100 protein-coding genes, 1 tRNA gene and 3 pseudogenes (1 of these 104 only partly in view) are annotated in these 115,343 nt (G+C 58.0%); 41 read left to right on the forward strand and 63 right to left on the reverse strand.

Features of this window, described 5'->3' with window-relative positions; translation table 11 throughout:
* The 5 genes from gpmI to E1958_RS00285 form a co-directional block, all read left to right on the forward strand.
* A protein-coding gene (gpmI, locus tag E1958_RS00265) for a 2,3-bisphosphoglycerate-independent phosphoglycerate mutase (protein ID WP_133510088.1) crosses the window boundary here: on the forward strand, positions 1 to 417 show its 3' end. Its footprint begins 1,233 nt before the window's first position; 417 of the gene's 1,650 nt are visible here — the last part of the coding sequence; its start codon lies beyond the left edge, outside the window; it ends in the stop codon at positions 415 to 417.
* A gap of 379 nt (positions 418 to 796) precedes the next feature.
* Positions 797 to 1,405, forward strand: coding sequence for a hypothetical protein (locus E1958_RS00270; RefSeq protein ID WP_089725814.1), 609 nt, complete (start codon positions 797 to 799; stop codon positions 1,403 to 1,405).
* Positions 1,406 to 1,496: 91 nt separating this feature from the next.
* Positions 1,497 to 1,841 carry a Dabb family protein gene (locus E1958_RS00275; protein WP_133510089.1) on the forward strand — a complete coding sequence of 115 codons (345 nt, stop codon included), beginning with the start codon at positions 1,497 to 1,499 and terminating at the stop codon, positions 1,839 to 1,841.
* A 436-nt stretch (positions 1,842 to 2,277) separates the two neighbouring features.
* On the forward strand, positions 2,278 to 2,649 hold the full coding sequence (locus tag E1958_RS00280) for a VanZ family protein (protein WP_133510090.1): 372 nt from the start codon (positions 2,278 to 2,280) through the stop codon (positions 2,647 to 2,649).
* A gap of 72 nt (positions 2,650 to 2,721) precedes the next feature.
* Positions 2,722 to 3,324, forward strand: coding sequence for a Maf family protein (locus E1958_RS00285; protein WP_133510091.1), 603 nt, complete (start codon positions 2,722 to 2,724; stop codon positions 3,322 to 3,324).
* 302 nt (positions 3,325 to 3,626) lie between these two features.
* Here E1958_RS00285 and E1958_RS00290 read toward each other — a convergent pair whose 3' ends face one another.
* The 4 genes from E1958_RS00290 to E1958_RS00305 all read right to left on the reverse strand — a co-directional run bounded on the left by E1958_RS00290 (position 3,627) and on the right by E1958_RS00305 (position 7,487).
* Positions 3,627 to 4,793 carry a hypothetical protein gene (locus E1958_RS00290; protein ID WP_133510092.1) on the reverse strand — a complete coding sequence of 389 codons (1,167 nt, stop codon included), beginning with the start codon at positions 4,791 to 4,793 and terminating at the stop codon, positions 3,627 to 3,629.
* A gap of 175 nt (positions 4,794 to 4,968) precedes the next feature.
* Complete coding sequence (locus E1958_RS00295; RefSeq protein ID WP_133510093.1) at positions 4,969 to 5,955, reverse strand: S49 family peptidase; 987 nt, start codon at positions 5,953 to 5,955, stop codon at positions 4,969 to 4,971.
* Positions 5,952 to 6,617, reverse strand: coding sequence for an HAD-IA family hydrolase (locus E1958_RS00300; RefSeq protein WP_133510094.1), 666 nt, complete (start codon positions 6,615 to 6,617; stop codon positions 5,952 to 5,954). Before E1958_RS00300 ends, E1958_RS00295 begins: the two co-directional genes overlap by 4 nt.
* A 33-nt stretch (positions 6,618 to 6,650) precedes the next feature.
* A complete protein-coding gene (locus E1958_RS00305) occupies positions 6,651 to 7,487 on the reverse strand; it encodes an IS1 family transposase (RefSeq protein WP_133510095.1) in 837 nt (278 codons plus the stop codon).
* Positions 7,488 to 7,583: 96 nt separating this feature from the next.
* On the opposite strand from E1958_RS00305, the gene E1958_RS00310 reads away from it, so the two are divergent.
* The 3 genes from E1958_RS00310 to E1958_RS00320 all read left to right on the forward strand — a co-directional run bounded on the left by E1958_RS00310 (position 7,584) and on the right by E1958_RS00320 (position 9,851).
* A complete protein-coding gene (locus tag E1958_RS00310) occupies positions 7,584 to 8,528 on the forward strand; it encodes an SPFH domain-containing protein (protein WP_133510096.1) in 945 nt (314 codons plus the stop codon).
* Positions 8,525 to 9,001 carry an NfeD family protein gene (locus tag E1958_RS00315; protein ID WP_133510097.1) on the forward strand — a complete coding sequence of 159 codons (477 nt, stop codon included), beginning with the start codon at positions 8,525 to 8,527 and terminating at the stop codon, positions 8,999 to 9,001. Before E1958_RS00310 ends, E1958_RS00315 begins: the two co-directional genes overlap by 4 nt.
* 85 nt (positions 9,002 to 9,086) lie before the next feature.
* Positions 9,087 to 9,851 (forward strand): NRDE family protein, encoded by a 765-nt coding sequence (locus E1958_RS00320; RefSeq protein WP_133510098.1) that lies wholly within the window; start codon positions 9,087 to 9,089, stop codon positions 9,849 to 9,851.
* A 341-nt stretch (positions 9,852 to 10,192) separates the two neighbouring features.
* Here the strand turns inward: E1958_RS00320 and E1958_RS00325 are convergent, their stop codons facing one another.
* From E1958_RS00325 to E1958_RS00345, 5 genes are all read right to left on the reverse strand, one after another.
* Positions 10,193 to 13,966 (reverse strand): hypothetical protein, encoded by a 3,774-nt coding sequence (locus E1958_RS00325; RefSeq protein ID WP_133510099.1) that lies wholly within the window; start codon positions 13,964 to 13,966, stop codon positions 10,193 to 10,195.
* 161 nt (positions 13,967 to 14,127) lie between these two features.
* Entirely contained in the window at positions 14,128 to 15,090 is a 963-nt protein-coding gene (locus E1958_RS00330; RefSeq protein WP_133510100.1) for a hypothetical protein, read from the reverse strand.
* 12 nt (positions 15,091 to 15,102) lie between these two features.
* Positions 15,103 to 15,366: a p24 family protein gene (locus E1958_RS00335; protein WP_133510101.1), complete on the reverse strand. Its 264-nt coding sequence runs from the start codon at positions 15,364 to 15,366 to the stop codon at positions 15,103 to 15,105.
* A 442-nt stretch (positions 15,367 to 15,808) separates the two neighbouring features.
* Entirely contained in the window at positions 15,809 to 18,874 is a 3,066-nt protein-coding gene (locus E1958_RS00340) for an efflux RND transporter permease subunit (RefSeq protein ID WP_133510102.1), read from the reverse strand.
* A 428-nt stretch (positions 18,875 to 19,302) separates the two neighbouring features.
* Entirely contained in the window at positions 19,303 to 20,451 is a 1,149-nt protein-coding gene (locus E1958_RS00345) for an efflux RND transporter periplasmic adaptor subunit (protein ID WP_243725209.1), read from the reverse strand.
* Between the two features lie 89 nt (positions 20,452 to 20,540).
* Between E1958_RS00345 and E1958_RS00350 the strand changes: the two genes are divergently transcribed.
* Entirely contained in the window at positions 20,541 to 20,780 is a 240-nt protein-coding gene (locus E1958_RS00350; protein ID WP_133510104.1) for a CDGSH iron-sulfur domain-containing protein, read from the forward strand.
* A 97-nt stretch (positions 20,781 to 20,877) separates the two neighbouring features.
* On the opposite strand, the gene E1958_RS00355 is transcribed toward E1958_RS00350, so the two are convergent.
* Together E1958_RS00355 and E1958_RS00360 are read right to left on the reverse strand one after the other, a co-directional pair.
* Positions 20,878 to 21,156: a BrnA antitoxin family protein gene (locus tag E1958_RS00355; RefSeq protein WP_133510105.1), complete on the reverse strand. Its 279-nt coding sequence runs from the start codon at positions 21,154 to 21,156 to the stop codon at positions 20,878 to 20,880.
* Positions 21,137 to 21,343 carry a BrnT family toxin gene (locus E1958_RS00360; RefSeq protein ID WP_369334484.1) on the reverse strand — a complete coding sequence of 69 codons (207 nt, stop codon included), beginning with the start codon at positions 21,341 to 21,343 and terminating at the stop codon, positions 21,137 to 21,139. Before E1958_RS00360 ends, E1958_RS00355 begins: the two co-directional genes overlap by 20 nt.
* A gap of 783 nt (positions 21,344 to 22,126) precedes the next feature.
* On the opposite strand from E1958_RS00360, the gene E1958_RS00365 reads away from it, so the two are divergent.
* Entirely contained in the window at positions 22,127 to 22,687 is a 561-nt protein-coding gene (locus E1958_RS00365) for a Uma2 family endonuclease (protein ID WP_133510106.1), read from the forward strand.
* Here the strand turns inward: E1958_RS00365 and E1958_RS00370 are convergent.
* A pseudogene (locus E1958_RS00370) lies at positions 22,664 to 23,101 on the reverse strand (cytidylyltransferase domain-containing protein); the annotation flags it as partial. The gene E1958_RS00365 and the pseudogene E1958_RS00370 overlap by 24 nt on opposite strands.
* A 64-nt stretch (positions 23,102 to 23,165) precedes the next feature.
* A complete protein-coding gene (locus E1958_RS00375; RefSeq protein WP_133510108.1) occupies positions 23,166 to 24,932 on the reverse strand; it encodes a B12-binding domain-containing radical SAM protein in 1,767 nt (588 codons plus the stop codon).
* A 572-nt stretch (positions 24,933 to 25,504) separates the two neighbouring features.
* On the opposite strand from E1958_RS00375, the gene E1958_RS00380 reads away from it, so the two are divergent.
* The gene (locus tag E1958_RS00380; protein WP_133510109.1) at positions 25,505 to 25,753 is read left to right on the forward strand and encodes a hypothetical protein; all 249 of its coding nucleotides are present in this window, start codon (positions 25,505 to 25,507) and stop codon (positions 25,751 to 25,753) included.
* A gap of 764 nt (positions 25,754 to 26,517) precedes the next feature.
* Positions 26,518 to 27,723: a group II intron reverse transcriptase/maturase gene (gene ltrA, locus E1958_RS00385; RefSeq protein ID WP_243448491.1), complete on the forward strand. Its 1,206-nt coding sequence runs from the start codon at positions 26,518 to 26,520 to the stop codon at positions 27,721 to 27,723.
* A gap of 399 nt (positions 27,724 to 28,122) precedes the next feature.
* On the opposite strand, the gene E1958_RS00390 is transcribed toward ltrA, so the two are convergent.
* The 10 genes from E1958_RS00390 to E1958_RS00435 form a co-directional block, all read right to left on the reverse strand.
* Positions 28,123 to 28,599: a type II toxin-antitoxin system VapC family toxin gene (locus E1958_RS00390; protein ID WP_133510110.1), complete on the reverse strand. Its 477-nt coding sequence runs from the start codon at positions 28,597 to 28,599 to the stop codon at positions 28,123 to 28,125.
* 64 nt (positions 28,600 to 28,663) lie between these two features.
* On the reverse strand, positions 28,664 to 29,512 hold the full coding sequence (kdsB, locus tag E1958_RS00395) for a 3-deoxy-manno-octulosonate cytidylyltransferase (RefSeq protein ID WP_207787875.1): 849 nt from the start codon (positions 29,510 to 29,512) through the stop codon (positions 28,664 to 28,666).
* A complete protein-coding gene (locus E1958_RS00400; RefSeq protein ID WP_089724205.1) occupies positions 29,488 to 30,441 on the reverse strand; it encodes a DNA-methyltransferase in 954 nt (317 codons plus the stop codon). The genes kdsB and E1958_RS00400 overlap by 25 nt, the downstream gene beginning before the upstream one ends.
* A gap of 198 nt (positions 30,442 to 30,639) precedes the next feature.
* On the reverse strand, positions 30,640 to 30,942 hold the full coding sequence (locus E1958_RS00405) for a type II toxin-antitoxin system RelE/ParE family toxin (RefSeq protein WP_133510111.1): 303 nt from the start codon (positions 30,940 to 30,942) through the stop codon (positions 30,640 to 30,642).
* The gene (locus tag E1958_RS00410) at positions 30,939 to 31,406 is read right to left on the reverse strand and encodes an antitoxin PaaA2 family protein (RefSeq protein ID WP_133510112.1); all 468 of its coding nucleotides are present in this window, start codon (positions 31,404 to 31,406) and stop codon (positions 30,939 to 30,941) included. Before E1958_RS00410 ends, E1958_RS00405 begins: the two co-directional genes overlap by 4 nt.
* A gap of 594 nt (positions 31,407 to 32,000) precedes the next feature.
* The gene (locus E1958_RS00415; protein WP_133510113.1) at positions 32,001 to 32,189 is read right to left on the reverse strand and encodes a Trm112 family protein; all 189 of its coding nucleotides are present in this window, start codon (positions 32,187 to 32,189) and stop codon (positions 32,001 to 32,003) included.
* Positions 32,182 to 33,171: a tetraacyldisaccharide 4'-kinase gene (gene lpxK / locus E1958_RS00420; protein WP_243725210.1), complete on the reverse strand. Its 990-nt coding sequence runs from the start codon at positions 33,169 to 33,171 to the stop codon at positions 32,182 to 32,184. Before lpxK ends, E1958_RS00415 begins: the two co-directional genes overlap by 8 nt.
* Positions 33,172 to 33,191: 20 nt before the next feature.
* Complete coding sequence (msbA, locus tag E1958_RS00425) at positions 33,192 to 34,964, reverse strand: lipid A export permease/ATP-binding protein MsbA (RefSeq protein WP_133510114.1); 1,773 nt, start codon at positions 34,962 to 34,964, stop codon at positions 33,192 to 33,194.
* Positions 34,957 to 35,385, reverse strand: a complete 429-nt coding sequence (locus E1958_RS00430) for an ExbD/TolR family protein (protein ID WP_133510115.1) — start codon at positions 35,383 to 35,385, stop codon at positions 34,957 to 34,959. Before E1958_RS00430 ends, msbA begins: the two co-directional genes overlap by 8 nt.
* Positions 35,382 to 36,005 carry a MotA/TolQ/ExbB proton channel family protein gene (locus E1958_RS00435; protein WP_133510205.1) on the reverse strand — a complete coding sequence of 208 codons (624 nt, stop codon included), beginning with the start codon at positions 36,003 to 36,005 and terminating at the stop codon, positions 35,382 to 35,384. The genes E1958_RS00430 and E1958_RS00435 overlap by 4 nt, the downstream gene beginning before the upstream one ends.
* A 373-nt stretch (positions 36,006 to 36,378) precedes the next feature.
* Here E1958_RS00435 and E1958_RS00440 point away from each other — a divergent pair, with 373 nt between their 5' ends.
* On the forward strand, positions 36,379 to 37,062 hold the full coding sequence (locus tag E1958_RS00440) for a hypothetical protein (protein ID WP_133510116.1): 684 nt from the start codon (positions 36,379 to 36,381) through the stop codon (positions 37,060 to 37,062).
* 589 nt (positions 37,063 to 37,651) lie between these two features.
* Here the strand turns inward: E1958_RS00440 and E1958_RS00445 are convergent.
* The 5 genes from E1958_RS00445 to cysM all read right to left on the reverse strand — a co-directional run bounded on the left by E1958_RS00445 (position 37,652) and on the right by cysM (position 44,765).
* Positions 37,652 to 38,212, reverse strand: a complete 561-nt coding sequence (locus E1958_RS00445) for a hypothetical protein (RefSeq protein ID WP_133510117.1) — start codon at positions 38,210 to 38,212, stop codon at positions 37,652 to 37,654.
* Between the two features lie 584 nt (positions 38,213 to 38,796).
* Positions 38,797 to 40,977, reverse strand: a complete 2,181-nt coding sequence (locus E1958_RS00450; RefSeq protein WP_133510118.1) for a M35 family metallo-endopeptidase — start codon at positions 40,975 to 40,977, stop codon at positions 38,797 to 38,799.
* 68 nt (positions 40,978 to 41,045) lie between these two features.
* The gene (cobI, locus tag E1958_RS00455) at positions 41,046 to 41,780 is read right to left on the reverse strand and encodes a precorrin-2 C(20)-methyltransferase (protein WP_133510119.1); all 735 of its coding nucleotides are present in this window, start codon (positions 41,778 to 41,780) and stop codon (positions 41,046 to 41,048) included.
* 372 nt (positions 41,781 to 42,152) lie between these two features.
* Positions 42,153 to 43,463, reverse strand: coding sequence for a precorrin-6y C5,15-methyltransferase (decarboxylating) subunit CbiE (cbiE, locus tag E1958_RS00460; protein ID WP_133510120.1), 1,311 nt, complete (start codon positions 43,461 to 43,463; stop codon positions 42,153 to 42,155).
* A gap of 411 nt (positions 43,464 to 43,874) precedes the next feature.
* Positions 43,875 to 44,765, reverse strand: coding sequence for a cysteine synthase CysM (gene cysM / locus E1958_RS00465; RefSeq protein WP_133510121.1), 891 nt, complete (start codon positions 44,763 to 44,765; stop codon positions 43,875 to 43,877).
* A 174-nt stretch (positions 44,766 to 44,939) separates the two neighbouring features.
* Between cysM and E1958_RS00470 the strand changes: the two genes are divergently transcribed.
* The 4 genes from E1958_RS00470 to E1958_RS00485 all read left to right on the forward strand — a co-directional run bounded on the left by E1958_RS00470 (position 44,940) and on the right by E1958_RS00485 (position 49,185).
* A complete protein-coding gene (locus E1958_RS00470; protein ID WP_133510122.1) occupies positions 44,940 to 45,314 on the forward strand; it encodes an Hpt domain-containing protein in 375 nt (124 codons plus the stop codon).
* A 356-nt stretch (positions 45,315 to 45,670) separates the two neighbouring features.
* Positions 45,671 to 47,206, forward strand: coding sequence for a hypothetical protein (locus E1958_RS00475; RefSeq protein ID WP_133510123.1), 1,536 nt, complete (start codon positions 45,671 to 45,673; stop codon positions 47,204 to 47,206).
* A 57-nt stretch (positions 47,207 to 47,263) separates the two neighbouring features.
* Positions 47,264 to 48,415, forward strand: a complete 1,152-nt coding sequence (locus E1958_RS00480) for a vWA domain-containing protein (protein WP_133510124.1) — start codon at positions 47,264 to 47,266, stop codon at positions 48,413 to 48,415.
* Between the two features lie 158 nt (positions 48,416 to 48,573).
* The gene (locus tag E1958_RS00485) at positions 48,574 to 49,185 is read left to right on the forward strand and encodes a hypothetical protein (RefSeq protein WP_133510125.1); all 612 of its coding nucleotides are present in this window, start codon (positions 48,574 to 48,576) and stop codon (positions 49,183 to 49,185) included.
* Between the two features lie 107 nt (positions 49,186 to 49,292).
* Here the strand turns inward: E1958_RS00485 and lysS are convergent, their stop codons facing one another.
* The 4 genes from lysS to E1958_RS00505 all read right to left on the reverse strand — a co-directional run bounded on the left by lysS (position 49,293) and on the right by E1958_RS00505 (position 53,788).
* Positions 49,293 to 51,260: a lysine--tRNA ligase gene (lysS, locus tag E1958_RS00490; RefSeq protein ID WP_133510126.1), complete on the reverse strand. Its 1,968-nt coding sequence runs from the start codon at positions 51,258 to 51,260 to the stop codon at positions 49,293 to 49,295.
* 21 nt (positions 51,261 to 51,281) lie between these two features.
* On the reverse strand, positions 51,282 to 52,883 hold the full coding sequence (gene gshA / locus E1958_RS00495; protein ID WP_133510127.1) for a glutamate--cysteine ligase: 1,602 nt from the start codon (positions 52,881 to 52,883) through the stop codon (positions 51,282 to 51,284).
* A 19-nt stretch (positions 52,884 to 52,902) separates the two neighbouring features.
* Positions 52,903 to 53,373, reverse strand: coding sequence for a hypothetical protein (locus tag E1958_RS00500; protein ID WP_133510128.1), 471 nt, complete (start codon positions 53,371 to 53,373; stop codon positions 52,903 to 52,905).
* Between the two features lie 124 nt (positions 53,374 to 53,497).
* Positions 53,498 to 53,788, reverse strand: coding sequence for a hypothetical protein (locus tag E1958_RS00505; protein WP_133510129.1), 291 nt, complete (start codon positions 53,786 to 53,788; stop codon positions 53,498 to 53,500).
* Between the two features lie 519 nt (positions 53,789 to 54,307).
* On the opposite strand from E1958_RS00505, the gene E1958_RS00510 reads away from it, so the two are divergent.
* Positions 54,308 to 55,174, forward strand: coding sequence for a metallophosphoesterase family protein (locus E1958_RS00510; protein ID WP_341765476.1), 867 nt, complete (start codon positions 54,308 to 54,310; stop codon positions 55,172 to 55,174).
* Between the two features lie 84 nt (positions 55,175 to 55,258).
* Here E1958_RS00510 and E1958_RS00515 read toward each other — a convergent pair whose 3' ends face one another.
* The 5 genes from E1958_RS00515 to epmB all read right to left on the reverse strand — a co-directional run bounded on the left by E1958_RS00515 (position 55,259) and on the right by epmB (position 61,735).
* Positions 55,259 to 55,561: a nucleotidyltransferase family protein gene (locus E1958_RS00515; RefSeq protein ID WP_133510131.1), complete on the reverse strand. Its 303-nt coding sequence runs from the start codon at positions 55,559 to 55,561 to the stop codon at positions 55,259 to 55,261.
* Between the two features lie 250 nt (positions 55,562 to 55,811).
* Positions 55,812 to 58,706: a tetratricopeptide repeat protein gene (locus tag E1958_RS00520; protein WP_133510132.1), complete on the reverse strand. Its 2,895-nt coding sequence runs from the start codon at positions 58,704 to 58,706 to the stop codon at positions 55,812 to 55,814.
* A gap of 6 nt (positions 58,707 to 58,712) precedes the next feature.
* Positions 58,713 to 59,906, reverse strand: a complete 1,194-nt coding sequence (locus E1958_RS00525; protein ID WP_133510133.1) for a hypothetical protein — start codon at positions 59,904 to 59,906, stop codon at positions 58,713 to 58,715.
* A gap of 18 nt (positions 59,907 to 59,924) precedes the next feature.
* On the reverse strand, positions 59,925 to 60,725 hold the full coding sequence (locus E1958_RS00530) for a hypothetical protein (RefSeq protein WP_133510134.1): 801 nt from the start codon (positions 60,723 to 60,725) through the stop codon (positions 59,925 to 59,927).
* Positions 60,722 to 61,735 (reverse strand): EF-P beta-lysylation protein EpmB, encoded by a 1,014-nt coding sequence (gene epmB / locus E1958_RS00535; RefSeq protein ID WP_243448352.1) that lies wholly within the window; start codon positions 61,733 to 61,735, stop codon positions 60,722 to 60,724. The genes E1958_RS00530 and epmB overlap by 4 nt, the downstream gene beginning before the upstream one ends.
* A 222-nt stretch (positions 61,736 to 61,957) precedes the next feature.
* On the opposite strand from epmB, the gene E1958_RS00540 reads away from it, so the two are divergent.
* Positions 61,958 to 62,527, forward strand: coding sequence for a YqiA/YcfP family alpha/beta fold hydrolase (locus tag E1958_RS00540; protein ID WP_133510136.1), 570 nt, complete (start codon positions 61,958 to 61,960; stop codon positions 62,525 to 62,527).
* Between the two features lie 144 nt (positions 62,528 to 62,671).
* Here E1958_RS00540 and E1958_RS00545 read toward each other — a convergent pair whose 3' ends face one another.
* From E1958_RS00545 to E1958_RS00555, 3 genes are all read right to left on the reverse strand, one after another.
* Entirely contained in the window at positions 62,672 to 63,064 is a 393-nt protein-coding gene (locus E1958_RS00545; RefSeq protein ID WP_089728160.1) for a type II toxin-antitoxin system VapC family toxin, read from the reverse strand.
* Positions 63,064 to 63,273, reverse strand: coding sequence for an AbrB/MazE/SpoVT family DNA-binding domain-containing protein (locus E1958_RS00550; protein ID WP_089728162.1), 210 nt, complete (start codon positions 63,271 to 63,273; stop codon positions 63,064 to 63,066). Before E1958_RS00550 ends, E1958_RS00545 begins: the two co-directional genes overlap by 1 nt.
* Before the next feature lie 102 nt (positions 63,274 to 63,375).
* A complete protein-coding gene (locus E1958_RS00555) occupies positions 63,376 to 64,572 on the reverse strand; it encodes a TraB/GumN family protein (protein WP_089728163.1) in 1,197 nt (398 codons plus the stop codon).
* Positions 64,573 to 64,938: 366 nt separating this feature from the next.
* Between E1958_RS00555 and E1958_RS00560 the strand changes: the two genes are divergently transcribed.
* Positions 64,939 to 65,403, forward strand: a complete 465-nt coding sequence (locus E1958_RS00560) for an Rrf2 family transcriptional regulator (protein ID WP_133510137.1) — start codon at positions 64,939 to 64,941, stop codon at positions 65,401 to 65,403.
* 203 nt (positions 65,404 to 65,606) lie between these two features.
* Here the strand turns inward: E1958_RS00560 and aroE are convergent, their stop codons facing one another.
* The 3 genes from aroE to E1958_RS00575 all read right to left on the reverse strand — a co-directional run bounded on the left by aroE (position 65,607) and on the right by E1958_RS00575 (position 68,307).
* On the reverse strand, positions 65,607 to 66,446 hold the full coding sequence (gene aroE, locus E1958_RS00565; protein ID WP_133510138.1) for a shikimate dehydrogenase: 840 nt from the start codon (positions 66,444 to 66,446) through the stop codon (positions 65,607 to 65,609).
* Between the two features lie 254 nt (positions 66,447 to 66,700).
* Positions 66,701 to 67,633 (reverse strand): type II secretion system minor pseudopilin, encoded by a 933-nt coding sequence (locus E1958_RS00570; RefSeq protein WP_133510139.1) that lies wholly within the window; start codon positions 67,631 to 67,633, stop codon positions 66,701 to 66,703.
* A complete protein-coding gene (locus E1958_RS00575; RefSeq protein WP_133510140.1) occupies positions 67,630 to 68,307 on the reverse strand; it encodes a general secretion pathway protein GspJ in 678 nt (225 codons plus the stop codon). Before E1958_RS00575 ends, E1958_RS00570 begins: the two co-directional genes overlap by 4 nt.
* A 514-nt stretch (positions 68,308 to 68,821) precedes the next feature.
* Between E1958_RS00575 and E1958_RS00580 the strand changes: the two genes are divergently transcribed.
* The 7 genes from E1958_RS00580 to accD all read left to right on the forward strand — a co-directional run bounded on the left by E1958_RS00580 (position 68,822) and on the right by accD (position 75,033).
* The gene (locus tag E1958_RS00580) at positions 68,822 to 69,202 is read left to right on the forward strand and encodes a clan AA aspartic protease (RefSeq protein ID WP_089728173.1); all 381 of its coding nucleotides are present in this window, start codon (positions 68,822 to 68,824) and stop codon (positions 69,200 to 69,202) included.
* 221 nt (positions 69,203 to 69,423) lie between these two features.
* Complete coding sequence (gene truA / locus E1958_RS00585; RefSeq protein WP_133510206.1) at positions 69,424 to 70,224, forward strand: tRNA pseudouridine(38-40) synthase TruA; 801 nt, start codon at positions 69,424 to 69,426, stop codon at positions 70,222 to 70,224.
* 289 nt (positions 70,225 to 70,513) lie between these two features.
* On the forward strand, positions 70,514 to 70,849 hold the full coding sequence (locus tag E1958_RS20730) for a DUF4062 domain-containing protein (protein WP_207787650.1): 336 nt from the start codon (positions 70,514 to 70,516) through the stop codon (positions 70,847 to 70,849).
* 312 nt (positions 70,850 to 71,161) lie between these two features.
* Positions 71,162 to 71,848, forward strand: a complete 687-nt coding sequence (locus E1958_RS00595) for a phosphoribosylanthranilate isomerase (RefSeq protein ID WP_279381384.1) — start codon at positions 71,162 to 71,164, stop codon at positions 71,846 to 71,848.
* A 247-nt stretch (positions 71,849 to 72,095) separates the two neighbouring features.
* Positions 72,096 to 73,310: a tryptophan synthase subunit beta gene (gene trpB, locus E1958_RS00600; RefSeq protein WP_133510142.1), complete on the forward strand. Its 1,215-nt coding sequence runs from the start codon at positions 72,096 to 72,098 to the stop codon at positions 73,308 to 73,310.
* 11 nt (positions 73,311 to 73,321) lie between these two features.
* Complete coding sequence (trpA, locus tag E1958_RS00605; protein ID WP_133510143.1) at positions 73,322 to 74,137, forward strand: tryptophan synthase subunit alpha; 816 nt, start codon at positions 73,322 to 73,324, stop codon at positions 74,135 to 74,137.
* Positions 74,138 to 74,172: 35 nt separating this feature from the next.
* Positions 74,173 to 75,033 carry an acetyl-CoA carboxylase, carboxyltransferase subunit beta gene (gene accD, locus E1958_RS00610; RefSeq protein WP_133510144.1) on the forward strand — a complete coding sequence of 287 codons (861 nt, stop codon included), beginning with the start codon at positions 74,173 to 74,175 and terminating at the stop codon, positions 75,031 to 75,033.
* A gap of 345 nt (positions 75,034 to 75,378) precedes the next feature.
* Here accD and E1958_RS00615 read toward each other — a convergent pair whose 3' ends face one another.
* Entirely contained in the window at positions 75,379 to 77,931 is a 2,553-nt protein-coding gene (locus E1958_RS00615) for a TIR domain-containing protein (protein ID WP_133510145.1), read from the reverse strand.
* 110 nt (positions 77,932 to 78,041) lie between these two features.
* Positions 78,042 to 78,851: a polysaccharide deacetylase family protein gene (locus tag E1958_RS00620; protein WP_165741700.1), complete on the reverse strand. Its 810-nt coding sequence runs from the start codon at positions 78,849 to 78,851 to the stop codon at positions 78,042 to 78,044.
* Positions 78,852 to 78,932: 81 nt separating this feature from the next.
* On the opposite strand from E1958_RS00620, the gene E1958_RS00625 reads away from it, so the two are divergent.
* Positions 78,933 to 79,020, forward strand: a tRNA-Ser gene (locus E1958_RS00625).
* 189 nt (positions 79,021 to 79,209) lie between these two features.
* Here E1958_RS00625 and E1958_RS00630 read toward each other — a convergent pair.
* From E1958_RS00630 to E1958_RS00655, 8 genes and pseudogenes are all read right to left on the reverse strand, one after another.
* Positions 79,210 to 79,923 (reverse strand): M48 family metallopeptidase, encoded by a 714-nt coding sequence (locus tag E1958_RS00630; RefSeq protein WP_133510147.1) that lies wholly within the window; start codon positions 79,921 to 79,923, stop codon positions 79,210 to 79,212.
* Positions 79,920 to 81,875 carry a type I restriction endonuclease subunit R gene (locus E1958_RS21550; RefSeq protein ID WP_279381382.1) on the reverse strand — a complete coding sequence of 652 codons (1,956 nt, stop codon included), beginning with the start codon at positions 81,873 to 81,875 and terminating at the stop codon, positions 79,920 to 79,922. Before E1958_RS21550 ends, E1958_RS00630 begins: the two co-directional genes overlap by 4 nt.
* Complete coding sequence (locus E1958_RS21555; protein ID WP_279381383.1) at positions 81,860 to 82,405, reverse strand: DEAD/DEAH box helicase family protein; 546 nt, start codon at positions 82,403 to 82,405, stop codon at positions 81,860 to 81,862. The genes E1958_RS21550 and E1958_RS21555 overlap by 16 nt, the downstream gene beginning before the upstream one ends.
* A 27-nt stretch (positions 82,406 to 82,432) precedes the next feature.
* Positions 82,433 to 82,984, reverse strand: a complete 552-nt coding sequence (locus E1958_RS21095) for a type I restriction endonuclease (protein ID WP_243448353.1) — start codon at positions 82,982 to 82,984, stop codon at positions 82,433 to 82,435.
* A gap of 293 nt (positions 82,985 to 83,277) precedes the next feature.
* Positions 83,278 to 84,141: an REP-associated tyrosine transposase gene (locus E1958_RS00640; protein WP_243725211.1), complete on the reverse strand. Its 864-nt coding sequence runs from the start codon at positions 84,139 to 84,141 to the stop codon at positions 83,278 to 83,280.
* Between the two features lie 2 nt (positions 84,142 to 84,143).
* The gene (locus E1958_RS00645; RefSeq protein WP_133510148.1) at positions 84,144 to 85,409 is read right to left on the reverse strand and encodes a restriction endonuclease subunit S; all 1,266 of its coding nucleotides are present in this window, start codon (positions 85,407 to 85,409) and stop codon (positions 84,144 to 84,146) included.
* Positions 85,402 to 87,123: pseudogene (locus E1958_RS00650) on the reverse strand (type I restriction-modification system subunit M). The gene E1958_RS00645 and the pseudogene E1958_RS00650 overlap by 8 nt, the downstream one beginning before the upstream one ends.
* 228 nt (positions 87,124 to 87,351) lie before the next feature.
* A complete protein-coding gene (locus E1958_RS00655) occupies positions 87,352 to 88,854 on the reverse strand; it encodes an NAD(P)H-hydrate dehydratase (protein WP_133510149.1) in 1,503 nt (500 codons plus the stop codon).
* Between the two features lie 523 nt (positions 88,855 to 89,377).
* Between E1958_RS00655 and E1958_RS00660 the strand changes: the two genes are divergently transcribed.
* On the forward strand, positions 89,378 to 90,598 hold the full coding sequence (locus E1958_RS00660) for a beta-ketoacyl synthase N-terminal-like domain-containing protein (protein ID WP_133510150.1): 1,221 nt from the start codon (positions 89,378 to 89,380) through the stop codon (positions 90,596 to 90,598).
* A 293-nt stretch (positions 90,599 to 90,891) separates the two neighbouring features.
* Complete coding sequence (locus E1958_RS00665) at positions 90,892 to 92,202, forward strand: citrate synthase (protein WP_133510151.1); 1,311 nt, start codon at positions 90,892 to 90,894, stop codon at positions 92,200 to 92,202.
* A gap of 228 nt (positions 92,203 to 92,430) precedes the next feature.
* On the opposite strand, the gene E1958_RS00670 is transcribed toward E1958_RS00665, so the two are convergent.
* Positions 92,431 to 94,011 carry a hypothetical protein gene (locus E1958_RS00670; RefSeq protein ID WP_133510152.1) on the reverse strand — a complete coding sequence of 527 codons (1,581 nt, stop codon included), beginning with the start codon at positions 94,009 to 94,011 and terminating at the stop codon, positions 92,431 to 92,433.
* Positions 94,012 to 94,274: 263 nt separating this feature from the next.
* On the opposite strand from E1958_RS00670, the gene E1958_RS00675 reads away from it, so the two are divergent.
* Positions 94,275 to 94,685 (forward strand): type II toxin-antitoxin system death-on-curing family toxin, encoded by a 411-nt coding sequence (locus tag E1958_RS00675; protein WP_133510153.1) that lies wholly within the window; start codon positions 94,275 to 94,277, stop codon positions 94,683 to 94,685.
* Here the strand turns inward: E1958_RS00675 and hisD are convergent.
* The 4 genes from hisD to E1958_RS00695 all read right to left on the reverse strand — a co-directional run bounded on the left by hisD (position 94,573) and on the right by E1958_RS00695 (position 98,562).
* Positions 94,573 to 95,874, reverse strand: coding sequence for a histidinol dehydrogenase (gene hisD, locus E1958_RS00680; RefSeq protein ID WP_133510154.1), 1,302 nt, complete (start codon positions 95,872 to 95,874; stop codon positions 94,573 to 94,575). The two genes, E1958_RS00675 and hisD, sit on opposite strands and share 113 nt — an antisense overlap.
* A 73-nt stretch (positions 95,875 to 95,947) precedes the next feature.
* A complete protein-coding gene (gene hisG, locus E1958_RS00685; RefSeq protein ID WP_133510155.1) occupies positions 95,948 to 96,604 on the reverse strand; it encodes an ATP phosphoribosyltransferase in 657 nt (218 codons plus the stop codon).
* 25 nt (positions 96,605 to 96,629) lie between these two features.
* Positions 96,630 to 97,889, reverse strand: coding sequence for a UDP-N-acetylglucosamine 1-carboxyvinyltransferase (murA, locus tag E1958_RS00690; protein WP_133510208.1), 1,260 nt, complete (start codon positions 97,887 to 97,889; stop codon positions 96,630 to 96,632).
* A 40-nt stretch (positions 97,890 to 97,929) separates the two neighbouring features.
* Complete coding sequence (locus E1958_RS00695) at positions 97,930 to 98,562, reverse strand: MlaC/ttg2D family ABC transporter substrate-binding protein (protein WP_133510156.1); 633 nt, start codon at positions 98,560 to 98,562, stop codon at positions 97,930 to 97,932.
* Positions 98,563 to 99,721: 1,159 nt separating this feature from the next.
* Between E1958_RS00695 and E1958_RS21560 the strand changes: the two genes are divergently transcribed.
* Positions 99,722 to 99,856, forward strand: coding sequence for a hypothetical protein (locus E1958_RS21560; protein WP_279512404.1), 135 nt, complete (start codon positions 99,722 to 99,724; stop codon positions 99,854 to 99,856).
* 119 nt (positions 99,857 to 99,975) lie between these two features.
* Here E1958_RS21560 and E1958_RS00705 read toward each other — a convergent pair whose 3' ends face one another.
* Positions 99,976 to 100,389 (reverse strand): hypothetical protein, encoded by a 414-nt coding sequence (locus tag E1958_RS00705; RefSeq protein ID WP_165741625.1) that lies wholly within the window; start codon positions 100,387 to 100,389, stop codon positions 99,976 to 99,978.
* Positions 100,386 to 100,736: a hypothetical protein gene (locus E1958_RS00710; protein ID WP_133510158.1), complete on the reverse strand. Its 351-nt coding sequence runs from the start codon at positions 100,734 to 100,736 to the stop codon at positions 100,386 to 100,388. The genes E1958_RS00705 and E1958_RS00710 overlap by 4 nt, the downstream gene beginning before the upstream one ends.
* 398 nt (positions 100,737 to 101,134) lie before the next feature.
* Here E1958_RS00710 and E1958_RS00715 point away from each other — a divergent pair, with 398 nt between their 5' ends.
* Together E1958_RS00715 and fnr are read left to right on the forward strand one after the other, a co-directional pair.
* On the forward strand, positions 101,135 to 102,016 hold the full coding sequence (locus E1958_RS00715; protein WP_133510159.1) for a CPBP family intramembrane glutamic endopeptidase: 882 nt from the start codon (positions 101,135 to 101,137) through the stop codon (positions 102,014 to 102,016).
* 120 nt (positions 102,017 to 102,136) lie between these two features.
* Positions 102,137 to 102,895 (forward strand): fumarate/nitrate reduction transcriptional regulator Fnr, encoded by a 759-nt coding sequence (gene fnr, locus E1958_RS00720; protein ID WP_089726982.1) that lies wholly within the window; start codon positions 102,137 to 102,139, stop codon positions 102,893 to 102,895.
* Positions 102,896 to 102,937: 42 nt separating this feature from the next.
* Here the strand turns inward: fnr and dnaQ are convergent, their stop codons facing one another.
* Positions 102,938 to 103,657 (reverse strand): DNA polymerase III subunit epsilon, encoded by a 720-nt coding sequence (dnaQ, locus tag E1958_RS00725; protein ID WP_133510160.1) that lies wholly within the window; start codon positions 103,655 to 103,657, stop codon positions 102,938 to 102,940.
* 213 nt (positions 103,658 to 103,870) lie between these two features.
* On the opposite strand from dnaQ, the pseudogene E1958_RS21800 reads away from it, so the two are divergent.
* The 7 genes and pseudogenes from E1958_RS21800 to E1958_RS00765 all read left to right on the forward strand — a co-directional run.
* A pseudogene (locus tag E1958_RS21800) lies at positions 103,871 to 104,456 on the forward strand (transposase family protein); the annotation flags it as partial.
* 308 nt (positions 104,457 to 104,764) lie between these two features.
* Positions 104,765 to 105,751, forward strand: coding sequence for a glycosyltransferase family 2 protein (locus E1958_RS00740; protein WP_133510163.1), 987 nt, complete (start codon positions 104,765 to 104,767; stop codon positions 105,749 to 105,751).
* Between the two features lie 52 nt (positions 105,752 to 105,803).
* Positions 105,804 to 107,984: a DUF6311 domain-containing protein gene (locus E1958_RS00745; RefSeq protein WP_207787614.1), complete on the forward strand. Its 2,181-nt coding sequence runs from the start codon at positions 105,804 to 105,806 to the stop codon at positions 107,982 to 107,984.
* A 14-nt stretch (positions 107,985 to 107,998) separates the two neighbouring features.
* The gene (locus tag E1958_RS00750) at positions 107,999 to 108,955 is read left to right on the forward strand and encodes an acetyl-CoA carboxylase carboxyltransferase subunit alpha (RefSeq protein WP_133510164.1); all 957 of its coding nucleotides are present in this window, start codon (positions 107,999 to 108,001) and stop codon (positions 108,953 to 108,955) included.
* A gap of 30 nt (positions 108,956 to 108,985) precedes the next feature.
* On the forward strand, positions 108,986 to 110,377 hold the full coding sequence (tilS, locus tag E1958_RS00755) for a tRNA lysidine(34) synthetase TilS (protein WP_133510165.1): 1,392 nt from the start codon (positions 108,986 to 108,988) through the stop codon (positions 110,375 to 110,377).
* 1,295 nt (positions 110,378 to 111,672) lie between these two features.
* A complete protein-coding gene (locus E1958_RS00760; protein ID WP_165741627.1) occupies positions 111,673 to 112,308 on the forward strand; it encodes a GNAT family N-acetyltransferase in 636 nt (211 codons plus the stop codon).
* Between the two features lie 325 nt (positions 112,309 to 112,633).
* Positions 112,634 to 113,446 (forward strand): undecaprenyl-diphosphate phosphatase, encoded by an 813-nt coding sequence (locus E1958_RS00765; protein ID WP_133510167.1) that lies wholly within the window; start codon positions 112,634 to 112,636, stop codon positions 113,444 to 113,446.
* Positions 113,447 to 113,479: 33 nt separating this feature from the next.
* Here the strand turns inward: E1958_RS00765 and E1958_RS00770 are convergent, their stop codons facing one another.
* Both E1958_RS00770 and E1958_RS00775 read right to left on the reverse strand, forming a co-directional pair.
* The gene (locus E1958_RS00770; RefSeq protein WP_133510168.1) at positions 113,480 to 114,490 is read right to left on the reverse strand and encodes an aminoglycoside phosphotransferase family protein; all 1,011 of its coding nucleotides are present in this window, start codon (positions 114,488 to 114,490) and stop codon (positions 113,480 to 113,482) included.
* A gap of 18 nt (positions 114,491 to 114,508) precedes the next feature.
* Positions 114,509 to 115,192, reverse strand: a complete 684-nt coding sequence (locus tag E1958_RS00775) for a hypothetical protein (RefSeq protein WP_133510169.1) — start codon at positions 115,190 to 115,192, stop codon at positions 114,509 to 114,511.
* Positions 115,193 to 115,343 lie beyond the last annotated feature (151 nt).

Below are 115,343 nucleotides of genomic sequence, written 5' to 3' on the forward strand. Positions count from 1 at the left end.
CGATTCATCCGCCTGAACTATCCGAACGGTGACATGGTCGGCCACACAGGTGTAACCGATGCCGTGAAGACAGCTATCGAGGCCGTGGACGAGGGCGTTGGCAGGATCATGGAGGCGGTAAAAAATGCCAAAGGCATCGCGGTCTTCTCGGCGGACCACGGCAACTCCGACGATATGTACGAGGCGGACAAAAAGACCGGCCAGCTGAAGCGGGACGCCGCCGGCAAGTTTCTGCCCAAGACGGCACACTCCCTCAACCTAGTGCCGGTGATCGTCTACGACCCGACCAATGGATCCCGGGCGCGCCTGGCGCAGGTAGCGGATCCCGGCATCGCCAACCTGGCGGCCACCTGCATCACCCTCCTCGGCTTCCAACCCCCGGCGGATTACACCCCGAGTCTGGTGGAGGTTGGGTAAGGCGTTCGATCTACCGGTTGCCGGCTACCGGCCCGTGGTTTGAACCGCAAAGGCGCAAAGGACGCAAAGTCTTTTGTAGGTTGGGCAAAGCCTGCCAGGGACGGCGGCGTGCCCAACAGGATGTTCAAAGAGCGCAAAAAGCCCGCGTAGGTTGGGGTGAGGAATGAACCCCAACGCTATAGTTGAGATAGAGCTTATTGGTATGCGTTACCGGCATGTATCGGTCGCAGGAGAGACTTGAGTCCTTAGATATTTGACATTCGGCTGCAAGCAACCCAATGCCGCGGTCCGGCTCCTCAGCAACTTTCAAGCTCAGTGCCACGCAGCATTGGGCGCCTGAGCCCAAGCGTTAGCTCCAACAAAACCGAGGTGTTCTCAAATGCCATTTAGTCAGTTTAAAAATATTACCGAGGTTCAAAAAGAATACAAAATAAAGTACGAGGAAGGTATTTTTATATCGGCGCTGGATATAGTCGTTCCTCAAGCTTTTATAGAAGAGTTTAGGTTTAATAAAGAGAATATTGATATATTTTCTTCTGAAGCTTCTCGAAGCGAACTGATAATATCTCCGTTGCTAAGAGAGATATATAAAAGACACAGTAAAAATTATTCGTTTTGGATACAAAAACCAATATCATTTAACGAAGTATTATCTGGAACACCTGACTATATTTTTTCAAAAAGATCAGCACTCGGGAAGACAGTCCTTGAAACCCCAATCGTTATTGTCGTTAAAGCAAAAAAGAACGACTTTGAACAAGGCTGGGGACAATGCCTGGCTGAATTAGTAGCATCACAAAAGATCAACAATAATGAAACAAATTCGGTATATGGAGTGGTTACTGATGGAAATTTATGGCAATTTGGTCGATTGCAAGAGCATCTTTTTACAAAAAACGAAAAAAACTACACCATCGATAATATGCAAGAATTATTTGGAGCACTAGAACATCTTGCAACCCTAGTCGAACAAGAGAAATGGAACTAACATGCGGCTTAACCGGGCAACCCAAAGCGGTGCACCTTTCGGCTTACCGCTTTGGGCTGCCGGTTAGCCTTGACGTTATATTTCAAAGGCAATGAACAAAATACGTCTTCCGGTGGTGCTGATCCTCCTTTTCATCGGCTGCGTCAGCACGGCGACAAAGGCAGCAGAGGGGACACAAGTCAAGCATATTGTCTTGTGCTGGCTCAAGGAATCCGGCAATCCTGCCCATCGGCACAAGATTATCGAGACATCGCGTTCATTCCGCAAGATCCCACGTGTCCTAAAGGTAAGTGCCGGCGAGGTGATTCCGAGTGATAGAGAAATTGTCGATGACAGCTTTGATGTCGCTATCATGCTCACTTTCGCCAACACGGATGATATGAACGCCTATCTGGAGCACCCCTTGCACAAGGATGCTGTCCAAAAGGTCCGGTAGTGGTAAACTTATAAGTGAAAAAGTAGAGCGATTCATCCTTTTGATCCCCTCTCCCCAACCTTCTCCCGGTAGGGAGAGGGGGCATAGCGGCCAGTGTCGTTGGTCATGTTCCAACTTAGATATTAACCACTACCAAAGGTCCTTCTGCCTCTGGTCAGGAAGATCGTGGTGTATGACTATACGGAGGTAGTGTTCTAACTCCGTTGCTACCGAATCGGAGAACTTTCTCTCTGGCTCCTACACTCCAGCGTAGGAGCAAATCCAGACGCTCCAGCGTCATGAAAAACCTTGGCCGCTGGAGCGTGGGAACGAGCCGACAAAACCATTAACTCGGATAGCTAAAAACAGCGCGGCCTCCGTTGTGCTACAGTCTCCCCGCTTTTAGCTGCCGGCTATGGCAAGTGTTGGATTCACAGAAGAAATAAGACGAATTCGAATGATTGGATTACTGACTATAATAAAAACAAACTGGCTTGCTTTCACACTGTTTACTCTTGTAGTCATAACGTTTTTATCTCTCTGGCCACTCGATGAATTACCATCAGTACCGGGAACCGATAAAGCCCATCACATAATAGCTTATGCGATATTGGTGTTACCGACAGCATTACGTAAACCAAACAGATGGCTATTATTCGGTTTGTTTTTTATAGCCCACGGTGGTGCGATTGAATTATTGCAGCCGTACGTAAATCGTTATGGAGAATGGTTGGATATGCTTGCAAATACCGCAGGTGTAGTTTGTGGCTTTATTATCGCAGAGATTGTTAATTTCTTTTTCCCTGTCATTCCAAACCGTTCCAGGTAATGGCTGTGAAAAATCCAACAATCTGTGAAAATCTGCGTGATCTGCGGATTAAATACGCGTTTGCTTTGCATCATGCCCTATCCACCCCTAATTCTAGCCTCCAGCTCCCCCTTTCGCCGCGCCCTGCTGGAACGTCTAGGGATACCCTTCACCACCGCCGTGCCCGATGTGGACGAGACCAGGCGACCGGACGAGTCTCCCCAGGAGCTGGTGGTACGGCTGGCGGAGGCAAAGGCAAATGCGATCGCCGAGGACTACCCGAACGCCCTCATCATCGGCTCGGATCAGGTGGCCTACCTGGACGGTACGGTGATCGGCAAACCGGGTAACCGGGCCCAGGCCATCGCCCAGCTCACCCGCGCGTCCGCACGCCAGGTCGCCTTCTACACGGGCCTGTGTCTGCTCAATACCGCTACCGGACGCACGCAGCTCTGCTGCGAGCCCTTCCGGGTCCATTTCCGGCAGCTGTCGCGTGCCCGTATCGAGGCCTATATCGATCGCGAGCGGCCCTTCAACTGCGCCGGGAGCTTCCGATCCGAGGGCCTCGGCATCGTGCTGTTCGAGCGCCTCGAGGGCGAGGACCCGAATGCACTCATGGGTCTACCCCTGATCCGACTGATTGCCATGCTGGAATCGGAGGGAATCGATCCCCTGGAGTCCTTGAGAGATACCTGATGGGTGCAATCCTGAATCATTCGGCGTTGTCGGGAAGGATGGTGTCTAATGGACAGTATTTACAGGATGACCCAAGATTTACAGGATCTTTTTATTTAATCTCTGTGGGTCGAATTCCCCGCTGCTTGCGGCGAGAAAAAAGACTCCCAGCCGATTGATACCCCCTTGGGGCGGGGACGATTCATTGAAGGCATTCTGTGAATCCTGTAAATCCTGTACTATTTTTAAGGATCCTGCATGGCGGCGAGCAGCAACATCAGCTGGTTCCTGGTACCGCACCGGCGGGTAGTCTTGCCAAAACCCTACAGAATTAACCAGGTTGGTATTACCAACATCCAAAGGAGTACCGGCCAGTACAACAGCTTAGGAATCAAATTATCTCGGTAACGGATGATGTCCGTATAGCGGGATCTTCCCAACACGAAAATGAATATATTCGCGACGGATAAGAATATCTTCAGATACATTATCAGGTAAAAATATTCCATGTATACTAAGCCTGAGCCGGCAAACTGGCTCCTTACCTGAATATGAGCAAGCAATATGATAAAGAGGACTGCCGAATAGGTAGCAATTGTACCGGTTATATTGAAGCCAACGTGCTCAGCTAGATCTTTTTTTCTCGACACAGCAAGCAGCTGGGCGAAAAGTAGTAACGCCACGATAAAGAGCGGGACCAAATTGATGATAAACGCATCGATGAATTTTCGATGAATCCTGATATTAAAAAAAAGATCAATGAACAAATAATCTTCAGCACTGGTGGACGATTCGGGATCCGGCCCATAATATCCGAAATTTGTATCATAAGGTATTTCCTTATAACTGAAGAATGTTTCATCGACATTCCATTCACCATGCACCATTTCAAAATCCAATCCGAAGGTGCGCTTATTCGTCTTTTTATATGCACCAAAGTCTGGGGTTAGAAGGATGTCATTTGAGGTCTGCTTCGGCCAGAGCCGCAGCCAGACTGTTACCGTATCGAGTGGATAGTGTGAATAATCGAAGGATTGCCGGACAGTTACATCGAAATACCATCCCACCAAATCGTATTGAATGCCATCCCGTTTTATGGGTAACTCATAAGATTTGGTTAAAAGAGTGTCTGCTGAGTTTACCTGTTCCGCAAAGACGATACCTTTTTCGAAGTCCTTTGGGAAATCATTGGGATATGTTTGCCAGACAAAACCCGTAACATTCACATCGGTGGCAGTAACGAATGCCAGTGACTGTATGAAAAAAGCCGTTGGTATTGGATAGGGCCTATGCCCGGTCTTAAATTGGGCAACGTCATGATGGTGTCGATGGGATTGGAGGAAACCCTCTAATTGCGATTTATTGCGAATTATATGTGCATTTCCCTCATACGGATGGGAGTGGTTCGACCACTTATAAGTCATCACAGCAACAGCCATTACTGAAACGAGAAAAGATAAAAGCCATAAACGTATAATATACTTTTCCATTCTCCAGTTCCTTTAATTATCAAATCCCTCCCTATTACAGATTAGTAAATAGTTCTTAATTGTCAAATCCCGCGGATTACGGACTCGTAGCATAATTTCAGACAATCTGAATTGTTTGGCACAGCCTGGAGGACCGGACTCGCGAAACTTCAAACCCACCAGTGGTGGATAAACTTCAGCGCACGATCGGGTAACCGTCGGCCCCACTCAAGCGCATCAGGGATGCGGCGATTGAGGCGCCGAGGCGATCCGCCAGGTGTTCGAGCAGGTCCTTCTTGGTGCTGTACTTGACGATCTTCTCCGCTCCGATCAGCTCGCGTGCCACATAACTGCTGCTGCCGAGCCCGTCGGCCAGACCAAGCGCCACGCTCTCTTCGCCACTCCAGAAGAGGCCGCTGAAGAGCTCATCACCCCCCTTGAGGTGCTCGCCCCTACCCGCGCGCACGACCTCGATGAACTGCCGGTGCAGCTGGTCGAGGACCCCCTGGAGGAATGCGCGCTGTTCCTCATGCAGGGGCGAGAAGGGATCCAGGATTCCTTTATTTTGGCCCGCCGTCAGTAGGCGGCGCTCGATGCCCAGCTCCCGGAGGGCCTCGACGAAGCCGAAGGCATCAATGCGCACACCGATGGAGCCGATCAGGCTCGCCTTGTCCACATAGATGGCGTCGGCGGCAACAGCGATATAGTAGCCGCCCGAAGCACACAGATCCGCCGCCACCGCGTAGACCGGGGTGTCCGGATGCTGCTTGCGCAGCCGCTGGATCTCGTCGTTGATGTAACCGGCCTGCACTGGGCTGCCCCCAGGGCTGTTGATGCGCAGGATGATGCCCTTGGTGTTGTCGTCCTCATAGGCCCTACGCAAGGCCTTGATGATGCGATCCGCGCTGGCACCGGTCTCCGGGGCGATGAGGCCCTTCACCTCCACCAGTGCCGTATGCCCCTCACCGGGGGCAACGCGCGTGATGAAGTCGTCGGGCCAGAACAGCACCAGCAAGGCAATCAGGTAGGCGAAGGTCAAGAGCTTGAAAACGACACCCCAGCGGCGGCTTCGCCGCTGCTCCTCGAGGTGGTCCAGCACCACCCGATTCACCAACGCCTGTTCCCAACCTTCGTCCCCCGGGGCGGGCATGGCCTCCCGCCGTTTCCAGAACCGCCAGCTCATACCACCTCCTCCCGCTCGAACCAGGATCGCAGCTCAGGGAGCGTCTCCAAACAATCCAAGGGCCGTTGCGCGAGCAATCGCCCCCGTTCGTGAACCCCATAGCAGACTGCCAAGGCACTGGTACCGGCATTGCGTGCCATCTGCATATCGTATTCGGTATCCCCGACCATCAGGGTCTCCGCACCGGTCACCCCGAGCTCGTCCATGATCTGCAACAGCATCTCCGGATGGGGCTTGGAGCAGGCCTCATCGGCGCAGCGGGTAGCGTGAAAACGGTCGGCAAGACCCGTATCGCCGAGGATGGGATCAAAGCCCCAGCGGCTCTTGCCGGTGGCCACGGCCAACAGATAATCCCTTTGCAACAACCAGTCCACCAGCTCCTGAGCGCCGGGGAACAGGGGCGAGAGAGGTCCATCAGCGCCACCGTCATGGTAGTGGAACCGATAGCGGTCGGTGACTCGGCTGCGCTGGGTGTCATCGGCCTCAGGCCAAAGCCTGACCATGGCATCAGCGAGGCTGAGCCCAATGATATCGCGCGCGGCCTCGCGGCTGGGCGGTCGCTCACCCATGTCGGTGAAGGCCGCCTGGATAGAGGCCACAATCTTGGCCTCCGAGTCCATGAGGGTCCCGTCCCAGTCGAATACGATCAACTTGAAGTCCATTGGGTGGTGGCTAATTGTTAAATGATGGCATAGTCAACTGGCTGGCAAGAGATCCGTATTATAGCGGTGCAGGAAGAATTTTAAACAGATATCATGCATAATGATGCATTTGGAGAAAGAGAGTGTTTTACGCACGAAGCGTGCTAAATGCTGCCGTAAGGTATTATTCCAGCGCTCAACATGAGCCGTCTCCCCTGTTTCTTTGCCGACAGGGTGATGCTGCTCATCCGGAATAACGGCTTGATACGCTTCCCAATAGTCGGTGAAAACCAGGGCTTTTTTATAAGTGGATGGTATGCGATCCCAGAGGATTCGGCAGGTGTCTATACTGCGGTCACCACAAGCATAAGCAATGACTTCTCGGGTCTCTCTGCTCAATGCGATCCAGACCCATACTTTGTTGCCCTTGATGAAGACAAAGGACCAAAACAGACTCTCGGCCAGATCGTCCAGGTGCTGAGCCAGGGCCAGCACCCCGTAGCCCTCGCGCCGGCAGGTGCCGTACATGATGCCCCGCTTCATGCGGGCACAGTAGGCACAGAAGGAATCCCCGTCCATCCGTTCCCTGGCCTGCTCCAGGATGGGATGTTGCTCATAGAACCAGGTCACGCCCAGGCGGTCGTAGTAGGCTGTGAGCGGGCCGGGGTCGAATCCGGGTATCTGCAGATCGACCGTGACCACCCCGAGCGCAAAACGCACCGGGGCATAGGTCCGCAGGTGGCGCAAAACAGCGAGCAGCGACAGTGAGTCCTTGCCGCCGGAGACGCCGAGCAGGATGCGGTCGCCGTCGCGGATTATGGCGTACTCGGCAATGGCCCTCCCCACCCGGCTCAGGAGTGACCTGGGCGGTTGGATGCCGGGCCGGCTCATGGACCCGGCGGCCGGTCCGACACCGACACCGAACAGCCTGGAACGGCTATACTTGCGGCATCATCGGCTTGGGTATCGATCAACATGGAGCTCATTATGCAAGAAGTCGTCGTCATCGGCATCGTCGTTCTCGCGGTCGTCATCATCGTCCTGGGCGTCAAACAGGTCCCTCAGGGCTCCGAATACACGGTCGAGCGGCTGGGACGCTACACCCGCACCCTGACCCCGGGGCTACACGCCATCATTCCTATCATCGACCGGGTCGGCTCCGAGCAGAACATGATGGAGCAGGTACTCGACGTCCCGTCCCAGGAGATAATCACCAAGGACAACGCCATGGTCACGGTGGACGGAGTGGTCTTCTTCCAAGTCCTGGACGCGGCCAAGGCGGCCTATGAGATCACCGGTCTCAAGCATGCCATCCTGAATCTCACCATGACCAACATCCGCACCGTCATGGGCTCCATGGATCTGGACGAGCTGCTGTCCCAACGCGACAAGATCAACACCCGGTTGTTGACGGTGGTGGACGATGCCACCACGCCCTGGGGCGTGAAGGTGACCCGCATCGAGATCAAAGACATCTCCCCGCCCCGGGATCTGGTGGACGCCATGGCGCGCCAGATGAAGGCCGAGCGCGACAAGCGGGCCGCCATCCTGGAGGCCGAGGGTTCGCGCCAGGCAGCGATCCTCACGGCCGAAGGTGAGAAACAGGCGGCGATTCTCGAGGCCGAAGGCGAGCGGGAAGCAGCCTTCCGTGAGGCAGAGGCCCGGGAGCGCCTGGCCGAGGCGGAGGCCAAGGCGACCACGGTGGTCTCCGCGGCCATTGCCAAAGGCGATGTCAATGCCATCAACTACTTCGTCGCCCAGAAGTACACCGAGGCCCTGCAGCAGATCGGCAGTGCCGAGAACCAGAAGGTCGTCATGCTGCCGCTAGAGGCATCCAGCCTGATCGGCTCGCTGGCCGGCATCGGGGAGATCGCCCGCGCGGCCCTCCAACGTCCCAGCGGGAAGGCACCGGCACCGGATGAGCCGGCATGAGTACGGGCTGGATCACCACGGTCGGTCCCTGGCACTGGGTCCTGGTCGCCATCGTCCTGATCATTCTGGAGGCCTTCTCACCCGCGGCCTTCTTCCTATGGCTGGCGATCGCGGCCGGAACCGTGGGGCTGGTGCTGGCGGTCTTTCCGGCGCTGGACTGGCAGGTCCAACTGGTGCTGTTCGGCGTCTTCAGCATACTGAGCCTGATCCTCGGTCGGCGCTACCTCAAACGCCATCCCATCGCCACCGACACGCCCACCCTCAACAAGCGCGGGCACCAATACATCGGACGGATCTTCACCCTGGACCAACCCATCGTGAACAGTACCGGAAAGCTGCGGGTAGACGACACCATCTGGAAGATCAGCGGACCTGACTGTGGCGAGGGGACCCAAATGCGGGTGACGGATGTCGACGGCGTAGTGTTGCTCGTAACCCCGGTGGACGAGGATTCGCGGTCCGCTGTCCCCTGATCCCGCAAGGCCTGATCCCGAAAGACCTGATCCCGCAAGGCAACCAGCGCCGAACCCGTTCTTTTCTTTGCAAGCACGATCTCACATGTGCACCCTGGTGATCCTGCGGCGACCCGGCCACCACTGGCCCCTGCTGCTGGCCGCGAACCGCGACGAAGTACGCCATCGCCCCGCGGAGCCCCCGGCGCGCCATTGGCCGGACCGACCCGCGGTCGTGGCCGGTCTCGACCACACGGGAGGCGGGAGCTGGTTGGGCATGAATGACCAGGCAGTGATAGCGGCGGTCATGGACCGGACCGGTTCCCTGGGTCCGGCCCCCGGAAAACGCAGCCGCGGTGAGCTGGTCCTAGAGGCCCTGGACCACGCCGAGGCCAAATCGGCAGCCGGCGCCCTGGCCGATCTCGACCCGGCCGCCTACCGGCCCTTCAACCTCCTGGTAGCCGACACCCAAGACGCCTATTGGCTGCGCCATGGGGGCGATGGAGAGATCCGGGTCCATCCGATCCCCCCTGGACTGCACATGCTCAGCGATACCGAGCTGGACGATATCGGCCACCCGCGCATCCGCAGCTATTTGCAGCGTTTTCGGAGCGCCGAGATACCTGACCCCCGGCACGGCCGCTGGCAGGCCTGGAAGGACCTGCTGGCGAATCGGACCTACCCGGCGGAGGCAGGCCCCACCGCCGCCATGAATCTGGAAGAACGTCCCAACGGTTTCGGCACCCTCTCCAGCGCCCTCATCGCCGTGCTGGCCTATCCGAGATTCGCATCGCCACCACGCTGGCTTCACGCCGAGGGGCCCCCGGATCGCTTTCCTTTCGAGCCCGTTGATCTAGGGCGGGCCGGGTAGGTCGGGTTAGCCGCAGGGACGCGGCCTAGTCCGACGCGGAGGTGGCGGATCATGCTCTGGGCAGGATCTATCCGATGCACCGGATCGAAATCGGGATCGCAATCGGAATCTCGACTTCGATCCCGATCCCGATCCCGATCCCGGGCATGCTGCATCCCAATCGACCTGGCTACCCGGCTGATGCGGTTCGTTGAATGTCAACGGATCCGTAGAGTGGGCTGTGCCCACCAACACCCTGCCTGGCTGGTGGGCACAGCCCAAGTTGCTGGGCACAGCCCACCCTACGGCGACCGGCTACGGATCATCCCCACGGAATTGCGGGAACCGGGGGAATTCCGGAATCACTCCTTGACGGTGTCTCCCCATTCGGTTTCTCGCCCAACAGTGGTCTGGATGGCGTCGATCCGGGTGCCTTTGAAGAGCTCGAACAAGCGCCCTGCATCGAAGCCCCGGAATTTCGGATCAGAACTCAGTTTTCTAAGGTGTCCATCAAGACCAGGGAAGGTCATAGTGTAATCGGTCCGTCCGGGGGTACGGCACAGGGTGATGTGTAGCTTGAAGTCGCGCCAGAACTTGGAGCCGTCGAGGTTTTTTTCCACCTGCTCACGGAATGCCGAATTCCCGTATTCCAGGGTACGGTCTTCCATCAGCCGCAATTGTACCGATAGCTGGAATTTCGGCGAGGCGGCGGCGACGGGGATACAGTCGGCGGCCAACATCAGCTCGGTGCGGTCGACTATGAAATCTTCGAAGAAGGCGCCCTGGATTGCGAAAATCTCTTGTAGACGTTCTTCGCTCGGCTTACCCGAAAGGAAGAGGAGCAGGTCGTCCCAGCCATCGGTCAGGAAGAGACGATCGTTGGTCTGCAATAGCCCCCCGATCTGCTCGATCTGCAACTGTCCGTCCTGCAGCTCTCCGTGCTTATCGTAGGGGACATACCTCTTGTCCCGCGCACGTAGCAGACGGCGAAGAGCATCGATGCGAGCGTAACGTTGGGTCAGGGTAACCGAGAGAATCGCCAGCACGGGCGTCCCATCGTCCGGAAAGGGACGTTTGGGATCCAGCCGCACCGGGACCGCCTGCTCGCGGCGCACGAAGAAGGCGGGAAATTCCTCGATTTCCCAGGCCGGTTCCAGCGAAGCACCGTTGGGCTGGGGGAATTGGGGAAGGGTACAGCGGCACATGGGTCGGGTCTTGATCCAGCTTACCAGATCGTAACGTCCTAAGACCCCTTGGTAATAGCGCCTTCCGTGTTGCCCGGATTTCCCTGCCTCCTGCGACGGTTGGCAGACAGTACGCTCCCCAGCCCAGTGGTAATCTCGGTCCTTGAAGCGGTCCAGCCAGCAGGTCAGACGATCCGGATCTTCCGTATCCGGCTTGCTTCCTCGACCGGACTTTTCCTGCTGGGTGGGATAGCTGCCGGCAATTGCAATGCGGCCGATGAGATAATAATCGGGGACATGGAATTTCCCGTTGGGCCGCAGTGCTTTGATCAGTTGCTCCATCCGCTCGTCCTTGCCCTTTTCATCTGCCAAGCGGGTACTTTCCAGGCAACTGAAAAGGGGGTAGATGGGATCGCCGGGTTTTAGCCCGCACTGTTTCCCGAGGGTATCGATCAGCTGGTCCAGCTTTCTGCGGAGCAATTTGTCCAGGGTGCGCAGACGTTCTTCATATCGTTGAGAGCTGGAGTCGGGATCGCTTTCACGCTCGGAATAGAATTCCAGCCCCCAGTGTCTGAACCAACCATAGAAATCCCGCCAGGCAAGTGCCGTGAAGTGTTTAGCGATGTCCGGCGCCTTTACCTCGAACTCGTCGCGCTTGTCTTTTTTGCGCATGGCGCTGGGAGGAAATTCACGGAATACGTTATCAAGTTCTTTGATGCGCTCGTTCAACCAGTCCTGGTCGTGCGATTCCTTATCCTGCTCGCGGTCAAGCCATTCTTGCAGCTTGTTTCGTAGCTCGGGATCCAATTTTGGCCGGTGCTGCTTGTCCTCATCCTCGAATAGACGCTCCAGCTGGTGTACGACAATGAGCAAGTAATGGTAGGCGGACTGGCTCTGATCGTAATGGACCTCGAGGGCGAGCTGGTAAAACTCCCGACCCAGGGCGACATGGCACTGCAGACTTGTGATCCAGTTGCGGCCCCGTTTGCGTGCTCCACCTCCACCGGAGAGAAAATCGATTGATCGGGTCAGCATACACTGCCAAGCGACATCATAAATATGCCGGAAGATAAGTGGATTCTTCTCATCGATTTCGTTGCCATCGAAGTAATGTTCAGACATCCACTTTTTGCACTTTTGTTTGCACCTTTTCTTTCCTGCATCGTCTTTCTCCCTCATAGGTTCGCAGGGGTATCCCGGCTGACACTTTTGCTCGACCAAGCGTTGGTAGAGATGGGTTCGCACGGGCAGGGGCAGGCGCCGCGAGAAGCGGGGAAAACACCAGGGCGCCCGGCTCCCCCCTTGATCCTGGCCGTTGGATTTCTTGTCGGACGCCTCGTCACTCAGGTCGTCATCGGAACGCTCTTTGCGCCAGCGGCGGAAATCCGCGGCCGCGTCGGAATGCCGGGCTAACTCACACAAGCGTCGGCCCAGGGAACGCCAGTAGTGCAGTTGGGAACGTTTGGATCCATGCAGGCGATCCAGGAAGTCGAGCATGGCCTCCGTCAAGCCGAGCACCCCTTCCTCCAACCGGGTATCCAGGGGAGGAGACGGCTCCAGGTGCTGGATCGTCTGCAGCCAAGTTGCGGTGACCCGTAGTCGCAGATACCAACTACGTCCTCGATCCAGGAGACCTCCGTGGTGCTCCAGATGATGGGCGAGCTCCAGATCATAGCGCCCGTCCGGGTGGTCGAAGAAGATCTCCAGACCGGAACCGGCGATCTCCTCGAACAACGCCAGCAGATAGCCGTGGCCCTCTACGGTGGCGGCCAGCAGATCACAGGCGAGCTCTCGGATCAGAGAGCGGCGAAAACGCGAGGACACGTGCTCATTACCTTGGCGCTTGTCGAAGCTGCGCAGGCAATCATCGAACAGCCGTAACAGGCGCCCGAAGGGATCTCGGCAGCTGGTCAGCGCATCATTGCTGTAGTAGCGGCGATCCACGGCCTCATGGGCCACTTCATGGGCGAGCACGCTCTGCAAATCCGGCCGCTCCGGCATCCAGAAGGAGGAATTGATGAAGGAGGCGTGCCGTTCTCGTTTTTCTTCGCCCTCGGCCGAGACCTGGTGGAGCTGGGTAAAGGACCGGGAAGTAAAGTCGTGATTCCAGCGATGCAACACCGATCCCCAGCTGGCGGGGGGAGGAGCGGGTGGGCTCTGGGAGTCCAGCAGCATGGCAATCGACCGTCCCATGTCGCGGCACCGCTCCGTCAGGAAGCCGGTGTAGATCCCTTGCTCCCGGCGTCTGGTCAGGCTGGGCCTAGGGTGGTCCTGAAACCCCATATCCAGATCGCGCTTGAATTGGGCCTGCAAGTCCCGCAGACGCTCGACATAATCGTAGACTTTGCGCATCACCCCGGCGCGCACGACCATGAAGCGGGCCAGACGTTGGGCCCCGTCTTGCTCTTTCGGATAAGGATCGGGCTCGATGACACGGAAGGCCCACAAAGCCCACCAGCAGAGGGTCAGACGATCCGCCACCAGATCGGCCTTGATATCCTGCAGGGTTTTCAGAATCCGGTAATGACGCTTTTGATCCAGACTCCAATGGCCCTGGTTCCAAAATGCCTGGATCTCGGCCTGGAGCTTTCGCAATGCCTTCTCGTTTCGGGGTCTTTGCGTTGGCTCGTGCTTATCCTCTGATGCTTCATCGTCGGCGACAAGGCCCGGCATGGGATAAGGCACGACCCATTTCGAGGCGAGTTCCTTGGCGGAGAACCCCGGTCGGCACAGGAGGCGATACCAATCATCACCCTTGCCCCCTCTCGGCTGGCCCCAGATGTACGGCTCCTCCCGGCGCAGGAAACGATACAGAACGGGTGCACGCAGGTTATGGATCAAATTGACCTGGGCGTGACGGTACTCGACCAACAGGGTATCGATACGTTCAAAGGTATCGACCCAGGCCACAAAACCCAACACCTGGCGCGGATCGGCCTTGTTTTCCGTCATGCGTATTTGCTCCCAGGCGATTGACTTCGAAACTCGGCTCGCGGATAGACCGGATAGCAGAGCATAAATCGACTTCCGTGGTTCAGCGTCGGACCAAGGTAGACGTGGATTTTATACCCGACAAAACTCCAGGCGATAGCAGGCGCGCCTAACCTATAGCTTCAGCCAATCAACTCAAATAAGGAAATAGCAACAGTAAAGTTCACGCTAGCGGTGACAACCGCTAGACGCACCATCATTGGAGGTAGGGTTTGCAGGAGATAGGTATTCTCAAAAGTATGACCGAGATAAGGCAGGCGCGACAGATCTTCCAGGGGCAGGGACACACGGCACTCCCGCCCGAAGACATAGGCGGCGTGCCAAAGAAAGCCCGCGGCAAGCCCAGTCCACACCAGAATTGGGAGAATCGCTCCTTTCGCTTGACACAAAAAGGCCAGCACAAGCAGACCGAGAGCGACAAGTTGGCCCGCAATCACAGGGCCACAACGGGTGATGAGCCAGCGCAGGAAGCTGCGGTCGTACCAGATGCCGGCCGGGGATGGCTTGGAGGCAAGATAGTCCACAAGGGCTACGCGTTCCAACGTCGCCTGGATGCTCCCGTCGTTCGCTGCGGACCGGTATTTCTTAACGGGTAGTAAGGTGAGTAGCAAGATGCCACGTAGATACCGCTTATCAAGCCTTGTGACCAGTTCGGACGCTTGTTGGCTGTAGAACCTATCCAACTGCGGTGGCCAAGTACCCCACAGATCGGCAAGCACCTCGCGGCGCCACACATAGAAAACAAGGAAGGGATAGAACCAGACCATCCAGACAAAGACCGCGAGGGAGATCCCGAAGAGATACCACGAGTTAGGCAAGCTGGGGCCCAAGAAAAAAATCACAGAGAACACGAAAAACAGGGCGAATCCGAGAAACCACCAGCGCAGCCCGTTCGGCCACAGATAGATGGCATCCGATCTCCCTGCGTCCGCTCCGCCCCCGCGCGCATCCCGCCACAACACAAAGGGTGTAGGCCAGGAGTAGTACCAACCGGGATGGCGCAACCGCAGCAGCCAGCGCCGAACAAACACCACCCACCACCGGCGCAACGTGCGCGACATTCCTTTCATTCGGGGCAGGTTCAAGAGTGGTAAGGCCTATCGGCGGAAGGGGTGTTCCCGCTCCCAGCGCCACTCCGGATCGATCAGCCCGCTGCCGGTGGGGACATTCTGCACCGGTTCCGGTCCCCGGCCCCCACCCAATACCATGAACCCCTGCATCTGATTCTTCAGCATTTCCATCTGGTCCCGGTCACGGGAACGCTGCTCGCGAATCTCCCTGACATCCTTTTGCAAACTTTCAATGTTGGATTCGATACGGTCTACCGCGTCTACCAACTGATCGATTTTGTCAAGATGCATTGTTTCAATCCTCCTCATTCAGAAAACATAGATAGCGGCTTCCTTCAGCGGGTGAAGCACAAGCACGCTGGGTGAGCATTAGGATACGGGAGAGCAACAGCGGACGAGAGATGTGCGCAGATCCCCGCATAACCGTAGTGGGCTGTGCCCACCGGGAGGGTGCGGTAGTGGTGGGCACAGCCCAAGTTGGTGGGCGTAGCCCACTACGGGTCCTGCTCGACGTGCTGCAATTTGGGTTAGGTGGGAAAGGGCCACGATTTTCTAGGCTTATCAACGACTTGTCTGACGAAAAATCGCAACAAATTGTATAATTACACTATAAGAATACAGCCATAACAAGGTTGCGTTAAGACGCCGGCACTGACTTGAGCGGACAATCAGCGCGCCTTTGGGCGTCGAACGCAACCCGTCAAACCCTGTCCCGACGTAGGAGGGATCTTTATCATTCAGGACTACTCAACCCAGGCTGTGGCTCGTTATTCGCTTTGAACAAAATGGCGTACAGGGTAGGGACCACGATCAGGATGAGTAGGGTCGCGAAGCCCAGGCCGACCATCATGGTGATCGCCATGTTGACAAAGAAGACATCGGGCAGGAGGGGGATCAGGCCCAGGATGGTGGTGCCGGCGGCCAGGATCACGGGGCGCATGCGGCTTACGCCCGAGTCCAGAATGGCCGCGTGGGGGGCCTTGCCGGCAGCGATTTGCTGGTCGATCTCCTCGATGAGTACGATGGCGTTCTTGATCAGCAGACCGATCAGGGATAAAGCGCCAAGCAGGGACATGAAGTCGAAGGAGGCGTCGAGGCCGAGGAGGCCGGCGGTGATGCCGATGACCGCCAGGGGTACGGTGAGCCAGATGATCAGGGGTTGGCGCAGCTTGCCGAACAGCAGGATACTGACCAGGATCATGGCTATGAAGGAGGGGGGCAGGACGCCGAACAGGGAGCCCTGGGCGTTGGTCTGATCCTCGTATTCGCCGCCCCAGGTCAGGCTGTAGCCGGGGGGCAGCTCGATGGCCTCGATCTGCGGGCGCAGGCGCGCGAACAGGGGGGCGGCCAGGGGACCCCTGGGATTGGCGGAGGCGATGATGGTCTGCATCCGGTCCCGTCCACCGATGACCTGGTTCTCCCACTGGATCTCGAAACCGCTCACCACCTGGGCGACCGGGATGGCGCGCTCCAGCACCGGACTCCAGACCTGAATGTCCTGGATGTTGGTGACATCGGCCCGCTCCTCGGCCATGGCCCGGGCCAGGATGGGCAACATGCGCTCGCCGTCGCGGTACAGACCAACCCGGGTACCGTCAAAGGCGTACTGGAGGGCGTTGGCCAGATCCACGCGAGTGATACCGAGCTGACGCCCCACCTGCTCGTTGAACAGGGGACGTAGCACCTTGACCGGTTCGCGCCAGTCGTCGCGGACCTCCTTGGAGCCGGGGTCGGCGCGCATCAGGGCCTTGGCCTGTTCCGAGAGCGTGCGTAACACCTCCGGATCAGGGCCGTGGAAGCGGGCCTCGATCTTGCTGTCGCGACCGGGGCCGATCAACATGCGCTTGAGAATGGGGTCGGTCCAGTAGAGCTCCTCGCGCAGGAATGCTTCGACCTGTTCCCATACCTGGTCGATTTGCTCCCGAGTCTCGGTCTGGACGATGATCTGGGCGTAGGCCGAGGTGGTATCCTTGGTATCGTAGACCAGGGTAAAGCGCTGATGGGGTCCGCCGATGGCCGAGCTGGTCTGGGTCACGCCCTCAAGCCCGCGCAGATACTCGGACACCCGCAGGGTATCCTCACGCGTCTTGCGGATATCCGTGCCCTCCGGCTCCCAGACGTCGACGAAAAACAGGGGGGTGTTCGAGTTGGGGAAGAAGGCCTGTTTGACGAAACCGAAGCCCCACAGGGAGAGTACGAACAGTCCCCCGACCGTCACCACCGTCACCCAGCGGAAGCGCAGGGCCGTACTCGCCAAGCCACGATAGATGCGGAAAGGGGCGGCGGCATAGGCATCCGTCTCCTGACCGGCGGCCTTGCCGGGCTTGAGCAGCAGGGCGCACAACAGGGGTGTGGTGCTGATGCCCGTAATCCAGGACAGGGTCAGAGAGATCAAGATGACATAGAAGAGGGAGTTGGCGAACTCCCCGGTGGCATCCTGGGAGAAGCCGATACCGGCAAAGGCCAGGATCCCGATGACGGTGCCCCCCAAGAGGGCCCAGATGGTCTTGCTGACGGTCTCGCTGGCCGCCCGCACCGGGTCCATGCCGGCATTGATGCGGATCAGCATGCCCTCGGCGACCACAATGGCGTTGTCCACCAGCATCCCCAGGGCAATGATCAGGGCGCCCAGGGAGATGCGTTGCAGCTCGATGCCGTAGATAGCCATGATGAACAGGGTGCCGGCGACGGTAATCAGGAGCACGGCGCCGATGATCATCCCTACCCGCAGGCCCATGAACAGCAGCAGCACCACGAGTACGATAAGCACCGCCTGGGCCACACTGACCACAAAGCCGTTGACCGATTTATCCACCTCCTGGGGCTGGTCGTAGATGGCTTCGAGCTGCATGCCGACCGGGATGTTTGCCTCGAGCCCCGCGAGCCTGCGGCCAATGGCCTCGCCCACCTCCACCACGTTTTTGCCCGCCTGCATGGAGATACCGATGGTGAGCGCCGGCTTGCCGTTGTTGTAGTAATACTTGGTAGGGACGTCGACGTAAGCGCGGTGAATTTCGGCGATGTCGCCCAACCGCACCAGCCGCTTGTCCGCCGAGCTCACGAGCACGTCGCCGATGGACTGTACCGAGACCGATTCCCCGGTGGGCCAGATGCGCAGGTATTCGTCCCCGACGTCTACATTGCCGGCATCGGCGGCGATGTTTTGGGACTGGAGCACGTTGCGGATGCCCGCCAACGAAATCCCCAACTCGCCGAGCCGGGCGCGGGAGAGTTCCAGATAGGCGACCTCCTGCTGCTTGCCGTCGATGACGATCTTGCGCACACCGGGCACCAGCACCAACGCCTTCTTCAGGTAGTCGGCGGTGTCCCACAGGTCGCGCCAACTGTAGCCCTCGCCGCTCAGGGCGAGATAGACACCGTACACGTCGGCGAAGCTGTCCACCACTATGGGGGGTTGGGCACCCGGCGGCAGCTGGTGCAGCATATCGGCGATCTTGCGCCGCAGCTCGTCGTAGATGCCGGGAAAATCCTTGCCCCGATACTTGTCTTTGAACTCGATGGTGACGTCGGACAGGCCGGGACGGGAAATGGATTTCTTGATCCATTTCACCTGCTCCATGAGCTGAATGGCCTCTTCCACGTGATAGGTCACCTCGTCCTGCACCTGCCGGGCCGATGCCCCCGGATACAGGGTGATGACCTTGGCCAGCTTGACGGTAAAGGCGGGATCTTCAAGCCTGCCCATGCCCTGAAAGCCCCAGATGCCTCCCCCCAACAGGATGACCACCAACAGCCAGGAGATGACCGGCGTCTTGACCGAGTATTCACCGATGTTCATAGCGTAAGCCTAATGTGCTGGTGCTTCACACGGAACGAATTGATCGCATTGCGACCCAGGTCGGCATCCCGCTGCCGTTACCCAGGGTCCGCACAGCGGACCCTATGGTCTATATCGCTATATCGAACCACGGATAGACACGGATAAACACGGATTTGTCTCCATCCGTGTCGATCCGTGTTCATCCGTGGTTCTTTTTCCGGTTGTTATCCGCACCGCTAACCAACTGTTTTCACATGCCAGATGGCCGCAACATTCCCGCGGTCCGCACAGCGGACCCTACGGCTGATCAGGTGGTTAGCGTAGGGTCCGCTGCGCGGACCTCCTGAATGCCAACTCACCCTACGGGTTACATGTAAAATATGCAGAAACAGGGTACTGGCGCGGCAGGTGGCGAAGGTTTGCCCGTCGCTCTCAGGGCCCGGTCTTCACGAGCCCGGCCCCTCGTCGGATCTGGGTTCCGCCTCCTCGTGTTCCGAGAGTAGCCGTACCTGCATGCCCGCAGCGAGATAACCGACACCGGCGACGACGACCCGCTTGCCGACCTCCAGGCCGGCTTTGATCTCGATAGAGCTCCCGTGCATGCGCCCTACTTCCACCGGGTTTTTCATCACCTGCATGTTCGCCTCATCCACTACCCACACGAAGGGTTCCAAATCCGAGTCCGCGGTGACGGCGGCGGCGGGCACGAACAGCAACGGTGCTCCGTCGGTGACGCCGCTGAAGTCGGCCGTAACGGTGGCAGTCATGCCGGGGAGCACCAGAAAATCCTTTGGAGCGGGCATGGTGAAGGTGACCGCGAAGGTCTGGGTAGCGGGATCGGCGCGGGTGGCGATCTCGCGCAGGGTCAGGTCGAATTCCTCACCGGGCCGGCTATCGAAGGAAGCAGTAACCGGGATCGCGCCAGGCTCGGGGCCTTCGCCGCCGGAGGCACGGATGCCGAGGATAACGGTCTCGGGAACATTGATCTTGACCTCCAACCGGGAGCGGTCATGAATCGCGAATATCGCCTGTTTGGCCTGGACCTCCTCGAAGGGCTCTACGTAACGCTTGGCGATCGTGCCGGCAAAGGACGCCTTCAGCCTGGTGTAGGCAAGATCCTGATTGGCTCGCTCCAGGGCCGCCCGGGTATTCTTCCACGCGGCCTCTTTGGCATCGTAATCGGACCGGGAGATAAAGCCCTTCTTTACCAGTTCCTTGGCCCGCTTGAAATCCTTTTGGGCGCGGTCGAAACTGGCCTGGGCGTCCTTGACTGCGATCTTGTAGTCCGTGGGATCCAGGGTGGCCAGGATCTGCCCCTTCTTCACCCGGTCTCCCTCTTTAACCGCCAGCTTCTGCACGGTTCCCGCTACCCGGAAGGCCAGCTCCGCCTTGTGCAGGGCGTCGATGCGAGCCGGAAAGCGGCGGATGCCGCCCACATCCGGCGCCTGCACCAGGGCGGTCTTGACCGGGCGGCTGACCGCTTGCGCAACCGTCGGTTCGTTCTCTGTGCAGGCAGAGAGCAACGCCGGAACGAAAAGGGCAGCCGAAACGAGTGAAAAGAATCGGTGCTGGGTCGGGCGGGAATACTGGTCCACAGTTGTACGTCCTCGCGGTCCGGGTAGAGGTTGATAGGCTAACACGGTGTTATCCTACAAGAGAACCATAACCCAAACGGAGAAAACCGATGCAAGAACCCGAATGCCCGAAAGTGGGCCCCTATACCCTGGAGCTGGACGCGGGCACCTACTGGTGGTGTGCCTGCGGTCGCTCCAAGCATCAGCCGTTCTGCGACGGCTCACACCGGGGAACTGGCATCCAGCCCATGGAGCTGGAACTTACCGAGGCGCAGAAGGTGTGGTTGTGCGGCTGCAAGCGCAGTGGGGACAAGCCCAGGTGCGATGGTGCGCACAAGAAATTGGTGTAGGTTGCGTTAAGACGCCGGCACCGGCATCACAGGAGATCACCGAGCCTTTATGCGTCGCAACGCAACCTGTCCGGTCTCCCAAACAGAGCCAAATCGTTCAGGATTGCTTGCGGGACAGACCGCGATGCGTTTGGACGTACTCTCGCAAGGCGGCGTTTATGTGGGTTTGGTATTTGCCACCTTGGGCTTCGAACCACTCCAGTAAGTCGACGTCGATGCGAAGCGTTATCTGCTGTTTGATCGGTCGGTAGAAGCGACCTCGAACGGCGCCGGAAAAGTCGCTTACCTCGGGGATGTCGCTGGTATCGATGTCTTCATCGGGTAGCTCAGCCAATTGCCGTAGCTCCCGTTGCTGCTTATCTGTCGTCTTGCTCATAGATCCTGCGCTCTTTCGGGGTCGCTTTTCGGGCCGAGATGATCCGCACGATCTCCTCGTTTGGCTCTCCGTCGCGGTAGGTGTGGGCGACCAAGAGAACCACCGTCCGTCCGATACGTCCGATGGTTTGCCAACGTTCTTCGCCGTCCTCGTGTCGATCTTGGATACTGATCGCAACTAACCCCATGTTTGGCTCGGTTCTTCCTGTTTTTCCGCAGGTCCCATTTGAACTGCATGACAAAATTGTAGTTACAGTCGATGATATTGGGAAGTCGGCGCGGGGACCCATTTCCAGTAGATCAGGGTTAGACTCTCCCGTCCACATCATCGCCAAGGGCTAAGAGGCTGTCTAAAAATTAAGATACTGATTTTAGGACATAAAATCTGAAATTTCGCGCTCGTTCCCACGCTCCAGAGACTGTGAAAGTATTCGATTTTCCTGGAATCGGTGGAATGAAGCTGTCATATTTCATGCTGAATTCCGTATCAAGTGGTGCCGAGGAGAAATATTTCCGGCTAAATGAGTGAAATTATGTTGCCTTGTCCCTGGCGCTCTGAAAATCCAGGAATACTTTCACAGTCTCTCCAGCGTGGGAACGCCATCTTGTCCGCTCCAGCGGACTCAGCTCCTCTAGGCGTTGGCTGTTAGCCTACCGAGGCGCTTAATCGACGCTGGAGCGTCGGGATCTGCTCCCACGCTGGAGCGTGGGGAGCCAGCCGAAAATCAATGCCATTATAAAATCAATAGGTTAGTTTTTAGACAGCCTCTTAGAGGGTGTCGCAAAAGCGGTGGCATCAGCTGCCAGCCTGTGAAGTTTAAACCACAGAGGGCACAGAGAACGCAGAGAATTGGCCGGTGCCTTTCTCTGTGCGCTCTGTGTCCTCTGTGGTTCGAAAAGACTTTTGCGACACCCTCCCGGAGGCAGAGGGAGTGAAATGCGCAGATTGTTCCGTGTGGAAGTATATAACCATGGCCGAACCCGCCGAACACCAAGCGACCTATGAGGATCTGCTACGGGTTCCGGTGCGTTTGGTTGCCGAGATCGTCAACGGCCGTTTAGTCACCCATCCGCGACCGGCCCCGAGGCACTTGCGGGCGAGCTCGTCGCTCGGTGGAGCGCTCGATGGCCCTTTCGACAAAGGCCATGGTGGGCCGGGAGGGTGGTGGATCCTGGACGAACCCGAACTGCATCTCGGGCCCCATATCCTGGTCCCGGATCTAGCGGGCTGGCGTCGGACACGCCTGCCGGCCTTACCGGAAACCGCCTGGTTCGAGCTGGTCCCGGATTGGGTCTGTGAAGTTCTGTCCCCCGGAACGGCCGCAGGCGATCGTACCGAGAAACTACCGATCTATGCGGAATACGGCGTGAACCACGTCTGGCTCATCGATCCCCAATTGCACACCTTGGAGGCCCTTGAGAATGATACAGGAAGGTGGCGCTTGCTCACTACCTTGAACGGCCAAGATCGGGTTTCGCTCTCACCGTTCGACGCCATCGCATTCGATCTATCGCTGCTGTGGGCGGATTGAAGGGGCTGTTTCTAAAAATCGGATCACCCGCTCCACATCTTCCAGGGTATCGACGCCTGGGCCTGGCTCCTCGAGGGCCTGGGCCACGTGGATCGCTTCGCCGTGCCAGAGTACCCGCAGCTGTTCCAGGGACTCGGCCAGCTCCAAGGGGGCGGGCTGCCAGCTGACAAAGCGCATCAGAAAGGCGAGCCGGTAGGCATACAGCCCGATGTGGCGCAGGAATCGAACGCCCTGGGGCAAGGGTTCGTGCGCCCCGAGGGACTCGTCCCGATGCCAGGGGATGGGGGCGCGCGAGAAGTAGAGCGCGTAACCATCCGCATCCGTGACCACCTTGACCGTGTGCGGATCGAAGAGGGTCTCCGCATCGCGGATGGGGTAAGCAAGGGTTGTCATGCCGCTCGCTTCGCTCTCGGCACTTTGCGCGGTCGGCTGCAGGCACTCGTTAGGCGGCTTCGTGCATTCAATTGAGCCTGGCCCCTTATTGCTCGGAAGCTGTTTTGTAATCGGGAAGCAATTTGTTTACAAGCACATCCCTTATTCTGTCTGCATAATGCACCTGCTGTATTTGCTTATCTCTATATTGTGCAACTGTAAGTTTGTGAGCGTACTTCAATAATTCTAACAAATCGTAGTAGTGTCTAGTTTTGAATTCTGCAAGCTCTTTCTTTATCAGAATATTATTCACCGTCGATGGATACTCGATAGACTCAACAATTTCTTGAAATACCTCTTCCGCTTTTTTGTAGTTCCAGGTTTTTGTCTTCCACTTGAATGACACTCCATGCAAATCATATTTTCTTCGGCCTTCTGATGAATTTAGATAAGCAGTATCTAACGATAGAAAAAACTTATGAAATTCAACATAATTGATTCCAGGACCGTCTCGTGGAATTTCTCTTACGACATTGAGTGTATTGTTAATGGAGTCGGAGGTTTCCCCTGGATGACATACGATGAAAGATATCCTTGTGTCAATGTTGTGCTTGTTTAGAATCGAAACATTTTCCAAAAAGCGTTCAGGGTATATATGTTTGTTAATATGATTCTTTAAGAGATTCTTATCTCCGCTTTCCATGGAGCTTTCTAGGTATATACACCCTGTTTTTGCGAGTTTTTCTGCGGCCTCGTCATCAAGATGAATTAGCGACGTCGACGTACTATCCCAAGTAAATCGGCCTTCAAAATTTAGCATTGCTTTCGTAAACACTTCCAATTTTCTCTTGCTTGAAAACAAGTTTTCATCTGTAAAGCGTAGATGAGTAATAAACGGTAGTGACGATATTGACTCCAACTCTCGGACAAATGTATCGTATTCTTTATTGGTAATGTTTGATGTTCTAAAATCACAGAAACTACAATGGAGTGGGCACCCGCGACCAAACTCTATCGACTGAGAATTGAATGTGAAGTATTCCTTGTTCGTACTGTAAGCTAATTTCCAATCGAGTTCGTCTTCATTGATAGACGTTAAATCCGCTTCCATTTTGTTTATTATGAACCTATTTCTCAAGGGATCAACGCATATCGTATTATTATGATTGCGCCATTGCTGACCTTTCGATATTGCTTCCAATACCGACAAAAGCGTTTTCCAGCCAGGATAAGAAGGTATAAAAACGTCGATATGGCGATCTAATAATGTAAACATAAAAAACTGCGATTTAAGTAGAAAAAACCTATTTGAAAGTGAAATGTATTCGCTGATCGGGCTTTTTTTGGTTTCGCAATATGCTAGATAGTTTTTTGTGATTTTTGGGCCACCTACCAGGATATACGTTTTGGGGGAAAATTTCTTTATCGTCTTGGCTAGATTTCGGACTATTGATGCTTCCAATATAAATGTCGCAGAAATGACGACGGCAAAAGGTTTTCTTTTTAACAGTGCTCGGAATTTATTGGATTCTGATGCGGCGTTCATTATAAGTAATGGATTCCAGCCGGCTTTCCTTAAATGCTGCGAAAGCAATAAGCCATTTAGACGTATACCATTTGCGGTTCCAATATTCGAGTCAAGTGTTGACTTGTTTTCTTTGATATTTCCTTTCACGAAGACATTTTCATAATCATCAAGGCTCGTGTATTGATGGTGTATTATATGATCGAAGACTCCTCCTCTCATGCCGTATCTTTTAAAATCCCAATCAAACTTCATTGATTTAAAGTCAAAATAACTAAACAAACTCATACCTGGGCCGAGAAACCTATGCGATTCTGTAATTGAAACAACAATAATGTCTGTATTCATGCTATCCCCCTAAATGTTTCTACGATGACACCTTTAGATGCCGGGCGCATGAACGCCTAGTGGTCTTCGGCAGGAATTCGTCACGGTCATTCTGGCGGAGGCCGGAATCCATTGGCTGGGCCGACCTCCGGCATTCCCGATTGCGTGGGAATGACGGATTGATGCCCGCCTAACGTTAAGGCTAAGCTGGCGCATAAACTGCGCCTTGCCCGTACCTTGCAGATTATACCACACTCAGCGGCGCAGTATGCGCTCGGCTTGAGCCTTTTGTTAGAAGGCGCTTTTGAGACCTAGAGGAGACCGTTGACATCCGCAGAAACTCTGTTCTACCCTGAAAAGGCACCGGCAAAATCCGGTGCCGGGGTTTGGCAGCTCCGGTGAACTGGCGCGCAAGCGCCAACGTCCTTCGTGGCGCTTTTTTCGCGCCCGGAGGTCTCCTCTATGGCGGTGCGCGTGGGGGAGCCTTCGGGCTCGCCGGTGCCAGTTCCCGGTCTGCCAACCCCACGTGCACCGTCTCCTTCTTGTTTGGCAGCAAGAAGAGACGGTTTCCTGTATCTGAACTGGAGACCGCTATGTCTACCGTTACTCCTCTGCGCCCGGTCAATGCCGAGCGCGCCCAAGCCCTTATCCAGTCTGTCTCAGCGCCGAATCGTGAAACCGACCGCGACGAGCTGATAGCGACTGTTCCTATGGTGCTGGAGTTCGTGCTCGGCTGCATCCTGAAGGACTTCGACTACGACGCAAATCCAACCGCTTTGCTCGCCATTGCCTCGCGTGTTTTGGTGGTCCTGATCGATCGGCTGGAGGAAATGGCCCAATGAACAGCATCACATCCATTCACGGTTAGCGTTTTCAGTACCAGTACGGCGAGCCCATGATCGAGGATTTAGAGCTTGCAAATGAGCTAGATGCGCTGACGAAAGCTGCTTGATGAGCTGGCGCACCTTCTGCGGTAGGTGCGCCTTCTAACGGCAAGGCTAAGCTGCCGCCAAAAGCAAAGCGAAGCGGCGCTTTTGCGGTCGGCTGCAGGCTTTTGTGTACGCCCGGCATGGGCATGAGCTTATGGGGTGAAAGTCCCCTGTAGGAGTACCTGTAATGTCCTTCGGGACGACTGTAACTACGAGCCGACGGCAAGGGCAAACCCGTGAGGGGATGTCTGGAGGAAGCCCGAGCGCAAACGTGCGAGCCGACGGACAGAAATCGCCTAGAAGGCCTGGCCCCCGGGCGAGTCAGCACAAGATGACGAAGCCTATCAGGTGCAAGGGGTAGGGTAAATGCGGCGGTTGTGTACGGAAAGTTCATGCGCTTATCCGGGGAGAGCTGTCTCACGTGCGGTTGGTGTTTCTATGGGAGTCGAATTGAGGGCCAGTCTGAAAAGGCTGGGAATCCCATCGACCCCTAAGGGGGCTGTGGTTGCCATGGGAGCTGGCTTGAGGGCCAGCACGAAAGTGCTGGAATTGCCACCGGACCCGACAGCGACTCGGGCCGCGCGTCGTGCGGTAACGTTCGACGTGATGGGACAGGAGTCAGCAGAGGCCATACGAGCCGGAGCCCTCGGGAAGGGTGTGACGGTGAAGGGCCGAACATGAGAAGCCAAGGCGGAGCGGTGGAACACTTGCAGGCGTTGGTGAACCCGAGCGGGGAAGACGCGTTGCGGCGTGGTGCCATGCAGCCAGCCTTGCATGACAATCTGATGGAGCGGGTCCTGGACAGCGAGAACATGCGACGGGTATGGAAGCGGGTGAAGGCCAATCAGGGTGCGCCCGGCATCGACGGGATGTGCATCGAGGACTTCGCCGAGTTTGCCCGTTCGAGCTGGCCGCAGATCCGCCAAGCCCGGTGTGATGGTGGCTACCGACCCCAACCGGTCAGACGGGTCTCGATCCCGAAACCGAATGGAGATGGCGAGCGTTTGTTGGGTATTCCCACGGTCGTGGATCGGGTAATCCAGCAGGCCATTGCGCAAGTTCTGGGGCCGATCTTCGATCCGGGGTTTTCGGATTCGAGCTTCGGCTTCCGACCGGGACGTTCTGCCCACGGAGCATTGCGACGGGTACCGCAGGACATCGGTGAAGGCTACCGCATCGCCGTCGATCTGGATGTGGCGAAATTTTTCGACCGCGACCAGCACGATGTCCTGATGGCCCGCGTGGGTCGGAAGGTACGCGACAAGCGATTGCTGACGCTGATCGGCAAGTATCTGCGGGCGGGTGTTGTGGTCGGAGAGACCCGGCAGGCAACGGAGTTGGGAACGCCGCAAGGTGGTCCCCTGTCGCTGTTGCTCGCCAACATCCTGTTGGACGATCTGGACCAGGAGCTGGAACGCCGGGGGCACCGGTTCGTGCGCGATGCGGACGATCTGCTGATCCTGGTCAAGAGCCCCAGGGCGGGCGCGCGGGTCATGGCAAGCATCACGCGCTTCCTGACCGGCAAGCTCAAGCTGGTGGTCAACGCGCACAAGAGCCGGGTAGTGAAGACCAACGACGGTGAATTCCTCGGCTTCACGTTTCGGGGAACCAAGTTGCGTTGGTCCAACCGCGCCTTCGAGGACTTCCGTCACAACATCCGGCAGCTGACCGGAAGCAGTTGGGGCGCCGCGATGGACTTCCGGCTGAACAAGCTCGCCCAGTCTGTCCGTGGATGGATGGGTTACTTCGGCATCTCCGACTCCTACCGTCCGATCCCTGAGCGCGATCAGTGGATTCGTCGCCGGGTGCGCGTGTGCTACTGGAAACAGTGGCGCAAGCCGCGCACCAAAGGTACGCAAGCTGTTGGCGCTGGGGACGAGTAAACAACAGGCAATCAGGACCGGGCTCTGTAGCAAAGCCTACTGGCACCGGTCGCAGACGCTGGCCACTCAGACGGGAATGACGAACGACTGGCTGCAAAGCCAGGGCTTGATCTCCGTGCGCGATCTCTGGATAAAGGCGCATGGTTATGCCTGAGATCCTTGTGTGCTTCCTTCTCGTGAACCGCCTCGTGCGGACCCGCTTGCTAGGTGGTGTGGGGAGGGCGGGTTAATTACCCGCCCTTACCCGATTAGCCACCTTTTTGGGCTTCAGCCTTACTAGTTGATGACCGCAATTCATCTGATGGGCTTTATAATCTTCGCAAATCGCATTAAGGTCATAGTTGAACTTTCTTGCGTGTTCGTTACGAATTGCGCGTATTTCTTCAACTATAGGATCTTTCATACTTCACCTCCTAACAATTCTTCTGGAGAACATATTTCCGGGCAGGCATAGCCGTTTTGCTCTGCGATTTGCCTTATCGTTGTCCTAGTAAACGGATTGTTGATGTGCTTGAAATTCCAGGTAACAATAACGTCGATGCCGTTTACGGTTGCAGTAGCGATATGCAAAGCGTCTTCCAGACATTTTTCTGGAACCGCCTTGCCATCAACAAATGCTTTTGCCAATAGTTTTGCTTCATCGTCAATTCCTAAAACTTGAAAGTCCTCTATGACTTTTAAGCGCTGACCCGCTTGCATTTCATCGCCCTTAGAGGCTTCCTGAATAACGATGTCCGAGATATATGGATGAAAATTTCCAAGAACATTCCACATATCAAATGTAGATGCCTGGTGGGCCGAAATTACGACATTCTTTGACGGTCTTGCCACGAGATAGCTTACGACACTCGTCTCTATATAAACCTTCTGTTTCATCAATTCTCTTGGCTAACATGCAATAGACGGTTCTACCGCCGTATCTGTTCAGCGTCTCTGCGGTTCAAAATCCGTTGCCCTGGTCTCCGCTGACTCCCTTCCGTGCCATCAGTCCCCGGTTGTCTCGTAGCCGGCGACTGGTAGTTGGTAGCTTATAATGTCGGATCACCTGCTCCACATCTTCCAGGGTATCGACGCCTGGGCCTGGCTCCTCGAGGGCCTGGGTCACGTGGATCGCCTCGCCGTGCCAGAGTACCCGCAGCTGTTCCAGGGACTCGGCCCGCTCCAAGGGGGCGGGCTGCCAACTGACAAAGCGCATGAGAAAGGCGAGTCGGTAGGCATACAGGCCAATGTGGCGCAGGAATCGAACGCCCTGGGGCAAGGGTTCGTGCGCCCCGAGGGACTCGTCCCGATGCCAGGGGATGGGGGCACGCGAGAAGTAGAGCGCGTAACCATCCGCATCCGTGACTACCTTGACCGTGTGCGGATCGAAGAGGGTCTGTGCAGCGCGGATCGGATAGGCAAGGGTTGCCATGCCGGTCGAGCCGTGGCCCGCCAGGTCGCGCGCCACCTGGTCGATGAGGGCCGGCGGCATACAGGGCTCGTCGCCCTGGAGGTTGACCAGGATGCTGTCCCGCGGCCAGCCACGGGTCGCAGCGACCTCGGCAATGCGGTCCGTACCGCTTTGGTGATCACTCCTGGTCAGGGCCACATCGGCGCCGAACGCGGTACAGACCTCGGCGATGCGCACATCGTCCGTGGCGATCACAATCTGGTTGGCGGTACACTCTCTGGCCCGTTCATAGACGTGTCGAATCAGCGGCACCCCGGCGATCTCGAGCAGCGGCTTGCCGGGAAGCCGGCTGGCGCCATAGCGGGCCGGGATAACTACTTTGAAATCGATTCCGGCCATGGATTTGGGTTCAAACCGGAAAATCGAAGAGCCACTTGTTCAGCCCTTGCCTTTGTTTGTAACCTTTTTGGGGATTGCCTCTTTAGAAAAACCATCGAATCTTGCTTATCTTCATGGGTAAACAAAGCCTTGTAATTAAAACCAGGTTCCTGATTTGCAGAAAACATGTAACCTTCTTCGAGTCGTTTACGAATGTGCTCCGAATCATAAAGCTCTACGCCAATCCAGTTTCTGTGATGTATTTCTGCTGCCTGGTAGGTGGATCCACCGCCTCCGAAGGGATCTAAAATAATATCTCCAGGATTGGTAGAAATCAAAATGGCGCGTTCCGGGATAACCAACTTCAATTCATTGACGCCGGGACGAACCTTGAACTTCTTGTGGCGGTTCGGTGAGGTATCTTCCCAAAAATCCGTGAGGTTCACACCTTCAGGATTCATTTTGCTACGGTGTCCGCCGTAGTCTCTAATTTCCTTGCCACAATGGCGGCAAGTTGGAATCGGTAATCGGAGTTTATTGAACACACGAGGCTTACCTCTTGTATAATACAATAGGGCATAGTGAGCAGGATAGAGTTTATTTCCGCGCGGGTAGGTTCCTTTCATGGTCAGGGCTATCCAATGCCTGAAATCGAGGTGTTCGCCCATGATCGGCGCAAACTGCACGGCCAGCTCAGGCATAGCATAGAGGAAAAATGTACCTCCTCCCTTCAAGACTCGGCAACATTCCAGAATCCATTCTCGACACCATTCAATGTATTCGGTCTTGGAAACCTTGTCGGTGTAACCGTTTTTATAGTCTTTTCCTATATTAAACGGGGGATCGGCAAATATGGTATCAATAGACTCGGATCTCATGCGGCCAAGGATTTTCAAGCAATCACCTTCGTAAAGGAGACCGTGACAGGTGGTGAAAAATGGTTGGATCATAAGGATAGGTTATCGCTCGACCAAAAGGCTGTCGAAAATGAAAACAGAAGTATTGCCAGCCGCCCTGGTGAGTTGAACCGCAAAGGCACGAAGATTTTCCGTAAAGGCAGCCCTTGTAGATAACCAACCGGAGGTTGGGCAAAGCGCAGCGTACCTGACATTTTTGCTTTTCCTATACTCAACCAATCTGTCACCCGGTTACGGCGTTTGCTGCGCCGCGTGCTTCACGCTCAAAATCTGTACGGTGCGGGCCTCGACCAACACCCGGTAAAAAACGATGTAATTCGGATGCGCGACCAGCTCGCGCACATCGGCCGACGAGCCTGGTCGGCCAGTACGCCCGAGCTCGGGATGCTGCGCGAGGGGTTTGGTCTGGTCGCGTATTTCCTGTCCGAAGTTTTCGGCGTGCACCGGGTTATCCTTCCCGATGTAGCGGACGATGGTGCGCAAGTCATTGCGGGCTGTTGGTCGCCACTCAATGCGGTAAGCCTTCGCCGTCACGCTTTGTCCGCGGCGTGAACAATGCGCTTCCTGCCGGTCATGGCGGCAATCTCGGCATCCATTTCGGCCATGACCTCAGCATGCGGAATGTCTGGCCGGGGGTCGTCGATGGCCTCCTGAATTTGAGCAGCCAGCCACTCGTTGTAAGCAGCGGCTTTGTGGGCCTCACGCATCGCCTCGGCGCGACCCCGATTGCCGGCGGTTTCTTCCTTCTCGGCCGGGTTCCATTCGCTGGCGTCGAACTGACCGACTGTGATGCCCACGTCGCGCAGCACGTTTAATGCGGCGATGGGATTGCTGAAGCGGCGCGGCTCGGTACTCCCAGTCTTCGACAAAACAGCGTCCTGTCCGCTCCGGGTGGCGATTTCCACGAAGAAGCCGCTACCTTGTCCTTTCACAGTGATGTCCTTCACGCCGCCGGCGCTGGTCATGGCGCGAAGCTGTTCCAGGGTCATGCTGAACATGGTGAAATCCTCTATCAAACGAGGAAATTATAATGCCTTGATTGTGTATGAATGGTAGAAATTATGTAAGTCCCCAAGGTTACAAAAAAGTCGTTTTAAGGCATTTATAAAAGGCTGCGTCGAGAGCAAAAAACCCTCTCCAGGACACCGCAAAGAATCCCCAGGATGGGATTTTTCAAGGTCCCTGTATGTTATTGTGCAGATCCAGTTGAGCCATGTGTCTCATTACGTCTCTTTTATTCGATCCCCTCTCCCCAGCCCTTTCCCGGAGGGAGAGGGGGTGCTGCGTGTGGCGTGCCCAACCCACTGCGGGTGGCGATGTTTCCATTTAAACCTTAACCACTACCGATAGCTGATCGATGCGGTTCGTTTTACTCACCGCATCCTACGGGCTTTGCCCAACCTGCAAACCGATAGTAACCGAACCGCAGAGGACTCAGCGTTTCAACCTCTTTTTTATCCACAGATTACACGGATTTTCGCAGATGAAAAACAGAAACAATCTGCGAAAATCTGTGTAATCTGCGGATAGATGAAGAGTGTTTGAACCATAATTCCTTTGCGTCTTTGCGGTTCAAAAAGTCTTTTATCCGCTCATGTCGCGGGGACCTCTTCTTCGGGACCCAGCGCCCGTGCCTCCTCTTCCAGCATCACGGGAATATCGTCCCGGATCGGGTAGGCCAGGCGATCGCCCCGGCAGATGAGCTCCGCGGCCGGCTTGTCGTAGTAGAGGATGCCTTTGCATACGGGACACCGCAGGATGTCCAGGAGTCTTTTATCCATTGCCGATACCCTTCAGTTTTTCCAACAGCAGCTGTTCGAACCCGCTGGGGAGCCGCGACGCCACCGGCAGATACCAGAAATCCGGGCGCGCAAACCCGGTGCACTTGACCGCGTCCTTCTCCGTCATGACCACCGGCCCCGGGGGCCAGGATGCCGCGTCCTCACGGCGGAACGGGTGATGATCCGGATAGGGCCGCTCGTCCACATGCAGTCCCCGGCGGCGCAAGTGCGCGAAGAAGCGGTCGGGATTGCCGATCCCCGCGACCGCCGTGACCCGTTGCCCACGCAACTCCCCCAGATCCCGCGTGATCTCCCGGTCAGCGAGATTGACCAGCGGTCCGGGAGCCAGGCGCATCACCTGCCCACCTGGACAAGGACTACCATTGCATAGGGTCAGGTCCGCTGCGCGACCCCGGGCCGCGGGCTCACGCAGGGGTCCGGCAGGCAGACAACGCCCATTGCCGAACCGGCGGGAGGCATCGATCACCAGGATCTCCAGGTCTCGCCGCAGACCATAGTGCTGGAGCCCATCGTCGCTCACAATCATATCGCATTCACAGTTAGCCAGAAGCAGCTCGCCGGCCGCGACCCGGTTGGCCCCTGCGACGACGGGGCAACCGCTGCGCCGCGCCAGCAGGACCGACTCGTCTCCCACCTGGAAAGGATCATCGTCCCCCTCCACTAACCAGGGCCACCGGGTCCCGCTACCGCCGTAACCCCGCACCAGGATACCGGGCCGGTAACCCCGGCGGCGCAATAAATCGGTTATCTCCAGCACCAGGGGGGTCTTGCCGGTACCGCCGACGGTGAGATTACCTACCACGATCACGGGGACCGGCAGGCGACGGCTGTGCAACCATCCCCGCCGATAGGCCAGACGCCGCAACCTGACGCCGCCGCAATAGAGCCAGCTCAAGGGCAGCAAGGCGGAGGAGAGCGGGTGGCCGTTGTACCAAACCGCCCCAGCAAGACGGGTCATCATGATCCGGCTCGCCGATCCGTTCATGCAGCCGCCGGACCCGTATGGAACTGCATCCGGTGCAGCCTCGTGTAGGATCCCCCCCGCGCCAGCAGGTCCAGGTGCCGACCCTGCTCCACGATACGTCCCTGCTCGATGACTGCGATCCGATCCGCATGCTCGATGGTGGAGAGCCGGTGGGCGATGACCAAGGTGGTGCGATGCTGCATCAGCTCCAGCAGTGCGGCCTGAATATGGCGCTCCGACTCAGTGTCCAGCGCCGAGGTGGCCTCGTCCAGAATCAGGATGGGGGCATCCTTGAGCATGGCCCGCGCGATGGCGATACGCTGGCGCTGCCCGCCGGAGAGCAGTACCCCCCGGTCGCCGATGGGGGTCTCGAAGCCACGGGGGAGCGCGCGGATGAAATCCAGGGCATGGGCCGCGTGGGCTACCCGCTCGATGTCCCGCAGGTCCACCTGCCCCGGACGGCCATAGGCGATATTGTTCGCCACCGAGTCGTTGAACAGGACCACATCCTGGGTCACCAGAGAGACCTGGTCGCGCAAACTCTTCAGGGTCAGCTCCCGCACCTCCAGGCCATCGATGAGGATCCGCCCACAGGTCGCGTCGTAGAAACGCGGTAAGAGGCTGACCAGGGTGGTCTTGCCGCTGCCAGAACGTCCCACGAAGGCGACCGCCTCTCCAGGCTCGATGGTGAGGGTCACGTCCTCGAGCACGGGCCCCTGGTCCGGGTCGTAGACATGGCCTACCCCCCGATACTCCACCCTTCCTGCGGCGCGGCCCAGGGTGCGGGTGCCGGTGTCGCTTTCGGTCTGGGTATCCAGGAGCTCGAACAGACTCTCGGCGGCGATGATACCCCGCTGCAGATGGGCATTGACCGAGGTCAGGCGTTTGATCGGCGGCAGCAGCAGCCCCATGGCCACCACGAAGGACATGAAGGTCCCCACCGAGATACCCTCCCGCAGCCCCTGCATGGTGGACAGGTAGACGATCACGGCGATCGCCAGGGCCGAGATGAGCTGCACCAGAGGAACGCTGGCCGCCTCGGTAGCGATCATCTTCATCTGCAAGGAGCGGGTCTTTTCGTTGACATGGCCGAAGCGGGTCCGCTCTTGGGCCTGTCCGCCAAAGGCCTTGACCACCCGGTGGGCGTCGATGACCTCCTGAACGGTATGGGTCAACTCACCCACCCGGTCCTGGATGCGTTGGCTGTGACGGCGAAAGCGCTTGGAGGCGTACTTCACCGCCCCCGCCATGGCGGGCCCCGTCAGCAGAAAGATCGCCGACAAGGAAGCATTGATGTACAGCATATAGGCCATCAGGCCCATGACGGTGAAACCGTCGCGCACCAGGGTGGTCAAGGCCGTGGTGGTGGCTTGGGCGACGTTCTCCACGTTGTAGGTGAACTTGGACAGGATCTGACCGGAGCTGTGGCGATCGTAATAGCGGGTAGGGGTGCGCATCAGGTGCTCGAACATCTCCCGGCGCAGGTCCGCCACCACCCGCCGCCCCACCCATTTGAGGAAGTAGGTGTTCACGAACCCGGCGCCACCCCGGACGACGAACAGGACCACCAGGAGCACCGGCATGGTGCGCACTACATCCGGATCGCGGTCCACGAAGCTGCCGTCCAACAGGGGTTGCATCATAGCGGCGAAGATCGGCTCGGTGGCCGCGTAGATGAGCATCCCCAAGATCGAGACGGAAAAGGGCCGCCAGTAGGGGCGGGCGTAGCCGAGCAGACGCCGGTAGACCAGCCGGGCGGGGCCCGCGACGACGGCGCCCGCCTCACTCATCGGGGGCGTCGGGTCGGGTCGCGGCGAGGGAGAAGTGCAACAGCCCGAGTCGGCTGGCTGCATCCATGGCGGTCATGACCGCCTGGTGCGGGGTCGCGGCGTTGGCCCTGATGATTACCGGGAGCGCCCGCTCCGCGCCGACCACAGCTGCAATCGCCTGCTGCAGGGTAGCCGGCTTCCGGTCCGCCACCATCCGTTCGTCCACATAGAAGACGCCTGCACTGTCGATGGTAATCTCCAGGGCTCGGGGCATCTCGGCGGGAACGGCTTCTCCCTGGGCCTCCGGCAACCGGACCCGGATGCGGGTGTCTTCCTGGAAAGTAGTGGACACCATGAAAAAGATCAGGAGCAGGAAGACCACGTCGATCATCGGCGTCAGGTTGATATCGGGGGGTTCGGGACGATGCGGGCGCAGGTTCACTTGACACCGTCCTCCGCGCGCTCGCCCTTGATGATCTCCACCAGCTTCAGGGCCTGCTCCTCCATGCCGATGGTGAGCTTATCGACCTTGCCGTTGAAGTAGCGGTGGAACATCAGGGCCGGGATGGCCACTGAAAGGCCGGCGGCGGTGGTAATCAGGGCCTTGGAGATGCCGCCCGCCAGGACCCCCGGATTGCCCACGCCGGCCTCCATGATGACCCCGAAGACCTCGATCATCCCGATGACGGTCCCCAGCAGCCCCAGCAAGGGTGTCACCGCGGCAATCGTGCCCAAGGCGTTGATATAGCGCTCCAGCTCCGCCACCACCTGACGGCCGGTGTCGTGAATGGCCTCCTTCATCACCTCCCGGGAATACTCCCGGTTCACCAAGCCCGCGGTCAAGATACGCCCCAGGGGAGAGCCATCCCGCACCTTGACCAGGCGTTCCTCCGTGAGCTGCGCTCGGCAGTGCCACTCCCGGATCTTAGTAACCAAGCCTTCGGGCATGACCCTGCGCCGACGCAGGGTCCACAGCCGTTCCATGACAATAGCCATGGCGATGACCGAACAGGCAAGGATCGGCAGCATCAACCAGCCGCCGGCCCTCATCAACTCCAACACCTGGAAATTACTCGGGTTCCCGAAATGCATGTCGATCCAAGCAGACACGACAGACTCACCCCGCCTTCCCTAAGGCTCAACCGAGATAGGCAACCTTCGCCGCCGTCCGTCACAGGGCCTTGCAAGACCCCCTCCAGGGATTCTCCGACCCGCGAAGTCACACGCGCGATCGGGCCGAGCACCGACCCCACTACCCGCGCCCATAGTTGCATCTATGATACCCGAAGCAGAATTCGGGCTCAGGCGATTTCCGTTTCCGTTAGGGCCTCGGGCCGGAAGGCGAAAACCGACCCCGCTTGCATCCGGGCCGTGAGCCGGCTATTTTCTCTCTGGTCTCCAAGATTCCTGGTTTCCAAAATTCTGGGAGCTGATTATGGCAGCCGTCATCGAACGTATCGATAGCCTCGAACAGACCGTGCAGGATTTCGTCCGGAGTGTCGGCGCCGAATTCCGCAAGCTCTACGACTCGCAACGGCAAACGGAAACGGAGCTGCGCCTATTCAAGGACGAAATGCGTGTGTTCAAGGATGAAATGAGTGATTTCAAGGATGAAATGAGTGATTTTAAGGACGAGATGCGTGACTTCAAAGACGAAGCGCGCCGGCAGCAGCGGGAGATGAACAAAAAGTGGGGGGAGCTCTCCAACAAGCTGGGCACCCTGGTCGAAGACCTGGTCGCCCCGAGTCTACCCCGTGTCATCGAAGAACGCCTGAACGAGCCCGCCTATGACCTGATGGTCCGACTCAAGCGCCGTTTGCCCGACGGGCGAATGAAGGAATTCGACGCCTTAGTGGTAACCCCCGACTGCGTCTGCCTCAACAGTACCAAGGCGACCCTGCGCAGCACCGACGTAGACGGCTTCGTGGCCGACATCGCCGAGTTCCGAACCTTCTTTCCCGAGCATGACGCCCTGCCCTTGGTGGGAATTCTCGCCAGTCTCAGCGTAGAAAAGAACGTGCTCGCCTACGCGGAGAAACAGGGCTTTCTGGTGCTGGCGGTCGGCGATGAACTCATGGAGGTCAAGAACCAGCCCGGTTTCGAGCCGAAACGATTCTGAATTATTTGGCGTCGTGTGGAGGGAAAAGATCCCCCCTGCGTCGGGACAGGGTTTGACGGGTTGCGTTCGACGCACCAGGCGCGCTGATCGTCTGCTTGGGTCATGCCGGCGTCTTAACGCAACCTACACCCACATTACCCCCTGCACGGTCGTACGCGCGGACCTCGTGTTGGGTGTAGGTTGGGTTAGGCGCGCTGCCCGATCCTGAAGAACACAAACAACGTTGAACGCGCCGTAACCCAACACGACACCTTCTCAGATCACGCCAAATAATTCAGGATTGCTAAATGCCGACCCAATGGGGCGGTGACAGCTTTTTGTTATGTGGTATTGGTTAAGGTTTAAATGGAAACATCGCCACTAGCAGTGGGTTGGGCACGCCACACGCAACACCCCCTCTCTCTCGGGGAGAGGGTTGGGGAGAGGGGATCAAATCAAGAAACGGGGCATAATGAACCCTTCTACGCTTATGTCAACCGCCCCGAGTAGAGGCAAATCTCTAAGCACCCGTGATATTTGCTACCTTATTAGAATAGTGGCTGATCTGTAATTTTTTCGCTTCGGTCGGTAACGTTGGTAGGTTCCAAGTTTACCACCTTCCGCCGTCCGGCTCAGCGATGAGTTCGTCGTAACCACCTAGCTCGCGCAACGTCTCGGTCACTTCGTCATCATACTCACCATGAGCGAGTACGGTCTTCAGCTGTTGGAAAATGGCGCCGGTGGAATCGCTCTCGGCTAATTCTAGTGCCTGAAGAACTCCAGTGTCTCCCATAGCGACCATAGCGAACAGTGCTCCATGGTAACCGCGATAGCGCTCATCGACGATTTGCACCAATTGGGGTAGAAGTCGCGTGTCGCGCACCTGCGCCAGAGAATCTCCGACGACATGGGGTTCGTCACCATCCTGTGGCAGGCGTGTCATCAGATTTCCCAGTTGCGTGATTGCCTCCTCGGTCCCGATGAGCACGAGCCCCTCGGCAACTGCGCGCAACAAGTCCATATCATCATCGTCCGCAGCCGAGTACGCCAGATCGCCTAGGGGTTTGACGAGTTCTGGCCGTCGAGTCCGCGCCAACCCCTTGAGAAGCTCCCGCTTCTCAGTCTTATTGAGAGCGGGGTCCCGGTAGGCGATCAACCAGTCTTCAAGCATTCGCCGCCTCCGAATACCGAGGTTCCCGTCGGACCCCCGTCCCACGGACTCAGCATCTTTACCAACAGAGCCTAAGGCCGGAATTGCGCCCCCCCCCGACTCGAACACTTTCGAGCTAATTCGACGGGAAGGTATCGGCACAGGTAAAACTGATGCGTCAGTAGACTTCAACTGCGACCCATGCGAGGAATCATTCGGCGGTACACCATCAAACAGCCGATATAGGCCGATACTCAATCCGAACAGGAGCATTGCATAGACAACGACGATGGGTTTCACTTCAATTTCCCGGATGTGGCTCCCAAATAGAGACCCTGACGCCTAGTACCTAGTTTCGACCGATAAGCGCAACACCACCTGCTGTGACATCGGTCTTCCTAACATAATCAGATGGGAGAATGGAAGGACCCACCAGAAGAACACAGGAAGAGAGGGGGCGATAAAACAGATGAGCGAAGTACGACGCCTCCCACCTAGCCTTAAGGCCATGTGTTTTGCCGGAGTCTACGCGGTAGCGCAGGCGAAGACAAAACACATGGCATCCGATACGGTGTCATGCCATTACGGGGCTACCGGACATCAACTCACTCGCAAACATCCATCGCAGCGGCCTGACCATAGGCCGTGCCGACATCATGCCGACACACGAGCCCAACCTGACATTCACTATCGCTGTCGCAGTCACCCTCACCGCGATTGCAGGGACCACAGTCGGGATCACTGCAGTAAGCCCAATCCCAGAGCGGTCGTGTGCAAACCTGCGGTGCCTGACAGACATCTATACTAGATGCCTGCCCGTAGTCTGAACCAACGTCATGGGCGCAAATCAAACCGGCTTGGCATTCGGCGTCGCCGTCGCAATCACCTTCTCCGGCAGCGCAGGGACCACAGTTGGGATCACTGCAGTAAGCCCAATCCCATGGTGACAGCCTGCAACCGCTAGAATTCTCACATACATCCATCGTGCTCGTTTGGCCGTAATTGAGTCCAACGTTGTGGGCGCAAACCAACCCGGATTGGCATTCAGCGTCGCCGTCGCAATCACCCTCGCCGGCAGCGCAGGGACCACAGTTGGGATCACTGCAGTAAGCCCAATCCCATGGTGACAGCCTGCAAGCATTAGTATTCGGCTGCTCGCAAACATCCATCGTCGTTTGTATAGTGGAGTCAACATCGTGGGCACAGACTAAACCGGCTTGGCATTCGGCGTCGCCGTCGCAATCACCCTCGCCGGCAGCGCAGGGACCACAGTTGGGATCACTGCAGTAAGCCCAATCCCATGGTGACAGCCTGCAACCGCTAGAATTCTCACATACATCCATCGTGCTCGTTTGGCCATAGTTGAGTCCAACGTTGTGGGCGCAAACCAACCCGGATTGGCATTCAGCGTCGCTGTCGCAATCACCCTCGCCGGCAGCGCAGGGACCACAGTTGGGATCACTGCAATAACCCCAATCCCACGGTGACAGCCTGCAACCGCTGGAATTCTCACATACATCCATCATGCTCGTTTGACCATAATTGAGGCCAACGTCATGGGCGCAAACCAACCCGGATTGGCATTCAGCATCGCTGTCGCAATCACCCTCGCCGGCAGCGCAGGGACCACAGTTGGGATCGCTACAGTAAGCCCAATCCCAGGGTTGTCGTGTACAACTACTGCCGCCCGAGCCCATTGAGAGGGGCGGTGTATTCTCGGCGAAGTATTCGTGGCTATCGGCATTTTCAATCGCCAGATCCGGGGTGCTGGAGGCGAGGTTTGCGCATAAGGTCTGACCGTAAGCATGATCATCCGTATCGGCAACCACCGTAAAATGCGAGACCTCGTGGACAATGGTCCCCGCCTGTGAGTCAGTTCCCGTCCGTGGGGCCGTCCAGAAGTAATTGCAGATATAGATCTCGTAAGGGTTGTTCGCATAAACATAAGCGTAATATGGTTCATTGCAGTTGCAATTGAAGGTGATGACCTGATTGCTCAATGCACCGGAGATCGCATTGAAATTCCCTTCCACTGTCGCATACCGCGACTGAGTATGAGTACCGAACCATTTCAAGTATCGCGGGGCGGTGCTGCGTTGACTGGTCGGCGCATTGTTCAAGGCGGAATGTGCCTCCGTCGCTATTGCCTCAGCCGAAGCATGGGCGTTGCTGAGCGTGTTCGTTTCGCTCGTCGTACAGCCGGTGTAGGTTGCCTGCTTGGGCGCCGGGGACGGTGGAATAGGACGATTCTCGCTCAGTACCAGTGTTGTCGCGGCACTGATGTTCGGTGCAACACTGGCCCCGTTCAACTTAGCGCTCGGGCCTCCCAGAATCGCCAGGTTCGCATCGAAACTGATCGAGTAGCTACCTGCGTTATAGGCCGCGTAACCCTCGGCGAGATTCAGCGTTGCTGATACGGCCTCACCCGGTTTAATAGTGATGTAATCACCAGCAGTCGGAGCGGGTCGCTTGACCATCGGTCCGATGTATGCGACCTCTTGTCCGTTACTCTGTACCTTGAAGATCGGTGCGGTGAACTTACCCTCCAATGGTGTGTTCCAAGGCAACACCTGCACGGGTTCGGAACCATTATTGGCGAGCGTAAACCGAACGACCATCGCATCGGATACACCATAGGTGGGCGAATCCGTCTGAAGCAACGCGCTGAGGGATCCCGTTGCCGCAGCCACGCCCTGCAACACTCCAAGCACAGCGAAAACCAAGATGGTAAGGCAGAACTGCCCAACGATCCTTCGGCGAGTGTCTTTTGCGAAAAGATTCATCATTTTAATACCTCAATTCGAAGCGAATCAGGAGCTAATCGAACGCGGAACAAATCCCACGCTGCGGTCGCTCAAAGCCCCCCCACCCGATCCGGGTTTTTCACCAGCAGCAAGGAGAGATAGTTGACCGACGTCCCGCGCAGGGAGTTCAGATCCCGCACGATACGTTCCTCCGGGGTCCCGGTCTTCTCGCAGAAGACGGCGTGTTCCAGCAGCCGGCGGCGTGCCAGCAGGTCGATGATGTCGTCCAACAGGGGCTTGACCTTGAGCAACACCAGGGTATCGAACTCGTCCAGCAGGTGATCCAGGGTGTCGATGCCGTAACCGGCTGGGAGGATGGCCATGCGGTCGTCGAGGTCCGCCAGGGGCATTTGTAAGCGTGCCGCCGATGCACTGAAGGAGGAGACCCCCGCTACGGTTTCCACTCTGATATCGGGATCCAGCGCGGTGAGGGTGCGGGCCAGATAACCGAAGCTGGAGTAGATGGAGGCGTCGCCTTCCACTAGGAAGAGCACGTCGCGGCCTTGCCGCAGTATCTCCCCTACCCGCTGTGCGGCCGCGGACCAGGCCGCGGTGAGCCGTGCCTGGTCGTGGGTCATCGGGAAGACCAGAGGCTCACAGCCGGATGGCGGCCTCAGCCCCGCGGCCCACGTAATGCTCAACGCAAAGCTCTGGTGGCCCTTGCCGCGCACCGGGTAGGTCCAGTGGACATCGTCCCGCTCCAGCAACGCCCAGGCACGACGGGTAATCAATCCGGGATCGCCCGGACCCAGGGATATGCCGTATAAGATACCTTTGTCAATCATGAAGTAGGGGGCTGAATGATTACGACCTGCCTTGGGCGTCCCTGCGGGCAGCAGGCATTTACCGCATGCTGGAGTGCGCTGGCTTGGATACGAATAACCTTACCCACAAAAAAATCTTTGCGCCCTGCACGCCTTTGCGGTTCAAAAAAGGGTAGCTGGTCGATGCGGTTTGCTGCCTGCCCGCCCCATCCCCGGGGAGGGTGTCGCAAAAGGCACCGATCTTCGCCCTTTGACCCCCTCTCCTCAAGCCCCCCTCGCTGCGCTCGGCGCAGGCTCTCTCCCGGCGGGAGAGGGACTTTTGCGACACCCTTCTGGGGCGGTAGGCAGGCGCTCACCGCATCCTACCCTTACCTGCCACACATTGGATCCACATCATTTGTGCCCATTCGTGTCTATTTGGTGGTTCTCACCTACCTGCGCGCATAGGATCCACACCGGATTCTCGGCTGCCAGCCGGTGCATGTCCAGAACGGACCGGCTGCGAGACGCCTGGAGCTGGGTGACATCCCAGACCGCACCGGAGGCCTTGAGCAGCGTGATGGCCGTTCCCAGATTCTCGAAGGTGACCAGGTTCATCACCAGTCTGCCCTGGGGCCTGAGGCGTTGCAGGCCCAGCCGGATCAGCGCGGCCAGCTCCCCGCCTGAACCGCCGATAAATACGGCGTCGGGATCGGGCCAGGCGTCCAGCCCCGCCGGGGCCTTGCCCTGAACCAGGCTGTAGTTGTGGACTCCCAAGCGATGGCGATTGTAGGCGGCGATCTTAAGATCCGCAGGGTTTTGCTCGATGGCATAGACATGGCCGTCCGCGCACAAGCGGGCGGCCTCCAGGCCCAAGGCGCCGGAGCCGGCGCCGACGTCCCAGACGATGCTGTCGGCACGCAGGGCCAGTCGTGCCAGGGACACGGCGCGTATCTCGCGCCGGGTAATCAGGCCCCGTTGCGGCCGGCGTTGCAGGTAGGCATCATCCGCCAATCCGAACAGCACCGCGCGGCGCCGTGGGATCTCACGCCACAGCAAGAGGACGTTGGGGTCGGCGAACCGGCGAGCGGCGGCTTCTTTGACGGTGCAGTCGGAGACGATACGCTCGTCGTCCCGAGTCAGGCGCTCGGCAACGGCAAGCCGGAGGTCCTCGTCCAGCCCCTCCGCGACCACCATGCGCGCAATGCGATCGGGGGTGTTGTCCGGGCTGGTCAGGACGGCTAGCCGGTCGTTCCGATCCAGCGCCCGCAGCACCGGATACAGCCCATGCTCGGGTCCGGCGCCCTCATGCCATTCCCCGGTGTCGCCGCGATGTACGGAGACGATCCGCATGTCCTGCCAGGCCAGCCCGAGCCGGGCGCATGCCAATTGCACGGTCGATACGTTGGGCACCACCTCGTAAGTGCCAGGCATCAGTCGCGCCCCTAGAGTTCCCGCGATGCCGTGACACCAGGGATCACCGGTCGCCAATACCGCGACGCTGTGGCCTTGTGCTTGGGCCTCCCGAATCCAGTCCGGGATCTTCTCGAGTTGGCCGGTGAGCTCACGGGTCCGTGCCCCGGTACGCAACCGGTCGGCAAACAGCGCCAGGGTACGTGCACTGCCGATGACCAGATCGACGCCGCGCAGCCGCGCCAGAGCTTCCGGCGTCAGACCGGCGATGCCGTTATCGAGCACCCCGATGATGTAGCAAGATGCGGTCATCCGGGGCGAGCAAGTATAAATTTTCTCGAAAACATGATCTTGGCGGATTGGTTTTCCCTGTTGCGTCTTCTGCGTCTCTGCGGTTCAAACCGTCCCGCGGTCAACAACCGCGGCCTGATTGCAGCCGAGTGAATCATCGGTGGGCACAGCCTGCTAGGCAGCCGGTGGCTGAAAGCCGGAGATTTATACGCACCTGGCTTTGGACGGAGGGTAGACGTAAGCAACCAAAAACGACATAATTTGAGCATGCTCGCCTTCGCGTTTTCGTCACTCAAAAAGCCGTCGGCATCGAGTCACAGCCATTGTCGAATAGTCCGAGCCGACTCGAACGCTTGTTGGTCGCTACGGCCGCGCATTTCGCCCCCGGCGGCGCATGCCACCGGGACGAGGGTCCCCGGCAGGCCGTGTGGTCTAGGTGGAAAAGACCCCGGTGGACAGGTAGCGGTCCCCCCGGTCGCAGATGATGACTACGATGACCGCACCCTTAAGCTCGGCACTGAGCGCGCGGGCCGCGGCGACCGCGCCGCCCGAGGAGATGCCGGCGAAGATGCCTTCCCGTGCCGCCAGCTCCTGCGTCGTCTGCTCCGCCTGCCCCTGGGAGACATGGATGATGCGGTCCACGCCGGAGGGGTCGTAGATCTTGGGCAAGTAGGCTTGGGGCCAGCAGCGGATGCCCGGTATGCTGGCACCTTCCTCGGGCTGCACGCCGATGATCCGTATCGATCGGTCCTGCTCTTTGAGATAGCGCCCTGCCCCCATGATGGTGCCCGTGGTGCCCATGGAGCTGACGAAGTGGGTGACGGCGCCCTGAGTGTCGCGCCAGATCTCCGGTCCCGTGCCTTCGTAGTGGGCGCGCGGGTTGTCGGGATTGGCGAATTGATCCAAGATCCTGCCCTTCCCCTGGGCCTCCATCTGCCGTGCCAGGTCGATGGCTGCCTCCATGCTGCCTGCCTGGGGCGTGAGCAGGATCTCGGCGCCGAAGCTCTGCATGATCGCACGCCGCTCCAGGCTCATGTGCTTGGGCATGATCAGGACCATCCGGTAGCCCCGGATGGCCGCCGCCATGGCCAGCGCAATCCCTGTGTTCCCGCTGGTGGCCTCGATGAGGGTATCTCCGGGGGTGATTTCGCCACGCTCTTCCGCGCGCCGAATCATACTCAGCGCCGGGCGGTCCTTTACCGACCCAGCCGGGTTGTTGCCCTCCAGCTTCACCAGAATGCGGTTGTCCGTCTCTCCCGGCAGCCGTTGCAGGCGTACCAGGGGCGTGTTGCCGACGCAGGCCTCGATGGTCGGATTGTGCATGGATCTCCGCCCACGGTGCGCGGGCTCGTTGATGGCTCGACCAGGTAATTGTGCACCAGAAGGAGAGTCCGAGAAAGGACCGACCGGCGGCATTAAGACTCTGGAAGGCACCAGTGCCGAGTGTTAGAGTTGGGGCCGGATACACACTTGCCAAGGGCCGGAGGAAATCTTGAAATGGAAGAAAAGCGAGTAAACACGGAATCCATTGCTACCGACTTGCCGGCGTGGGACGAGGCGGCGGCCCTGGAGATAGCGGGCGGCAACCTGGACCTCGCCCGCGAGCTGGTTCAAATGCTTGTGCGTGGGCTCCCTCAGGACCTCTCCGATCTGCGGCGCTGCTTCCAGGCCAACGATTGGCCGCTGCTCACCACGACTGCTCACCGCATGCGCGGCGCGACCAGCTATTGCGGCGTGCCCGCCCTCGATGCCCATCTCAAGGCGTTGGAGGATTCCGCCAAGGCCGGCGACCGGGAGCGCATCGATGCCGAGCTCACGCAGGTGGTGCGGGAAGCGGAGCGGTTGACTCGCACCATGACACCGACCGCGTAACGGGATAAAAGATCGGCCGTGTATTCGTAAACATGTAACCGTCACCCATGGATACTCCACCGCCCCGTTCTCCATTGGCCACCCGCCTTACCGTGCTGGTGTCGAAACTCCCGCTGTGGGTCGGTGGGGTGGCGATCGTGATCTGGCTGGTGGTGTTCATTGGTGGCCTGATACCTTCTCCCAACCAATCACCACCCGCGCAGCCTTGGTCAGACCACCTGTCGTCGGAGCCCATGTCCGAGCAATCTGTCCCCGCTGGGGCGTCGCAACCTGACGCGGCGGGAACAACCCTTCAGTCGGGAGTCGGTACGGCACCAGCTACCGAGCCGACTCGATTCACTGAGGGACTACCCTCCGTGTTTTCCAATGAACAACTGGCGGTGACCAGGGTACCTAAGACCGCTTCCGACGGCCCCTTGATGGAGCTCTTCGAGAAGCACCGAAGTGAGCTACCGGCCAGGCAGCCCGTCCCGATGGTCCCGTCCGCGACACTGAGTGCGTCCGCTGTGGCGTCGCTGTTCGATCCAGGGGCGGAGACACCTAAGCAGCCTGAAAGACAAGGACCTGCGGCAAAAACCGAGAGTAAGGTCAAGGCAAAGAAAACGGCCGAGTCAAGCACACCGCAGCGAATTGCAACTGCCGTGTTGCCGCCGCTCGATCCGGGGGCGGAGGCATCTGAGCAGCCTGAAAGACAGGGATCTGCGGTAAAAACCGAGCGCAAGGCCGAGACCAGGAAAACGGCTGAGTCGGGAACGCCGAAGCCAAGCGTGGCCGCCGTGTCGCCGCCGCTCGATCCAGGGGCAGGGGCACCTAAGCAGCCTGAAAGACAGGGACCTATGACAAAAGCCCGGAAAACGACCAAATCGGAGGGATCGAAGCGGAGTGCGTTCGCCGTATCACCGCTCGATCCGACTGACAGCTCGTGGACGGAGATTTTCGAGAAGTACCCAAGTGAAGCGCCGGCCCAGCCGTCCGTGCCAATGCTCCTGTCCGCGACACCGAGTGCGTCCGCTGTGTCGTCGCTGTTCGATCTGGGGGCGGAGGCACCTAAGCGACCTGAAAGACAGAGATCTGCGGCAAAAACCGAGCGCAAGGCCAAAGCAAAGAAAACGGCCGAGCCGAGAACGCCGAAGCGAAGTGCAGCTGCCGCGTCGCTGCCGCTCGATCCAGGGGCAGGGGCACCTAAGCAGCCTGAAAAACAGGGACCTATGACAAAAGCCCGGAAAACGACCGAATCGGAGAGGCCGAAGCGGAGTGCGGTTGCCGCATCACCGCTCGCTCCGGGGAGGGGACCCCAACCCGTCTCTGACAGCCCGTGGATGGAGATCTTCGAGAAGCACCGAAGTGAGGTGCCGGCCCAGCTGTCCGTGCCAGTGGTCCTGTCCGCGACACCGAGTGCGTCCGCTGTGTCGTCGCTGTTCGATCTGGGGGCAGAGGTACCTAAGCGGCCTGAAAGACAGAGATCTGTGGCAAAAACCACGCGCAAGGCCAAGGCAAAGAAAACGGCCGAATCGAGAACGCCGAAGCCAAGTGCGGCTGCCGCGTCGCCACCGCTCGATCCGGGGGCGGAGACACCTAAGCGGCCTAAAGGACAGGGACCTGCGGTAAAAACCGAGCGCAAGGCCAAGGCAAAGAAAACGGCCGAGCCGAGAACGCCGAAGCCAAGTGCGGCTGCCGCGTCGCCGCCGCCCGATCCGGGGGCGGAGACACCTAAGCGGTCCAAAGGACAGGGATCTGCGGCAAAAACCAAGCGCAAGGCCAAGGCAAAGCAAAGGGTCAAGGTAAAGCTAACGGTCAAGCCGAGAAAGCCGAAGCCAAAGGTGGTAAGGCAACCTAAGTCGAATCTAAGTGATCCGACTGCTTGGTCTCCGACATATCATGGCACGAAATAAGCGTGAGGCTTCTATCCCCCACAATCGCTGAGTCGGAGATTCGGAGGAGTATTGATTATGGGAACGCGAGGCTCACGCCTATCGGGCTCCGTCTTGGAACGCCTGAGGCGGATCGGGATGATCGTCGTATTGATTCTATTCAACGGTACGGTATCCGCCCCAGGGTACGGATTTGTCGCTCCCGGCGAACACGCAGTGGTGATCTATCGTACCGACTTCTCCTTGTATCCCTTCATCCGGATCTATTTGCGTACATTCGACGATAAGATGCAGCCCTTACCCGATCTGAACGAATACAATGTCCTCTTGATGATTCGAGGCCGCCCCTATGATCCGAGGAAGAAGCAGTTCGGCATTCAATCGATGCGTGGTCGTCGGGAGGCCACCCGGTCCGTGCTTGTGATCGACGCCAGTCAATCCATGGGCCATAAAACCGAGGGGGTCGAATCCCAGGCCCTTCGATCCAAGGCCCATACGCCGTTCGAGGAGATGCTGCGAGCAGCGGTTCGATTCATCGAGGGCAAGCGTCCCCAGGACGAGGTGGCCGTGTTGTTGGTTCGAGACACCAAGGAGGGTTATGCCGTCGTGTCTCGGTTCGAGCGCGACGGGAGGGCGCTCGCTCGCCGCCTTGCCGCCATGCGTGCGGATGGCCTGAAGACCCGTTTATACGACGCTATCGACGCCGCGTTGCGGATGTGCGGCACGAACTCCGAGGATTCCAATTCTGTCGTTTCTTGCTCGGTGCTCGTGATGTCCGACGGCAAGGACGAGGGCAGCGCAATCACCCGCGAGGACCTGATGACGCGCATCGCCGCTTTGCCCAGCCCTTATCCGATCTATTCGCTGGCCTACTCGCCTACCAATCGCACCCATTTCAAGAACCTCGAAGCCTTGTCGAAGAACTCCCTCGGTATCTACTACAGAGTCGGGGAGAGGCCATCCGGTATGCGACCTATCCTTGCGGAGATCCGGAACCTACTGCACAGCGATTATGTCGTCACCTTGCGTTCCTACCTACCCGCAGATGGGGCCAGGCACGACATCGCGGTCGGCGTGGAGGCCCCGCGCGGTAGCGGCAACTACGCTTTCGATAACAGCTTTTTCAAGGCGATTCGACAGCCGTTCACAAGGGAGGTCGAGGAGGCAAAATTGCTGCTGGCGAAGAAGATCGAGAAGTTGCCGGACGGCGCTGAGCCCTACTATTACTAGGGGCTGTTGAGCAACCCTGAATTATTTGGCGTTGTTCGGAGGGTGTGACGGGTATAACTAGGAACAGCGAATTACCTCCTCTATAATGCGCTGGAAAATGGTGTTAGAAGATGCTTGAACGGGATCTTGGTACTTGTTTATTCGGAGAATTCAGCACGGTGAAACGCATCGACCACAAGCTACTGATTGTTGCCGCTATGACCATCGCCCTATCCGGGTGTCAGACAACCAACGACACGCAGGATAACACTGTAGGGGTGGGCATTGCCGGCATGGTTGTCGGTAGCATCACGGGGGCATTAACCAACGCTACGGTGGGTACGGCGGTCAGCGTTGCCACTGGGTTGGCCGCTTTTACTATTAACAACTACCAATCGAAACTGGTCAGTTCGACCGCGGAGGAAAGGCGTGCTTATGGGGCGACCGGACCGGTTACTCAGCCCCAGGTCAAGATTCAAAAAAGTAGAAACACACCTACCGTGGTGGAAGCCGGGGGGAAGGTAGCGGTTCGGACGGTATATTGGTTGAACCTGCCACCCCGCCAATCCACCGCACCGGTGGTGGAAAGTTGGACAATAAAGGACAAGGATGATATTGCTCTCGTGACACTGGGTCCCACCAGCGGGGGGCGCGAGAAGGGGAAGCGGGAGACAACCCTGGATTTCACGGTTCCGGAGGAGATCAAACCAGGTACCTATATGATCGAGCATAAGGTCCAGACCGGCTCCCGTTCAGATACGGGCATATCCAAATTCTACGTGATCGAGTAATAAGGCCCGGACCAGCTCCCGTTCTGATACCAGAGGGGGCTGAACGGTTGTGAACGAATTGGATATCCTTTGCCTCGATCCGGCGATACCTAACGCTCGCAGAACTGTCAGCTTTCTCCTGATGAGGCTCGGGTAGGGAAATGATGCATGGGGGTATCCATGTGTTCTTGCGTGATCCGGATTGGTGCCCTTTCTTTGAAGCTCAGTCGGAATTTTTCAGCCAGGCCCTGTATAAAACCGCTTCCGTATTTCTCCAGACGTTTAGCCTCCTGCGCAAGATCGACTTCTTCTTCCCCGAAGTCGATGGACAGTACACGCAGCGTGTGTTCCCTGCCGTTATCGAGCCTCGCATAGACCTCCACGACACCCCTTCCCCTCAAGGGCCGACCTGAGCCGGAAGAAGGTCCGGCAGACATCACGGCATTGACGAGCAGGGCAAACTCCATTTCGGAGATCGATTGCTCATGCTCAGAGATCCAGCCCTCACAGAGCTCCGGGGTCACGCCGGTCTCGTGCCAGAATCCGTCGACGGAGTATGCAACTTCCGAGAATCTTTCAATCAGGAAGTCGGTATCGAGATAAGAGAGCAGTGCACCGCCCTTCGGGCCTTGATCTTTATCGAAGAGCGCTCGATAAAGCGCCTGGAAGGCTAGTCTGTGATCGATCGGCGTCAGTCGCGCCATATCGAAAATGAAGGACTGGTATTCATCCTCCGTTATCCGGTCCCTAGGAAATCGGCTCCCCAACAAGCTGAGAAAGGCGCGTTGAGACTCGCGCAACCGGTTTACGGAATCCGGAACCTTCGGCTGCAATGCTAAGCGGTCTTCCTCGGAGGCAAAATGCTCCAGCCAGTAGCGCGCGGAACGCAGCCGCTTATGCAGGCTGTCCTGGTCCGGCGTACTTGGACCGGTCGTTGACCTGCGTTTGATCTCTTTCTCGACGTCGATGTGTGGAAGCTGGAGTAAGGCGGTGAGTAACTGGAAACCCACCGGATGATAGGCCGTCGATTGGGGATCGACCTCGATCATCTGCAGCGTCTTTTCCTGCTCGGCCGTTGCTCGCCCCGACAAACGGGATTCCACGAGTCGATCATGTTCATTATAGAGCTTTACCAAATAGTCGCAGTCGGTCGAGAAGTTTACGGCCTTTCTCGGAGGTGTTCTGATCATTAAAAAGCGCAGGACCTCCGGGGGCAGCAAGTCCGCCATTTCCCGCGCGGCAGTCCCCACGGCCTTGGATGAGCTCATCTTGGCGCCGCCGACCAAAAAGAATTCGTAAGGGACATTCAACGGAGGGTTCTCACCGAAGATGCCGCGCAGACATGCGGCTGCAACTTCTCTGGAGCCACCCTTGGTGCAATGGTCCTTACCGGCGCCTTCGATCGTGATGCCGAAGGTATGCCATTTCGCAACCCATTCCAGCTTCCAGGGCAGCTTGCCGTTCCCGTCGAAGGGTGAAACTTTGCCGCGGTTCCCGCAGCCGCTAGCCCAGGTCACCAGATCCGGCTTGCATTCATAGGAGATCTCCTTTCCGTCATAGTCGGTTACCTCGGTAACGCCGATTTTTCCACACCGTTCGCAGATAACCTGAAATGGAAACCAATTAGTCGGTCGCATGGCATGACTGACTTCCGCGTAGACCTTGCGGACGATATGGGCGTTCTCCAGGATTGCATCGATGGCTTCGTTGAACCGACCGCAACGATAGAGATCGCGCGTGCGATAGATTTCAGCGCCGACGCCCAGCTCACTGAAGATATCCAGGAATTCCGATATATAGTGATCGGCCAGATCGGTGGCGGAAGATGCTTCCGGCGCGGGAACATTGCATAACGGATATCCCAGGTAATCCTTTAGCCAGGGCTCCGCATCCGCGGGGAGCCCGTCCAATGGATCGAAATCATCGATTCCATAGGAATAGCTCGTATCGAAGCCATGGGATAGGAGCGCCCTGTAGATCGCATCGTGGATCAACACACCACGCAGGGAACCGACATGTACCCTGCCGGATGGCGTCTTCGAGTCGTTGACGATCTGGGGGCCCGTCAGTTTTTCGATCAGTTTTTCGTTCCACATCGCTTGTTCGGCTCATCCAACTCAGGGGTGAAAATCCAATGCCTGCTCGCCTTGGGCAAAGTAGCGCTCGAGGAATTCGTCGAAACCCATATCGTCGGTTTCCTCCAATTCCCGTTGGCGCTCCCACGACTCTCGGCTCAGGCGCTCGAACAAGGTCTCGTACTCGGTATCGAGCGATGAGCTACGGAATCGGTCACGGTACTGCTGCGAGGTACGTTGCGCAAAGTCGAAGAAGCTCTCTGCGTTGGCCCGCATCTCGGCAAGCATCCTGGCGGAGGGTGTCAGCTCCGGATCGCGTACCTTCTCTTGCTGCCGACGTAGGCTATTGGCACAGGGACCGCCGCTGCCACCGTCCATCAACTCCGCGGCCGGGAGCATGGCATCCAACACTTCCTCCGCCCACTGACGGAGGCGGATGCCGTTTCCATTCCGGTCCAGCTCCAGGGAGGGATCGCGGCCTCGGTGAGCAACTGAGAGCAGGTTCGCATCGATGGCCCGGCGCTCACTCGTACCGATGCGGGGGCTCTCCGTAAGCAGGCAGAACAGCATAAAGGCATCCAGGAAATAGAGTTGCTCCTCGGTCACGCCGAGGGGATGGAAAGCGTTCACATCGAGGGAGCGTAGTTCCAAATAGCCAACACCGCGTTGGCGCAGGGCCAGACTCGGCTTCTCCATCCACCGGGGAGGCTGTTTCGGGCGTACGGGACCATAATATTCGTTCTCGATCTGGAGCAGATTGGCATTGAGCTGCTGGTAGCGCCCACCGACCTTGACACCGATGGCCTGGTAAGCGGGACAGGGGGTCCGGACGGCCCAGGCCAGACTCCGCAGGTAGGCGTCGAGGCTGTCATAGTTCACCTGCATCCCGGTGCCGGCGGCCTTGAGATTCTGATAGCCCCTATCACCCATCCGCAGGGAGGTCGCATAGGGGTAGAAGTAGGTGCTCCGGTCGAACGCCTCAAGATCCGTATTCCGGTTCTGCACAAAGGTCTTGCAGACCGCCGGAGATGCGCCGAAGAGATAGGGAATGAGCCAACCGAACCGCTGGAGATTGCGGATCGACGCCATGTAGGCCTCGGAACGGAAATCTCCCAGCTCCGTGTTGCAGCCTTCCAGCTCCCGATACAGCGGCCAAAAGGCATCGGAAAACGAAAAGTTGTAGTGAACGCCCGCGATTACCTGCATGGGGCGTCCGTAACGGTTGCCTAGTCCACGCCGGTACACCGTCTTCATGCGGGCAGCGTTGGAGGTACCGTACCTGGCCAGCGGGATAGGGTCCGCTCCCTCCAGCACGCACGGCATGCTCGTCGCCCATAAGAGCTCGTCACCGAGGTGGTGGTGGACGAAGACATGCAGGCCGTGCAGAAAAGCGAGAACCGCTTGTTTGTCCCGCATCGGCGGCGTAATGGTTTCGAGCAGGGCCTCGGAAAAATCCGTCGTGAGATACGGGTGCATCAAGGCCGATCCGAACACGGCGGGATGGGGCGAGGCGGCGACGGTCCCCGCCGGGGACACCCGCAGCCCCTCCTTTTCCAGACCGATTAAACCGTCCTGCAGGCAGTTACCGAGCGGTGCGCGCGCCAGTCCGGTCAGCCGCCTGTTGTAGTTGGTGCAGGGGTCCATTCACCGAAGTGGAAGATTTTTACTTATTGCGATCCATATAACTCTTTACCCCGAATCCACCACCGAATCCGCCCAGAAAAACGGCAAACAGCTTGATAGCTTCTTTGTATAAATCTTTGTCGGCTCCAACGAGGAAGACTGTTAGAAAAACAAAAAGCGCTATAAAAATAAGGACGTATACTAACGTAAACTTTCTTGATTGTCTGATGTCTTCATAGGAATGCTCATCTTCTCTTTCAGAAATATCCAATATCTTGTCTATATGCTTTTCCGTAATTTTATCTGTCAGAGGATTCGGCACCGGACCAAATCCCTGTATCGACATCATGCCGAACTCAAGTACCTTGCGAGCTTCCGGTGGAAGTTCCCCTAGAAACTCGAATCCCGGAGGGGTTCCGGGTTCTTCGGAAACAGAGTCTCGATATTTTTGCTCCGTCCCATCGTTTGTTGCGGCAAGCTCGTGTTTGCCTTGCCCTATTTCTTCTTTCATTTTGGAATACTCGGCAAGTAGTCTGTACTAATCTTGGGCACCTTAGAAAAATAGCTGTTTTCACCAATTAAGAGGCTCTAAACTATTGATTGTTAAAGTATGCCGTTGACGAAAACCATATTTTTCAAGCTGCTCTCTTATCCTCTGACCTAAGTCTCAAAACCCTTTCAATCTTGAGTTTCAAATCCCTTTCAATTCTGTCACCTACTTCAACTTTAATGGATGCCGCCGCCGCCCTTTTCACGAGTTTGCTGAACTCATCATCATCCAACGTCCCGTCCTTTTGAAGACGGACCAAATACTTGACGAGGTTGTGAAAACCCTCGATATGTCGAGGGGTGCCTTGTGGTCGGGGCTGTTCGGTTACATGGAGACCGAAAAAGTCCAATGACCCGATTCCGCGCGGATTCTTCATTAGAGTTGTTTCCGAAGAGTTGTTTCCGATGTGAACCTTTAAAAATCAATCAGTTATATTAGGATACGAGGCCGATACAGTGACTATTAACCGGGAAACACAGGGTTAGACGCCAAATAACTCACATAACATACTGATTTCAAATTATTTTTCCAAGGGTGCAACTCTATTGTAATCACTTGCATTATGATTTGAATCTAGATAATTCCAGTATTTGCAATTGTACGCTAAAGTTATGTTATGCAAGGGAAAATAAGTATTTCAAGCATTCACGCCTCCGAAGCTGGTTCAAAACGATTATAGGCTATTTTGGGGTAACGATTCAGCTACCAGCTACCAATCGCCGGGTAACCGTTCAGCCCCCTCTTTGTTTTGCCATCCCTGGCATCTGGATTCCGGCAATCCCTGCCGGAATGACGGGATGGGGGGGCTGAACGGTTACGTCGCCGGCTGCCGGTAGGGTAAGTGGGTTATGCCCACTATCGCCGCGACCTGATCCGTGCGGGCCGCGCATAGATTATGATGGAGCAACCGCAGTTAAAGGTACAGTACATGAAGGTCGCCGTGTTTTCCGATGTCCAGGGCAATCTCCCGGCAATGGAGGTCGCCGTCGAGCATATCCTGGATTGGAACCCGGACCTGGTGATCATGGCGGGAGACCTGGTCAATCGGGGCCCGAGCAGCCGCGCCTGCCTCGAGCTGTTCGACGCCTTACGCCGTGAGCAGGGCTGGCTACCGATCGTGGGGAACCATGAGGCCTGGGTGCTCCGCTGCGGCCAGGAGCGCCCCCTCGACGCTCTCGACGCCGCCATGCGCCGCTTCGCGGATCTGACCTTCTGGCAGATCGCCGAAGTCGAGGAAGCCCTGCTCGACTGGCCCGATCATATCAGCTTTCACGCCGATGCCGAGGATAGCTGGGTCCATGTCACCCACGGCTCCATGGCCGGCCATCGGGCCGGCATATCCGCCAGGACGACGGACCAGGACCTGCGTGGCCGGCTGCCGGAGGACGTGTCCCTGTTCGTCGGCGCCCACACCCACAAGCCTCTGCAACGTCGGCTGGGGCGCACCGGCATCCTCAACGTCGGCTCCGTGGGTTCCCCTTTCGACGACGACGTGCGCGCCAGCTATGGCCGGTTGGAGCTGCGGGGCGGTCGCTGGCAGACCCACATCGTCCGCCTGCCCTATGACCGGGCGCGCGCCGAACGGGATTTCGTGGAATCCGGGTTCATCGAGCAGGGAGGCCCCCTGGTAAAGATCATCTTTGAGGAGTGGCGCCAGGCCCGCGTGCTGCTGGCGAGCTGGCACCGCCGTTACGGGGAAGCGGTGCGCAGCGGTGCCATCACCCTCGAAGGCGCGGTGACCGAATTTCTGCGATCCTTATAATCGATCTCCGTGCGCTGTCGTCTAGCCATGAAATCCAACCCGGATTCCGCAGCATCGATCATATGCGACAGACGCGACCAGTCCTCAGCGTGCATACTGCACCTCAGCCGTGCGCACAACCTCCTCGCGGAAGTAGCGCGATAGATCCTGCGCCGTGCGTAGATCCACCAGGCTCCCCCCCAACAGATCCGACAACTCCAGCTCTATTGCTGCCAAAGCGATCAAACCGGGTTCCTTACCCGGCTCGAATTCCACCAACAGATCCAGATCGCTGTCAGGACGAGCAGCACCTTTCAATTGCGATCCGAACAGTGAAAGCCGTCGAATGGAGTGTCGGTCGTAAAAGCCGACAAGTGTGGCCTCGTCGAGCGTGAGCCGTGCCTTCATTCCGCCTCCTCCCTGCACTAGGGTGAATCGAGTGGGGTGTTGCAGCCATTTAACATAGTGAAAACAATCGATTAGAGTTAAATGTCAACAGCTGTATTGCGAATCCCCAGCTGACGCCGCTGTGCGTAGTTGGCTTCGTTTGAATTTACGTCATCTTAAGGGTAAGCAGTCATGCACAATCGATGTCGGGTTACGGCGCGTTCGAATGGATTCGCGGACCTCGCCATCGGTAAGACGCGCCTAACCCGACCTACAAACAGAAGCGGGTGCGGTCGGCGGGATCACCGGCGCCGCGGCTGCGGCCCTCGGCGAAGGGACGGTAGCGTTCCAACCAGTCCGGCGGTTTGGGTCGGTCACGGAAGCGGGCGACCTGCTCCGCGGGCAGCGCCAGCAGCGCAGCGACCCGCTGGGCGGCGGCCGGGGCGGTATCCGGTCGCAGACCGGCGAACAGATAGAGGTCGTTGATGAAGCCGAAACAGGCCTGATGGGTCTCGAGCCGGGACAAGATCTCCTGCCACAGCGCCTCGTCCGCTTCGCCCGTGGCCAGGGAGGCGATGAACAGATACCGGGCGGCAGCGGATTTTGGGTCCCTCTCCAATGCCTCCCGAGCCAGTCGGGTATGGCGTTCCACGAGTGTTGCTATCGATTCCTCAGCAGAATGGTCAGTCTTCGATACCAGGCGCGGGCCGCTCTCGGGATCGGTCGGCCCCGCCAGTCCGACGGCTAACCACAAGGCATTGGCCTGGAATCTAGGTTGGCGGTCGAACAGATCGAGTGCCTGCTCCAGCGCCTTCCGCGCCCGGTCCGGTCGGCCCCGTACCAGTTCCAGCCGGCCGAGATTCAGCTGGAGATGGGCGGCTTCAAGGGATTCAGGCTTGGATCTGGTCAGGCCCTCCGTGAAGCAGCGGAAGGCCTCCTCGCAATCGCGGTGTAAGGTTTGGTGCAATAGTCCCAGGCCGTTCCAGGAGAAGGCGAATTTCGGATCCAGCTCGATGGCCTGACGATAGGCCGCTTCGGCCTCTTCATAGCGGTCGGGATATTGCATGAGCAGATCGCCCAGGCCGTTCCAGGGATGGGCGAATTTCGGATTCAGCTCGATGGCCTGACGATAGACCGCCTCAGCCTCTTCATAACGGTTGAGATGCTCCGTGAGCAGATTGCCCAAGTTGTGCCAGGGAAGGGCATCTTTCAGGTCAAGCGCAATGGCTTGGCGTAGTATGGGTTCGGTCCTTATCGCCAGTCGCGGCAGCTCGCCGATTACCAAGGTGACCATGAGAAAACACCGGAAGCTGTCGTCGGGTGGATGGTCCAGCAGATGTGTCAGCAATTGCTCGGCACGGGCCAGGTCCGGCTCCGGTGCTTGCAGCAGCCGGCGCGCTATCAGGAAATCCAGCCAGGCATGACCCGGTGCCAGTCGGCGCGCCCGTTCCTCGAGCTGGTTCCAGATCTCCGCCGGCGTCGTCTCCGGCAGCTCGAGCTCGAGCAGCTGCTCGGCCAGTGTCTCCAGCTCCGACGGGTCGGCTACGGCCTCCGCCCGCTCGATGGCTTGATCTGCCGCCTCTCTGTCCCCCATGCGCGCGATTAGCTCTCGCGCCAGGCCCAACCAGTAGTGGGGCCAAGCCTCCGCATGGGCGAACAGGCTCTCTCCCTTCAACGGTGCATACAGATACCGCCGCCAGCCGGCATTCTCATCCCCCAGGACAATCCCGCCCCATTCCGGAACTCGCTGATGAAATGGGTCAAAGACACCATCTGGAAATTGTTCCAATAACGACTCGAATCCTTTCTGTTCCTCCTTGAAGATCGTTAGGAATTCATCGACCCGATCTGGCGACAAAGACGGATAGGATTGCAGGATGTCTTGTTTTTCTTCCGCCGTGAGGACGAGACTATTTGCCAATCGGTTGAGGAAATATTCCCGATCGGTAGTAATGGCCGAATCGGCCGGCAGCAATTCATCCAACCTCTTCATTCGTGCCGGTTCGTCTGGCTCGCCCAAGGGCCAATGCCAAGCCGGCAGATTAGTCAGGGGATTGGGTCGGTGACCCATGGGGGGCGAGACGGGCGTCGTTTCCGGTGTTTGCTCGGCCGGCGCCGTGATTTGCAGTATCTGGTCACGAATCCGACGCAGGGTCTGGTCCTGGTCCTCGCGCCCGGTCTTGCCCTCCAGGTGGTGGGCGATGCGCAGGACCTCGCGCCCGTAAAGGGATTCGGGCCACCGGGTTGCCAGGGGGAGCTCACTGGTGGCTAGGATCGGGGTGTAGTGGAGAACAAAGCTCTCCGGCACCCGTTCGTATTCCCGATTGGCGGCGATGCGTCGGCTTTGGTTCAGCAGGCTGTGGGCCTCTTCCAGGGCCGCGAACACGGTTTCGTCCTCGGCGGTCGGTATCGGCGAGAAGACGACGCAGAGCTGGCGATGGAGCTCGTCGATGGGGATTCGTTCGTTGCTGGCCAAGAGGGCGCGTAGGGTCAGTTCCAGGCCCTTGAGGTTCTGGGGGTTGAGGCCGGCCACCAGTACGATCCGGTCGGCTAGATAGCCCAGGCTGAGATCCGGCAGCTCGGCGAAGCCGGTGCGGCTGTCGATCAACAGATAGTCGATGGTCCGGCCCGCGGCAGGGTAGGGCTCGGGGACCCGCCAGTGCTCCAGATCCTCCCGCATCTGATAGGCCAGGCTGCGGTAGAGGGTCTGGCGGTCGCTCTCGTCCGGGGTACCCCGGCGCGGGGGGATGGGCGCCAGGATGCCGTCGGATCCCGGCGGCGCGCCGGTGACCGGATGGCTGCCGGCATCGATGAGTAGAAGTTGGCCTTGATCCTGATCTTTTCCCGGTCCACCGTCCTGGTGGGACAGGTGCATCTCGCGCAACAGCCAGTGGGGGGGCAGGAAGACCCCCTGTGCCGCCTCCTCTCGGTCCGGCTCCTCAATCACGGGCTGTAAGGCGGCTATCAGGTCGCTCATGCCCAGATCTTTCCCCTCCGGGTAGAGATAGGGGCCTGCCAGGGGCGAGTAGGCCAGGCCCGGCGCCATCAGATCCAGATCCATCAGCACTACCACCTTGCCCCGACCGGCCCAATAGGCCCCCAGGTTGGTCAATAGGGCGGTGCGTCCGACGCCGCCCTTGAAGGAGAAAAAGCTGATGATTTTCATCACTACTCAGGCAGCTGGTACCGGTTTGGAATCCAACACTAATGGGCGTAGGAGCTTGGAGGCGAGTCCGAGCGGGTAAAACTTTCCCGATTCCGAATCGGAATAACCATAAGGCCAGGAGGTATCCTTCGGCTCGTCGGCTACCTTCAGATCCGGAGATGCCGAGGTGGATTCGGATAAGTAAAGCCTTCCCGATTCCGAATCGGAATCACCATGAAGCCGGGCGGTATCCTTCGGTTTGCCGGCTACTTCCAGGTCCAAATATGGTGGAGTGGATTCGGATAGATAGAGTTCTTGCTCCAGGTGATCCAGATATTCCAATCCGCGCCAGAAAAGATCATTCAGTTCCGAATCGGAACGATTCTCATAACGCCTCTTTTCATCCCCGCCGATGCTAAGTAATCCCTGGGCAAAGCGATTGCGCCAGGCCTGGTTCGCGCCCAAGAGGACACCATACTCCCAGCACAGGGCCAGCCAGATCCCCTTGGTATCCTCCCGCTCGCGGCTCTCGTGGGCCAACCGGCACAGGGTCGGGTACCGGAGACCGGCATATTCCGGGTCGAGCTTCAGGAGCCCTCGATACAGCAGGGTGAACAGATGGAAGGTCGCTTGGTCGAGGCGTTGGTCCCTCCGGCCATTCAGGATGGAAACGGCTCCATCGAAAAACGACCGGATTTTCCCTGCGCAGTGTTCCGGCCAGCCGGACGGCAAGGGTGGCGTGACCGCCAGCCAGAGATCCAGGATCTGGCGGGCGTGGATCAGGTCGTCGCCGGTCAGCTCGATCAGCGCCTCGCCCGGCCGCGGCAGGCCGACCTCGAGATGCCCCCAGAGCCAGGTGCGCAGCCGGCCCGCCAAGGGTTCCGAGCGACGGACCTCGAAGGCGCCGACCAGTTGGCCCAGGCGGTTGATCGCCTGAAAGCCGTCACCACGGGCCAGGGCCTCTTCCAATAGTTCCGTTACTACACGGCGCAGTCGATCCTGGGCAGGCCGATCCTGGTCCCTTCTCAATTGGTCGTACAGATACAGCAGCAGGAGACTGGTGTCCGGCTCGTCCCGCCCCAGGGGTGGGGAGACCAGACCCTGCACCGGCTCGCGCGTACCGACCAGGCGGGCGCGAATCACCTGCTTGACCGGATCGAAGGGTGCCTCCTCGCGCAGCAGCCGGCGCAGACCGGCAAGATATTCGCTTCGTGTATCCATTAGGTAGGTTCGGGTAGCCTACAACCACTCCAGATCGATCTTCTCTAATCGGGATTGCCAATGACTATAACGATAGGACCGGGAAATCAACTCCGGGTGCCCTTGCAAATCCGACCGCGCGGGACAGGTCATGCCATAGGGCCTCTCGCTATGGTCCGGTCGGAACGCGGTATCCTCCCAAAAGGCATCCAGGGCGCAGGGCTTATAGGTTTGGTCGGCCAACAGCTGCGGGGGGATCGAAATAACGACCCCTCCTTCTCGGCGCGCGTCATCGATGCTCTGGGGGTCCAACATGAGTTCTTCCATGTAGGTAGCGGCATCGACAGACGCTGGGCGTCCTGCTTCCGGAAAGGTCCACCAGGTGGGTGCCCCCGACTCGCCGGTGGTTCCACGAAAGATCGCGCTATCCAAGGACTCCGGCTTGCTTTTCAGCATTTGCCGATACGCTTCTCTCGCCTCGAACAGGTGGGTTTGCGCTTCGGTGCTCCAATAGTTCGCGGGTTCTTCCGGACCGGGAAGAAGATGGCGATGTAGGAATTTGGTCAGCGTCACGACGCGACGCAAGGGCCTGTCCTCCGGCGGCTTGCAGCGCTCGTAGGCGTCCGGTCGTCGGACGGTCTGATGGTCCTCGACGATTTCGGTAAAGGGCCGGTCTAGGTCGGCGTCGCAGGCCTCCTTTATCGCTTGCTCGATAGCGACCGGGATGTTGGCCCATGGGTTCCCAGTAGAGGGACAATCACTCATCAGGTTGGCGGCTGCCTGCCCGTAGCCGGGCTGCTCGGCCAGTAGCTGTTGGATTTTTGGTTCGCAAGATTTCATTTCGAATCGATTGGGATCTTATAGGGCTCGCCCGCGGTTTCTTTCACCAGCCGCGGAACCAGGTAGCCGGGCAGCAACGTGCGCAGCTGATCGAGGATTCGCATCGCCGTCGCCTCGTCCAGCTCGTAATGTGCCGCGCCCAGGACCCGGTCGAGCAGGTGGAGATAGTAAGGCACAACGGCGCACTCGAACAATGTCTCGCTGAGCGCCGCCAAGCGGTGTGCACTGTCATTCACGCCGCGTAGGAGCACGCTTTGGTTGAGGAGCAAGACCCCGGCGTTACGCAATCGTTCCAGGGCGCTCCGGGCTGCTGATCCCAGCTCCCGGGCGTGATTGGTGTGCACCACCATGACCGGCTGCAGGCGGCTCGCGCTCAGGATATGGCACAGGCGATCCGTGACCCGAGCGGGTAACACGATCGGCAGCCGAGTGTGCAGGCGTAGGCGTCGCAGGTGTGGTATCTCTTCGAGCTTGCCGATCAGGGTGGCGAGGGGTTCGTCGTCCAGCATCAGTGGGTCCCCTCCGCTCAGGATTACTTCGCGGATCGAAGGGTCCTCCGCGAGCCGGCGGACGGCACCCGCGGCACGATCGAGTTGGGCGGAGTCCTCTCGGTAGGGGAAATGGCGGCGGAAGCAGTAGCGGCAGTGAATGGCGCAGGCGCCGGTGAGCAGCAGCAAGGCACGACCCTGATATTTTCGCAGGAGGCCTGGGGTGCATACCGCCGCCCGTTCACCCACCGGATCGGTGCTGAAGCCGGGTGGACTCCACAGCTCTTCTGCGAGCGGTAGGACCTGGCGCAGCAAGGGATCCTGGGGCTCCGACGGCGCCATGAGCGCGACGTAGCTGCGTGGGACCAGGAGGCCGAATCGCTTCGCCGCCGCGTATGCCGCGGGGAGCAGTCCCCGGTCGAGGTCCAGGACCCTGATGAGTTCTTCCGGGCGGGTGATCGCCCTGCTCAGCTCCTGCTGCCACGCATGACGAGTGCTGAGGATCTTCTCTTCGGTTATCAAGTTGCTTCCGGCAGATGGCTGTACCCACCGCCCCTGCATCAGGAAGTCGGTCAGGTTAGGCGGGCCTCGTGAGGTTGCAGGGTGCCGGCGAGTTCATCGACCGACAATTCCGGGTTCAGGAGCGCGCGTGTCGGCGCGGCTTGGAGCGGAAAATCCGTCCATGACGGGTATAATCAGGGGCCGAAAAGGGCAGCGGGTGCTGCGACTACCTTAAGACCAGCGATGTTGATCTATCTTCACGGCCTCAACAGTTCCAATCAATCCCACAAGGCGGGGGTGCTGCACGAGCGGTTGGCGCCCAGCCGGGTTCTGGTGCCGTCTTATCCGGCCCATCGACCGGATGCGGCTATCGCAAAGCTCAGCGATTTTTTCCGCGGGCTACGCGAGGAGCAGCCACCCATCGTCGTCGGCAGCTCCATGGGCGGCTTCTACGCCCAGTATCTGGCCCGGCAGTTTACCTTCGCGCATCTGTTTCTCATCAACCCGGCACTCACGCCCTGGGATCTGCTGCGGGGTTTTGAGGGTACGTCTCAGACCACCGCCTACGGCGAGACCTACATCATCGGTCGGGATCTGATCGAGAGTACTCGAAAATACGGGGTCGATACCCCTTGCGACGGGGTCCCGACTACCCTGTTTTTGGACCAGGGCGACGAAGTGATCGATTTTCGCATCGCCGAGTCCTTGTATCGCGATTGCGGCAGGCTCCTGATCTTCAAAGGTGGGGATCATGAGTTCCAGCACCTGGAGGAAGCCATCGCTGTGATCGGGGAGGAAGTTACAAAGGATTAGGGCGTGTTGACATTTAGAAGGTCCGCACAGCGGACCCTACAGTCAATCAAGTGGTTAGGATAGGGTCCGCGGTGCGGACCGCTTGAGCATTGCGGCTACCTAACATATGAAAAACAAACGGTTAGGGTTAAATGTCAACAGGACCTAGGGCTCCGACAGCAGGCGCTTAGGGAAATAGGTGACGTCGGTAAGCCCGGCGAAATGGTCATCGATGGTAACCAAGGTCACCTCGTAGCGGCGTGCTGTGGCGTAAATCAAGGCATCGGCGAAGGAAAGGCGATGGGCCAGAGACAAATCTGCCGCATAGAGCGCCAGCGCGGTGGTCAGTGGAATGACCTGGGTTTGGTTGGTCAGGGCCATGATCTCCATAGCCAGTGTCTCGTTGCGCTCACGCTTGACCCACTTATAGAGCTCGAATTGCAGACAGGTGGGAACGATCAGCGATTCGGGCTCGGTCAAAAAAGGAGCAAAACGCTCTGCAAAAACACCGTCCGTCAGCCACTCGATCCAGCCGCACGTATCGACCAACACTTCCATCAGTAGCGATCTCTGCGGTCGCGGTACCCTTCCGGATTCGCTCCCTTGAGCAGACCCCGAGATTTTTCGATGGGACGCAGTGGGACCAGCTCGATAACGGACCCTTTCGTGATGAGGGCAAACTTCTGCCCGGCGTGCAACCCCAACTCGTCACGGATGGCTTTGGGCAAAGCAAGTTGGTACTTGCTGGAGAGGGTGACAGCGATCATTTTTACATGCCCCTTATCGATGATGAATCAGTAAAAATATAACCCGCTGCTGGAAATGACGCAAGCGGTACTGATAGGTATTATCGGTATCGTCCCGAATCCTCAAGCAAACAGCCGTTCGAAGATGCGGAACCCCGCGACATAGGTGCCGATGGCCGATCCGAGCGTGGAGAACAGAAACACCAGTAGGGTGCGCGAGACCCGGTTACGCCACCAACCCTTGAGGGTGGCGGTATCCCGGCGCAAGCGGCCGAAGTCGCCGATACTGGGCCGACGCAGATAGAGCTCCGCCGCCCCCGTGACCATACCGGCGCCGATGGTGGGATTCAGGGAGGTCAGGGGGGCAGCCAGGAAGGCAGTGACCACCGTCAGCGGGTGGCCGGCGGCGACGGCAGCGCCTAGGGCGGAGAGGCTACCGTTGATGAGCACCCAGTCCAGCACCACCCGTAGACCGAGCCCCGGGCTCTGGTAGAAGCCATAGCCGAAGCCCCCGAGGACCAGGACGACGACGAGCCAGGGGATGAGCTTGGGCCAGCGTTGCGGTGACGGCAACCGGTCGAGCTCGGCGAGCTCGGCCCTGGGGTCCCGTCCCGGCACCTCCCGCAGGTGGCCCGCCACACCTTCGATATGTCCCGCTCCGAGCACTGCAAGGACCTTCTCGTGGCGCTTGCTCGCGATCTCTTCGCGCAGCCGGGCGGCCATGTAACGGTCACGTTCATCGATCAGGGGGACATAGAGATCCCGGCGATCCTCAGCAAATTCGGCAAAGGTGGTCTCCAGCACATCACCTTCCTTGAGACGCTCGATTTCCTCCTCCGTGACCTCTTCGCGAGAGAGCAGAGTCGCCAGCAGACCCGAGAAGAGCCCGAACCGCTTCCACCAACTAAGATTCCCCGCGGTCCGCTTCAAGGTGACGCCGATCTCCCGGTCCACCAGCAGCACCGGGAGCCGGCGTTCCCGTGCCACCAGGATGGCGGCTCGCTGCTCGGCCCCCGGCTCAATTCCGAACTGATCCGCCAGCCGCTGTTGGTAGGCAGCCAGGGCCAGACTCGCCACGACCATGTAGACTCGGCCCTGGCGGATCACGGAAAACAGATCCATACGCGCCAGGGCATCCGGGTCCATGAGCGCCTGGTGTCGGCTAGGACAGAGCTCGACGGCCACCGCGTCATAATCACCACCCTGGAGCAGCCCGCGTACCTTGTCCGCGCTGGCGCGGGAGACGTGCGCGGTGCCCAACAGGGTCAGCTCGGAATTGCCCAGGCGGACATCGATTCTCGGTTCCTCGGATGCGTGCATGTTCGGCCTTGGGTCCTCGAGACGATCAGGGGTGGCGGCATGATAACAAGGCTATGGTGTTTGGCCGCGGGATAGTTTGAACCCTTGAACCCCAAAGGCGCAAAGGACTCTCCCCGCAGGAGGGTGTGGGGAATCGGTCCGTAGCGGTTCATTGATACGCGCTTACCCTGGATGTGTAGGAAAATTCTTGACTATTTTACTATGATATAGCTATGCTTTGTTATCAGGGGTGGGTCCGGTGGTTTGCGTGTACGAAGGCTGACACAAGACATGTAACCCTTCATTCCCCCGCTAGCTCCCGATCTTGAGAAACGGGAAATCAAAGGATCCTGTCTGCATCGAACTTAAAATTAAGGAAAAACGACCATGAGACTCTCTACCAAAGGAAGATATGCGGTTACCGCCATGCTGGATCTGGCGTTGCACTCCGGCAAGGGGCCTGTGACCCTAGCCGATATCTCCGTGGACCAGGGTATTTCCTTGTCTTACCTGGAGCAGCTTTTCGCGGCCCTGCGCAGCAAACAACTGGTCCGGGGTGTGCGTGGTCCGGGCGGCGGCTACTACCTTGGAAGGCCGTCCGACGAAATCTCCATCGCGGATATCATCTGTGCCGTGGATGAGTGGGTCGAATTCACGCACTGCAACGGACGGGAAGACTGCCGCGGTGGCAACCCTTGCCTTACTCACACCCTCTGGGACCAACTCAGCAATGAGGTCTTTAGCTTTTTGGATGCTATCTCGTTGGCCGATTTGGTACGGCGGGGTCTTGGTGACGGCGCCGAGGTCGATCGCACAGACCAGCCTGTTTTAGACAAAAAACAGGCTGCCTGACCGATCCGCCCCTCCGGAGTGCAAGGGTAAGTGCGTATCAACCTGCCCGGAAATGCGATCCCGGCGAACCTATCTGCCCTGCTTACGGCAGACAGTACCGGCCGGATCGACTTGCTTCTGCATCAGGAGGGATTGGGACGGCCGTCATTCGCTCGACATGTGGTAAGCCGGGGGCCACAAGCCGCTATCGATCCTATCCCACGTCATCTCAAGACCTGGGAGTACGCCTGATCGCCCCGGAGCTGGGCGATGACGGGGGGCGTCGAGGGACGCACCCCTCGCCATAAGAAAAAGGACTCTGCGGCCTGCTCCACGAGCATACCCAGACCATCCAGGGCCCAGGCAGCCCCTCGTTCCCTGCCCCAACGCAGGAAGGGGGTAGGCGTATCACCGTAGAACATGTCATAGGTCCAACCGCCTAGGGCCAGGCAGTCTCGAGGAATCGCGGGCACGCCCCCGTCGAGACCGGCGGAGGTCGCATTGATGATCAGGTCGAAACGGCGGCCGCTCAGCCCCTCCAGCCCGCACCCGCTGACTCGATCCGCCGCGGTGGCCGCGGCCAAGTCCAACGCCTTGGCGGCGGTACGATTAGCGATGACCAAGGTATCCAGCCCCGTTTCCAGGAGGGGGGGCAACACCCCGCGGGAGGCACCCCCGGCCCCGAGCAGGAGTACCCGCTTGCCGCCGAAGTCGAAGCCGTGGTTTTCGGACAGATCCCGCACCAGGCCGATCCCATCGGTGTTATCCCCGCCAAGGCGACCGTCGGGAAGCAGGGTCAAGGTGTTGACCGCACCCACGGGCTCGGCCCTGGGGCTGCGTTCGTCGACCAGCTCCCAGGCCCGCTCCTTGAAGGGAAGGGTGACATTCATACCCTGGCCGCCCGCGGCGAAGAAGCGATGCACGTCTCCGGCGAAGCTGTCCGGGTTGCCCAGGATGCGTCCATACGCTATGTCGTGCCGGGTCTGGCGGGCAAACTCGGCATGGATGAACGGCGACTTGCTGTGCGCGATGGGATTGCCAATGACTGCGTACTTATCGGCCATGTTTTCAGTGGATTCGATCCAGGTCCTTCGTTTTTTGGTAGTGGTCAATTTTTAAATGGTTAGCGTAGAAGGGTTCATTATGCCCCGTTTCTTGATTTGATCCCCTCTCCCCGACCCTCTCCCGGAGGGAGAGGGGGTGCTGCGTGTGGCGTGCCCAACCCACTGCGAGTGCCGTAGGATGCGGTGAGCGCAGTAGGTCTTACAGGATGGCACCACGAGGAGGCGCGAACCGCATCGATGGACTGACAGCTGCTTTAGAAAAGCCCGTCTTCTCCGTCTTTCGCGTCGGCGGCCGCGACGGATTGCTCGGCAACCAATCCGAAACGTCGCCATAGGACGCGGAACGGCGGTGATCTGCCTTTCTCAATGCGTATCAGGGTCTCCATGGTCAAGCCCGGCCCATTATCGACCAAGTGGGTATCAACCAAGTAGGTGACGCGCACCCGGTATAGGGGTCCGCCGCGGTCGACGGCATTCCCATCCGAATCGCCGGCCCCGGTAGGTACCTTTCGTCCCAGCGCCTCCAGTGCAGCCTGCACCAGCGGTGGGGAATACCGCTGGTTCAGCTCGGCACCGCCGGCGTTCACTGTGAGGGCCGGGAGCAGGGTGCGGTAAAGATCCCGGTCGACACCTAACACCAGCTGCAGCTCATCCACGCTGTCGAAAGGGCCGTCTTTAGCACCGTAGGAACGGCCGGCGGCGGCGTATTCCCTATCCTCCGCTCCGTTGAGCTCGGTCAGGTCGTCGGTATCGCGCCAATCCTCGATGGCGTCGGCCAGGGTGCTCACCTTTTCCTCCGCTTCCTCCCCTCCAGGGGCCGCGGCCCTGAGTAGGGCCTCCAACAGGTCCCGGTCAGCCGTGTTGAGGTCGACCCGCGAGGTCTCGTTGAATACCCTGATCTGGAGGGTTTCGCCGGCAAAGGTCCAGGACCGCGGCATACCGTCCGGGACCCACACCTCGGTCTCTTCGTCAATGATCGTCACTGGGGCCAGTAGATTGAGAATGGCCCAGCTGACGCCGGCCTCGGCCAAGGCATGGAAACGCGCGCTAGCGAGCTGGTTACCGGTCAGGGTGCTCTCAGTGCGCTGGGCCGTCGTCAACCCAACGGCGATGATGGTGAGCAAAGCCAGGACCCAGAGGACCAACATGAGGGCGATGCCGCGCTGCACCGAGCACCGACCGTTCATGGTCCATCACGGAGGATCGACTGTTGTGCGAGTCCGAACCGGGGTAGCCGGAAGAGCATGTCGGGCCAGGTCCGTCCCTGGGCGATCAAGTGTACGCGAACGGCCAGGGGTATACGGGGTTCTCCCAACCACTCGGGGCCCCACTCCGGCTCCCGTTGCCCCTCTGGGATGCCGAAATAGCCGATCCGTAATTCCTCGACGCCGTCGAGCAGCAGGGTACTGCCATAGGCACCCACGGCAAGGTCCTCATCCAGGGGACCGGTCACGGAAATGTCTCCATCGCCATCGAAAGGCGTCCACTTCGGAATGCTGTCGGTTTCTTCGAGGACATCCGGATGGAGTAACCGGCGCGTCAGCACCAGCCGTCCGTCCTCTTCCAGGGTCAGTCTCAGAATATAGAGTCCCGGCGTGCCTACATGCTCGGACAAAGGCGCGACGAACTCCAGATTCTCCGCATCGCCGGCGAAGACCGTCATCTGCTTCCCTTCAAAAGTGATTCGTGTCGGTCTTACCTGTATCAGTGCCCGCGCTAGAAAATTGCGCGCGATGCGCGACCCGGCGGTCTGCTCCGCGGTGGTCTCTACCCCTTCCCAGATCCTGGTACCGAGCCTCAAACTGGAGAAGAGCAACAGGGTGATCAGTCCGATCAGGGCCAGCGCGATGACCAACTCCATGAGGGTGAAGCCGAGCGCGCGCCCAGGGCCGAGGGCACGGAGTCGTCGGGGGAAAGCAAGGAGACGCTCGGACTTGGTCGATCCGCATGGAAAAGGCTGGGTTCGGGATAAGCTGGGCAGGTTAGTATCCAGTTTCAGTCTGTTTTTCCGGCACGGCGGTGACGGACACACTAGCCCGCATATCTCTTCGGCCTGCATATCTCCGGAAATTGCCGTCCTGGTGGAATGCGCAGCCGCGTCCGCGCTGCCGCGGGCAAAATTCCTAGGGGCGAAAAAGGCTAACACCTGGCGCGAGTAGTCGAGAATAAGGTTTTTGAAGTTCCGGTCGTGACCCATGGGCCAATCTTAAACCGATTCACCGGCGAGTGCGTGTACAATTGAGCATCAAACCACGAGGAGAATGTCATGAAGAAAAACCTATTGTTGAGTGGAGTGGCCGGACTGGTGGTCGCAAAATTCGTGCCTGGTAAAGCCTAATGTTTGAGTGCCGTTAGAAATCCAATGAGAGGCAACCATGGGCACCAAGCATGTAACCGTAACCATCAGAAATCCTGCTAACCCGAAGAAGACATGGGAAGGTCTGTTTTTGGTTGACACAGGTGCGGTCGATTCGCTTGTGCCTAAAGACCGGCTTGAAGCGATTGGCTTAAAACCCAAGGCCAAGCATATCTATGAGCTTGCGGACGGCAGCGAAGCCAAAATGGATATAACCACAGGCGATATTGAATTCATGGGTGAAATCGTCGGCGGTACAATAATTTTCGGCGACGCCGAGTCTGAGCCTATCCTTGGCGTCACCGCACTGGAATCCGTTGGGATTGTGGTTGATCCTCGCAATCAAACCTTGAAGCGAATGCCGGCTACTCGGTTAAAGCAAGCCCGTAGATGGTGGTAGTAGGGCGGGACAGGCCAGGGATGGCCGCATCCCGCCGAATATTCTCATTGAAGCAGCTACGCGGGATCTATTTCCGCGACCTTGTTGGAAGCCGCTTTTGTTGTGGTGGGCACAGCCCACCCTACGGTCGCACCGCAGGCGTGTCGGAAATGTAGGTTATAAATCCGCGGGATTTTTAAGTGGCAGCAACGACGCCGACCGATGCAGCAATTCGCATCGCCATGGGGATCGAATACGACGGCAGCGCATTTCACGGTTGGCAGGTACAGGACAATCAGCGCACGGTCCAGGGGCAGTTGGAGCGGGCCATCGGTAGGGTTGCCGATCACAGAGTCCGTGTTCACTGTGCCGGGCGCACCGATGCCGGGGTCCATGCCGTCGAGCAGGTCATTCACTTCGATACCAGGGCAGAGCGGAGCGAGCGATCCTGGATACTCGGCACCAACGTCAATCTTCCGCCGGATGTCAATGTACTCTGGGCCCGCCCAGTGAACGCGGGGTTTCATGCCCGTTTTTGCGCCACCGCCCGTCATTATCTTTATCGCATCCTGTCACGACCGACGCGCTCGTCCCTGCTCCGCAACCGGGCAGTATGGGTGCACCAGGCGCTCGACCTGAACGCGATGCGTTGCGCCGGGTCGGATCTGGTCGGCGAGCACGATTTTTCCAGCTTTCGCGCCCTCGGTTGTCAGGCCAAGAGCCCCGTGCGGCAGGTGCATTACATCGGCCTGGAGCGGTGTAGAGAGGTGCTTGAGCTGCGCATCGGGGCGGATGGCTTTCTGCATCATATGGTGCGCAACATCGCCGGTGTCCTCATAGCCATCGGGTGCGGTGACCAGCCCGTCTCCTGGGTCCGCGAGCTGCTGCGGATCCGTGATCGCAGGCACGGTGGTGTCACTGCCCCGCCCCAGGGCCTATACTTTCTGCGCGCGGACTACCCGGAGGGGTTCGATCTGCCGCAACGGGCTCTCACAGTGCCCCTCGGCATCGACACCGGGCAACCGAATGATAACGATGGATAGCAAGCCGATGGTTTTCTATTTTGAACCGCAGAGGCGCAGAGGAAATGGAATGCTGGCTACCGGCTACCAGGCCGTAGGATGCGGTGAGCGCGGCAAGTCTTATCAAGATGGCATCATGAGGGGGCGCGAATCGCATCGATGGATGCCCGCAGCGAACCGCATCAACCCGCGTAAAGGCACCTTGAAAAATAGGTATTTTCACCAATCAAGCGACTCTAACCCGTCGATTATTCAAGCAGGCCGTCGACGAAAAAGGTGCCCGTAATCGAATCCCGAAAGCGCGTGCGCGATGTCGGGCACGGGCCATCCGGCGATGCGGTTCGCGCTGGCTGTCAATGCCATCCATGAGGCGGTATACCACGCTCACCGCATCCTACGGGCTACTGAGGGCAATAGAGTGTCCGACCATATAAAGAAAAGATTACAAGTCTTCGTTTCATCTACATATGAGGATTTAAAGGAAGAAAGACAAGCCGCAGTCGAGGCAATATTGACTGCCGGGCATATACCGGCAGGGATGGAATTGTTTACCGCCGGAGACCAATCTCAGATGGATGTAATCAGGGATTGGATCGACGAGTCGGATATATTTTTACTGAAAAAATCACATTATGACGGCGGGTGACGGCGCGCCAATCACCGTGGCCAATGCAACTTCACAGCAGGCGCGCCTTACCCGCCCTACGCGGGCTGATTCCCATGTATACGGGGTAGTGGATACATGTTTGATTTCTCTCCGCGGCGCGGAGCTTCCACGTTTCCACGCAGCGCGTGGAAACGAGAAAAAATAGGGATAAGCGAAAACCGCGTTTTCATTTGTGTCCTGAGAAATCGTATACCCTTTGCGCCTTTGTGGTTCAAGCGGTTCTACTGGAAATCGGCGACTGGTAGCTGGTAGCAATTTGTTCATTGTTAAAGAAATTGATACCTGCTCACCCTGACATCGGCAACGAACCTTTCATCGATGCATCGCACCCGAGTTAAAATCTGCGGCCTGACCAGGGAATCGGATCTGGCGGCAGCGGTCGCTGTCGGCGCTGATGCAATCGGATTCGTGTTCTATGCGCCCAGTCCACGCGCTGTAGATCCCGAGCAGGCGCGGGCGTTGGTGGCTGTGCTGCCGCCCCTGGTGACCAGCGTCGGGTTATTCGTGGACGCGGAGCCCGACTTCGTAAGATCGGTGCTTGCGTGCGTTCCGCTCGCTATGCTCCAGTTCCACGGCGAGGAGCCGCCGGCCTACTGTGACGCCTTCCACCGGCCCTGGATCAAGGCCATCCGCATGCGGCCCGAGACCGACCTGCGGGCGCTGACACGGCGGTACCGGGATGTGCGGGGCTTGCTCCTGGATACCTATGATCCCGCAGTCGCGGGCGGCACCGGTCGCCGCTTCGACTGGGACCTGGTTCCGGGCTGGCTCGCGCCCCGTATTATCCTGGCCGGCGGCCTGAATCCGGGCAATGTGGCGGAAGCCATACGCCGCGTCGGTCCTTATGCCGTAGACGTCAGCGGGGGGATCGAATCGGCAAAGGGCGTGAAAGACCACGCCAAGCTGGAGGCATTCTTACGAGGGGTGAGAGAGGGCGATGACTATCGAAGCCATCACAAATTACATTCAAATATCTGACCGGCCTGCCTCCTCTTGCTCAACCCTGTAACGTCCTAATAGTACAGGATTAACAAGATTTTCAGGATTAACAGGATTCTTTACTTTATTGTCCTGAATTTTCGCCGCACAGTGATACTCGTTAAAACGAAGAAAAATCCTGTCAATCCGGGAAATCCCGTACCATTGGACAAAAGCACGAATCTCGAAGAATTACTGATAGCGTTCAACCGGAAATTCATCACGACACATCAGGTACTACTTGATAATGAACCCATCACATGATGACACCATGCAGCTGCCGGATGCCGGAGGGCATTTCGGCCGCTACGGCGGCATGTTCGTCGCCGAGACCCTCATGCATCCGCTGGAGGAGCTGCGGGTCGCCTACGAACGGTACCTTAAGGACCAGACCTTCCTCGCGGAGCTGGATGCGGATCTACGCGACTATGTCGGTAGGCCATCCCCTGTCTACCATGCCGAGCGCTGGAGCCGGGAGCTCGGCGGGGCCCAAATCTTCCTCAAGCGCGAGGACCTCAACCACACCGGCGCCCACAAGGTAAACAACACGGTCGGCCAAGCCCTGCTGGCACAGCGTATGGGCAAGACCCGCATCATCGCGGAGACCGGGGCCGGCCAGCATGGCGTCGCGACCGCTACCGTGGCCGCGCGCCTGGGCCTTACGTGCGTGGTCTATATGGGTGAAGTGGACATGGCGCGCCAGGAGGCCAATGTCTACCGGATGCGCCTCCTGGGCGCCGAGGTGGTAGCGGTCAAATCCGGCTCCCGCACCCTCAAGGATGCCCTCAATGAGGCCCTGCGGGACTGGGTCACCAATGTGGACGATACCTTTTATATCATCGGCACTGTGGCGGGTCCGCATCCCTATCCGGCCATGGTTCGAGATTTTCAGACCGTGATCGGGCGCGAGGCCCGCGCCCAGCTGCTGGAACGCACCGGGCGTCTGCCGGATGCCCTGGTCGCCTGTGTCGGCGGAGGCTCCAACGCCATCGGGCTCTTCCATCCCTTCCTCGACGATGCCGAGGTCGCCATCTACGGCATCGAGGCGGCGGGCGAGGGACTGGCGACCGGGAAGCACGCCGCGCCCCTGTGCGCCGGTACCCCCGGCGTGCTCCACGGCAATCGCACCTACCTCATGCAAGACCGGGACGGGCAGATCATCGCCACCCACTCCATCTCGGCCGGGCTCGATTATCCGGGGGTCGGACCCGAGCACGCCTGGCTCAAGGACAGCGGACGCGCCCGCTACGAGACGGCTACCGACGCCGAGGCCCTGGCCGCCTTCCATGCTTTGACCCGCATCGAGGGCATCATCCCGGCCCTGGAATCGAGTCATGCCCTGGCCTATGCCGCCAAGCTGGCACCGACCATGACCAAAGACCAGGCAATCCTCGTCAACCTCTCCGGACGCGGGGACAAGGACATGCACACCGTGGCCGCGCGGGAAGGTATCCAGCTATGAGTAGGCCAGCTATGGGAAGAATTACGCAACGCTTCGAGACCCTGAGCAGGCAACACAAGACCGCCCTGATCCCCTTCGTCACCGCCGGCGACCCGCAACCGTCCGTCACGGTTCCCCTGATGCACGCCATGGTCGCCGCCGGAGCGGACCTGATCGAGCTCGGGGTCCCCTTCTCCGATCCCATGGCCGACGGGCCGGTCATTCAGCGCTCCAGCGAGCGGGCCCTGGCGCACCACGTCAGCCTGCGCGACGTACTGGACATGGTCCAAGGGTTCCGCGCGCAGGACGTGGAGACACCCATAGTCCTCATGGGCTACCTCAATCCCATCGAAGTCATGGGCTACGACAGCTTCGCGGCGCGGGCCGGAGACGCCGGTGTGGACGGAGTACTGGTAGTGGACGCACCGCCGGAAGAGAGCCGGGAACTGGTAGAAGTCCTGCGGGCAGCGGCGTTGGATCTGGTCTATCTGCTCGCCCCGACCTCGACCCCAGAGCGGATCGCCAGGATCGCTGAGGTAACGTCTGGGTTCGTCTACTATGTCTCCTTCAAAGGAGTGACCGGCGCCGGGCACCTGGACGTGGACCAGGTGGCCGCCAAGCTGCTGCCGATCCGGCGTATGATCGAGCTACCGGTCGGGGTCGGATTCGGCATCCGGGACGCCGCAAGTGCCGCCCAAATCGCTCGGGTGGCGGATGCGGTCATCATCGGCAGCGCCACCGTCAGGCGGATGGAGGACCTGGCCGACATGCCGCAGCGCATACCGGATACCGTGTGCGATTTCCTCAGCGGCCTGCGGGCCGCAATCGACGCTGCCGGCGAGTCCTGAGCCGGATTCTTTAGTGCACCCGGAGGCCCCACGCGATGAACTGGTTCGATAAGCTGATGCCCGGCAGCATCCGCACCGAGACGAGCAGCAAGCGCGCGGTGCCGGAAGGACTGTGGGCCAAGTGTCCGGGGTGCAACGCCATCCTCTACCGTGCGGAGCTGGAGCGCAATCTGGAGGTCTGCCCCAAATGCAGCCACCACAACCGACTCGGCGCCCGGCGTCGGCTCGAGTCCTTCCTCGACCCCGAGCCGCGAGAAGAAGTGGGGGCGGACATCGAGTCGGTCGATCCCCTGAAATTCAAGGATCTCAAGAAATACAAGGAGCGCCTCGCCGTGGCCCAGAAGCAGACGGCGGAAAAAGAGGCCCTGGTGGTCACGTGCGGCTGCGTGAAGGGACTCAATGTAGTGGCCGCGGCCTTTGAGTTCAAATTCCTGGGCGGCTCCATGGGCTCGGTCGTTGGAGAGCGTTTTGTCAGGGGGATCGACATGGCCCTCGAGCAGGACGCGGCGGTTGTTTGCTTCGCGGCCAGCGGCGGCGCGCGCATGCAGGAATCCCTGTTCTCCCTTATGCAGATGGCCAAGACCAGTGCCGCCCTGGGGCGACTGCGCGCGCATGGTCTGCCCTTCATCTCAGTGATGACGGACCCCACCATGGGCGGCGTCTCCGCCAGCCTGGCTATGCTCGGGGATATCAACCTAGCCGAGCCGAACGCCCTCATCGGCTTCGCCGGACACCGGGTCATCGAGCAGACGGTACGCGAAAAGCTGCCGGACGGCTTTCAGCGTAGCGAGTTCCTGCTCGAGCACGGGGCCCTGGACATGATCATGGACCGGCGCGAGATGCGCGACCGGATCGCCGATCTGATCGCACTGCTCACTCATCGCCCGCGGCCCTGAACCAAGTTTGTTTGAATCACAAAGACATAAAGGGGGGGGAAAACTCAGGGTTTATTGCACCTTACCGCGCAAGAATGGCAGCGGACTCAACCTACACCATCAGCCAGGCATCATCCCGCCCTGAATACTAGTCAACACGGCGTCCCGCGTAGCTGTGCCAACGATCCATGCCACGCCGACCAGCAAACGCAGTCGCTGCAAGCCGCCTTTGAGTGCCACTGTCGGTGCTAACCTGCGGTGCTGTGGTGGCAGATCGGATTCCATGCGACAAGTCGTTGAGTAGGCGAAAGCTCGTGTAGGATACGATTCGTTTCACTTATCGTATCACCCCACAGCTCTTTTGATCTACATTTCAAAAGCTTTTTTCAGTTCTATACTACGTTGACCCTTCACCGGAATACCCAGGGCCTCTGCAATTTGTTGCTTCTTCCTATAGTCAACATGGTGCATGTAGATATGCTGAACAACTAGTTCCTTGAGCATCCTGTTGCATACAATATTGTTGTCGAAGGAATTGGTAAGTTTCCTAAGAGACTTAATATCAACTACCTTCGTAAACCACATCTCGATACTTTGTGTTATAAGTTTTACTGCGGGAGTCGAATCTTCATTAGTAATCTCTCTAAAACCTTGTATGGCATCCCCCGATCCAACAGATCTACCAATTTGTTTTAACATGCCAAAAACAACTGCGTATGTTAAAGAAAGAAAAATATCCTTTGCTGCTTTTTCTATCTGACGATTATCCAATTGCAGATTTTCTTGTAGCATATCCTCAATTGCTTTTGCTACACTTTGTTTAGACCTATCCGAAATCTCCAAGAAATACTGTAAGAATCGCAAGCCTACACTGTAGGCCTCAGATATCAAACTCTTTATCCTCACTTTATCAAGTGACCCATGCCGAGTCCTGATAATCTGACCGATTATTATCATACCCTGAAATGTTTTGTTAATAGAAGCGAATAATTCGTCTGGCCCTTCCTCTTCCACTGTCTCTCCGAGTTCTTCTTCAGCCCCATCTATCATATCGCGCCTTTCAAGATATTTCCTCCTTTCTTTCTCAACCTCCCGCTTCTCTACGACTATCTCCGGTATCTTGTCGAGGAAATCTACCATAAATCCAAGCTGATCTTTCTTTAATGTTGCCTCGTTATACTCAGCGAACAACTCCATAATACCTATCTGTATTTCATCAAGCACCCAAGTCTCTTTCGTATGATGCGTTAAAAACACAATAATATTCGAACAATCTTCTTTATGTAAATACTGAATCAACCTCTGTATCTGCTGTTTGGCCTCCAGACCCTCTGATAAATTCTCCGCCAAGTATTTTGCAGCAAAGAAATAGTAGATAAACCGATACTTAAATGCCAACAAATTTTCATTCATTATTAGGATGTTTGACCGAAGCAAGTTTTTCAGAATCCAGTCAAAATCTACTGATAAGAAGTTATTTTGGTAGCTTTGTAAAAAATCATTATAGTGGTCAGCATCTAGTGCACGCAGGTTTTGATTGAATAAATAGATCGCAAGCTCGGTGAGATAGTTGATGTGTGAGTCGATCTGCGCCTGAGGTATGTTGACTCTTTCTAATGCTTGGTAGATGAGATAACGGTAACAATGACCATACGATGTCATCTCCAAACGCTGGGGATTTACAGCTTCAAAGCTTTGTAAAATCGACAGTATATAAAGAGGTTTGGATGGTACAATATTTTTTCGTACAAACGCGTCGATATGCTCTTTCAAGTAATCGACTCGTGCGTGAAGATCAGTTTCAGGAATACCTTCCTTGTTTCCTAGCGCCACCCAATTTCCTATGAGCTCATCACGCTTAACGTGCCCAAACGTTGATATCTCATACCTAGAGTATTCCTTGAAATCGCGTAACTCAAGCATAACGAAACGATAAGTATCTCCAGCAACCAAAACGATTCGAGGAAAGCGTTCTTCAATCCAGGTAAGGAATTTGTTCGTGTATTTACGATTTAATTTTACATTCTGAAAGTCATCAACAATGAGGACATCAAATCTTTTATCGTCGCCACTGAGTGTCTCTTCACCGTATTGCCAACATCTGGCTTTATCGAACGTTATCGAGGCATCCCAGCGTGAAACCTCTTCACCTCGAAACACAACCGGGGAAAAACCGCGTTGTTGATATTCAGAGAATAAAAATTTAATTAAAGACGTTTTGCCGGATTGTTCGTCTCCAAAAATAATAAGCCGATCAGAATTAAGAATAGCTTCTGAGGTGTTGATAGATTTGGAGATTCCATCTAATTTATAATCTTCAATTCTTAGATCAGGAGGGACGTAGATGTCAGATAACCTTACTTCACCTAGCCGCGGATGTACTATCTGTACTTCTGTATCTTGTAACCATCGATGAAATTCAGATGTAAGACAATTCTCAGAAGGTAATTTTACCGAAACCATCTTGGTTTTGGTCTTTAGTATTGCAGTAATAACTTTTTTCAAGCCTTCTACAACATCCAACCAGGCGTCATCTTTATCATCCCACTTCACAATGGGCCTACCGTCCCGTGGAAGAACTTCTAGTTTAGAAAATCCGCTATCTTTCCAATCACAGGGACGCACTACAACAGGAACAACCCTGGCTTTATTAGTTTGGTGACGCGCCAAAGCTTGTTCTAACTCCACATCCATACAGTAATCCGAGTGCAAAAAGTTGGAACTAACCAATAGAATAATAATTTCAGAGGATTCCAAAGCGGAGTCGATACTAGCTTTCCAATCAATGCCTGCATCAATCTCCCGGTCATGCCAGTCATCAATGTGCCCATTCCTCTTCAATAACGAGAGATGTTTCACTAGTTCATCTTTGTCTTCTTCATCGTGGTGGGAATAACTTATAAAGACTTTTACACTCATTATCTATCTCACTTCTAATGTCGTAGGTGATTGTCCACTTGCGATCACCAAGCCTGTGGAGGATACTGAACGTGTTCATCGAGTATACTACCAGCAGTACAGTACTTGGCTCAAGAGAGACCAAAGATACCTTCAATGCTTCTCCTGGCCGGCAGTCGAATGCTTGTCTGTCCGGTCCGCAGCCACAGATCGATCCCGCTGGGATTGTACAGGCCATTCTCCACGCGGGCGGGTTGGACAGTGCGGATGGCGCGCACATAGTCCGCAACCCCGATCGCGGTCGCGTACCAGATATCGCTCCGGCCACCGAGCCTTTGCAGCAGGGCTTCCATGTAGGCCCAGCTGTTGGTTGGCTCCTCGGAGTCGAGCTCCCAACTATGGCCATAGATGAAGAATAGGGCCGGACGCTGGTCCGGCAGATCCAAAAACATCTCGGCAAGCTCGCCTGCGGCGCTGTGGTGACAGCTCGGGTTCCATGCCAACAGATCGGCGGGTAGGCGAAAATCATGGGTCTGGTCCGCGGTCCGTGCGTAAGCGATGCCGAGCTCACCCAGCACCTCGATGACGGTGGCATTATGCGCGCCGAAGGGGTAGGCGTGCCCGCGCACGTCTCGGCCCAGGAGTTGCGAGAGTGCCGCGCGGTCGTTTCCGACCTCGGCAACGATCGCGGTCCTGGACAGGGAATCCAGGTAGGGGTGGCTGACCGAATGGGTAGACACCTCGTGACCGGCGTACAGAGAGGCGACTTCCTCCGGGTCGATGTGATCCGGTCGGCCAAGGCGCCCCGAGCTGAGGTGGAAGGTTCCGCGAACCCCGTGGCGCCCCAGGAGCTCGATCAAGCGGCGGTCCTGGACGGGACCGTCGTCCATGCTTAGGACCAGGGCCTTGCCGAGGCCACCGGGGAACAGGAAGTTTGACATAGGTTGGTCCATGGTCGTACTTTCGATATCCTTCTCAAAGCGGATTTAGGGACAGCCGGTCCCGATGCAGAACCATGCTCTGGAGAGGTGGCTGAGCGGCCGAAAGCGGCGGTCTTGAAAACCGTTGACCCGTAAGGGTCCGGGGGTTCGAATCCCTCCCTCTCCGCCATTATCGCAAAATAATTGATAAATCAATAATTTAAATCCACGTCAAATCTTTGAATTCACTGGTGCGACACAAAGGGCACCACAATGGGTTCAAGGAACCCCGCAAATCCTGCCTATCTCACGCAGTCCCGAGGCGTAGCTGATAAAGGATGCGGGAATATGGTCAGGCTTCATCAGTGCGACCTAATATTTACACATCCAACCAGCGTCCATTGACCTTTAGCCACTCCTTCGACTCCGCATAGTCCGGCAACACCCGTTCCACGCACTTCCAAAATTCGGGACTGTGGTTGTGGTGGTGAAGGTGGCAAAGTTCATGGACCACCAGGTAATCTACAATCCGGTTCGGGGCAATGATGGCTTTCCAGTTGAACGCCAGGTTGCCCTTGGTGCTACAGCTTCCCCAACGTCCTGAGAAGGTCTTGATGCCAACGGACGATGGTGACACCCGCACCACCTTGGCATACCGCTGTACCTTCTCCTGTAATTTCTGAAGGGCATGCTCCCGGTACCATTCGGTCAAGGCACCGTGCAGGTACCGGTCCCGTTTCCGCACTGACGGGGATACCTGCACCACCAACCTGCCACCCTGCAGCTTCACGGACTTGGCGGTACCGGATTCCACCTTCAGCCGGTAGTTGCGTCCCAGATAGGTGAAGCACTCCCCGGACACATACTCCTTCGGCTTGGGTGGCTGGTGTTTTCGGTAGAGTAGCAGCTTCTCCCGTATCCACCGGGTCTTACGACTCACCAGTGCTTGCACCTTGTCCGTGCTTGTGCACCGGGGCACCACCACTGAGACCTTGCCTTCCACTACCTTGACGGTTGCTGTCTTCCTGCGGTCTGTTCTGATGACTTCGGCATCGAATCCCTTGCCGTGGATAAATTCCGCGGTCTGGATCATGGCTTGTACTTGACCTTAGCCAGTTCCATGAACCTGTCCATGACCGCAGTTCGAATGTCTGGGACATCAAACGATGTATCCATGATTCTTCGCTTGATGTTCTTCTTCATCCGTTTGACTTCATCCTGCTTCTTGAAGAAGTCTACGATATTGGTGGCTTCATCCAGCATGGTCACCAAATCCTTGGTCACGGCAATGACTTCTTCATGGGTAGCTTCATCCAAAGATTCATCTCCACGAATACGGGCAACTTCGGCCATCAGAATATTGTGGAAGGCGAACTGGGTGTCTGACAGCCCAAGGTCTCCAGCCTGTTGCTCCCGGTTCTTCTCAATGTTGTCCCGGAAGTCCATCAGCAGTTGCACCAGTTCGTCCCAATGCTCCTGATGCTTCCGGATAATCGCTTTCAGTTTGTCGGACAGGGACTTGTAGTATTCCGGGTCATCATCTAGGTTCACGTCAATGTGGTGCTTGATAGCATGCTCAATTTCCGATGCCTTGGCACGGTCGGATTTGTGTTCGTTGACCTTTTCTCTGAAGTCCCTAGCAAGTAAGTCAACCGGCGGTATCTTGGGGTCCACTCCGGTGGCACGGATGTGTTCGTCAATCAGTGCCCGGACCTTCTCACCCACCCCCGCAAGGTCAAGCTGGGAGTCCCGGTACAGATTCCGAGCACCCTGGTTTATCTTGCCCAAGAACTTAAGGTCCGCAAGGTAGGGCTGTGCTGCCGGGTCCGGCATGATGATGTCCATCTGCCTGGCAAACAGCTTGAAGTCAATCTCGAACTGCTGGCGCACAGCATCGTCTGCCAGTGCCAGCACACAGGCATCAATGTCGTTCTTGTCCACGTCCTTGAAGTGCCGCATCACACGGGTGTGTGCCGCCTTCAGCTTCGGGATCTCGTCCTTCAGGTTCTTGAGGGCACCGGCAACGTCTTCGGTGCTGAACATCTCCAAGGCTTCCGCCAGATAGTCGGACAAGCCATAGTAGTCCACGACGAAGCCACGGGACTTGCCGGGGTAGGTCCGGTTTACCCGTGCGATGGCTTGCAGCAGCGTGTGTTCTCGCAGTTTCTGATCCAGATACATGACTTGACAGATCGGGGCATCGAAGCCTGTCAGTAGCATGTCCTTGACCACGATGAAACTCAGCGGATGTTCAGCAATAGGTTTCTTGAAGTGCTCAATCGCCTGTTTTTGCTGCGTGGGGTCCGTGTACGGGGTGTAGAAGGCTTCGTCATTATGGCTGCCGGAGATAATGCACTCGGACGGTGGTGCACCCAGTTCGTTTAAGGTCCGCTTGTACAGCATTGCGGCACGTCTGGATGAGGTGACAATCATGGCCTTGAAGCCGTTGGGCCGGATGTGTTCCTTGTAGTGCTTGAGCAGGTCTATGCAGACCCAGCGGATACGTTGGGGTGCTTCCAGCACAGCCAGCTCGGTGCCGTACTTCCGCTTGATAGCGGCTTTCTCTTCATCGGACTTGTCAGCAAAGTACTCTTCAAACAGCATATCCAGCGAGTCCCCGGTGACCTTGGTCCGGGCCTCCCTGCCTTCGTACAGGATTTGGACCGTGGCACCATCGGCAACTGCCTGTTCGATGGTGTATTGGTCAATGTAGGTCCCGAATTCGTTGTTCGTCTTGCGGGACTTAATCAGGGGAGTCCCCGTGAAGGCTATCTTCGGTGCATTCGGCAGACCCCTGTTGATAGCAACTCCCAGCGTCCCATACTGGGTGCGGTGGGCTTCGTCAGCCAGCACGATGATACGGTCAGATTCGTTCAGCACCGGGAAGTCGAAACTATCCTCATTCTCTTGGAATTTCTGCATCATGGCTGTCACAAGGTCCGAAGAATCCTTCTGAAGCAGTTCCTTCAGGTTGGCGACCGAATCAGCGTGATAGACCGTCTCGCCCTGTGCTCGTTGAAAGGTGTTGGTTAGCTGCTGGTCCAACTGGGTGCGGTCGGTGATGAAGACCGCTTGTAGTCCCGCAGGTCCGGGTCTCTCCGCAGTTTCACGGCAAGGAAGACCATCGTCAGGGACTTGCCGGACCCCTGGGTATGCCAGATGACGCTCCCTTTCTCCTTGCGGGTCTTGCTGGTCTTCAGCCGGTGGATGGTCTTGTGAACCGCACGGTACTGCTGGTACCGGGCAAGTTTCTTCATGGTTCGACCGTCCAGGGTCTCGAACACGGTGAAGTTCCGAATCAGGTCAAGGAAGTTCCGCCGGTTGAAGATTCCGGCTATCAGGACTTGCTGGGAGTTGACCAAGCCATAACCAGCGGGCCGTTCCGCTACCTTCAGGTCTTTTTCCCCATAGACGGGCTGATTGGCTGCATCCGGCTGAAGCTGCGCCGCAAGCCGGTCAAGGGTCAGGGGATAGGGGTCCTTCCACTCGAGGTAATCCTCCATGCGGCTGCTGAGGGTGCCCACCCGTGCCCGGTCCCGGTGGGTGCTGACCATGATTTGGTTGTACCAGAACAACCGTTCAGCCCCTTCATCTTCGTGGGGTTATCTGCGGTTGGCGTAGCGAAGAAGCTGGTTGATACCGGCTTCCATCGGGTTGGTGATGTAGGGAGACTTGCACTCAATGACCGCAAGCGGCAAGCCGTTCACGAACAGCACAATGTCCGGGATGATGCTCTGGTGGGGTCCTTCCACCTTGTACTGGTTGACGCACAGGAATTCGTTGTTGTCCGGGTTCTTGAAATCTATGATTCTGACCGTCTGCCCCTTCCTGCCCTTGCCAAGGTCCTGCTCCACGCTGATGTAGTTCACCAGCATTTCCCATAGGGTCTGGTTGGTCTCAATCAGAGTGGGATGTTCAACGCCTTGAAAACGAAGGTCCCACACCACCTTGCGGAGATTTTCTTCGCTAATCCACGGGTTGATTCGCCGAATGGCAGCAGTCAGCCGGTGTTCCAGTACCACGTCCTTGTAATACTGCCGTTCATCCGTAAGTTCAGGAGACCACTTCTGTCCGTGGACGTAACCCCATCCCAGAGATTGCAACTGCCGGATGGCGGGGTTTTCCACATTTTCAGATTCGTCACTCGTTGACATGGGTCATCTACAAATATGTCTTGTTTCAAAAGCCGTCTGAAAGACGGCGGTCCCAGCCGGCCCGGGACCGCCGACATTCTGTCGGCCCCTGGGACCGCCGACATTTTGTCGGTCCCTGGAACCGCCGACATTTTGTCGGCTCCTGGGATCGCCGACATTTTGTCGGTCCCTGGAACCGCCGACATTTTGTCGGCTCCTGGGATCGCCGGCATTTTGTCGGTCCCTGGAACTACCGACATTCTGCCGGCCCCTGGGATCGCCGACATTTTGTCGGCCCTTTAAACTCCCTTCGTTTAACCGGTGCGATAATGCACACTGCTGAACAACCACTCCTCCGCCCGGTGAACCAGCCCCGCCTTCACCGGATTATGTTCAACATAAAAGATCAACCGTTCATAATGTTCCGCATTACGCACATAACGGTCAAAATAATCGCGGTGCCAGAAAGCACCATGACGTCCCAGCCGTTTATTCGCTTTCTGGGCACTGTACGACTTCCACGATTGCACAATCTTGTACAACGGGTAACCATTAAACGTCTCTATCACGACATGAACATGGTTCGGCATGACACACCAGGCCAATAAGCGGTAACGCTTCCCGTCGAAATACCAGAGGCTCTGTTGCACAATTTCCGCAATCTCAGGCTGACGCAGCCAGCATGCGCCGTACCCTGCATCCATATAGGTCTCTATCCGGCGACGTTTTTGTGTGTCCGTGATGTAGCGGCTGTGGGCCTGTTCTTCCAGATTTCTGACAACATCCGCAGGCAATGCGTCGTGTAGGCGAAAGGTGACCGATTGATAAATCTCCGGGGCATCGAGGTGAGGCAGATAGTTGCGGGAATACCAGCCTTTGGGTTCATCTGCTCTGACTGTTGCCGACAGCTGGTCATTGGGTCCGTAGGCCGTCTGGAAGACGGCGGTCCCAGCCGGCCCGGGACCGCCGACATCCTGTCGGCCCCTGGGACCGCCGACATTCTGTCGGCCCCTGGGACCACCGACATTCTGTCGGTCCCTGGAACCGCCGACATTTTGTCGGTCCCTGGAACTACCGACATTCTGCCGGCCCCTGGGACCATCGACATTTTGTCGGCTCTTCCGGCTATCGGGTAGAACCCGAACGCCGAGTTGCCGGCCCAAATGGACATCAGTCATGCTCATCCGTCCGTTTTGACCCTGACCCTGCCGGTGAGGAGGTCTTGCATGAGTGCCCTTTTGAGACTCTTCACTGGTTGAAGTCGTTTAACTGTTGCCTCAACTGCATCATCAATACCATTTGCAATTGCGGTAATCTTTCTCTGCTCTTCTAGAGGTGGCAAGAGAATCTGTAACTGTTTGAAGTCCGGCATGTAGATTGTTTGATGGGTGCTACCCCCAGCAAGACCTTGCCAAACATGTTGCATCCAGCGAAACATCTGCATCAGAAACCCATTGTGTAACCGATTCCCACATACGTAGTTGGCAAAGTCTTGGCTTGTTGCCATTTCACACCCAAGGATGACGCAATGCCCCACTGATGCTGTACGAGAAAACGCTACCGTTCCTTCTTGTAGAAGCCTTGCTGAGGAGTTTGCCAAACCATCTTCCGTAATGGTGTAGGCAGTCTTACGAATCACTCTTTCAGATAATTGCTTAGTGTCATGAAGAGAAAGCCACTGGACGTTACCATTCCAGTAGTCTGGGTTGTTCCTGCTTGGTGTATGTCCACTTTCTAACTTGGCGACGGATAGAATATCCACCAGTTCCCACGTAGCAGGAATCACCTTCTGTTCTGGAAACTCCCCAACACGCCACTTTGGTGCCGGCTTGAACTCCGTGTGACCGATGCCCTTGGTCAGCAATTCCTGCATCATGCCTTGTTTCAGGTCTTGCAGTTTGCTGATTTGTGCTTCCGTCTTCTCGATGACGTCATCAACCGAAGTGAGGATGGATGCGATTTTTTGTTGTTCGGGATATTCTGGGAATATTCCTTCTATCAAAGAAAGTTTTTCTTTGTTTAACGTTGCTCCTTTTACCGCTTGGTCGACGTTTTCAAGCAAGTTCCAATGCTGAAGACCTTGGTAAAAGTACCGTGTATCAACCGCTGAAGAATCTTTCGGTATGAAAGACGCTATTGCTTCATTTGTGTAAAGGTCTCTTCCTGCCAAGGCTGTCCGTCCAATGGTCAGCTTGAAACTCATCATCACCGTTCCTTTTGGAATCAACTTTGCGTTGGAATTCTTTACACCAACGTCAGTGATGTACTCTTCGGTATCCATAACATACTTCTGGTTAAGGTCTTTGATGGATACCCATGCGTTACCGGAAGTCTTCGTCTTATCCCAGTACTCGTTAACGTTCCTGCTCGGAGTGCCACCGATGGCGATATTGAAGACTTCGCCAAGAAGCGTACGGGACCACTCGGATGGAACCCCCTCACTCATACCCCAACTCCTTGAGATACCCTTTCATGGCTGTTTCAGCTTCTTCAACCTGAGCATCCAGTTCATGCAGTGAGACCCGGTACTTGTCCCACCAGCGTTCAAGCTGGGTCACTATCTTCGGATCTAGGTCACCAACCTGTTCTCGAATCGCTTCCCTGGACCCAATCTCCGGCTTGAATGCGTAGTAGTCATCACCCTTGCGGTCGAAGACGGTCAGCACGTCAAAGCCGTTCAGCGACTCCTGCACGTATTCGTCTTGCACTTCACGCACCGGGATACCCCCATGCAGAATGGCACGAACGTCAAAGATTTCCGGGGGTGGTGAGGTGTCGGCATACCTACGGATGTTGAGGTTGTAGTCGTTCTCCCGAATCTCGTCCAAGCCGACTACCTTCGAGTACCGCTTCTCGTCTTGGCAGGCATCAAAGGTAGCTACGATGTGGTCTATGTCCTGCTGACGTAGCCTATTCTGATTCTTGCCTTCTTCGAATTCGAGTTCGGAATTGATAAAGATGACATTGCCCTTGCGTTCAGCGGGTTTCTGTTTATTGACGATGAGCAGACATGCCGGGATGCCGGTGCCGTAGAAGAGTTGCGGGGGTAGACCGATGACGGCTTCCAGCAGGTCATCCTCCAGAATGCCTTTGCGTATCTCTTTCTCACTGGAACCCCGGAACAGGACGCCGTGGGGCATGACCACTCCCATCACGCCTCCGGCGTTCAGGGATGCAATCATGTGCTGGACGAAGGCGAGATCTCCGGCATCCTTGGGGGGTGTGCCGTAAGGGAAGCGTCCATAGGGGTCCGCATCGGCTTCCTCCTTGCCCCACTTCTTCAGGCTGAAGGGCGGATTGGCGATGACCCGGTCGAAGGTCATGAGCATTCCGTGCTGGATGTGCTGGGGTTCTCTCAGGGTGTCTCCCTTGCGAATGTCCGCATTCATGACCCCATGCAGGAACATGTTCATCTTGCAGATAGCTCAGGTTCCAAGGTTCATCTCTTGCCCGAACAGGGACAGATTGCGGGGGTTCTCTCCATGGGTGGCAAGATAGTTGCGGGTTTGAACCAACATGCCCCCGGACCCCGCCGTAGGGTCATAGATTCGCATTCCCGCATGGGGTTTAAGCAGGGCAACCAGCAGCTTGACCACTTCGGTAGGCGTATAGAACTCGCCGCCTTTCTTGCCTGCCGAGTCCGCAAATTGCTTAATCAGATACTCGTAGGCCGCACCCAGCAGGTCAGGACGGTCAAAGTCTTCATTGCGTAGCCGGTGCTTGGAGAAGTGGGACAACAGGTCCCGCAGCTTCTTGTCCGGCAGCTTGTTCTTGATGTTGAAATCTATGGAGACCAGCACCCCTTCGAGTGTCGAGTTGTACTCTTCGATGGCTTCCGTGGCTTTGTTCAGTTCAGTCCCAATGTCGTGCTTCAGGTCCTTGAGGTGGTCCCAGCGTCCCCGTTCCGGGACGAAGAAGGTGTTGGTGTACTCGTCCTCATCCCCAGCCAGTTGCTCAGCCCGCGCCTGTGTCTTGCCCTTAGCAACATAGTGGGCAATGACCTTTTCCCGCTCTTCTTCGAAGGCATCGGACAGCCGTTTCAGGAACAGCATCCCGAAGCAGTAGTCCTTGAATTCGCCGGCATCCATAGAGCCACGCAGAATATCCGCGGCTTCCCACAGGAAGGACTCAAGCTGCTGAAGGGTTAGGTTCTCTGCCATGTTGTTCGTGTGGTCTCCCTTGAAGGTCAATCCCGCTGGCTGGTGTCTGGTGACGGGTCATCGTCCAGCAGGTCGCTGTTCCGTTGCACGTAGGACCGCATGAACTCACGCAGGACCCGTGCGGCTGGCTTGTCTTTGGCACGGCAATCAGTATCTTAATTTTTAGACAGCCGCTTAGATTGCTCGCTATCAGCACGGGAGCGTATCAGGCTCCGGCCTCGGGGTTGATCACTCGGGATTGATCAGGGGCCGAATCTGCGCCAGCAGATCGCTCGCCAGCAGTCCGCGCTCACCGCCTGCGGCCGCTGTGTCGCCGGCCGCGGCATGCAGGCATACGCCGGCGGCGGCGGCGTCCTCGGTACCGAAGCCCTGGGCGATCAGCGCGGCGATCATGCCGGTCAGTACATCGCCGGTTCCCGCGGTCGCCATGCCGGGGTTGCCGCCGGTGCAGACTCCGGGCGGTTTGTGTGATGGCCCCAGGACGAGGGTCCCCGCGCCTTTCAACACCACCACGCCGCCAAAGCGGTCCTGCAAGCGGCGAACACTGTCGAAGCGGTCCGCCTGGATCGCACTCGTCTCGGTTCCGAGCAGGCGAGCGGCCTCACCCGGGTGCGGCGTGAGCACCCAGTCGTCCCGACAGGCAGGCGCGGCGGCGAGGAGGTTGAGGGCGTCCGCATCGACCACCAGGGGGTGTCTGGTCTCCAAGACCCGAGCGAGCAGCCGCTCGCCCCAAGCGTCCTTTCCCAGACCCGGTCCGACTGCAATGACGGTGGCCCTTGCGAGTACGGGGTCCAGTTGCGTCGGTACCTCGACCCCCAGGCACATGAGCTCGGGCCGGTTCAGGTTGAGGTAGGGGGCATGATCGGGATGGGTGGCAATGGTCACCAGGCCTGCACCCGTGCGCAGGGCACCCTCCCCCGCCAGCCGCGCCGCACCCGAGTAACCCCGCGCCCCGCCGACCACCAGCACATGCCCGAAGCTCCCCTTGTTGGCGGAGCGTGGTCGGCGCGCAAGGAGCCTGGCGAGCTGGGTCCACTCGAGCCGGCGAGCGGAGAGTATGTGCCGGGCATAGACGGTTGCCGGTACCTGGAGGGCGTCGAAGCGGATCTTCCCACAGCAATCGGGTCCGGCGCCGGTGAACATGCCTTGCTTGAGCCCGATAAAGCTGATGGTGGCCTCCGCCCGAACCGCGGTACCCAGGATCCGCCCGAGATCCGAGTGCAGCCCGGAGGGAATGTCGATGGCGATGGCCGGGGCAGGGTGCCCATTGATTGCATCGATGGCCTGGGCCCACTCCCCGGCGACTTCCCGCTCCAGCCCCGTGCCCAGGATGGCATCGACGATCAGATCCGTGGATTCGGGCAGCCCTCGAAAGGGTGCGACGATTCCACCCATTGCTTGAAACCGCGTCGCCATCGTCAGGGCATCCCCCCGCAGCCGTTGCGGATCCCCGAGCTGTAGGACCTGAACCTCGAGCCCGTCGGTCTGCGCGTAACGAGCGACTACATAGCCATCACCGCCGTTATTACCGATACCGCAGACCAGGGTAATGACACGCGCATCCGGCCAGCGGTGCCGCAGCAATCGGTAAGCAGCACGGCCCGCGCGTTCCATCAGTTCGGCCCCGGGGATGCCGTGATCCTCGATGGCGGTCCGATCGAGCGCACGCACCTGCTCGGCACGGTAGAGGGCATGCGGCAGGCAGTCGGCGTCTGGTATCAGGCGTTGCATCCGTAAGCTCCGATTTTGACAGCTATCTTACGCATCCTCGGCAAGGAGCTTCAAACCCTTATCTCCCGCCATCGCATGGCCTTCCAGGGCTACCTGTCAGGTCCCGGATAATAATTACGGTTGAAATATAACCTTTTATCATTCGGTTGCCCTGCATGGCCCTCCTGCCCCAACCCGAAACCAGGGTGCGTTAGAGGCGTCCGTGTTGTAGTCTATCGCTCAAGGACGAGGGCCTGCTGCCGGTCCGCCTGTCTCTCATCGGAAGCCTCGTCCTGGTGGAATGCGCCGACCTGGATGCAATTCGCAGCTGCCTTCCCAGGGGTCGAGCGAGCAACCACCAGGGTGACGAGACAGGCTGGTGGCAAGACGGGCTGTTGGTTATGGTCATGGTCAAGCGTCCGCGACCTATTGGGCTGAATCGAATACTGAGGTGCCGCCAACCGCCCCGGCGGCGGGCCAGCTAGTGGGCAGCCCATGCTTTTTCCCTGGTTTTTCCCCTGAATCGACAAAGAGAAAACAGATTATGTACAGAAGAGTAGTCATAACCGGCGTGGGAATCGTCGGTCCACTCGGTGGCACGAAAGAAGACGTAACGGCAGCGATGATGGAGGGAAAATCCGGCATTGTGTATTGTCCGGAATATAAAGAACGGGGATTCCGGTCGAATGTGATCGGAGAAATCAAGCGAGGATATCAAGAAGGTCTTTCCCTGAAGGTACATAAATGGATGGGTGAGCAGGCAGGCTGGGCCTATCAAGCGGCGGAATCCGCACTACTGGATGCCGAGCTCCCCGATACTATCCGATCGCATCCCATGACCGGACTGCTCATCGGTGCCGGCGGTCCTTCCACCGAAGATGTGGTCGATGCCGTGAATGCCGCCCTTGAGAAAGGACCGAAAAGGGCGGGTACGCGCTGGGTCCCGAAGACAATGGCGAGCTCCTGCTCCGCCACGGTCGGAACCAGCTTGGAGATCAAAGGAGCGAGCTTCTCGATTTCGTCGGCGTGCGCGACGAGCGCGCACAATATCGGCGAAGCTTGGTGGATGGTGAGGACGGGACGCCAGGATTGCGTGATCGCCGGGGGCGCCGAAGGCCTCCATTGGACCCAATCGGTCATGTTCGATGCCATGCCGGCATTATCGAACTTGAATGATTCCCCGGAAACGGCGAGCCGCCCTTTCGATGAAGACAGGGCCGGCTTCGTTATCAGCGGTGGGGCCGCCATCGTGATTCTGGAGACCCTGGAGAATGCGCTGGCACGCGGGGCCCGGATTTACGGAGAGATCGTCGGTTACGGCGCTACCTCCGATGGACACCACATGACCGAGCCCTCCGGTGAGGGTGCCGTCAGGGCCATGCGGATAGCGATGGAGGGGATAAACCCGAAGGATGTCGATCTGATCAGTCCCCATGCGACGAGCACGCCGGTAGGAGACGCGAAAGAGGCAGAGGCGATCGTGAGCGTATTCGGCGAGGACGGCCCCTGGGTCACCGCCCCGAAATCGCTTACCGGGCATATGATGGGGGCGGCCGGGGCCGCGGAGCTGATTATGATGCTGCTGATGATAAAGGGACGATTCATCCATGAGTCATTGAATATCCGAGCGGTGGATCCCAAGTGCGCGGGGCTCAAGCTCGCCCGCGAGCGGGTTACCGATATCGATATCAATTATGCGTTGTCGAACTCCTTTGGTTTCGGAGGCACGAACGCATCGCTGTGTGTGAAGAAATTCCAGGATTGATAGCGACTCGGTACGTCCCAATGCCATTAACTTAAGGCCTATGAGGCCGGCTCGTTCGGCTCCCACCGCGTCATTCCGGTAACTGTTGCCGGAATCCCAGGTGCCGTGGATGGCAAAAATAATGGGGGGGTTGAACAATTACGATGGTTTAACTTAATGGTATTGTGGCGCACCCCCCGTTTTCCGTTTTCGGAGCCGGTCCGGCTGTGCATCCGTAGTGAGGGAGCGACAGTTGTAAGCCGGACAGGCCCTTACATCGAACAAGATCAAACCTCCATCCGAGGAAAATGAGCATGAAGAAAGATTCCCTTTCCATCACCGACAACCGCAGCGGCAAAACCTACGAGATCCCGATAGAAAACGGCAGCATCCGTGCCCCCGACCTGCGCCAGATCAAATTGGACCCCGATGATTTTGGGATCATGAGTTACGACCCCGCCTACATGAATACGGCGGCCTGTGCCAGCTCGATCACCTACATCGACGGGGAAAAGAGCATCCTCAGATATCGAGGCTATCCTATCGAAGAGCTGGCCGAAAAGAGCAGCTTTCTCGAGTGCGCCTATCTCCTGCTCTATGGTGAGTTACCGACCAAGGAAGAGCTCGAGCATTGGACCAACCGCATCATGCGGCATACCTATATCCACGAGAACCTGGTCCAGATCATCGAATCCTTCCGCTACGACGCCCACCCGATGGGGATCCTGATCAGCTCGGTAGCCGCCATGTCCACGTTTCATGCGGAGGCCAGGAACGTGAACGACCCCGAGATTCGGGAAAAGCAGATCTGGCGTATTCTCGGAAAGCTGCCGACGATTGCCGCCTTTGCCTATCGGGTCCGCATCGGCCGGCCCCATAACTACCCGGATATCAGCCGGGGGTACGCCGGCAATTTCCTCTACATGCTCGATTACATGAACGAGCGTGACTATGAGGTGCCTCCGGCCCTATCCCGGGCCTTGGATGTACTCTTTCTGCTGCATGCCGATCACGAACAGAATTGCTCCACCGCTACCATGCGCAGTGTCGGTTCCTCACGGGTAGACCCCTACAGTGCGGTTGCGGCCGCCGCCGCCGCCCTGTTCGGTCCCCTGCACGGAGGCGCCAATGAAGCCGTCTTAAGGATGCTGGAGGAAATCGGCTCCGTAGCCGCCGTTCCCCAATACGTCGAGCGGGTCAAGAAGGGCGAAATCCGGCTCATGGGCTTCGGTCATCGCGTCTACTCCAGCTATGACCCGCGGGCCAGCATCATCAAGAAGGTGGCCTATGACGTATTCGAAGTGACCGGTGGCAATCCACTGATCGATATCGCCCTGGAGCTGGAGCGAATCGCATTGGAGGATGACTATTTCATCTCCTACAAGCTGTACCCCAATGTAGATTTCTACAGTGGGATCATCCTGCAGGCCATGCGCTTCCCTACCGATATGTTTCCCGTGCTGTTCGCCATCCCACGGGCCGCGGGTTGGCTGGCGCAATGGACGGAAATGCTGAATGACCCCGCGCAGAAGATCTCCCGGCCCCGGCAGATCTATACGGGGTATGCGCAAAGGTCATACGTTCCCATGGAAGAACGGACCTCCCCGCGAACGACTAGAACCTAGTACGGATGCTCCCTCTCAACTCAATGCCATTTACCGGTCGCCAAACAAGAGGAGAAACGACGAATCACGCGAATCCGCGCGAAATTGTCATCCCGGACCGAAGGGAGGGATCTTTTTCGCGCCGATGCGTGCGCTTCGTCGTTTTCTCTTGCGCATCCTGATCGACCACGACAAGCGGTCAGCAGCTAACTTAATGGCATTGAGCTTTTCGTTGTTTACACTTAAATATTAACCACTACCCTTTAGCCAACCCCTAATTTCATCTTCGTATTTATAACCTCGACTCCGCAACAAATCATCCGTTCCAAAATCATCCTTTACAAAAAAGAAAAAGTCAGGTTTATATTTGGCCAGGATATAAGGACTATCACTTTTCCTATGCCCCGGCCAATAGTTTCTAAAATCTTCAGGGAGTAGAGCATTCATTCCGGCAATTGTCTTTTCATTGTATCCTAAAAGATCCACCATTCGAAAATCCGTAAAATAGGCCGGAATACCAGCCCAAACAGTCGCCACAATAGACGCCGGTTGTAACCAGGCTTGCAATTCCATAGATTTGCTAATAATCCGTCTAAGACCGGCAATATAAGTAGGGTGTTGGATAACAGTAAGTTTCTTGAACTCTGCTTCAAGACCCCAGCGAGACAGAAAAAAACCATTAAAAAACAAAGAAAAGACAAGTGAGACGGAAATTATCACGGCGCGATCCCGAGATAGCGATGGTTTTTTGCTTTGATCCAAATAGCTCAATCCCTGGTTCAACAATGCGTTGAACAATACGAATAACATGGGCATGGCAACGGTGACAAATCGATTCGCACCGACATTGGTATACTCCCAGACATCACCGCCGACATAGATCGAGTAACCGAAACAGATTCCAATAATCAAGAGCGGTAACCCGAGCTTTGGTCGGATCCGCACGAGCGGTATGGTGCCGGCTATGATGAGCAGCAGGGGTATTGATATCGGAAGAAAAAAAATATTGACGAAAACATACAGTCCTCTCAGAGCACGAATCTCGAGAGGAACCCCCGTCAGCTTCAGATAGTAGGTATTCGGAAGCAGCTCATGAAAATATATCCAGCGGAAGATTGAATATGACACAATCGTCATACCGAAAATCGTAAAGCCAATCAACCAGGAGCGCTTATTTACATGGATAAAGCCAGGTTGGTAAGCAATGAAACCGAGAATGACCAAAACCAACAGCAGCATATCCATCCGTACCAGATAAGCAACCGCAAACAGCGAAAGCAGCGTAATGGGACTGGATCTCTTTTCGATGACATTGAAGGCAAGATAAACAGATAAAGTAACCAAGAGCACTTGTAATCCGGTCTCCATCCCCTGGAAGGCCCAGAAGTTCAGGGGATAGTAAGAAGCGGTAAGCGCAGCAGCCGGAAACCAGTATCTTTTCGTCCCGAAGCCGAAGTGAGTGACCATCAACTCACGTATCATCAATATGTTAAGAGCCAATAATATCATTGAAAAAATCTGAATGAACAGGCTTTTGTAGTTGAGCCCAACAGGCAATGCATTGACGGGGATCATCAAGAATGTCCACAGTGGAGTAGTAAATCCCTCCACGGGTTCTCCGAACCTGGCCCAGTTGAGACCATATCCATTGACCAGGTTCTTTGCGTACGCCATCGATATCATGGCGTCATCGAGAAGACAAAAATAGCGGATATCGTCGATCGTAAATGATGTTCTATAGATAAACCAAATAGACCAAGGAAAAAAGAATAAGAAGATCAGAACCGGACGATCGATGTCGATAGCCGCCTTGAGCCACTTGGATTTCATACCGATTTCAATCCTTTATTTGCTTGTAGAGATTTGATGTGAGTTGCCGACTTAACCGATAGTTTTGACATTTTTCACCTTATCCGTCTGGCATGGGCCTCAGGTCCAGGTCACGCCGCCCGCAGTGGTGCCACTTCATCTTCTGTGACAAAGGGTGCGCCAATATCTTGTAAGTGTCGGGACCCGACAGATTTCGAGTCCCAGATTCAAGCTGTTGAAAAAGTGTTGAAAAGATACCGCAATGCCTTTCGTGAACTTGCCAAATGACCGAGCCTCGATGGATCTTGGATGAAGTTGCCATTTCAGTTCATGGAATGCTGCTTGCTAAGCACGGTGGAAGTTCAGGTATCCGTGACAAAGGTCTTCTTGAATCCGGCTTAGCAAGATCCCGGCAGCTTTTCTCCTATGAGCCACAATCATCGGTCTTTGAACTTGCTGCCGCTTATGGTTTTGGCTTGACGAAGAATCATCCTTTCGTTGATGGTAACAAACGCACTGCGCTTGCAGTGACAGCAATATTCCCGGAAATGAGGTCTTGTTTTCTGCGGTCTGACATCGGAGCTACGCATTCCCTCGATACTCAGCGGAGCGTGCGTGCGCGGTCAGGCCCTCCCCGCGGGCCAGGACCGAGGCCGTCCGCGCCAGGGTCTCGGCACCCTGGGCGGAGGCCATAATCAGGCTCGAGCGCTTCTGGAAATCGTAGACCCCGAGCGGCGAGGAGAAGCGGGCGGTGCGCGAGGTTGGCAGCACATGGTTCGGCCCGGCACAGTAGTCGCCCAGGGCTTCGGCCGTATAGCGTCCCATGAAGATGGCCCCGGCATGACGGATCTCGGGGACCAGTGTCTCCGGGTGTTCCACCGAAAGCTCCAGGTGCTCGGGCGCTATCCGGTTGACGATCCTGACCGCTTCTTCCAGGTTCCGACTCCGGATCAGGGCGCCGCATCGGCCTAGGGCGGCCGTGATGACGTCCCGGCGTTCCATGGTCGGCAGCAGGCGGTCGATGGCGGCCATGACACGGTCCAGAAATTCCCCGTCCCAAGACAGGAGGATGGCCTGAGCATCTTCGTCGTGCTCGGCCTGGGAGAAGAGGTCCATGGCGATCCAGTCCGGGTCCGTCCCGCCGTCACACAGCACCAGGATCTCCGAGGGACCGGCGACCATATCGATGCCGACTTGGCCGAAGACAGCGCGCTTTGCCGTGGCCACATAGATGTTCCCCGGACCCACGATCTTATCCACCGCAGGCATTCGCTCGGTCCCATAGGCCAAGGCCGCCACCGCCTGGGCACCGCCGATGGCGAATACGCGGTCTACCCCGGCGATATGAGCGGCGGTCAGTACCAGGTCGTTGAGCTCTCCCGCCGGCGTTGGTACCACCATGATCAGCTCCGCGACCCCCGCCACCTTGGCCGGAATGGCGTTCATGAGTACTGAGGACGGATAGGCCGCCTTCCCCCCCGGAACATAGAGCCCCACCCGATCTAGCGGGGTCACCTTCTGACCCAACAGGGTGCCGTGGTCGTCGTGAAAGCTCCAGTCCGTGAGCTGCTGGTGTTCCGCGTAGTCATGGATGCGCTTGGCCGCGAGCTCCAAGGCAGCGCGTTCCACCGCGGAAACGCCGTTCCGGGCCTGCTCGATCCTGGCCGCCGGGATTTCCAGGTCCGCGGCAGTTCGGGGTTGCCAGCGGTCGAACCGGCGCGTGTAGTCCAGCAAGGCCGCATCCCCGCCCTCGCGGACGGCCTTGATGATGGCATCCACGCGCTCCTGGATCTCGGCATCGGAGACCGACTCCCAAGCCAACAGGGCCTCGAGACGCTGTTCGAAATCCCGGTCCGCAGTGGACAAGCGACTAATTTCAGCCATTTTCAAATCCGGTCGGGGATGATTCTTTTGCCGCAAATGAACGCGAATCAACGCAAATCGGTCGAAATCCGCATTAGCCCCGCACTGTTGGATTTTGCTCGACCGCCGCGCACAGTATGGCCAGCAGGGCCATTACGGACGCGTGCTTCATCTTCCAGGCCGCCTTGTTGACCACCAGCCTGGCGCTGATGTTCGCGATATGCTCCAGGGGCACCAGTCCGTTGGCCTTGAGGGTGCTGCCGCTCTCCACCAGATCGACGATCAGGTCGGAAAGCCCCACCAGGGGCGCGAGCTCCATAGAGCCGTAGAGCTTGATGATCTCCACCTGTTGCCCCTTGGCCGCGAAATGGCGTTCGGTACTCGCGACATACTTGGTGGCGATGCGTAATCGATCCGAACCCGGGTCTGCGTCCGGCACACCCGCGACCATCAGGCGGCAGCGGGCGATACGCAAATCGAGCGGCTCGTACAATCCGGCGCCCCCGTGCTCCATGAGCACGTCCTTGCCCGCCACCCCCAGGTCCGCGGCACCGTATTGCACGTAAGTGGGCACGTCGCCGGCCCGGATGATCACCAGCTTTACGCGCGGCTGGTTGGTCTCCAAGATCAGCTTACGGCTCTGCTCCGGATCCCCGTAGGGCTCGATCCCGGCATGGGCCAGCAGGGGCAACGCCTGCTTGAAGATACGGCCCTTGGACAGGGCGATTGTCAGCGAATCGATGAATTCCATAGGCCTGGTTGTGACATCCGGTCCGTCATCCCGAGATACGGCGGATACGCGCCCCCAGGGTCGCCAGTTTCTCCTCGATGTTGTCGTAGCCGCGGTCGATGTGATAAATGCGGTCCACCAGCGTCTCCCCTTTCGCCACCAGTCCCGCCAGCACCAGACCGGCCGATGCGCGCAGGTCGGTGGCCATCACCGGGGCGGCGGTCAGCTGTTCCACGCCACGGCAGACGGCGACGTTTCCCTCCAGCTGAATGTCCGCCCCCATACGCTGCAGCTCCAACACGTGCATGAAACGGTTCTCGAACACCGTCTCGGTAATGGTCCCAACGCCTTCGGCCACGCTGTTCAAGGCACATAACTGGGCCTGCATGTCGGTGGGGAACGCCGGATGCGGAGCCGTGTGCACATCGACCGCTTGGGGGCGCCTCCCCACCATATCCAACAGGATCCAATCGGGTCCGGTCTCGATGCGGGCCCCGGCCTCCCGGAGCTTGATCAGCACTGCATCGAGCAGATCCGGACGCGTATCCCGGCACAGAATGCGCCCCCCGGTAATGGCCGCTGCCACCAAGTAGGTCCCGGTCTCGATACGGTCCGGCAGGACCCGGTAGCTGGTCCCCCCGAGCCGCTCGACGCCCTCCACCCGGATGCGATCGGTACCCGCGCCCCTGATCTTCGCGCCCATGCCGTTGAGGAACTCCGCCAGGTCCGTGATCTCAGGCTCCCGGGCCGCGTTCTCGATCACTGTCTCACCATCGGCCAGGGCGGCGGCCATCATCAGGTTCTCGGTACCCGTCACGGTGACCAGCTCCAGGACCAGCCGGGCACCGTGCAATCGCTCCGCCCGGGCGCGGATATAGCCGTTCTCTACGCTGACCTCCGCGCCCATGGCACGCAGACCCTCGAGGTGCAGATTGACCGGCCGGGCACCGATGGCACAACCGCCGGGGAGAGAGACATCGGCACGCCCGAAGCGCCCCACCAAGGGTCCCAACACCAGGATCGAGGCCCGCATCGTCTTGACCAACTCGTAGGGTGCCGAGAAACGCGTGATCTCCCGTGCATCCGCTTCGATGCACCCGCGTTCCCTGACCCTGAGGATCGCCCCCATAGACCTGAGCAACCCCATCGTGGTCCTGATGTCGCGCAGATGAGGGACATTGATCAGGGTTATCTTGCCGTCGGCGAGCAGGGTACCAGCCAGGATCGGGAGCGCCGCATTCTTGGCGCCGGCGATCCGGATCTCGCCGTTGAGCGATGTGCCGCCGGTGATGAGAAACTTGTCCACCGACTTCAAATGCGCTTTCGGAGGACGATCCGAGTCCCGCTCATTGCTTGCCCTTCGTGTTCATTTCCTTGATACGGCTGATCAGGCCCTCGATGCCGTTGCGGCGAATCTCGGCATTGAAGCTGCCGCGATAGTTCGACACCAGGCTGACACTATCGATTTTCACGTCGAAGACCTTCCAGACCCCGCCCTTCTTGTGGACCTTGTAGTTGACTGGGACAGGGTCCGCACCCGGCTCCCGCACCTCGGTGAAGACCCTCACGGAGGAATGGCGACCGGGCGTCTCCGACAGGTAGCGGATTTTCTGACCGGAGTAATTCAACAGCGCCTTGGCGTAGGTACGAATCAGCAGCTCCTGGAACCCCTGGATCAAGGCCCGTCGCTGAGTCGGAGTCGCCTTGCCCCAATGCTGTTTGCCGACGGCGGCTCGAGTGATCCGCTCGAAGTCGAAGTGGGGAACCAAAATCTGGTCCACCAAGCCGTAGATCCGGGAAGGATTGCGCTCGAGCGCCGGGCGTTGTCGCTCGAGCGCCGCCAGCATGCGCTCGCTGGTCTGTTTTATGGTCGCTGAAGCACTGCCCTTCACCGCTTCAGGCCCGGCGAACACACTGCCCGCCAGCAGGAGGCCTGCGCACAACACCCATCCTGTAACAGTACGATTGAACCTATTCACTCCGAGCCCTCCTCTGAGAAGTTGTCTGGTTAAAAGTGATCCCGAATTATTTGGCGCTGTTTGGGGGACCGGACGTGTTGCGTTGCGACGCTCAAAAGCTCGCTGATCTTCTGTGGCGCCGGTGCCAGCGTCTTAACGCAACCTACTCCTAGATCGCCCAACCTGCTGCTTGCCCGCGCGGACCTCGCTTTGCGTGGGTTGTGTTAAGCCGCGCGCGAAAGCGCCTGGCGGAGCACGGCGTCGAGCCTGGCGTAACGCAACACGACGCTAGGATCCGTTTTGACCAAACAGCTTCTGATTTACCACCTGCTTCAAGTGCCGGTACCGACCGGGTGTGGCCGATCCGGTCCTCAGCGCGCAGCAATTCCTCGGCGCCTGTGGGTTTCACACCCCCGCACTGTTCGCTGAGCAGATCGGCGATCAAATACCCGTGAAGCCAGCGTGGGGAATGGTATCGAATTGTTGCCTGATGTGCAGGTTACGATCGCCTTATAGTTGCTTTTTTTGAGGAAATCATTACCCCTGGTACCCCATTTCGCCTTATTTTGCGTTCTCAGCGAGGCGAGAAGCGGTCAGATGCGAGGCGCGCGAGCGCAGGAATAGCCGGTCCTCTTTCAAGCTCGCGCAACAACGCAGCTGGTCGCTTCTCGCCGCGTCCGAAGGGAGCCCCCCAAACCGCGCCAAATCAAACCAGACAGCTTCTAAGAGGCTGTCTAAAAACTAACCTATTGATTTTCTACTGGCATTGATTTTCGGCTGGCTCCCCAGGCTCCAGCGTGGGAGCAGACCTGGTCCCGACGGAGGAGGGATCTAACGCTCCAGCGTCGATTAAGCGCCTCGGTAGGCTAACAGCCAACGCCGATCAGCACAGAGGAGCTGCGTCCGCGGGAGCGGACAAGATGCCGTTCCCACGCTGGAGAGGGTGTGAAAGTATTCCTGGATTTTCAGATCAAAAGGGACAGGACGACACAATTTTTCCTAAATTGAGCATAAAATCTTCCTCCTCATCCCACGTGGTATAGGATTTAGCGTGGAATATGGCGGTCTCACCCCACCGCTTCCAGGGAAAACGAATGGGAACAGGCGGTATGAACTGGTGCCCGGTCGCCAATCCGATGATGGATAGGCGGACCTGGGCCAGCCCGACGGGTCCGCTCGTGTGGATACCGTGATCGTCCGGGCCGCGATGAGCGAGGGCATCGATTATGTGCCCCAACTCACGGGGGTCCGGCCTGGCGCCGTCGCGCATGATATACCCGGCTATGCCGCACATGGCATGGAGCCCATCACATGAGAAATCGGGGTCATCATCGTCGCCCCGTCCGGGATGCGCTCAATCACGCTTGGCGCGTCAAACAAAAAAACCCGGGAAGCGGGTACGCTCCCCGGGTTTCAGGGTGGTTTGACCCTTTCCTACGCGGCTTCGGCGAAGTCTACGGACAGCTCCTGCATTACACGGTTGCGCATGACCTCCTCTTTCACTAAGCGCACCGCCCGATCCGGGAACTTCTTGACGATCTCGTCAAGGATTTCCGCCAAACGGATCACACCGGAAGGTTCGATGCCCAACCGGTCGAACAGGTGACACACGCCCTTGACGGTGAACCCTACGTACTCTAGGGTCTCGGCATGCATGGGCTTCAGGATCGTGAAGATACGGCTCAGGCGCTCCTCTGCAACGCTGCAATCCCGGATCTGCACGCGGATGCAGTCCAAGTGCTTGTCATAGTAGGCGAAAGGCCTGAATTCTTGGAAATTCTCAGCGACAAAAGCCCGGAGCGACTCCAGACCCGCCGCTTCTTGTGCTGCTACCGTCGCGTGCATCATTCCCTCCTGGTCCACAGTTTCTCGGTGTATCTATCGACCCAGTGTATTGGGGCTTCAGCAAGCCCCGAATCTTCATCCACCCAGTTCCAGTGATGAATCCAGCCAGCGACTTCTGGAAAAGGATCTCTGTGCTTCTTGTTCGGGCTGATGATCACCGCGAACACCTTGCCGGCTGGAACTTCGCGGCGCGTTGGATGGCCCTCCGGCCCGCCTGTCCACTCGAAATCGAAGGCCGGTTTTCGCGTGTAGACGAGCTTGTCCCCATCACCCTGCATGCTGCCGTCGCAGAAGAGCGGGCGTTCTAGGCCTCTGAAGACGTGCCGCGTCAGGATCAGGCCCGGAATCACCAGTTCATAGAACTGCGCAATCGCGGTGATTTACCCTCGCGCGCCGTATCGCTGCAGATCTACCGCCAGCATCCCGAACTGGGCTTCGCGTGCGGTACGAGACATTCCCTCGATGAAATGCCCGTCTATTAAAAAAACCCGCTTGTCTTGCCGAACGATGGTATTGATGAGCCAGTTCCTCCGTGCTTCGGTCTCCCGTGCGGTTCTGCCTGTCGCAGGCAAATCCTTATTGCTTAACTTTTCATTCTACGCTATCAACTACGGGGGGCGTTAAACCTTTTTCCTGCTTGTCAAGCGATTTTTTTAGAGACTGCCTAAAAATCAATGTATTACGTTTTTTCCAGACAGGCTCTTTGTTCTTAGGCCCCCCTCTTATTTCCAAACGGAAGCGAAACACGATGCGTGAAACCGGCATCTTCTTTCTCTACCTCTTCGGCTGTCTGATCTTGGGTGCCCTCCTCACCTATCCGCTGATGCAGACGGGCTGGATCGCCTATGACCCCCACCGGGTCATGGGTCGCCTTGCGCAGGTCTTCATTCTGATCGGCCTCTGGCCCTTCCTCAAGGCGATGCACCTGAACGATCGCACAGCACTCGGGTACGGGGTTTCCCGCGCGCGGTTTTTGGGCGCCCTGGGGCGGGGTTGGCTGCTCGGTGTTGCCATCCTGCTGGTCCTGGTTCTCAATCTGCTGCTGCTGGAGATCCGGGTACTCCATGTGGCAGGGGTGGATTGGCTACCCGTGCTCCTCAGAAAGTCGGTCCAAGTCCTGATCGGCGGTCTGCTCACCAGTCTTTTGGAGGAGACCTTCTTTCGCGGCGCCCTCTATTCAGCCATTCGGCGGCGTGGTGGTGTAGGCTCCGCGATCCTCTGGTCGTCCTTTCTATTCACCCTGGTCCATTTCATGAAGCCTCATGCCCTGCCCGAGGGCACGGCCTTCGATTGGCTCGGGACCGGGCAGATGTTCGTCCAGGTCTTCACCAACGTCTTCCAATGGAAGCACTTGGATTCCATGGCGGCCTTGTTCCTGGTCGGTGTCTTTCTGGCCCTGGTGCGGGAGCGCAGCGGACACATCGGTTGGTGTATGGGCCTGCATGCCGGCTGGATCTTCGTGATACAGGTGACCCGCCACCTGACCGACGGCAACCAGGCATCGCCGAACGCCTGGTTGGCAGGGAACTACGACGGGATCATCGGCTGGCTCGCCGCGGGCTGGATCGGCCTGCTGGCGTTGGGGTTCTGGTCGTTCACACGCAACCAGGAGCGGGAGAGACGGGCCTGAATCAAGAACAATCCTGCAAGTTAAGCCGTCGTACCTGTCGGCGGCCGAGGGAACGACGTTGCTTGATCCAGGTCAAATGAACCTGCAAAATAGCGGCAGGCTTGAGCGGGGATCCAGCGATTGACTGCGTCTAAAGTGATTTCATTCGAGGCGTTGCGGGTAGCCTGCAAGAATTGCAGCCTCGCCACGCTTTGCCTTCCGATGGGTCTGACGTCGGACGACGTCGAACGGCTGGACGGTATTGTCAAGCGCGCCCGCCCGTTGCACCGAGGCGATTATGTCTTTCGCAACGGTGAGCGTTTTCACTCCCTGTATGTCGTCAAGACGGGATCGGTCAAGACCTATGCGCCGAGCCCCGAGGGCGGCGAACACGTGCTCGGGTTTCACCTCCCCGGCGAGCTTATCGGCTTGGACGCCATCGAGAAGGAGGTACATACCTGCTCGGCGAAGGTCCTGGAGACCTCCGCGATCTGCGAGGTCCCCTTCTCCCGCCTGGAAACGTTGAGCAGCACGATTCCCTCTCTGCAGCACCAGCTGTACCGGTTGCTCAGCAAGGAAATCGGCCATGATACGGAGCTGCTGCTCTTGCTCGGCAAGAAGAGCGCCGAAGAGCGCCTCGCCGCGTTTCTCCTGAGCATATCGAAACGCCTGCGCAAACGCGGCCTGAGCCCCACCGACTTTTACCTGAGTATGTCTCGCTACGAGATCGGCAACTATCTGGGGTTGGCCGTGGAAACCGTCAGCAGATTGTTCACCAGGTTCCAGGACGACGGTCTGTTGAAGGTCGATCGCAAACACATCGAGCTACGCGACCCGGAGGCCATGGAGGCCGTCCTTACCCGTGCCACGATGAGTGACCGTCAGCAGCGCGTGAGATAGTCCACATGATTCCCATGTTAGCGGTACTTTGATACCTGGACCTCAACCCATCCATGTCTTAAGCCACAGGCATTCTCCGCCGCTCGCCGCCTCGATCGCGGCGAGCCGGGCCTGGTGGGCGGCCGACTCCTCCGCGTCCGCCCGCACCACCATCAGGGGCGGCCGGGGTGCCGTAAGCCGGTGCGGCCCTGCACCTACTCCACCTCTCCCCGACCCATCCTGGGCCCCGAGGGCCAGGCTGACTTGTCCTCCCGACATGGCGAGGTAAAGGTCGGCCAGGATCTCCGCGTCCAGCAAAGCGCCATGCAGGTCCCGCTGCGAGTTGTCCACCTCGTAGCGCTTACACAGAGCATCGAGACTGTTGCGCTGCCCAGGGTGTAGAGACCTTGCCATGACCAGGGTATCCGTGATTCGACACAGCTTATCGATGGGCTCCGCGTCCTCCCGCCACAGATCCAGCTCATGGTTCAGAAAGCCGACATCGAAGGGCGCATTGTGGATGATCAGCTCAGCACCTCGGACGTAGCCGATGAAATCCTCCGCGATGTCGGCAAAGCGCGGCTTATCGCGCAGGAACTCGTCCGTAATGCCGTGAACCTGCACGGCCCCCTGGTCAATTTCCCGGTCCGGCCGCAGGTACTGATGAAAATTGTTGCGGGTCAGACGGCGGTCGACGAGCTCGACGCAGCCGATCTCGATGATGCGGTGCCCTTCCGCCGGCTCCAGGCCCGTGGTTTCGGTATCCAGTACAATCTGGCGCATCTCAAGGCCCGTTCACAAGTACTCTCGAAGTGTCAAGTCCCGTGTGATTATATACCGAGCAGGAGCTATCCTCTGTTGCAGGCGAGAGCGGTATTACGCCTGCTTGCCGGGGAGGGAGCGGAGGGAAACGCGAAGGCAGGCGAGGGGTAGATCGGCGGTGTTTGACCGAGTTCTTACCCTACCACGAATCCTTGATTAGAGTCATCACGCACCATGAACATCCAGCTGCACCAGAACGCCCGCACGACCCCCGCTATTCGTCTGGAATTACAGACCCAGCCCGAGTCGGTGAGCAACCGGGAACTCGCTGAAGTCTATGGGCTCAACCGCCACACGGTCGCCAAATGGCGCCAACGGGAAGGCACGGCGGATGCCTCACACCGTCCGCGGCGGCTCCACGCCACCCTCAGTGCGGCCCAGGAGGCGGTGGTGGTGGCCTTGCGTGAGACGCTCCTGCTGCCCCTGGATGACCTGCTGGCGGTGACCCATTATTCATCCCGAGGTCTCCCGCTCGGGCCTGGACCGCTGTCTGCGCCGCCACGGCGTTTTTAACCTCAAGGCGCTGATGCCCAAGGAGGAAGGCACCAAGACGCCGGTCAAGACCTTCAAAGCGTACGCACTGGGCTTTGTGCACGTGGATGTGAAGGACCGGCCTCAACTGCCGGACCAGGACCAACGCCGCGACCTGTTCGCCGCCATTGATCGCGCCACCCGCCGGGTCTACGTGGAGCTCCTCAAGGACCAGTCAGCAACCGCCGCCAGTGGCTTCCTTAAGCGCCTGATCGACCAGGCTCCGTTCTCGCGCTCGAACGCCATCTTGTCCGCTCCAGCGGACGCAGCTCCTCTGTGCTGATCGGCGTTGGCTGTTAGCCTACCGAGGCACTTAATCGACGCTGGAGCATCAGATCCCTCCTCCGTCGGGACCAGGTCTGCTCCCACGCTGGAGCCTGAGGAGCCAGCCGAAAATCAATGCCGTTAGAAAATCAATAGGTTAGTTTTTAGACAGCCTCTATAGGATTTCTCTAAGGTGCCCTCAAGGGGTGTCTCAAATCTGGAGTCTATTTTAGACTTGTCGGATGGGCTTGTTTTTCCGGTTTTATAAACCTCATGTGTACTCGGGTATCCGACAACGAGAGACGAAGTTTCGATGCCTGCCCGACGATCTCGGTATCACTGGTGGTTCCGGTGTATAACGAGGCCGAAACGGTCGGCCCCTTCCTCGACCGGGTAGAGCGGATGGTCGACGGCGAGTCTTCGGTACGTCTGGAAGTTGTCTTCGTAAACGACGGCAGCTCGGATGCTACCCTGGAGCGCCTTCTCGAACATCAGCAACAGGATACCCGCGTGCGGGTGGTCGACCTCAGCCGTAACTTCGGCAAGGAAGCCGCGCTGACTGCCGGAATGCGGATCGCGAAAGGACAGGTCGTGGTGCCGATCGATGTCGACCTACAAGCCCCGCCCGAGCTTATCTTCGAGATGATCGAACAGTGGCGACAGGGTTACGACGTCGTTCTCGCCCGTCGAGTCGGCCGCGACACGGACTCACGGGCCAAGCGAATATCAGCTACTTGGTTCTACCGTATCTATAATCGGATCGCCGAGCCCATGATCCCGGAAAACGTGAGTGACTTCCGACTGATGGATCGCACCGTAGTCGAGGCGCTGAACGAGTTGCCGGAATCCAGGCGATTCATGAAAGGGCTGTTCGCCTGGGTGGGTTTCCGGACCACGTGCGTCGATTACGCCTGTCCGGAGCGTGCGGCCGGTTCCAGCAAGTTCAACGGCCGGCGGCTGTGGAATTTCGCGCTGGAGGGTCTTACGGGCTTCAGCACCTTGCCGTTGCGGATCTGGACCTATCTCGGCACCCTGATGGTGCTGGCCTCGTTCCTGTACGCTTCCTTTATCGTCTTGAGGGTCTTGATCTTCGGAATCGACACCCCCGGTTATGTCCCGCTGCTGGTTGCCATCACCTTCCTCGGCGGTCTCCAGCTCATGGGAATCGGCATCATCGGCGAGTATCTGGGGAGAACCTATCTCGAAGCCAAGCGGCGGCCGGTGTTTCTCGTCCGGCATATCTATGAGCCGCAGGAGTGATCGATGGACCTGAAATTATACTTCCCCCCCGATACCGGAGGGAGGTTCTGACGTGAGAACTGCATGGAATAAGGATGTTGCCATTGCTGCCATGCCGTTCCTGCTGGGCATGGCTGCCTTTTTTCTCATCGTCGGGCCACGGGTATTAAGACCGACCAATATCGCGTGGCTATCCTCCGGATATCCATCCCCGCATTATTTCGGCTGGCGTTCCTCTCGCAATCCCGACTTTATGGCGTGGGTATCCTCCGAAGATCCGGCCCAGCATTATCTCGGCTGGCATTTCTTCCGCAATTCCGATTGGTCGTTTCCCATCGGCCTGAATCCCGACTATGGCCTCGAGCTGAGCAATGCCATTCTGTTCTCCGACTCGATCCCTCTGTTGGCGTTTCTCTTCAAACCCTTCTCATCACTGCTGCCCGAGACCTTTCAATACTTCGGCCTGTGGCTGTTTGCCTGCTTCGTCCTCCAGGCCTGGCTTGCCTGGAAGCTGGTCGGCCTGGTCTCGCGGCATCCCGCCGTTCGTTTCCTGGGCACCGGCTTGTTTGTCTTCGCGCCGCCGATGATCTGGCGCCTGCAAGTCCATTCCAGCCTGGCCGGGCATTTTCTGATCCTTGCGGCCCTCTATCTGTCGCTCCGATCGAGCCGGCGCCTGCGTACCGCAGCTTGGGTCCTCGTCCTGGTGGTTGCCGCCCTGGTGCACCCCTATTTGCTGGCGATGGTTGCGGTTCTGTGGCTGGCCGACTCGACTCGGGGATGGGTCCGGCAGGAACGACCCGCCAGGCTCACTGTGATGGAGCTCGCCGGGATCTCGGCAATAATCGGACTTGCCTGTTGGCAGTCCGGCTATTTCACGGCGGGAAGTGGGGTTTCGGTAAGCGGGTACGGCCAGTATCGAATGAACCTGCTTTCCATTCTGGACGCCAATGGTTGGTCGTATGTATTGAAGGACCTGCCGCGAACGAAGTACGAAGGCTTCCATTATCTCGGTCTCGGGATCATCATTTTGGCCCTCTGCGCCTTGCCCGTGTTGATCAATGGGCGGGTCGGTCTGGCGGCGGCGATAAAGCAGCGGGTGATGCTTGTGGGAGCCTTGACGGGCCTCTCTCTGTTTGCGCTATCCCACAAGCTGGGAATCGGATCGCTGGAAATCGGGCTTCCGCTGCCCGAACCCTTGTTGCGCACCGCAAACTTACTTCGCACCTCGGATCGGATGTTCTGGCCCGTGTTCTATGGATTGGTATTGACGATTATCTTCATCACCGTTCGCGGCAACAGATCCCGGACCGCGATCTCATTGCTTGCCGTCGCCCTTACCGTTCAAGTGATCGATACCAAGGCCGGATGGCAGGGAATCCGGAACCAGCTGATGGCGGAGCCGGCGACGGAATGGTATACGCCATTGAAAGATCCGTTTTGGACCCAAGCCGCTGCCAGATACCGGAAGGTTCGTTGGATACCCCCGATGATGAGTTATTCCCCGCATTGGAGAACGCTCTCGGTGTATGCTGGGCGGTATGGGCTCGGCACGGACGCGGTCTATCTCGCCCGCTTCAATCCGAGCGCGTACCAGCGCGCGCGGGGAAATGCATCGCTCACATTGAACACGGGGCGCTACCAGGCCGACTCGCTCTATGTGCTCGATCCGACCCAACGCCAGTCCGCCATCCTGCACCTGGATCCCGAGACCGACCTGTTGGCACGCATCGATGGGCTCTACCTGGTGGCCCCCGGTTGGAAACGCTGCCGCGCGTGTGGCCATCTCGACAAGGAGCTGAAGCTGGCGGATGTCCTTCCGGCAATCGGGATCGGCGAGCGGATTCGGTTCTCGAAATCCGGCGGCGGCGTCGCTTATCTGGCCACCGGCTGGTTCGAGCCGGAGACCTGGGGAACCTGGTCGATGGGCCCGGCGGCGAAAGTCGTCCTCCGGACCTCGAGCGACGGCATCCATAGCATCCTGATCGAAGCCAACGCGCTGGTCTCGCCCGCTCATCCCAAGCAGGATATCGAGATTTCAGTGAACGGCATCCCGGCGGCGACCTTGCGCCTCAAGGCATACGCCGCCAATCGCATCCGGGTCCCGATACCCGCGGCAGCGCGAGATGAGTTACGGAAATCCGGGGCCTTGCGGCTGGAATTCCGGTTCCCGGACACCGTGCGCCCGAGAGACATCGGGCTCAACGACGACCCGCGCGCGCTCGCGTTGGGTCTCCTGGCGATCACTTTGATCTAAGACGATTGCTGTCAATGGACATCAACTTTCTCGAATTCGAACGACCTATCGCCGAGCTTGAGGCCAAGATCGAAGAGCTACGGCACGTCGGTGATGACAACGCGCTCAATATCGAGGAGGAGATCGAGCGGCTCGAGCGCAAGAGCCAGGATCTTACGGAGTCCATCTTCGCCAAGCTGACATCCTGGCAGATCTCTCAGCTTTCGCGGCATCCCCAGCGCCCCTACCTGATGGACTACATCGAGCGCATTTTCGATGACTTTCAAGAGCTGCATGGGGACCGGACCTTTGCCGACGACCATGCCATCGTCGGTGGCCTCGGGCGCCTCGACGGGCGCTCGATGATGATCATCGGCCACCAGAAGGGCCGTGATACCAAGAGCAAGCTCTACCGCAACTTCGGTATGCCGCGACCGGAGGGTTATCGTAAGGCCCTGCGGCTGATGACGATGGCGGAGCGTTTCCGCCTGCCCCTCCTCACCTTTATCGACACGCCCGGCGCTTACCCCGGAGTAGGAGCGGAGGAGCGGGGACAGAGCGAGGCGATCGCCCGTAACCTGCAGGTCATGGCGCACCTGCGCACACCCATCTTATGTACCGTCATCGGCGAGGGAGGCTCCGGCGGCGCCCTGGCTATCGGGGTAGGAGACCGGCTCCTGATGCTCCAGTACAGCACCTACTCGGTGATCTCGCCGGAGGGCTGCGCCTCTATTCTCTGGAAGAACGCCGATAAGGCCCAACTCGCCGCCGAGGCCATGGCCATCACCTCCGATAAACTCAAAGAGCTAGGGTTGATCGACGCCGTCGTTCCCGAACCCCGGGGCGGGGCCCATCGGGATCCGGATGCCGCGGCCACGAACGTCAAGCAGGCCCTGCTCAGCTACCTGGACGAGATTCGGGACCAGGACATCGACCAGCTGCTTACCCAACGCTACGAGCGGATGCTGGGGCACGGGCGATACAGCGAGTAGCTCCCCCTCGGTTCCGCGGCGGTCGGCGCCATGTCCGCGTCTCTACCAGAGCTTCTGCTGTCCCGTCTCACCACCTTGCCCGCGGCACGGAAGGGCTGGGTCGCCTACAGCGGCGGCATGGACTCTTCCGTGCTGCTCCACGCCTTGGCCACTATCCGTGGCCGGCTCCCCTTCGCGCTGTATGCCCTGCACGTCGATCATGGCCTGCATCGGGACTCGCATCGCTGGGCCGCGCACTGCGCCCGCACCTGCGCGCGACTCGGGGTGCCGTTCCGGACCCGGCGCCTGGACCTGGCCCCTGCTCGGGGTGAAAGCCTGGAGGCGGTAGCCCGGCAAGCGCGCTACGCATCCATGGCGGAATTGCTGGGGTCAGACGATCTCCTGCTCACGGCCCAGCACCGGGACGACCAGGCGGAGACCCTGCTGCTGGCCTTGCTGCGCGGCAGCGGTCCCGCGGGCCTTGCGGCCATGCCCCCGGTGGCCCCCCTGGGGCGCGGCCAGTTGGTAAGGCCCCTGCTGGAGCTCGGCCGTGCCGAACTCCTCGCTTACGCCCGGAGCCGGAAGCTCCACTGGCTGGAAGACCCGAGCAACCGGGACTTGGGACACGACCGGAACTTCCTGCGTCACCGCGTACTACCTCGGCTGGCGGAACGCTGGCCCGCCTGTGCAACCGGTATCGCAAGGAGCGCGGCCCATTGTGCGGAGGCCCAGGCGATCATTGACCCCGTCGCCCGCAACGCAGTGCTCGAAACCGCAGGACAAGGGCCCGGTACCCTCTCGATCAAGCGCCTCCTGGATCTGGCGTTGCCGTTGCGCAAGGCGGTACTTCGCCAATGGTTCCGCGGCCAGGGTCGGGTCCCACCGGATGCCGGAAACCTCGACCGTATCCTCAGTGAGGTCATGACCGCCCGCGCAGATGCAAATCCGCTGGTCGCCTGGTCGGGATGCGAGGTACGCCGCTACCGAGACGACCTGTTCGCCATGGCGCCCCTGCCTCCGGTACCTGCGCCAGCCCCGATCCATTGGTACCAGGGCGTCCTTACACTCCCGGGTGGGCTCGGATGTCTGGAGCTTCTCGCCGCCGATGGACGGGATCTGGACCCTCAAGACGTGTTCGTGCACGGACTGGAGATCCGCTTCGGCGTAACAGGTCTTTTCTGCCGGCGTGCGCGGGAGGGACACCGTCGATCCCTCAAGAAGCTGTTTCAGGAACTCGGCGTGCCGCCTTGGGTGCGTCCCTATATCCCCTTGATCCTGACACAGGGCGATTTGGCCGCGGTGGGCAATCTCTGGACCTGCTATCCAAAAGATGTGGCGTGGGAGCAGGAATTTCGAATCAGGTGGAAGGTTGAAGATCTCCGGCTACCCCTGGGCCCCTCCCTCCAGAGGGTGTCGCAAAAGGCACCGATCTTCGCCCTTTGACCCCCTCTCCCTAGATCCCTCGCCCACTCGGGACAGGCCCCCGCTCCCGGCGGGAGAGGGGCTTTTGCGACACTCTCTCAGAGGGAGAGGGGGCTAGCGGCCAGTGCTGTTGGTCATGTTACAACTTAGATGTTAACCACTACCAACCTGCGTAATCTGCGGATAAAAAGGACGTCGCCCGGATAAATGTCAACAGCCCCTAGTATCTCATTTCACCCTATTTTACGTTCTCAGGTTCGTAGGGTGGGCTGTGCCCGCCAGCCAGGCACGGTGTTGGTGGGCACAGCCCACCCTACAGGTTACGCGCAAAATATGCAGAAATGGGATACTAGCAGTCTATCGCGGCGCAGTCCCGAAGAAATTCACGGGCGGCCGCAACCGCGATCTTTGATGACCTGAGCCACCTGCAGAAGAGAAATCCGTGATGCGCCCGGTCATCCTCTGAGAAAAAGAGCGTCCGGCAACGGATGCCTTGGTTCTCGAGGGCACCTGTATAGGCCTCCGACTAGACGAACAGACCATCCCCCCTCCCCGCGCACAACCAGACCGGCGGCAGATCTCGGGAAATCTGCCTGATAGGTGATGCCGGCTTCGCGTTCCTCACGTAGCTGCGCGGATCGTCACCCAAGAAGCTGCGTGCGAATATCCGGACAAAAGGGAATTGTGCGTCCGACATAGTGTCGAATTTACCTTAGAAGCGGAACCATAGGGACGCACGCGGCAGATTGCTCCCGTTGCTAACCCGGAAGTTAACTTAAGTAAAGTATTATTAGCTACTAATATGCTAATCTTGCGCTTAAGGCAAGCGTGTTGCGGAAAACGGCTCAATGTGGGAAGCCGGGGAGGCGTGCACGGGGTCAAAGCAGTACCACGACCACAGGCCCCTCCCCAGACCGAGTACAAGCATATCGAAGGTTCCGACGTGTCGATGTGGGGATCCACAGTGCTGCCACGACTAAGCGACAGGAGCAGACTAGCGCCACCCCCGGATCGAGAAGGCGGATCGGAAATGCCCGTTTCGCATCCTGAGCGCGGCGAAATACCGGTGGTCTCTTCAATCTTCTCAATTGGGAACTGTAAGCCGATTAAGCTGCTGTTCATATCGATCCGGAAACCGTAATGAAGAATGAAGGCTGTCTTAGTGCATTTGGAAATTGCTGATTGGGTTCACTATGTCTTTACACTTAGTTGATTACAAAAAGTACTCGGGAAATAGGGACCACAGATTCGAGTTATCGGATAGTGGCGACATACTATTTCGAAATTTTCGCCCGGATGGGGAAGATGAAAAACAGATGCGCGAACTCGTTTTCAATAATGCCTTTCTGGGCAAACCGTTCGATGTAATTTGCCCGTGCAAACAGTGGTTTGGTGATGTTGTTCTTGCTCCTTATATTAAACATCAGCAAGAAAATATCCACGTTGCCGTCCATAAGGTCAGTAGGCGTCTAATCGGTTACCTCACAGGCTCTATGGGAGGACAGCATTTCGAAAAAATACAGTACAATATGGTGCGAAAACAAGTCATGTCACTGGCCCTATCCCTCACCATGCCGTGGACTTATCTTGAACAATCCAGCCGCACGTTTGCTACACACATTATTTTCAAAGGAGAGAAAGAGCGCCCGAAACACCCACCATTGGGTGTCCATTGGAACTACCAGGTAGATGAAAAGTTCCGTGGCAGGGGAATCGGAGCAACGCTATTACAGCGATTTATAAATGATGCAGTTAATGATGATTTCCAACTCATTTGGGCGGAAGTGATGGCATATCCAGAGAAACCAAGAGAATACTTTGAAGACCGAGGGTGGTCCATTTATGATTCAAAGCCAACGATGGTTTTCGGAAATCATGTTGACTTCCCTGTTCAGATACTATGCATCAACAGAGCACTTCCGTCATTTGACGCATTGTCGAAACTCACTTAACATCTTCCAAGCAAAACGACGAAGCGCGCGAATCGGCGCGCATCCATTCGCGCGGACTCGCGTGATTCGTAGCTTCTCCTCTTGTTTGTCGACCGGTAACGCTTAACTTAATGGCATTGCCTTATACCCTGTGTTCGACTCGGTTGCACCACACCGCCGCCTCTGCCAGGGCGAGTGCGAATAGCTTTCAGCTTCCAATCGCCGGCTTCCAGCAGACAAAACAAGACAAGTCGATCCGCACCCTGGACCCTACCCGATCTGCGGATCGAACAGGTTTCGGCAACGAGTATATACTGAAGCTATTTGTTTGCCTGGAACCTGCACCTTGGAAACTACCCAGATCGTCCTGTTGTCCGTCGTCCAGGGGCTTACCGAGTTCCTTCCCATCTCCAGCTCCGGGCATCTGATTCTGACCCCCCTCCTGTTCGGCTACGCGCTGCAGGGACTGGCCTTCGACGTGGCGGTCCACCTCGGCACCTTGGTTGCGGTCATGCTCTACTTTCGCGGCGAGGTCGCTGCTATGGCTGCCGCCTTAGTGGATTCGCTGAAGGTGCGCCGTCTCGCAACCCCGGATGCCGAGCTGGCCTGGATGATCGTCCTGGCAAGCATCCCGGTGGTCCTGCTGGGGCTTCCGTTGAAATCCCTGTTGGAGCTGTTGCGGGAGGACGATCGGCTAATCGCCTTGGTGGTCGCTGCTACGACGATCAGCTTCGGGGTGGTGCTCTGGATGGCGGATGTGCGTGGCAGTCGCTCCCGGGACGAGTACGGCCTAGGCTGGAAGGGTGCGCTCTTGGTCGGCTGTTTCCAGGCCATCGCCATCATCCCGGGTACCTCTCGCTCCGGCATCACCATTACCGCGGGGCTTATCCTGGGCCTGACCCGCAAGGCCGCCTCCCGTTTTTCCTTCCTACTCGCGATCCCCACCATCCTCATGGCCGGCGGCCTGGAGACACTCCAGCTCATCCAATCCGCCGACCCCGTAGACTGGACCGCCCTCTGGTTGGGCACCTTCCTGTCCTTCGTGGTCGCTTACCTCACCATCCACTTCTTTCTCGGTTTCATCGAGAAGATCAGCATGCTTCCGTTTGTTCTGTATCGGCTCTTACTGGGTGCCCTTATCCTGGTTTTACTGCCATAATTTGCGTTCATTTGCGGAAAAAAGGTTCCCATGTTATCGGTACTTGGGTACTGCCGTACTAGTGACCGGGAGGTCGGGAAAAACCCGCTCGCGGATCAGGTCCGCGAGTGCCGTCAGCCGTGGGTATGCCGGCGCGACTTCGAGCACATAGGCTAGGGTGCGGGGGATGTCCGCGAGGTAGCCGGGCTTATGGTCCCGCACGTTCAGACGGGCAAAGATCCCGCTTGCCTTGAGATGACGCTGGACCCCCATGAGGTCGAACCAGGTCACGAAGCGATCCGCATCCTGGGGGCGCAGGATCCCCGAGTGCACCGCCAGCGTTGCGTACCCCCGCGCCCAGTCTTCGACTTGCTCCCGCGGCCAGCCGATGTAGCAGTCCCGCAGCAGGGAGACCGGATCATAGGCCACGGGCCCTGCTACCGCGTCCTGAAAATCCAGGATTCCCGGCGAGGGCGGGGCCGTGACCATCAGGTTCCGCGAGTGAAAATCCCGGTGCACGCATACTCGGGGTTGCTCCAGGGCATGCTCCACCAGAAACTCGCAGGCCGACTCCAGCACTGCATTTTCTACGTCCGAAAGCTCCCATCCCAGCTGGCGGACCAGCAACCAATCGCGAAACAGCGCCAGCTCCCGGTGCAGGAAGGGCCCATCGTAGTGGGGCAGTCCCTCAGTGGACGCGCAGGCCTGGATGACCACCAGGGCCGCCAGGGCATCCCCGTAGAGCCGGTCCGCATTCTCCTGATCCAGGACGTCGAGATAGAGCCGTGTCCCCAGGTCAGCCAGCAGCAGCAGCCCTTGACCGGGCGCTTGGGCATAGACCTGCGGTGTGTTCAAACCCAGCGCTCGCAGCCGCTCGGCGATGCGCACGAAGCGTTCGATGTCCGCCACGACCGGGGGGGCATCCATGAGGATATAGCTGCGGTCATCCGGACGGACCCGCCAGTAACGTCGGGAGCTGGCATCGCCCGCGACCGGCTCCAACCGGCATTCCCTACCCAGGACGTGTCTGACCCAGTCCGCCAACAGGGCACGCCGTTCTCGCATCTTTGTCCTATACGAGCCTTAGCGATAGTCGAAACAGAACATCCGTGACGAGGTGCCTATGGTGCTCACGTAGCTTACCAGGCACGCTTTGTTGTTGGCGCCGTCAGTGATCTTGCGGACAATCAGATCACCCTCTTTGAGCTCATGTTCCTGACGCAGTGGGCCCACACCTTGGGGAATAGTCGGATAACAGAAGGTCGAGGGGGCGGTCCCTTCGGTTTTCACGAAGGCCACCAGACAGGTGGTACCGGCACTCGCGTCAGAGATCCGGTGCACATCCAGGTCGCCCTCGCGCAAATGGCTATCGACCTGCAACCCCTCCTTGAAACGGTGCGTGCTCGGATAGCAATGCACCGCCGGCGATGTGCCGGGGGTGCTTACGTAGGCGACTAGACAGGCGCGGTTGTTCTTGCCGTCCTCTACCTTGCGGATGACCAACTCGCCCTCCTTCAAGTGCGCCGCCTGCCGCACATCGGCGCCGAACTCGCCCACGACCTCGTAGCAATCGGTGATCGGGCTGGTCCCGGCGGTACGGATATAGAAAGTCATGCAGGTCTTTTTGGCCACCAGATCCGTGATGTTGCGGACGATCAGGTCACCCTCCCGCAAGAAGCCGGTCTGAACGACGAGGGTGGAGCTGAACTCCCCCGCCGCGGCAAAGAGTGGCGCCAGACATGCAAACAGACCCATGAGTCGTTTCATATGAAAATCTCCTTTCTCGTTTAATCGACCGCCCGCAGCGCGGTCGGCAACCGCCTAAAGCCGGGAGTGATTATACCCGTCACCTATCCCGAGCCGGGTAGTGGTAAATTTTCAAGCCTGCGTAGGGCGGATAAGCCTGCGCCATCCACCG

The sequence above is a fragment of the Candidatus Thiosymbion oneisti genome, assembly GCF_004359955.1.
Classification (GTDB): domain Bacteria; phylum Pseudomonadota; class Gammaproteobacteria; order Chromatiales; family Chromatiaceae; genus Thiosymbion; species Thiosymbion oneisti.

Coding starts and splice junctions, on each gene's coding strand:
- E1958_RS00285 (WP_133510091.1), top strand. CDS start 2,722: ATGCCCTATCCACCCCTAATTCTAGCCTCCAGCTCCCCCTTTCGCCGC.
- E1958_RS00450 (WP_133510118.1), bottom strand. CDS start 40,977: ATGATGAATCTTTTCGCAAAAGACACTCGCCGAAGGATCGTTGGGCAG.
- dnaQ (WP_133510160.1), bottom strand. CDS start 103,657: ATGCGCCAGATTGTACTGGATACCGAAACCACGGGCCTGGAGCCGGCG.
- E1958_RS00400 (WP_089724205.1), bottom strand. CDS start 30,441: ATGATCCAACCATTTTTCACCACCTGTCACGGTCTCCTTTACGAAGGT.
- E1958_RS20730 (WP_207787650.1), top strand. CDS start 70,514: ATGTCGGGCACGGGCCATCCGGCGATGCGGTTCGCGCTGGCTGTCAAT.
- E1958_RS00530 (WP_133510134.1), bottom strand. CDS start 60,725: ATGAAATCTTGCGAACCAAAAATCCAACAGCTACTGGCCGAGCAGCCC.
- E1958_RS00555 (WP_089728163.1), bottom strand. CDS start 64,572: ATGCACGCATCCGAGGAACCGAGAATCGATGTCCGCCTGGGCAATTCC.
- E1958_RS00290 (WP_133510092.1), bottom strand. CDS start 4,793: ATGGAAAAGTATATTATACGTTTATGGCTTTTATCTTTTCTCGTTTCA.
- E1958_RS00645 (WP_133510148.1), bottom strand. CDS start 85,409: ATGAGTGAGGGGGTTCCATCCGAGTGGTCCCGTACGCTTCTTGGCGAA.
- E1958_RS00480 (WP_133510124.1), top strand. CDS start 47,264: ATGGGAACGCGAGGCTCACGCCTATCGGGCTCCGTCTTGGAACGCCTG.
- tilS (WP_133510165.1), top strand. CDS start 108,986: ATGTCCGCGTCTCTACCAGAGCTTCTGCTGTCCCGTCTCACCACCTTG.
- E1958_RS00440 (WP_133510116.1), top strand. CDS start 36,379: ATGGCAGCCGTCATCGAACGTATCGATAGCCTCGAACAGACCGTGCAG.
- E1958_RS00640 (WP_243725211.1), bottom strand. CDS start 84,141: ATGACTGATGTCCATTTGGGCCGGCAACTCGGCGTTCGGGTTCTACCC.
- E1958_RS00350 (WP_133510104.1), top strand. CDS start 20,541: ATGCAAGAACCCGAATGCCCGAAAGTGGGCCCCTATACCCTGGAGCTG.
- E1958_RS00510 (WP_341765476.1), top strand. CDS start 54,308: ATGATGGAGCAACCGCAGTTAAAGGTACAGTACATGAAGGTCGCCGTG.
- lpxK (WP_243725210.1), bottom strand. CDS start 33,171: ATGATGACCCGTCTTGCTGGGGCGGTTTGGTACAACGGCCACCCGCTC.
- E1958_RS00670 (WP_133510152.1), bottom strand. CDS start 94,011: ATGAAATCCAAGTGGCTCAAGGCGGCTATCGACATCGATCGTCCGGTT.
- cobI (WP_133510119.1), bottom strand. CDS start 41,780: ATGATTGACAAAGGTATCTTATACGGCATATCCCTGGGTCCGGGCGAT.
- E1958_RS00280 (WP_133510090.1), top strand. CDS start 2,278: ATGATTGGATTACTGACTATAATAAAAACAAACTGGCTTGCTTTCACA.
- E1958_RS00335 (WP_133510101.1), bottom strand. CDS start 15,366: ATGCATCTTGACAAAATCGATCAGTTGGTAGACGCGGTAGACCGTATC.
- E1958_RS00740 (WP_133510163.1), top strand. CDS start 104,765: ATGTGTACTCGGGTATCCGACAACGAGAGACGAAGTTTCGATGCCTGC.
- hisD (WP_133510154.1), bottom strand. CDS start 95,874: ATGGCTGAAATTAGTCGCTTGTCCACTGCGGACCGGGATTTCGAACAG.
- aroE (WP_133510138.1), bottom strand. CDS start 66,446: ATGGCCGATAAGTACGCAGTCATTGGCAATCCCATCGCGCACAGCAAG.
- truA (WP_133510206.1), top strand. CDS start 69,424: ATGGGGATCGAATACGACGGCAGCGCATTTCACGGTTGGCAGGTACAG.
- E1958_RS00300 (WP_133510094.1), bottom strand. CDS start 6,617: ATGGACTTCAAGTTGATCGTATTCGACTGGGACGGGACCCTCATGGAC.
- E1958_RS00575 (WP_133510140.1), bottom strand. CDS start 68,307: ATGGAGTTGGTCATCGCGCTGGCCCTGATCGGACTGATCACCCTGTTG.
- E1958_RS00560 (WP_133510137.1), top strand. CDS start 64,939: ATGAGACTCTCTACCAAAGGAAGATATGCGGTTACCGCCATGCTGGAT.
- E1958_RS00715 (WP_133510159.1), top strand. CDS start 101,135: ATGCGTGAAACCGGCATCTTCTTTCTCTACCTCTTCGGCTGTCTGATC.
- E1958_RS00750 (WP_133510164.1), top strand. CDS start 107,999: ATGGACATCAACTTTCTCGAATTCGAACGACCTATCGCCGAGCTTGAG.
- E1958_RS00355 (WP_133510105.1), bottom strand. CDS start 21,156: ATGAGCAAGACGACAGATAAGCAGCAACGGGAGCTACGGCAATTGGCT.
- E1958_RS00540 (WP_133510136.1), top strand. CDS start 61,958: ATGTTGATCTATCTTCACGGCCTCAACAGTTCCAATCAATCCCACAAG.
- E1958_RS00310 (WP_133510096.1), top strand. CDS start 7,584: ATGCAAGAAGTCGTCGTCATCGGCATCGTCGTTCTCGCGGTCGTCATC.
- accD (WP_133510144.1), top strand. CDS start 74,173: ATGAACTGGTTCGATAAGCTGATGCCCGGCAGCATCCGCACCGAGACG.
- E1958_RS00525 (WP_133510133.1), bottom strand. CDS start 59,906: ATGGATACACGAAGCGAATATCTTGCCGGTCTGCGCCGGCTGCTGCGC.
- cysM (WP_133510121.1), bottom strand. CDS start 44,765: ATGCACAATCCGACCATCGAGGCCTGCGTCGGCAACACGCCCCTGGTA.
- E1958_RS00415 (WP_133510113.1), bottom strand. CDS start 32,189: ATGGATAAAAGACTCCTGGACATCCTGCGGTGTCCCGTATGCAAAGGC.
- E1958_RS00570 (WP_133510139.1), bottom strand. CDS start 67,633: ATGAACGGTCGGTGCTCGGTGCAGCGCGGCATCGCCCTCATGTTGGTC.
- E1958_RS00705 (WP_165741625.1), bottom strand. CDS start 100,389: ATGATGCACGCGACGGTAGCAGCACAAGAAGCGGCGGGTCTGGAGTCG.
- E1958_RS00770 (WP_133510168.1), bottom strand. CDS start 114,490: ATGCGAGAACGGCGTGCCCTGTTGGCGGACTGGGTCAGACACGTCCTG.
- E1958_RS00500 (WP_133510128.1), bottom strand. CDS start 53,373: ATGAAAGAAGAAATAGGGCAAGGCAAACACGAGCTTGCCGCAACAAAC.
- E1958_RS00760 (WP_165741627.1), top strand. CDS start 111,673: ATGCGCGAACTCGTTTTCAATAATGCCTTTCTGGGCAAACCGTTCGAT.
- E1958_RS00655 (WP_133510149.1), bottom strand. CDS start 88,854: ATGCAACGCCTGATACCAGACGCCGACTGCCTGCCGCATGCCCTCTAC.
- msbA (WP_133510114.1), bottom strand. CDS start 34,964: ATGAGTGAGGCGGGCGCCGTCGTCGCGGGCCCCGCCCGGCTGGTCTAC.
- E1958_RS00270 (WP_089725814.1), top strand. CDS start 797: ATGCCATTTAGTCAGTTTAAAAATATTACCGAGGTTCAAAAAGAATAC.
- E1958_RS00390 (WP_133510110.1), bottom strand. CDS start 28,599: ATGAAACAGAAGGTTTATATAGAGACGAGTGTCGTAAGCTATCTCGTG.
- E1958_RS00470 (WP_133510122.1), top strand. CDS start 44,940: ATGGAAGAAAAGCGAGTAAACACGGAATCCATTGCTACCGACTTGCCG.
- E1958_RS00660 (WP_133510150.1), top strand. CDS start 89,378: ATGTACAGAAGAGTAGTCATAACCGGCGTGGGAATCGTCGGTCCACTC.
- E1958_RS00445 (WP_133510117.1), bottom strand. CDS start 38,212: ATGCTTGAAGACTGGTTGATCGCCTACCGGGACCCCGCTCTCAATAAG.
- trpB (WP_133510142.1), top strand. CDS start 72,096: ATGAACCCATCACATGATGACACCATGCAGCTGCCGGATGCCGGAGGG.
- E1958_RS00315 (WP_133510097.1), top strand. CDS start 8,525: ATGAGTACGGGCTGGATCACCACGGTCGGTCCCTGGCACTGGGTCCTG.
- lysS (WP_133510126.1), bottom strand. CDS start 51,260: ATGTGGAACGAAAAACTGATCGAAAAACTGACGGGCCCCCAGATCGTC.
- E1958_RS00380 (WP_133510109.1), top strand. CDS start 25,505: ATGTCTACCGTTACTCCTCTGCGCCCGGTCAATGCCGAGCGCGCCCAA.
- E1958_RS00545 (WP_089728160.1), bottom strand. CDS start 63,064: ATGGAAGTGTTGGTCGATACGTGCGGCTGGATCGAGTGGCTGACGGAC.
- E1958_RS00615 (WP_133510145.1), bottom strand. CDS start 77,931: ATGAGTGTAAAAGTCTTTATAAGTTATTCCCACCACGATGAAGAAGAC.
- E1958_RS21095 (WP_243448353.1), bottom strand. CDS start 82,984: ATGTCAACGAGTGACGAATCTGAAAATGTGGAAAACCCCGCCATCCGG.
- kdsB (WP_207787875.1), bottom strand. CDS start 29,512: ATGGCCGGAATCGATTTCAAAGTAGTTATCCCGGCCCGCTATGGCGCC.
- E1958_RS00275 (WP_133510089.1), top strand. CDS start 1,497: ATGAACAAAATACGTCTTCCGGTGGTGCTGATCCTCCTTTTCATCGGC.
- E1958_RS00365 (WP_133510106.1), top strand. CDS start 22,127: ATGGCCGAACCCGCCGAACACCAAGCGACCTATGAGGATCTGCTACGG.
- E1958_RS00675 (WP_133510153.1), top strand. CDS start 94,275: ATGACCGAGCCTCGATGGATCTTGGATGAAGTTGCCATTTCAGTTCAT.
- E1958_RS00515 (WP_133510131.1), bottom strand. CDS start 55,561: ATGAAGGCACGGCTCACGCTCGACGAGGCCACACTTGTCGGCTTTTAC.
- E1958_RS00520 (WP_133510132.1), bottom strand. CDS start 58,706: ATGAAAATCATCAGCTTTTTCTCCTTCAAGGGCGGCGTCGGACGCACC.
- E1958_RS00340 (WP_133510102.1), bottom strand. CDS start 18,874: ATGAACATCGGTGAATACTCGGTCAAGACGCCGGTCATCTCCTGGCTG.
- cbiE (WP_133510120.1), bottom strand. CDS start 43,463: ATGACCGCATCTTGCTACATCATCGGGGTGCTCGATAACGGCATCGCC.
- hisG (WP_133510155.1), bottom strand. CDS start 96,604: ATGGAATTCATCGATTCGCTGACAATCGCCCTGTCCAAGGGCCGTATC.
- E1958_RS00580 (WP_089728173.1), top strand. CDS start 68,822: ATGGGCACCAAGCATGTAACCGTAACCATCAGAAATCCTGCTAACCCG.
- E1958_RS00505 (WP_133510129.1), bottom strand. CDS start 53,788: ATGAAGAATCCGCGCGGAATCGGGTCATTGGACTTTTTCGGTCTCCAT.
- E1958_RS00410 (WP_133510112.1), bottom strand. CDS start 31,406: ATGTTCAGCATGACCCTGGAACAGCTTCGCGCCATGACCAGCGCCGGC.
- E1958_RS00665 (WP_133510151.1), top strand. CDS start 90,892: ATGAAGAAAGATTCCCTTTCCATCACCGACAACCGCAGCGGCAAAACC.
- E1958_RS00360 (WP_369334484.1), bottom strand. CDS start 21,343: ATGGGGTTAGTTGCGATCAGTATCCAAGATCGACACGAGGACGGCGAA.
- E1958_RS00305 (WP_133510095.1), bottom strand. CDS start 7,487: ATGAGCCGGCCCGGCATCCAACCGCCCAGGTCACTCCTGAGCCGGGTG.
- gshA (WP_133510127.1), bottom strand. CDS start 52,883: ATGGACCCCTGCACCAACTACAACAGGCGGCTGACCGGACTGGCGCGC.
- E1958_RS00325 (WP_133510099.1), bottom strand. CDS start 13,966: ATGACGGAAAACAAGGCCGATCCGCGCCAGGTGTTGGGTTTTGTGGCC.
- E1958_RS00775 (WP_133510169.1), bottom strand. CDS start 115,192: ATGAAACGACTCATGGGTCTGTTTGCATGTCTGGCGCCACTCTTTGCC.
- E1958_RS00320 (WP_133510098.1), top strand. CDS start 9,087: ATGTGCACCCTGGTGATCCTGCGGCGACCCGGCCACCACTGGCCCCTG.
- E1958_RS00620 (WP_165741700.1), bottom strand. CDS start 78,851: ATGTCAAACTTCCTGTTCCCCGGTGGCCTCGGCAAGGCCCTGGTCCTA.
- ltrA (WP_243448491.1), top strand. CDS start 26,518: ATGAGAAGCCAAGGCGGAGCGGTGGAACACTTGCAGGCGTTGGTGAAC.
- trpA (WP_133510143.1), top strand. CDS start 73,322: ATGGGAAGAATTACGCAACGCTTCGAGACCCTGAGCAGGCAACACAAG.
- E1958_RS00295 (WP_133510093.1), bottom strand. CDS start 5,955: ATGAGCTGGCGGTTCTGGAAACGGCGGGAGGCCATGCCCGCCCCGGGG.
- E1958_RS00550 (WP_089728162.1), bottom strand. CDS start 63,273: ATGATCGCTGTCACCCTCTCCAGCAAGTACCAACTTGCTTTGCCCAAA.
- E1958_RS00630 (WP_133510147.1), bottom strand. CDS start 79,923: ATGATCCAGACCGCGGAATTTATCCACGGCAAGGGATTCGATGCCGAA.
- E1958_RS00375 (WP_133510108.1), bottom strand. CDS start 24,932: ATGAATACAGACATTATTGTTGTTTCAATTACAGAATCGCATAGGTTT.